This window comes from Mycobacterium sp. VKM Ac-1816D (assembly GCF_000416385.1).
Taxonomy (GTDB): Bacteria; Actinomycetota; Actinomycetes; order Mycobacteriales; family Mycobacteriaceae; genus Mycobacterium; species Mycobacterium neoaurum_A.
In genome coordinates this window covers 286,999-385,956 of the sequence record NZ_AOHQ01000144.1, presented here as the reverse complement: position 1 = coordinate 385,956, position 98,958 = coordinate 286,999, and the positions used below count along the sequence as shown (strand labels likewise).

At 67.1% G+C, this 98,958-nt stretch carries 99 protein-coding genes and 2 tRNA genes (1 of these 101 only partly in view); 43 read left to right on the top strand and 58 right to left on the bottom strand.

Going from position 1 to position 98,958, the window contains the following annotated elements; genetic code table 11:
- The 4 genes from G154_RS27430 to G154_RS23675 form a co-directional block, all read right to left on the bottom strand.
- Positions 1-161 (bottom strand): biotin carboxylase N-terminal domain-containing protein (locus G154_RS27430; protein ID WP_155944854.1); only part of this gene is annotated, 161 nt, incomplete at its 3' end.
- A gap of 170 nt (positions 162-331) precedes the next feature.
- Positions 332-895: a vitamin K epoxide reductase family protein gene (locus G154_RS23685; RefSeq protein WP_234713078.1), complete on the bottom strand. Its 564-nt coding sequence runs from the start codon at positions 893-895 to the stop codon at positions 332-334.
- 50 nt (positions 896-945) lie between these two features.
- Positions 946-1,686, bottom strand: a complete 741-nt coding sequence (locus G154_RS23680) for a thioredoxin domain-containing protein (protein WP_019513523.1) — start codon at positions 1,684-1,686, stop codon at positions 946-948.
- 10 nt (positions 1,687-1,696) lie between these two features.
- Positions 1,697-2,779: an alpha/beta hydrolase gene (locus tag G154_RS23675; protein WP_023985573.1), complete on the bottom strand. Its 1,083-nt coding sequence runs from the start codon at positions 2,777-2,779 to the stop codon at positions 1,697-1,699.
- Between G154_RS23675 and G154_RS23670 the strand changes: the two genes are divergently transcribed.
- Together G154_RS23670 and G154_RS23665 are read left to right on the top strand one after the other, a co-directional pair.
- A complete protein-coding gene (locus tag G154_RS23670; protein ID WP_023985572.1) occupies positions 2,778-3,617 on the top strand; it encodes an aldo/keto reductase in 840 nt (279 codons plus the stop codon). The two genes, G154_RS23675 and G154_RS23670, sit on opposite strands and share 2 nt — an antisense overlap.
- 7 nt (positions 3,618-3,624) lie before the next feature.
- Entirely contained in the window at positions 3,625-4,464 is an 840-nt protein-coding gene (locus tag G154_RS23665; RefSeq protein WP_023985571.1) for an aldo/keto reductase, read from the top strand.
- A 59-nt stretch (positions 4,465-4,523) separates the two neighbouring features.
- Here G154_RS23665 and G154_RS23660 read toward each other — a convergent pair whose 3' ends face one another.
- Together G154_RS23660 and G154_RS23655 are read right to left on the bottom strand one after the other, a co-directional pair.
- Positions 4,524-5,666: a hypothetical protein gene (locus G154_RS23660; protein WP_019513527.1), complete on the bottom strand. Its 1,143-nt coding sequence runs from the start codon at positions 5,664-5,666 to the stop codon at positions 4,524-4,526.
- Entirely contained in the window at positions 5,659-6,585 is a 927-nt protein-coding gene (locus tag G154_RS23655) for a metal-dependent hydrolase (protein ID WP_019513528.1), read from the bottom strand. Before G154_RS23655 ends, G154_RS23660 begins: the two co-directional genes overlap by 8 nt.
- Before the next feature lie 92 nt (positions 6,586-6,677).
- On the opposite strand from G154_RS23655, the gene G154_RS23650 reads away from it, so the two are divergent.
- Entirely contained in the window at positions 6,678-7,292 is a 615-nt protein-coding gene (locus G154_RS23650; RefSeq protein ID WP_023985570.1) for a TetR/AcrR family transcriptional regulator, read from the top strand.
- A gap of 71 nt (positions 7,293-7,363) precedes the next feature.
- Positions 7,364-8,896, top strand: a complete 1,533-nt coding sequence (locus G154_RS26605; RefSeq protein ID WP_045546491.1) for a serine/threonine-protein kinase — start codon at positions 7,364-7,366, stop codon at positions 8,894-8,896.
- Between the two features lie 3 nt (positions 8,897-8,899).
- Here G154_RS26605 and G154_RS23640 read toward each other — a convergent pair whose 3' ends face one another.
- Positions 8,900-9,673, bottom strand: coding sequence for a tat pathway signal sequence (locus G154_RS23640; protein WP_234713079.1), 774 nt, complete (start codon positions 9,671-9,673; stop codon positions 8,900-8,902).
- Positions 9,674-9,734: 61 nt separating this feature from the next.
- A complete protein-coding gene (locus G154_RS23635) occupies positions 9,735-10,394 on the bottom strand; it encodes a thioredoxin domain-containing protein (RefSeq protein WP_019513532.1) in 660 nt (219 codons plus the stop codon).
- Positions 10,395-10,498: 104 nt separating this feature from the next.
- Here G154_RS23635 and G154_RS23630 point away from each other — a divergent pair, with 104 nt between their 5' ends.
- Positions 10,499-11,722, top strand: coding sequence for an Ig-like domain-containing protein (locus G154_RS23630; RefSeq protein WP_019513533.1), 1,224 nt, complete (start codon positions 10,499-10,501; stop codon positions 11,720-11,722).
- On the opposite strand, the gene G154_RS23625 is transcribed toward G154_RS23630, so the two are convergent.
- Together G154_RS23625 and G154_RS23620 are read right to left on the bottom strand one after the other, a co-directional pair.
- Entirely contained in the window at positions 11,723-12,637 is a 915-nt protein-coding gene (locus tag G154_RS23625) for a M56 family metallopeptidase (protein WP_019513534.1), read from the bottom strand. It abuts the gene before it with no gap.
- Positions 12,634-13,005: a BlaI/MecI/CopY family transcriptional regulator gene (locus tag G154_RS23620; RefSeq protein WP_019513535.1), complete on the bottom strand. Its 372-nt coding sequence runs from the start codon at positions 13,003-13,005 to the stop codon at positions 12,634-12,636. Before G154_RS23620 ends, G154_RS23625 begins: the two co-directional genes overlap by 4 nt.
- Positions 13,006-13,187: 182 nt before the next feature.
- Here G154_RS23620 and G154_RS23615 point away from each other — a divergent pair, with 182 nt between their 5' ends.
- The 5 genes from G154_RS23615 to G154_RS23595 are packed head-to-tail and all read left to right on the top strand — an operon-like array spanning position 13,188 to position 18,021.
- Positions 13,188-14,039: a glycoside hydrolase family 26 protein gene (locus G154_RS23615; protein ID WP_019513536.1), complete on the top strand. Its 852-nt coding sequence runs from the start codon at positions 13,188-13,190 to the stop codon at positions 14,037-14,039.
- A complete protein-coding gene (locus tag G154_RS23610) occupies positions 14,036-15,286 on the top strand; it encodes a PP2C family protein-serine/threonine phosphatase (RefSeq protein ID WP_019513537.1) in 1,251 nt (416 codons plus the stop codon). The genes G154_RS23615 and G154_RS23610 overlap by 4 nt, the downstream gene beginning before the upstream one ends.
- A complete protein-coding gene (locus tag G154_RS23605) occupies positions 15,283-17,283 on the top strand; it encodes a glycosyltransferase family 2 protein (RefSeq protein WP_019513538.1) in 2,001 nt (666 codons plus the stop codon). The genes G154_RS23610 and G154_RS23605 overlap by 4 nt, the downstream gene beginning before the upstream one ends.
- The gene (locus G154_RS23600; RefSeq protein ID WP_019513539.1) at positions 17,280-17,621 is read left to right on the top strand and encodes an STAS domain-containing protein; all 342 of its coding nucleotides are present in this window, start codon (positions 17,280-17,282) and stop codon (positions 17,619-17,621) included. The genes G154_RS23605 and G154_RS23600 overlap by 4 nt, the downstream gene beginning before the upstream one ends.
- Entirely contained in the window at positions 17,608-18,021 is a 414-nt protein-coding gene (locus G154_RS23595; RefSeq protein ID WP_019513540.1) for an ATP-binding protein, read from the top strand. Before G154_RS23600 ends, G154_RS23595 begins: the two co-directional genes overlap by 14 nt.
- 22 nt (positions 18,022-18,043) lie before the next feature.
- On the opposite strand, the gene G154_RS23590 is transcribed toward G154_RS23595, so the two are convergent.
- The 4 genes from G154_RS23590 to G154_RS23575 all read right to left on the bottom strand — a co-directional run bounded on the left by G154_RS23590 (position 18,044) and on the right by G154_RS23575 (position 23,663).
- Positions 18,044-18,772 (bottom strand): TMEM165/GDT1 family protein, encoded by a 729-nt coding sequence (locus G154_RS23590; protein ID WP_023985565.1) that lies wholly within the window; start codon positions 18,770-18,772, stop codon positions 18,044-18,046.
- A gap of 369 nt (positions 18,773-19,141) precedes the next feature.
- Complete coding sequence (locus tag G154_RS23585) at positions 19,142-19,846, bottom strand: HNH endonuclease family protein (RefSeq protein ID WP_019513542.1); 705 nt, start codon at positions 19,844-19,846, stop codon at positions 19,142-19,144.
- Positions 19,843-22,071: an ATP-dependent DNA helicase RecG gene (gene recG / locus G154_RS23580; RefSeq protein WP_019513543.1), complete on the bottom strand. Its 2,229-nt coding sequence runs from the start codon at positions 22,069-22,071 to the stop codon at positions 19,843-19,845. The genes G154_RS23585 and recG overlap by 4 nt, the downstream gene beginning before the upstream one ends.
- A 2-nt stretch (positions 22,072-22,073) precedes the next feature.
- Complete coding sequence (locus G154_RS23575) at positions 22,074-23,663, bottom strand: DAK2 domain-containing protein (protein ID WP_019513544.1); 1,590 nt, start codon at positions 23,661-23,663, stop codon at positions 22,074-22,076.
- A gap of 189 nt (positions 23,664-23,852) precedes the next feature.
- On the opposite strand from G154_RS23575, the gene rpmB reads away from it, so the two are divergent.
- Positions 23,853-24,047: a 50S ribosomal protein L28 gene (gene rpmB / locus G154_RS26150; RefSeq protein ID WP_030135717.1), complete on the top strand. Its 195-nt coding sequence runs from the start codon at positions 23,853-23,855 to the stop codon at positions 24,045-24,047.
- An 84-nt stretch (positions 24,048-24,131) separates the two neighbouring features.
- Here the strand turns inward: rpmB and G154_RS23570 are convergent, their stop codons facing one another.
- Together G154_RS23570 and G154_RS23565 are read right to left on the bottom strand one after the other, a co-directional pair.
- Entirely contained in the window at positions 24,132-24,815 is a 684-nt protein-coding gene (locus G154_RS23570) for a uracil-DNA glycosylase (protein WP_019513545.1), read from the bottom strand.
- Positions 24,816-24,842: 27 nt separating this feature from the next.
- Positions 24,843-25,784, bottom strand: coding sequence for a thiamine-phosphate kinase (locus G154_RS23565; protein WP_019513546.1), 942 nt, complete (start codon positions 25,782-25,784; stop codon positions 24,843-24,845).
- 102 nt (positions 25,785-25,886) lie between these two features.
- On the opposite strand from G154_RS23565, the gene G154_RS23560 reads away from it, so the two are divergent.
- Complete coding sequence (locus tag G154_RS23560; RefSeq protein WP_019513547.1) at positions 25,887-26,129, top strand: Lrp/AsnC ligand binding domain-containing protein; 243 nt, start codon at positions 25,887-25,889, stop codon at positions 26,127-26,129.
- 10 nt (positions 26,130-26,139) lie between these two features.
- On the top strand, positions 26,140-26,682 hold the full coding sequence (locus G154_RS23555; RefSeq protein WP_019513548.1) for a DUF3515 domain-containing protein: 543 nt from the start codon (positions 26,140-26,142) through the stop codon (positions 26,680-26,682).
- Here the strand turns inward: G154_RS23555 and G154_RS23550 are convergent, their stop codons facing one another.
- The 3 genes from G154_RS23550 to G154_RS23540 are packed head-to-tail and all read right to left on the bottom strand — an operon-like array spanning position 26,683 to position 29,906.
- The gene (locus G154_RS23550) at positions 26,683-27,780 is read right to left on the bottom strand and encodes a D-alanine--D-alanine ligase family protein (protein ID WP_019513549.1); all 1,098 of its coding nucleotides are present in this window, start codon (positions 27,778-27,780) and stop codon (positions 26,683-26,685) included.
- 40 nt (positions 27,781-27,820) lie between these two features.
- The gene (locus G154_RS23545; protein ID WP_023985564.1) at positions 27,821-28,918 is read right to left on the bottom strand and encodes a cystathionine gamma-lyase; all 1,098 of its coding nucleotides are present in this window, start codon (positions 28,916-28,918) and stop codon (positions 27,821-27,823) included.
- A gap of 7 nt (positions 28,919-28,925) precedes the next feature.
- The gene (locus tag G154_RS23540; protein ID WP_031601430.1) at positions 28,926-29,906 is read right to left on the bottom strand and encodes an NAD(P)H-dependent glycerol-3-phosphate dehydrogenase; all 981 of its coding nucleotides are present in this window, start codon (positions 29,904-29,906) and stop codon (positions 28,926-28,928) included.
- Positions 29,907-29,967: 61 nt separating this feature from the next.
- Between G154_RS23540 and cofC the strand changes: the two genes are divergently transcribed.
- The 3 genes from cofC to G154_RS23525 are packed head-to-tail and all read left to right on the top strand — an operon-like array spanning position 29,968 to position 33,790.
- Positions 29,968-30,627 carry a 2-phospho-L-lactate guanylyltransferase gene (cofC, locus tag G154_RS23535; RefSeq protein ID WP_019513552.1) on the top strand — a complete coding sequence of 220 codons (660 nt, stop codon included), beginning with the start codon at positions 29,968-29,970 and terminating at the stop codon, positions 30,625-30,627.
- A gap of 44 nt (positions 30,628-30,671) precedes the next feature.
- Complete coding sequence (locus tag G154_RS23530; RefSeq protein ID WP_019513553.1) at positions 30,672-32,837, top strand: RNA degradosome polyphosphate kinase; 2,166 nt, start codon at positions 30,672-30,674, stop codon at positions 32,835-32,837.
- A 38-nt stretch (positions 32,838-32,875) separates the two neighbouring features.
- Positions 32,876-33,790, top strand: coding sequence for an NUDIX hydrolase (locus G154_RS23525; protein WP_019513554.1), 915 nt, complete (start codon positions 32,876-32,878; stop codon positions 33,788-33,790).
- Between the two features lie 72 nt (positions 33,791-33,862).
- Here G154_RS23525 and G154_RS23520 read toward each other — a convergent pair whose 3' ends face one another.
- The 3 genes from G154_RS23520 to leuC form a co-directional block, all read right to left on the bottom strand.
- Entirely contained in the window at positions 33,863-34,525 is a 663-nt protein-coding gene (locus G154_RS23520; protein WP_019513555.1) for an HU family DNA-binding protein, read from the bottom strand.
- A gap of 203 nt (positions 34,526-34,728) precedes the next feature.
- Positions 34,729-35,322: a 3-isopropylmalate dehydratase small subunit gene (gene leuD, locus G154_RS23515; RefSeq protein WP_019513556.1), complete on the bottom strand. Its 594-nt coding sequence runs from the start codon at positions 35,320-35,322 to the stop codon at positions 34,729-34,731.
- Positions 35,323-35,334: 12 nt separating this feature from the next.
- Positions 35,335-36,792: a 3-isopropylmalate dehydratase large subunit gene (gene leuC, locus G154_RS23510; protein WP_019513557.1), complete on the bottom strand. Its 1,458-nt coding sequence runs from the start codon at positions 36,790-36,792 to the stop codon at positions 35,335-35,337.
- A 76-nt stretch (positions 36,793-36,868) separates the two neighbouring features.
- Here leuC and G154_RS23505 point away from each other — a divergent pair, with 76 nt between their 5' ends.
- The 3 genes from G154_RS23505 to G154_RS23495 all read left to right on the top strand — a co-directional run bounded on the left by G154_RS23505 (position 36,869) and on the right by G154_RS23495 (position 40,171).
- Complete coding sequence (locus G154_RS23505; protein WP_023985563.1) at positions 36,869-37,570, top strand: IclR family transcriptional regulator; 702 nt, start codon at positions 36,869-36,871, stop codon at positions 37,568-37,570.
- Between the two features lie 105 nt (positions 37,571-37,675).
- Positions 37,676-38,944, top strand: coding sequence for a DUF1800 domain-containing protein (locus G154_RS23500; RefSeq protein WP_019513559.1), 1,269 nt, complete (start codon positions 37,676-37,678; stop codon positions 38,942-38,944).
- Positions 38,945-38,965: 21 nt separating this feature from the next.
- Positions 38,966-40,171: a DUF1501 domain-containing protein gene (locus G154_RS23495; protein ID WP_019513560.1), complete on the top strand. Its 1,206-nt coding sequence runs from the start codon at positions 38,966-38,968 to the stop codon at positions 40,169-40,171.
- A gap of 82 nt (positions 40,172-40,253) precedes the next feature.
- On the opposite strand, the gene G154_RS23490 is transcribed toward G154_RS23495, so the two are convergent.
- The 4 genes from G154_RS23490 to G154_RS23475 form a co-directional block, all read right to left on the bottom strand.
- Positions 40,254-40,326, bottom strand: a tRNA-Glu gene (locus G154_RS23490).
- A gap of 63 nt (positions 40,327-40,389) precedes the next feature.
- Positions 40,390-40,461: transfer RNA gene (locus G154_RS23485), tRNA-Gln, on the bottom strand.
- Positions 40,462-40,576: 115 nt separating this feature from the next.
- A complete protein-coding gene (gene gltX, locus G154_RS23480; protein ID WP_019513561.1) occupies positions 40,577-42,034 on the bottom strand; it encodes a glutamate--tRNA ligase in 1,458 nt (485 codons plus the stop codon).
- Between the two features lie 3 nt (positions 42,035-42,037).
- Positions 42,038-42,820 (bottom strand): fumarylacetoacetate hydrolase family protein, encoded by a 783-nt coding sequence (locus tag G154_RS23475; protein ID WP_023985561.1) that lies wholly within the window; start codon positions 42,818-42,820, stop codon positions 42,038-42,040.
- 117 nt (positions 42,821-42,937) lie between these two features.
- Between G154_RS23475 and G154_RS23470 the strand changes: the two genes are divergently transcribed.
- The 3 genes from G154_RS23470 (at position 42,938) to ahpD (ending at position 45,398) form a co-directional block, all read left to right on the top strand.
- Complete coding sequence (locus G154_RS23470) at positions 42,938-44,131, top strand: MFS transporter (protein WP_023985560.1); 1,194 nt, start codon at positions 42,938-42,940, stop codon at positions 44,129-44,131.
- Positions 44,132-44,271: 140 nt separating this feature from the next.
- Complete coding sequence (locus G154_RS23465; protein WP_019513564.1) at positions 44,272-44,859, top strand: peroxiredoxin; 588 nt, start codon at positions 44,272-44,274, stop codon at positions 44,857-44,859.
- 2 nt (positions 44,860-44,861) lie between these two features.
- Positions 44,862-45,398, top strand: a complete 537-nt coding sequence (gene ahpD / locus G154_RS23460; RefSeq protein WP_019513565.1) for an alkyl hydroperoxide reductase AhpD — start codon at positions 44,862-44,864, stop codon at positions 45,396-45,398.
- Between the two features lie 34 nt (positions 45,399-45,432).
- On the opposite strand, the gene G154_RS23455 is transcribed toward ahpD, so the two are convergent.
- From G154_RS23455 to serA, 3 genes are read right to left on the bottom strand one after another with little or no spacing between them, the layout of a single operon-like run.
- Positions 45,433-46,050, bottom strand: a complete 618-nt coding sequence (locus tag G154_RS23455) for a hypothetical protein (protein WP_019513566.1) — start codon at positions 46,048-46,050, stop codon at positions 45,433-45,435.
- 21 nt (positions 46,051-46,071) lie between these two features.
- Positions 46,072-47,094 (bottom strand): 3-isopropylmalate dehydrogenase, encoded by a 1,023-nt coding sequence (locus tag G154_RS23450; protein ID WP_019513567.1) that lies wholly within the window; start codon positions 47,092-47,094, stop codon positions 46,072-46,074.
- The gene (gene serA / locus G154_RS23445) at positions 47,091-48,677 is read right to left on the bottom strand and encodes a phosphoglycerate dehydrogenase (protein ID WP_019513568.1); all 1,587 of its coding nucleotides are present in this window, start codon (positions 48,675-48,677) and stop codon (positions 47,091-47,093) included. The genes G154_RS23450 and serA overlap by 4 nt, the downstream gene beginning before the upstream one ends.
- A 123-nt stretch (positions 48,678-48,800) precedes the next feature.
- Between serA and G154_RS23440 the strand changes: the two genes are divergently transcribed.
- The 3 genes from G154_RS23440 to G154_RS23430 are packed head-to-tail and all read left to right on the top strand — an operon-like array spanning position 48,801 to position 50,903.
- Positions 48,801-50,231 carry an NAD(P)/FAD-dependent oxidoreductase gene (locus G154_RS23440; protein WP_019513569.1) on the top strand — a complete coding sequence of 477 codons (1,431 nt, stop codon included), beginning with the start codon at positions 48,801-48,803 and terminating at the stop codon, positions 50,229-50,231.
- Positions 50,232-50,265: 34 nt separating this feature from the next.
- Positions 50,266-50,481, top strand: coding sequence for a DUF2945 domain-containing protein (locus G154_RS23435; RefSeq protein ID WP_019513570.1), 216 nt, complete (start codon positions 50,266-50,268; stop codon positions 50,479-50,481).
- Positions 50,478-50,903, top strand: coding sequence for a hypothetical protein (locus G154_RS23430; protein WP_019513571.1), 426 nt, complete (start codon positions 50,478-50,480; stop codon positions 50,901-50,903). The genes G154_RS23435 and G154_RS23430 overlap by 4 nt, the downstream gene beginning before the upstream one ends.
- A 63-nt stretch (positions 50,904-50,966) precedes the next feature.
- Here G154_RS23430 and ilvC read toward each other — a convergent pair whose 3' ends face one another.
- The 3 genes from ilvC to G154_RS23415 form a co-directional block, all read right to left on the bottom strand.
- On the bottom strand, positions 50,967-51,968 hold the full coding sequence (gene ilvC, locus G154_RS23425) for a ketol-acid reductoisomerase (RefSeq protein WP_192817339.1): 1,002 nt from the start codon (positions 51,966-51,968) through the stop codon (positions 50,967-50,969).
- Between the two features lie 48 nt (positions 51,969-52,016).
- On the bottom strand, positions 52,017-52,523 hold the full coding sequence (gene ilvN / locus G154_RS23420; protein ID WP_019513573.1) for an acetolactate synthase small subunit: 507 nt from the start codon (positions 52,521-52,523) through the stop codon (positions 52,017-52,019).
- Between the two features lie 67 nt (positions 52,524-52,590).
- On the bottom strand, positions 52,591-54,441 hold the full coding sequence (locus tag G154_RS23415) for an acetolactate synthase large subunit (RefSeq protein WP_019513574.1): 1,851 nt from the start codon (positions 54,439-54,441) through the stop codon (positions 52,591-52,593).
- 273 nt (positions 54,442-54,714) lie between these two features.
- On the opposite strand from G154_RS23415, the gene G154_RS23410 reads away from it, so the two are divergent.
- The gene (locus G154_RS23410; RefSeq protein ID WP_023985559.1) at positions 54,715-55,104 is read left to right on the top strand and encodes a PH domain-containing protein; all 390 of its coding nucleotides are present in this window, start codon (positions 54,715-54,717) and stop codon (positions 55,102-55,104) included.
- An 84-nt stretch (positions 55,105-55,188) separates the two neighbouring features.
- Here G154_RS23410 and G154_RS23405 read toward each other — a convergent pair whose 3' ends face one another.
- Positions 55,189-55,992, bottom strand: a complete 804-nt coding sequence (locus G154_RS23405) for a DoxX family membrane protein (RefSeq protein ID WP_110806989.1) — start codon at positions 55,990-55,992, stop codon at positions 55,189-55,191.
- Between the two features lie 217 nt (positions 55,993-56,209).
- On the opposite strand from G154_RS23405, the gene G154_RS23400 reads away from it, so the two are divergent.
- Positions 56,210-57,328, top strand: a complete 1,119-nt coding sequence (locus G154_RS23400) for a PQQ-dependent sugar dehydrogenase (protein ID WP_023985558.1) — start codon at positions 56,210-56,212, stop codon at positions 57,326-57,328.
- A gap of 53 nt (positions 57,329-57,381) precedes the next feature.
- Here G154_RS23400 and gatB read toward each other — a convergent pair whose 3' ends face one another.
- A complete protein-coding gene (gene gatB / locus G154_RS23395) occupies positions 57,382-58,884 on the bottom strand; it encodes an Asp-tRNA(Asn)/Glu-tRNA(Gln) amidotransferase subunit GatB (protein ID WP_019513578.1) in 1,503 nt (500 codons plus the stop codon).
- 57 nt (positions 58,885-58,941) lie between these two features.
- Positions 58,942-59,973: an ATP-dependent 6-phosphofructokinase gene (locus tag G154_RS23390; protein WP_019513579.1), complete on the bottom strand. Its 1,032-nt coding sequence runs from the start codon at positions 59,971-59,973 to the stop codon at positions 58,942-58,944.
- A gap of 145 nt (positions 59,974-60,118) precedes the next feature.
- Here G154_RS23390 and poxB point away from each other — a divergent pair, with 145 nt between their 5' ends.
- A complete protein-coding gene (gene poxB / locus G154_RS23385) occupies positions 60,119-61,846 on the top strand; it encodes a ubiquinone-dependent pyruvate dehydrogenase (RefSeq protein WP_019513580.1) in 1,728 nt (575 codons plus the stop codon).
- Positions 61,847-61,859: 13 nt separating this feature from the next.
- Here poxB and gatA read toward each other — a convergent pair whose 3' ends face one another.
- Positions 61,860-63,359, bottom strand: coding sequence for an Asp-tRNA(Asn)/Glu-tRNA(Gln) amidotransferase subunit GatA (gene gatA, locus G154_RS23380; protein WP_019513581.1), 1,500 nt, complete (start codon positions 63,357-63,359; stop codon positions 61,860-61,862).
- Positions 63,359-63,658 carry an Asp-tRNA(Asn)/Glu-tRNA(Gln) amidotransferase subunit GatC gene (gene gatC / locus G154_RS23375; RefSeq protein ID WP_019513582.1) on the bottom strand — a complete coding sequence of 100 codons (300 nt, stop codon included), beginning with the start codon at positions 63,656-63,658 and terminating at the stop codon, positions 63,359-63,361. Before gatC ends, gatA begins: the two co-directional genes overlap by 1 nt.
- A 70-nt stretch (positions 63,659-63,728) precedes the next feature.
- Here gatC and G154_RS23370 point away from each other — a divergent pair, with 70 nt between their 5' ends.
- The 6 genes from G154_RS23370 to G154_RS23345 all read left to right on the top strand — a co-directional run bounded on the left by G154_RS23370 (position 63,729) and on the right by G154_RS23345 (position 68,068).
- Positions 63,729-64,394 carry an amino acid-binding protein gene (locus G154_RS23370; protein ID WP_031601425.1) on the top strand — a complete coding sequence of 222 codons (666 nt, stop codon included), beginning with the start codon at positions 63,729-63,731 and terminating at the stop codon, positions 64,392-64,394.
- A gap of 93 nt (positions 64,395-64,487) precedes the next feature.
- Positions 64,488-65,102 (top strand): DUF4178 domain-containing protein, encoded by a 615-nt coding sequence (locus tag G154_RS23365; protein ID WP_019513584.1) that lies wholly within the window; start codon positions 64,488-64,490, stop codon positions 65,100-65,102.
- 8 nt (positions 65,103-65,110) lie between these two features.
- On the top strand, positions 65,111-65,605 hold the full coding sequence (locus G154_RS23360; RefSeq protein ID WP_023985557.1) for a DUF2617 family protein: 495 nt from the start codon (positions 65,111-65,113) through the stop codon (positions 65,603-65,605).
- Positions 65,602-66,033, top strand: a complete 432-nt coding sequence (locus G154_RS23355) for a DUF4247 domain-containing protein (RefSeq protein ID WP_019513586.1) — start codon at positions 65,602-65,604, stop codon at positions 66,031-66,033. Before G154_RS23360 ends, G154_RS23355 begins: the two co-directional genes overlap by 4 nt.
- A 17-nt stretch (positions 66,034-66,050) precedes the next feature.
- The gene (locus tag G154_RS23350; protein ID WP_019513587.1) at positions 66,051-66,539 is read left to right on the top strand and encodes a DUF350 domain-containing protein; all 489 of its coding nucleotides are present in this window, start codon (positions 66,051-66,053) and stop codon (positions 66,537-66,539) included.
- Positions 66,536-68,068: a polyamine aminopropyltransferase gene (locus tag G154_RS23345; protein WP_019513588.1), complete on the top strand. Its 1,533-nt coding sequence runs from the start codon at positions 66,536-66,538 to the stop codon at positions 68,066-68,068. Before G154_RS23350 ends, G154_RS23345 begins: the two co-directional genes overlap by 4 nt.
- Here the strand turns inward: G154_RS23345 and ligA are convergent.
- A complete protein-coding gene (ligA, locus tag G154_RS23340; protein WP_237742529.1) occupies positions 68,065-70,140 on the bottom strand; it encodes an NAD-dependent DNA ligase LigA in 2,076 nt (691 codons plus the stop codon). The two genes, G154_RS23345 and ligA, sit on opposite strands and share 4 nt — an antisense overlap.
- An 83-nt stretch (positions 70,141-70,223) precedes the next feature.
- Between ligA and G154_RS23335 the strand changes: the two genes are divergently transcribed.
- Entirely contained in the window at positions 70,224-70,619 is a 396-nt protein-coding gene (locus G154_RS23335; RefSeq protein ID WP_019513590.1) for an MmcQ/YjbR family DNA-binding protein, read from the top strand.
- Positions 70,616-71,323, top strand: coding sequence for a hypothetical protein (locus G154_RS23330; protein WP_019513591.1), 708 nt, complete (start codon positions 70,616-70,618; stop codon positions 71,321-71,323). The genes G154_RS23335 and G154_RS23330 overlap by 4 nt, the downstream gene beginning before the upstream one ends.
- On the opposite strand, the gene G154_RS23325 is transcribed toward G154_RS23330, so the two are convergent.
- Positions 71,296-72,129: a hypothetical protein gene (locus tag G154_RS23325; RefSeq protein ID WP_019513592.1), complete on the bottom strand. Its 834-nt coding sequence runs from the start codon at positions 72,127-72,129 to the stop codon at positions 71,296-71,298. The two genes, G154_RS23330 and G154_RS23325, sit on opposite strands and share 28 nt — an antisense overlap.
- A 10-nt stretch (positions 72,130-72,139) precedes the next feature.
- The gene (locus G154_RS23320; RefSeq protein WP_019513593.1) at positions 72,140-73,039 is read right to left on the bottom strand and encodes an alpha/beta fold hydrolase; all 900 of its coding nucleotides are present in this window, start codon (positions 73,037-73,039) and stop codon (positions 72,140-72,142) included.
- A 105-nt stretch (positions 73,040-73,144) separates the two neighbouring features.
- Here G154_RS23320 and G154_RS23315 point away from each other — a divergent pair, with 105 nt between their 5' ends.
- Entirely contained in the window at positions 73,145-74,755 is a 1,611-nt protein-coding gene (locus G154_RS23315) for a 4-coumarate--CoA ligase family protein (RefSeq protein WP_023985554.1), read from the top strand.
- Between the two features lie 12 nt (positions 74,756-74,767).
- Here the strand turns inward: G154_RS23315 and G154_RS23310 are convergent, their stop codons facing one another.
- The 7 genes from G154_RS23310 to G154_RS23280 all read right to left on the bottom strand — a co-directional run bounded on the left by G154_RS23310 (position 74,768) and on the right by G154_RS23280 (position 81,853).
- Positions 74,768-75,778: a methionine synthase gene (locus G154_RS23310; protein ID WP_019513595.1), complete on the bottom strand. Its 1,011-nt coding sequence runs from the start codon at positions 75,776-75,778 to the stop codon at positions 74,768-74,770.
- Complete coding sequence (mnmA, locus tag G154_RS23305) at positions 75,775-76,845, bottom strand: tRNA 2-thiouridine(34) synthase MnmA (protein WP_023985553.1); 1,071 nt, start codon at positions 76,843-76,845, stop codon at positions 75,775-75,777. The genes G154_RS23310 and mnmA overlap by 4 nt, the downstream gene beginning before the upstream one ends.
- A complete protein-coding gene (locus G154_RS23300) occupies positions 76,842-78,029 on the bottom strand; it encodes a cysteine desulfurase family protein (RefSeq protein WP_019513597.1) in 1,188 nt (395 codons plus the stop codon). Before G154_RS23300 ends, mnmA begins: the two co-directional genes overlap by 4 nt.
- A gap of 47 nt (positions 78,030-78,076) precedes the next feature.
- Complete coding sequence (locus G154_RS23295; RefSeq protein ID WP_019513598.1) at positions 78,077-78,949, bottom strand: 1-acyl-sn-glycerol-3-phosphate acyltransferase; 873 nt, start codon at positions 78,947-78,949, stop codon at positions 78,077-78,079.
- Positions 78,946-79,782 carry a GNAT family N-acetyltransferase gene (locus G154_RS23290; protein ID WP_019513599.1) on the bottom strand — a complete coding sequence of 279 codons (837 nt, stop codon included), beginning with the start codon at positions 79,780-79,782 and terminating at the stop codon, positions 78,946-78,948. The genes G154_RS23295 and G154_RS23290 overlap by 4 nt, the downstream gene beginning before the upstream one ends.
- A gap of 285 nt (positions 79,783-80,067) precedes the next feature.
- A complete protein-coding gene (locus G154_RS23285) occupies positions 80,068-81,024 on the bottom strand; it encodes an electron transfer flavoprotein subunit alpha/FixB family protein (RefSeq protein WP_019513600.1) in 957 nt (318 codons plus the stop codon).
- A gap of 37 nt (positions 81,025-81,061) precedes the next feature.
- Complete coding sequence (locus tag G154_RS23280; RefSeq protein WP_019513601.1) at positions 81,062-81,853, bottom strand: electron transfer flavoprotein subunit beta/FixA family protein; 792 nt, start codon at positions 81,851-81,853, stop codon at positions 81,062-81,064.
- Between the two features lie 197 nt (positions 81,854-82,050).
- Here G154_RS23280 and G154_RS23275 point away from each other — a divergent pair, with 197 nt between their 5' ends.
- The 4 genes from G154_RS23275 (at position 82,051) to G154_RS23260 (ending at position 86,609) form a co-directional block, all read left to right on the top strand.
- Positions 82,051-82,869: a bifunctional 2-polyprenyl-6-hydroxyphenol methylase/3-demethylubiquinol 3-O-methyltransferase UbiG gene (locus G154_RS23275; protein ID WP_019513602.1), complete on the top strand. Its 819-nt coding sequence runs from the start codon at positions 82,051-82,053 to the stop codon at positions 82,867-82,869.
- Between the two features lie 19 nt (positions 82,870-82,888).
- The gene (locus tag G154_RS23270) at positions 82,889-84,412 is read left to right on the top strand and encodes a glycoside hydrolase family 57 protein (protein WP_235215556.1); all 1,524 of its coding nucleotides are present in this window, start codon (positions 82,889-82,891) and stop codon (positions 84,410-84,412) included.
- Between the two features lie 97 nt (positions 84,413-84,509).
- The gene (locus tag G154_RS23265) at positions 84,510-85,736 is read left to right on the top strand and encodes a glycosyltransferase family 4 protein (protein ID WP_019513604.1); all 1,227 of its coding nucleotides are present in this window, start codon (positions 84,510-84,512) and stop codon (positions 85,734-85,736) included.
- Between the two features lie 78 nt (positions 85,737-85,814).
- Positions 85,815-86,609: an SRPBCC domain-containing protein gene (locus G154_RS23260; RefSeq protein ID WP_019513605.1), complete on the top strand. Its 795-nt coding sequence runs from the start codon at positions 85,815-85,817 to the stop codon at positions 86,607-86,609.
- A 13-nt stretch (positions 86,610-86,622) separates the two neighbouring features.
- Here the strand turns inward: G154_RS23260 and G154_RS23255 are convergent, their stop codons facing one another.
- The gene (locus G154_RS23255) at positions 86,623-87,360 is read right to left on the bottom strand and encodes an acyltransferase (RefSeq protein ID WP_023985551.1); all 738 of its coding nucleotides are present in this window, start codon (positions 87,358-87,360) and stop codon (positions 86,623-86,625) included.
- 95 nt (positions 87,361-87,455) lie between these two features.
- Here G154_RS23255 and G154_RS23250 point away from each other — a divergent pair, with 95 nt between their 5' ends.
- Positions 87,456-88,697 (top strand): PQQ-binding-like beta-propeller repeat protein, encoded by a 1,242-nt coding sequence (locus G154_RS23250; RefSeq protein WP_019513607.1) that lies wholly within the window; start codon positions 87,456-87,458, stop codon positions 88,695-88,697.
- A 7-nt stretch (positions 88,698-88,704) separates the two neighbouring features.
- Here the strand turns inward: G154_RS23250 and G154_RS23245 are convergent, their stop codons facing one another.
- The 8 genes from G154_RS23245 to G154_RS26875 all read right to left on the bottom strand — a co-directional run bounded on the left by G154_RS23245 (position 88,705) and on the right by G154_RS26875 (position 95,031).
- Positions 88,705-89,409 (bottom strand): esterase, encoded by a 705-nt coding sequence (locus tag G154_RS23245; RefSeq protein WP_019513608.1) that lies wholly within the window; start codon positions 89,407-89,409, stop codon positions 88,705-88,707.
- Positions 89,410-89,473: 64 nt separating this feature from the next.
- On the bottom strand, positions 89,474-90,643 hold the full coding sequence (locus G154_RS23240; protein ID WP_019513609.1) for a hypothetical protein: 1,170 nt from the start codon (positions 90,641-90,643) through the stop codon (positions 89,474-89,476).
- A 1-nt stretch (position 90,644) separates the two neighbouring features.
- Positions 90,645-91,682 (bottom strand): class I SAM-dependent methyltransferase, encoded by a 1,038-nt coding sequence (locus G154_RS23235; protein ID WP_019513610.1) that lies wholly within the window; start codon positions 91,680-91,682, stop codon positions 90,645-90,647.
- 9 nt (positions 91,683-91,691) lie between these two features.
- The gene (locus G154_RS23230) at positions 91,692-92,408 is read right to left on the bottom strand and encodes an enoyl-CoA hydratase-related protein (RefSeq protein ID WP_019513611.1); all 717 of its coding nucleotides are present in this window, start codon (positions 92,406-92,408) and stop codon (positions 91,692-91,694) included.
- Complete coding sequence (locus tag G154_RS23225) at positions 92,405-93,247, bottom strand: NUDIX hydrolase (protein WP_019513612.1); 843 nt, start codon at positions 93,245-93,247, stop codon at positions 92,405-92,407. Before G154_RS23225 ends, G154_RS23230 begins: the two co-directional genes overlap by 4 nt.
- A gap of 61 nt (positions 93,248-93,308) precedes the next feature.
- Positions 93,309-94,163, bottom strand: a complete 855-nt coding sequence (locus tag G154_RS23220; RefSeq protein ID WP_019513613.1) for an ABC transporter ATP-binding protein — start codon at positions 94,161-94,163, stop codon at positions 93,309-93,311.
- On the bottom strand, positions 94,112-94,882 hold the full coding sequence (locus G154_RS23215) for a YitT family protein (protein WP_019513614.1): 771 nt from the start codon (positions 94,880-94,882) through the stop codon (positions 94,112-94,114). The genes G154_RS23220 and G154_RS23215 overlap by 52 nt, the downstream gene beginning before the upstream one ends.
- A complete protein-coding gene (locus G154_RS26875) occupies positions 94,879-95,031 on the bottom strand; it encodes a hypothetical protein (RefSeq protein WP_165589062.1) in 153 nt (50 codons plus the stop codon). The genes G154_RS23215 and G154_RS26875 overlap by 4 nt, the downstream gene beginning before the upstream one ends.
- A gap of 62 nt (positions 95,032-95,093) precedes the next feature.
- On the opposite strand from G154_RS26875, the gene G154_RS23205 reads away from it, so the two are divergent.
- A complete protein-coding gene (locus tag G154_RS23205) occupies positions 95,094-96,539 on the top strand; it encodes a PLP-dependent aminotransferase family protein (RefSeq protein WP_023985548.1) in 1,446 nt (481 codons plus the stop codon).
- A gap of 1 nt (position 96,540) precedes the next feature.
- On the opposite strand, the gene serB is transcribed toward G154_RS23205, so the two are convergent.
- Complete coding sequence (gene serB, locus G154_RS23200) at positions 96,541-97,800, bottom strand: phosphoserine phosphatase SerB (protein WP_019513617.1); 1,260 nt, start codon at positions 97,798-97,800, stop codon at positions 96,541-96,543.
- A gap of 38 nt (positions 97,801-97,838) precedes the next feature.
- Positions 97,839-98,958: the 3' portion of a cytochrome c oxidase subunit I gene (gene ctaD, locus G154_RS23195; protein WP_036480509.1), read on the bottom strand. It continues 626 nt past the right edge of the window; the window shows 1,120 of its 1,746 coding nt (coding positions 627-1,746); the start codon falls outside the window, past its right edge — the gene reads right to left on this strand; its stop codon occupies positions 97,839-97,841.

The window sequence follows — 98,958 nt, the reverse complement described above, 5'->3', positions numbered from 1 at the left end:
TCATCCCCGATCTGATACGACTCATCAGCCTTCAGGCGATGCAACGAATTGCGATCCTCGAACGGATACACCGCAACGGTGGCGATGTTCATCTCGGTTGCTGCACGGAACGCGCGGATGGCGATCTCGCCGCGGTTGGCCACCAAGAGTTTCGAAATCATCGAACTCTCACTCCTTCGTCTTCGGATCCCGGCGGCCCCGGACCGCACGAGTCGGTGGGGCGTCGGATACGGCGCGCTTGGCGACACCACAGACCGGCTGATGCGCAGGTATGAGGATACTGACCTGCGGATAGCTCACCGCGGGATATCCCCGGACTGTGAGTGGTCGGTTACAGAAGCGTCGACCAGTAGTTCCAGAAGCGGACCAGGATCAGCAGCACGACGGCGGTGAACCACAGCGCCACCAGCGACCATCGCCAGTCGTAGAGGATGCGGCCGGCACCGGTGGCGGTCTCGGCGCGCAGCGCGATGGACGCGACCATCACCAGCAACGGGATGGTGACCGCCCAGACGACCATGCAGTAGGGGCACAGTGCCCCGATCCGGTACAGGCTCTGGAAGATCAGCCAGTGCACGAATACGACACCGAGTGCGCTGCCCACCGTGAGGCCGACCCAGTACCAACGCGGCAGCGACACCCTGGCCACCGCCAGCACGCCGGTGACGAGCACGACGGTGAACGCGATGATGCCGATCAACGAGTTGGGGAAGCCGAAGACCGAGGCCTGTGGGGTGACCATCACCGACCCGCAGGACAGCACCGGGTTCAGGCTGCACGACGGGACGTAGCTGGGGTCGATCAGGATCTCGATCTTCTCGATGGTCAGCGTGGCGGCGGCCGCCAGGCCGAGCACACCGGCGATCAGAACCCCGATGGCGCTGGATCGACGCACGCCGCTCGGCTCGACCGGAGTCTCGGCCGCGTCGAGGTCGGCGGTGGCGGTCACGATGCCGCGGCCAGACCCGGGACGTCGCCGACGATCTCCTTGATCTTGCCGACCAGCACTTCGGGGGTGCTGTACTGGTAGTCCTCACCATTGATCCGCACGGTGGGTGTGGCGTTGATCTTGGTGGCCGCGGCCATGCCGCCGGCCATCTTGACGTAACGCTCCTTGTCGATGCACTCGGGCACCTTGCCGGCGGCGCCGGCCTGCCGGGCGGTTTCGATCAGCTGTGCGTTGGTCGGGTACGAGCCGCCGACCTCCGAGGGCTGCTGGGCGTAGAGGGCGCCGTGGAAGCGGCGGAACGCCTCGACGGATTCGTCGGCGACGCAGTAGGCAGCGCCGCTGGCGCGGGAGGAGTAGTTCTGGTTTCCGGCGCTGTCGAGGATGCCGACCATGTAGTAGTCGACGGCGATCACGCCCTTGTCGATGAGCTGGTTGATCGTCGAGCCGAAGGCCTTCTCGAATGCCCCGCAGTGCGGGCAGAGCGGATCTTCGTAGACCGACAGCACGACCTTGGGGTCGACGCCGTCGTCGTTGCGGACGACCTGGCTGGATTCGACGCGGACGGCCCGTGCTTCACCGGCCTCGGGGTTCGTCTCCCCGTTCAGCACGATCCACAGCACCAGTGCCACCGCGAACAGGACGACCACCGAGGTCAGCCCGATCTGGACGAGAAGGTTGCGCTTGCGGTCAGCGGCCTTCAAGTCGTAACTGGCCTGCTTCTTCGGTTTGTTCGCCACGGGATGCAGCCTACCGGCTCAGATGCGCCCGCAGCGCCGAGGTGAGGTCGACGACGGCGAGTTCACTGTCCCCGCCGAGAGGAAAGAAATTGATGAACGCGTGCACCAGCGAGCCGTACTCGCGGTGATCGACCGGCACGCCCGCGGCGGTGAGCGCGCGGGCATAGGCCCTGCCCTCGTCGCGCAGCGGGTCGAAACCGGCCGTCACCACCAGCGCGGGCGACAATCCGGTCAGGTCGGCGGCGTGCAGTGGCGCCACCCGCGGGTCGTCATGCGCCACGCCCGAACCGGCGACGTAATGGTGGTCGAACCAGTCGATATCGGCCTTGGTGAGGAAGAACCCATCGGCGAACAGCGAGCGCGAGACCGTCTCCCCTACCGGATCGACCATCGGATAGATCAGCAGTTGCAACGCAGGCATCCCGGTGCCGGTCGTGCGGGCGGTCTGGGTGACCACGGCGGCCAGATTGCCACCGGCGCTGTCGCCGCCGACGGCGACCCGGTCGGGGTCCGCACCGAGCTCCGCGGCATGTTCCAACGCCCATGTATAGGCGGCGAAACAGTCCTCGGCCGCGGCGGGCGCCTTGTGTTCGGGAGCCAGCCGATAGTCGACGGCGAGCACGTGCACGCCGGCATCACGGCAGATGCGGCGGCAGAATCCGTCATGGGTGGCCAGGCTGCCGACGACAAAACCGCCACCGTGAAGGAAAACCAGCAGCGGTGCGCCCGCCTCACCGCGATAGTGCCGCACCGCGATCGGGCCCGCCGGTCCGGCGATCGAGAAGTCGTCGGTCGGCGCCACGATGTCGGTCTTGAACGCGGCGGACGCTTCATCGAGCTGGGTGCGTGCGACGGTCACATCGTCGCAGGCCACGAGGCCACCGATACCCGAGGCGCGTTGCGCGTTGAGGAGCAATTGGAGGCTGGTGTCCAGGGTGTTGCCGTCGATGACGACGCTGCGCCGTCCCATCAGCAGTCTCTTGACGGGGTTCGGGATGCGCGCCAGTAGCGGTACCGACACCCGGCTCGCCACGGTTGCGGCCTTCAATCGCAGCGGGCTCGGGTTCGGCCGCGCTGGCAGACTCGTTTCCATGACTGCCCCCTCATATCCCACACGGTTGCTCAACGACGGACATTCCATCCCCGCGGTCGGGTTGGGAGTCTGGCAGACCCCGCCCGAGGACACCAGACTCGCGGTCGAGAGTGCGCTGCGAACGGGTTATCGCCACATCGACACCGCGGCGGTCTATCAGAACGAAACCGAGGTCGGCGAGGGGCTGGTGTCCTCGGGGGTGCCCCGTGCGGACATCTACCTGGTCACCAAGTTGTGGAACTCCGAACAGGGCTACGACAAGGCGTTGCGGGCATTCGATGCCAGCGCTCAACGACTGGGCGTGGACTATGTCGATCTCTACCTGATCCACTGGCCGCTGCCCGAGGTCAACCTGTACGTGGAGAGCTTCAAGGCGTTGTCCACGCTGCGTGACGACGGGCGGGTCCGCTCCATCGGCGTCAGCAACTTCCAGCCCGAGCATCTGCGCACGCTCATCGACGCCACCGGGATCGTGCCCGCGGTCAATCAGATCGAACTGCACCCCCGGCTCCCGCAGCAGGAGCTGCGCGAGCTGCACGCCGAGTTGGGGATCGCCACGGAGGCGTGGAGCCCGCTGGGCCAGGGTGGTCTGCTCAGCGAGCCGACGGTCACCGCGATTGCCGAGGCACACAGCAAAACACCAGCCCAGGTGCTGATCAGATGGCATCTACAGCTGGGTAATATCGTCATCCCGAAGTCGGTGAACCCTGATCGGATAGCGAGTAACTTCGACGTGTTCGACTTCGAGTTGACCGAAAAGGACATCGCGTCCATCGGATCGCTCGATGACGGCACCCGGTTGGGTCCCGACCCACGCACCTTCAACTTCACGGGATAGGTAGGACATGACATCGGCAGCGGCTGTGCCCAATATCGGCTTGAACGACGAGAACACAATTCCGGTTCTCGGAATCGGGGTGGGCGAGCTGACTGACGATGAGGCCGAGCGCGCGGTGTCCGCGGCGCTGGAAATCGGTGTCCGGCTTATCGATACCGCCGCCGCTTACGGTAACGAGGCAGGTGTGGGTCGTGCCATCGCCGCATCGGGCATCCCGCGTGCCGAGATCTTCCTCACCACCAAGCTGGCGACCCAGGATCAGGGCTTTCAGGCCTCTCAGGACGCCGCCAAGGCCAGCCTGGACCGGCTCGGCGTCGATTACCTGGACCTGTATCTGATCCACTGGCCCGGTGGGGATACCGGCAAGTACGTGGACAGCTGGGGCGGGCTGCTGCGGGTACGCGAGGACAAGCTGGCCACGTCCATCGGTGTCGCCAACTTCACACCGGAGGATCTGACCAACATCATCGACCTGTCCTATGTCGCACCCGCGGTCAACCAGATCGAACTTCACCCCCAGCTGGTGCAGACCGAACAGCGTGCCGCGCATGCCGAGCACAACATCGTGACCGAGGCCTACAGCCCGCTGGGGGTCGGCAAACTGCTGGACAACCCGACCGTCACCGCGGTGGCCGCGCAGTACGACAAGACCCCGGCGCAGGTGTTGATCCGATGGAACCTGCAGTTGGGCAACGTGGTCATCCCGCGCTCGGCCAAGCCCGAGCGCATCGCGGAGAACTTCGACGTACTGGACTTCGAATTGGCCGAGGAGCATCTCGCGGCGCTGACCGGACTCGATGACGGCACCCGGTACCGCCCGGATCCGGCCACCTACACCGGGACCTAGTCTCTTGCGATTTCGGTGAGGAAACGTGTGCTGTGCGCACGTTTCCTCACCGAAATCGCTTACGAGACAGCCGCAGGCTGCTTCACCGGCTTGGCGGACGAAACCGTCAGCGCGGCAGCGGCACTGAGGCCGGCGATGGCGAAGCACAACACGGTGTACCAGAGGCTGCCCACCGGATCACCATTGCCGGTGACGCCGTCGACAGCCGAGAAGTACGCGGGCAGGGCGGTGGCCCACAACAGTGCCATCACCGCCAAATACAGGACGCCGTAACGAATCATCGGAGGATTCACGTAGCGCGCTTCGGTGGCAGAGGCCGCCGTGTTGCGCAATCGCTGCCACTGCTTGTAGAGCACCGGCACCGCCACGACAGTGATCACCAGCAACTCCAACGCGTACACGACACCCATCACGGTGACGTTCGTGAACGAGCCGATGACCGTCGCAGGCGCAGGCAGCAGCACCGTGCCCACCGAGGCGAGCAGGCCCACCACCACGGTGCGCCAGAGGATCTGGCCGCCGCTGAAGCGCCGTCCGCGGTCGACGTATCTGCCGACGAAGAACTGGACACAGAATGCCAGCGACATCGGCCAGAGCGCGGCGAAGACCACCACGCTGGGCAGCGGCACCGAGGCGAAGAACGGTTGGTTCATCGGGTGCTCCAGCGTCCATTCCCACCACCGCAGCTGCGGTCCCAGATGGTCGAAGATCTCGTAAAAGGCATGGTGGACGAAGCCGACGCACATCGCACCGACCAGCGTGCCGTAGCGGCGGAAGACACCGAGGTTGCGCACGATCTCGAAGGCGATGGTGGCCATCAGTGGATAGATCGCCACGATGTAGAGGGGCAGCCTGCCCCAGAGGAATTCGACCGTGAAGACGTTGTGCGCGAACATCGTGTCGATGTGTTCCTCGATGCCGAACGCGGCCGGGAAGTACAGCGGCGGTTCGATGATCAGCAGGTAGGCGATGGCACCGAACCACAGCACGAGGTTGGTGGCATCACCGTGGCGGCGCAGCCGGATCACCGCATAGGCCAACGCCAGCACGGCGCCGATGATGATCGTCAGCTCGAGTACCGGCAGCGTCCAATTCTCCAGTGCCAGCGGATTACGCACATCGACCAGGCCGCCGGCCTCCGCGCAGCTGAAACCAAGCCGCTCGGCGAGCTGCTCGAAGGTCGGTCGACACAGATCAGACATCGGCGGATGCCTTCTGATTCGTGTACCACTGTGTCACGTCGTATCCCTCGTCGTAGCGTCTGAACCATTCGTCGGCCAGCACAGGCAACTTCTCGTGCGTGGGATCGTGGCCGGGAATCTGACTGCGGACGATACCCACCAGGGCCGCCAGCTGTTCGCGCAAACCCAGATGCGGGAACGGCGCTTGCAGCGGGCCGTAATCCGGGCGGCGACCGATGCGCCTGAGCAGAGCGTTCTTTCGCCGCTCCAGGGCGAAGGTCGACACCGCATCAACCTTGCGGACCTCCAGCGGGAGATGCCTGTTGAACCCGTCGCAGGCCATCCGCACGACGTCCATCACGTGCTTGAAGATCGACGGTGCCACACGTGCGCGGTACCACGGATCGCCGACCAGATCGTTGTAGATGATCAGCGCCGAGCTGCGGTGTTCGACCTCCTCGACGAAGTGCCATAGGAACAGCGAGGCCACCCGGTCGTCGCCGGGCGCGAACAGAGTGTCGTCGTTGTCGAGCATCAACTTGAACACCGGGGTGAACGTGGCCTCCAAGTCGGCGGTGTAGGCCAGCCGGTACTTCAGCGGTTTGTTCTCGACGAGATCGTCGAAGGCAGCGATGACCTGGTCGAGGGTTTCCTTGAGCGCCGGATACGCCTTGATCAGTCCGCGGGCGTGTTGGCGGTGTGCCATCGAGTGCTGGCCCTCTTGGCGGACGAACGCGTCGGCCTCGTCGGCGATCGGCGAATCGGCGAGCAACGGCTTCGCCTCGGCCATCGTGCTGACGATCATCTTCTCGAAGGCGATCGCCAAGAAGGAGACGGCATTGGCCATGGCCGAGAACGCGGGATTTGTCTCATTCCAGAGAAACGGCACGTCGTAATCGGCGAAGGCGAAGCGCATCTTGCGCACCTGAAGATCGGTCATCAGCGCAAGCTATCACACAATCATACGTCGCTTAGTGTAAATGTATGTTGACTTGTCCGTGCTAGCGTCGCCGTGCCGAGAGGAAGGTGCCGATGGCGCGCAGGCGCGGCTGGGGCGGCGATCCCCCGCACAGTGACGAGGAGGCCACTGCGCGGATTGTCACGACCGCCGTCGAACTGGTCAGCTCCACCGGCGCGGCAATCTCGTTGGCCGATGTCGCGAACTCACTGGGCGTCATCCGGCAGACCGTCTATCGCTACTTCCCCACCTCCGACGCGCTGATGCATGCGGTGGCCATGGCCTCGGTGGACGCCTTCCTCGATCGACTCTCCACGGCCGTCGAAGGCATCCACGATCCAGCCGAGGCCATCACCGAGGGCACCGTGTTCACCCTCGACGAGGTAACCCGCACACCGCATCTGGGCATCCTGCTGTCGGAGTCCTATCCGTATGACCACAGCGGCGCGCTCACCTCCGCGGAGGCACGGGCCATCGGCATGCGGATGATCGATCGTTTTGATGTCGACTGGTCCGCGCACGGTTACGACGAAACCAGCTTGGGTGAACTCGTCGAGTTCACCCTGCGCACCATGCTGTCCTTCTTCGTCGCGCCCAACACCGACAGGACACCGCAGGAACTTCGAAAGTTCTTGCGCCGCTGGCTCGGCGGAGCGGTCGCCGCCCAACAGGCGCAGAGCCCACGCTGATCCGCACTGCCGTCCTCTAGGGTTGTCCCGTGCACGAAGGGACCCCGTTCGGCCGGTATCGCCTGGCGACCATGCTGGGCCGTGGCGGCATGGGCGAGGTGTGGCGCGCCTTTGACACCGCCATGAACAGGTGGGTGGCACTGAAGGTGCTGCCGCCCAGCCTCGCCGACGACAACACCTACCAACGACGGTTCCGCCGCGAGGCCCAGGTGGCCGCGGGGCTGGATGAACCGCACATCGTCCCGATCCATGATTTCGGCGAGATCGACGGACGGCTGTACGTCACCATGCGCCTGATCGAGGGCAGGACCATCCAAGAACTGCTCGAGGGCGGACCGCTGCCGCCGCATCGGGCGGTCGGCATCGCCGAACAGATCGCCGCGGCACTGCACGCCGCACATACCGTCGGGCTGGTGCACCGCGACGTCAAACCGTCGAACATCCTCGTGACACCCGCCGATTTCGCCTACCTCATCGACTTCGGGATCGCCAGGGCCTCCGACGGAACGAAATTGACCAGTACCGGTTCCACGATCGGCACCGTCGCGTACATGGCACCGGAGCGATTGTCGACCGACAGCTCGGATGCGCGTGCCGATATCTACGCACTGACTTGCGTACTGCACGAATGCTTGACCGGGCGGCAACCGTTTCCCGGTGACAGCGTCGAACGTCAGATCACGGGTCATCTCACGCTGCCACCACCCCGACCGTCGATGATGCAACCCGGGGTTCCGGTGCTGATGGATCAGGTCATCGCGACCGGGATGGCCAAGAATCCCGAACACCGCTATGCGACGACGGGTGACCTTGCCGCCGCTGCCCGTGCCGCGATCGCCGCGCCGGCCGCCGCCTATCGACCGACCGTGGCCGCCCACTGGCCACCACCACATCCCGCGCCGCAGCAATCGTGGCCGGCCGCACCGGCGTGGCAACCGGCCGCTGCCGCGCGACCATGGTGGCGCGGACCGGCCGTCCTGGTCGCGATCGCGCTGCTCGCCGCCGTCGTCATCGTTGCGACGACAGTTCTGCTGGCATCCCGGAATGACACCATGTCGAACGCGAGCCAGCGGGTCAGTTCCCCCGCCGCAACCGATCGTCGCATCACGCCGACGAACACGTCTGCCCCACGGACTGTTCCACCCACGGCAACCTCGACCGCGGTAAGTGCCCCGGACCTCCAGAATGCCAAGGGACTGGACGGGCTGCTCCAGACGATTCGCGCCAAGTTCGGTGACACCATGGGCTTCTCGCTGGTGGTCTATCCCGGCCACGCGGTCTACGACCGGCCCACCCCGACGAACGCGAACGCCAAGGACAGCTTCACCTATCGCGGCGACGGCTGGGAGGAATGGGGCCCGACGATGTCGACCAGCGCCTTCGACATCCTGGTCGACCTCGGCCAGATCAATACGAACGCCGTCGCCGGTGTGCTGGGCAATGCACCGCAGCACACCGGTGCGCCGGTCGGCTCGGACAGTTACCTGATCATCGAAGGCACCGAAGGCGGCGGCCTGGATCTGATCATCCACTCGACCGAGCCGGGGACCGGCTTCTTGAGGCTGAACCCGGATGGCAGCATCAAGCAGGTCTACCCGCCGTAAGAGCTACGGCGACAGCAGGATTCGCGCCACATTCGTGGTGGTCTCGACACCGTCATCGTAGCCACCCTCGCCGCCGAGGGCATTCATGATCGACAGCGTGTACCGCTGCTGCGGCCCGGCGAAGCCGACACTGTTGACCACCCAGCCGCCCTGCTCCTGGGACCAACCGTCCTTCGCCCCGGGTGCCATCGCCGGACCGGCGCCCCACACCCCCCACCGCTGGCCACCCTCCACACGCTGCATCTCGGCCACGACCGCCGCGGAATTGGCAGCGCTGAGCCTGTCGAGGACGTAGTTCATCAGCGCGTCGAAATCATCGGCCGTGCCCTTTTGGAATCCCCAGTACGGGTAGACGTCGCCGAACCCCGGCTGCGGCCGCACACCGGTCATGCCGTAGCGGGGAAAGTTGGCGTTGAAGACGTTCGCCGTTCCGCCGTACTCGGACCACAGCGCATCGGCGGCAGCATTATCGGAGCTTCGCAACATCGCGACCATCTGCTCACGATCGTCGGCCGTCAGGCGCACCGTTCCCGATTGTTCTCGCGCCAGCAGGTCGGCCACCATCGCCAGCTTGATCGTCGATGCCGTCCAGATGGGCGTGGCGGCGTTCGCGTTGCGGTACTTGGCCCCGGTGGCCCTGTCTCGCAACACGAATCCCACCGTGCCGGGTCGGTTGGCCAGATAGTTTTCGGCGGCGACCAGACGCTCACGCAGGGCACACTGCGCATCCCCGGCCGGGCAGTCTGCCGCCGCCACCGCTCGTTCGGTCGACGCCATCAACAGCAGCAACAGCGTCACGATCACGACACGACGCAACGCAGAGACGGTGCGCGGCGCCCTAGTCAAGTGCACGCTCCAGCGCTTCGCGGAGATCTTCGGTCCGGTACACCGGAATCTGCTGCCCGTCGATGAAGAACGTCGGCGTGCCTTGCACACCCAGCGCGACACCGTCCTCGACATCCCGACGGACCCGTGCAGCGGTCTCGGGGTCGGCGTAGTCACTGTCGAATCGGGCCATGTCCAGGCCCAACTCCTCGGCGAAGCCGCGGAAGACGGCATCGGCAGGCGTACGACGCTCACCCCACTGCGACTGGGTCTCGTACATCATGCGATACATGGCCTCCAATCGGCCCTGCCGTGCGGCCGCCTCGACCGCACGCGCGGCCCGTTCGGCGTTGACGTGGCCCGGCAGCGGGAAGTACCGCAACACGAATTCGACCCGATCGCCGTACTCGGTGCGCAACTGCTCGACGATCGGGTAGGCGGCCCGGCATCCCTCGCATTCGAAATCCAGGAACTCGACGAACGTCGCCGTGGCATCGGGCGGATCGTCGAGGCGGTGACTGTCGGGGCGGACCACCTCCACCCCACCGGTGGCGGTCGGCACCTGTTCCGGCCCGCCGCCGGTGCGCAGCACCAACACGACGATGCCGATGGCGGCGACGATGATGACCACCGCAGCGGTCAACAACGTCCGGCCTATCGGGGTCTTCAGCACCGCGCCTCCCCCGCCGGCACCGGCGCACCCGCCGGACCTGCATCTACGTAGTAAGTCCGTAGGATGGTAACGCAACCCCAGACGAGCGGACGGGAACTAGAGCCATGGGACGAGTCCAGGCCACCGGGCGGCGGCGCGGCGTCGTGAGCACGGTTGTCTGCCTGCTCACGCTCTGCGCCGTGGTCATCGGCATGACCGGATGCGGCAGCCGGCAGGCACCGGTGGCACAACCGGAGACGATTGCCGAAAAGGGCACCCCCTACGGCGATCTGCTGGTGCCCGAACTACGCATGTCGGTCACCGACGGCGCCATCGGCGTTCCGGTCGAGACACCGGTGACGGTGCGCGCGGAGGCCGGCGTGCTGGACAACGTGACCTTGGTCAACGAACAGGGCCGGGTGGTCAAGAGTGAGCTGAGCCCCGACGGGGTCAGCTGGCGTTCGGCAGAGCCGCTCGGCTACAACCGGCAATACACCCTGCACGCCGAGGCACTCGGCCTCGGCGGGCGCACCGGCATCACGGCGAAGTTCGAGACCCATTCCCCGCAGAACCTCACCATGCCCTATGTGATCCCCGGCGACGGTCAGGTGGTCGGGGTCGGACAGCCGATCGCGGTCAGCTTCGACGAACCGATCCCCGACCGATTGGCCGCCCAGAAAGCCATCACCGTCACCACGAACCCGCCTGTGGAGGGCGCGTTCTACTGGCTCAACTCCCGCGAGGTGCGCTGGCGCCCCGCCGAATACTGGCAGCCCGGTACCGAGGTCGAGGTTCAGGTGCGCACCTATGGCGTGGACCTCGGTGACGGACTGTTCGGACAGGACAATGTCACCAGCCGATTCACCATCGGCGACGAGGTCATCGCCATCGCCGACGACAGCACCAAAACGCTGACCGTGCGGGTCAACGGCGCGGTGGCCAAGACGATCCCGATCTCCATGGGCAAGAACGCCACCCCCACCGACAACGGGGTGTACATCATCGCCGAACGGCTGCCGTTCATGGTGATGGATTCGTCGACCTACGGCGTCCCGGTGAACTCACCGGACGGGTACCGCACGGAGGTCAACTGGGCCACGCGGATGTCCTACAGCGGGATCTTCGTGCATGCCGCGCCATGGTCGGTGGGCAGCCAGGGCTATGCCAATGTGAGCCACGGGTGCCTCAACGCCAGCACGGAGAACGCAAAGTGGTTCTACGACAACACCAAACGCGGCGATATCGTCGAGGTGGTGAACACGGTGGGGCCGACACTCTCGGGCACCGACGGACTCGGCGACTGGAACATCCCGTGGTCGCAGTGGAAGGCAGGCAACGCCAATCTGTGATCAGTGCTGACACAGCAGATTGATCAGCACCGGCACACACACGGTCGCCGCGATGACCACGATCGTCAGGATCTGGTGGCAACCGGTGGCCAGCGGTCCGGCCGGATCACGCAACCGGGCCACCCTGGTGTGTACCGCGCGGGCGCCGACGGACAACCCGCCGACCGGTGCGGGGCCGGCGAGTTTGACCATCCCGGCGATCACCGCCCCGCGACCGTGCCTGCGCGCCGCGGTGTCATCGGCGCACATCTCCAACAGTGCGGCAACTGCGCCGACAGCACGGGTGAACAGCGGGAGCCGAGAAAGACTGTGCGACAGCGCCCGCAAGACCATCAGCAGGTGGTGGTGACGTCCCGCGAGATGCGCCTGCTCGTGGGCGAGCACAGCACCGAGCTGCGCCTCGTCCAGGGTGCGCACCGCGGCACTGGTGAGCACGATGGCGTGCGGACGGCCGGCGACACAGTACGCCGCGGCGCGATCGGCGTCGATGACGAACACGTCCTGCCGGTCTGTCGGCATGCCGATGATGCGGGCGGCCCTGGCATGTTCGGCGCTGCGTGCCCGAAAGCCGGCCACCGCGCGACCGACTTGGATCCCCACCATCATCGAGATCACGACGCCGGCACCGATCAGCAGGGCCAGACTCGCCGCCCCGGGGGTCAGCGACCGCTCCGGGACCCCGATCATCTCCAGGCACAACACGATCGTCGCCGACCCCGGTAGTCCACTGACGGCGGCGCTCACGATCACCAGCACCGAGACCGACCACGCCAGCACCACCACCGCGATGGCGGTGAGCCAGGCGGCCACGCCCAGGCGCGGATTGAGTCCTGCGCCCGTCAACTTGTGCAGCAGCGCCGGCGCCGCCCAGATGATCACCGCGCCGTAAGCCAGCAGGTACGCAGCGATCGTCATCGCTGCCGCTTCGGTGCGTGTCGCAGCGCGGCCCGGAGTTTCGCCGATTCCTCCGCCGACATCTGGTCGACGAAGAATGCCAACACCGCCTCGGCATCGCCGCCCGAGTCGAACGCCGCGCGCATCAGTTGTGCCGACCGCTCCTCACGCGTCATGGTCGGCCAGTACCGGTACGCCTTGCCCTCGCGGTCCCGCCGGACCCACCCCTTGCGGTAGAGGTTGTCCATCGTGGACAGCACAGTCGTGTAGGCGATCTGGCGAGCATCGGCGAGCTGTTCGAAGATGTCGCGGACGGTGGCGCCGTCAGCGGACGCCCAGACGCGGTCCATGACCGTCGCTTCGAGATCACCCAGACCGCGCTGCTGCATGCTCACCTCAATCCGACTCACCCAGATGGCCGCCTCGGTCCAATCTATCCGGGTGTGCGGCCCTGAGCGCCCTCGGCCGGGCAATCCGTCGGTACAGGACGATTACGCAGTTTGCCGCTGCAGTTTTCCCAATTGTTTGCAGATCGCCTCATGGACAATGGTCGCGGGGATAATCTTCGATCGTGGCGAGCGGGGAGGATCACGTCGATTTCGGCGTCACCACATCAGGTGGGCCGTGTCAGGCGGTGGCATTGGACACGATTGCCCGGACCGTGGGCAGCCGGCCCCGATACCTGCTCTGGTTCGAGGATTTCGGCGCCCAACCGCCCACCCAGAAGATTGCCGCGGCCGCCGAACAGGGCGCCGTACCGGTAATCACCTGGGAACCGTGGACACGTCCCGAGAGAGGGTCTGCGGTAATGCGCGAACTGGCCAATGGTGCGCTCGATGAATATGTGCGCGAATGGGCTGCGGAATTGAAGAACTGCGCCCAGCGGATCTGTTTGCGGTTCGCGCACGAATTCAACGGTGATTGGTATCCGTGGTCCCCGGCGGGCGGGATCACCGCCACCGACCATTCGGCAGCGTGGCGCTACGTACACCGCATCTTCACCGACGGCGGTGCGGCAAACGTGGACTGGGTGTGGTGTGTCGACGCGCAGATCGATCACCGGGCCCCGATCTCCGACTGGTACCCCGGTGACGACTATGTCGACCACCTCGCGGTCGACGGTTTCAACTGGGGTCACTGCCCGGGCCGTACCCACTGGCGACAACCCGAGGAGGTGTTCGGGGCGGCACTGTCCGCGCTCGGTGACCTGGCCGCGAAACCGGTCATCGTCACCGAGGTCGCCTGCGCCGAAAGCGGTGGCGACAAGGCGAACTGGATCACCGATCTGATCAGCTATTTGGGCACCCAGCCGAAGGTCACCGCGTTCATCTGGTTCGACCACCGCAAGGAACGCGACTGGCGCATCGCCAGTACACCGCGATCGGCCGCGGCCATGGCCCGCGGGCTGATGAGGCGACCATGAATCCACCGAACGGACTGTCACTGAACGACCGGTATGCACTGCCAACAGCGTTGGAAGCCGCGCGCCTGCACGCCGTGGACCAGTTGTTCCAGCTGGACACCGAACCCGAGGACCGATTCGCGCGGGTCACCAGTATGGCGCGTTGCGCCCTCGATGTGCCGATGGCGGCCGTTTCGCTGCTCGCCGAGGACAGGCAGTGGTTCAAGCAATGCGACGGTATGACTCTCGGCGGCTTCGTTCCGCGCGACCAAACCGTCTGCCAGGCAACGGTGGCCAGGTTCTACCGCGGTGACCTCGACCCGCTGCACATCATCGAGGACACCTGGCAATCCGAGTTTTCCGAACTGCCCGCGGTGCAGGGTGAGGGCGGCATCCGCTTCTACGCGGGCTATCCGCTGGTCGGCCCGGGTGGCCATGCCGTGGGAACCTTCTGTGTCTATGACACCCGGCCGCGCTCACTCGACGCCGCACAGCGGCGGACCCTGCTCGAACTCGCCCGCTGGGCCGAACGGGAGCTGCAGAATTCCGATGACCTCGACCGTGCGGCGGCGGTGCAACGCCAGCTGCTGCCCGCACCGTTGACCGATCTGGCCGGTTACTCCGTATCCGGGCTGTGCGTGCCGGCATTCGCCGTGGGAGGTGACTTCTACGACCACTATCCGGTGTCCGGCGGCGCGGTGTTCACCATCGCCGATGTGATGGGCAAGGGCCTGGCAGCGGCGATTCTGACAGCCACCGTCCGCTCGGCGTTGCGCGGCGCGTCGCGGGCCATCGATTGGACCGGTGGTGGGGACGTCGACATCGCCGACGCGGTCAATTCGGTCGCCGTCCAGCTCGCCGATGACCTGGACAGCACGGAAAGCTTTGTCACGTTGATGCATCTACGACTGCGTGCCGCCGACGGAGCGTTGGATTACGTCGACGCCGGCCACGGGTTCGCGGTGCACATCGGCGCCGACAGGCAGGCACGGCCACTGCACAGTCGAGGACTGCCATTGGGCGTCAGTCCCGAAGAGACGTGGAGCTCGGTGCGGCTGATGCTGGCCCCCGGGGACACCGTGGTGATCGCCTCGGACGGCCTGCTGGACCTGGTCGGCGATGGCACTGACATGCGGCCGGCACTGGAGTTTCTGGCCGGACACAGCGATCCCACCGAGCTGTGCGCGACCCTTCGCGCGATGACGGGCGACCGGCCATGCCTAGATGACGTGACCCTGGTCGCCATCCGTCGTGAGGCGAGTGGATGACACATCGCCTGCCCGATGCCTCCGTCGGACGCTTCCCGTCGGCGTGGATGCGCCTACTCATCCTGTGCACCGGGCTGCTGGGCATCAACTACATCACGTGGCGGTGGATGGCTTCGCTGAACTGGTCGGCCTGGTGGATCGCGGTGCCGCTGGTGCTCGCTGAGACCTACAGCGTCATCGACTCGCTGCTGTTCGCCTTGACGATGTGGCGGAGGCTGCGACGCAACCCACCGCCCCCACCCCCGGACGGCGCCACCGTGGACGTCCTGGTCACGACCTTCAATGAACCGATACCCATGGTGCTGCAGACAGCCATCGCAGCCCGCGATATCAGTTACCCGCACTCGACCTGGATACTGGATGACGGTGATCGTCACGAATTAGCCGCTGTCGCAGCCGAAAACGGAATCGGCTACGTGACCCGGTCGGCCAGCTGGGCCGATAAGCCGCGGCATGCCAAAGCGGGCAATCTGAACAATGCACTCTTCGAGACCGACGGTGAGTACCTGCTCATCCTCGATGCCGACCAGGTTCCCGATCCGGCGATCCTCGACCGGACACTGGGATACTTCCGTGACCCCCGGATGGCGTTGGTGCAGACTCCGCAGTACTTCCACAACGTGCCGTTCAGCGATCCGCTCGGCAGTCAGGCTCCGCTGTTCTACGGTCCCATCCAACAGGGCAAAGACGGCTGGAATGCTGCCTACTTCTGTGGTTCCAACGCGGTGTTGCGCCGCGAGGCACTCATGCAGCTCGGTATTCGAGGCTACGTTCATGCCGTCGAGGAGGGTATCCGGCGGACGCTGTACGCCTCCCGAAAGATCCTGAAGAGCGCTGCATCCCAGACCGATTCGGAGCACCCTGCGGTCCGCACCGCGTTGACGTCGGTACAGGACGCCACCGCCACCGCGCGCAAGCAGCTACGCGCCGGCCGCGAACTGGCCGATATCACCTTCGATTTCCAGCAGCAGGTCGATGCTGCCGCCCGTTCGATCGTCACCGCCGACGTGACCGCCATGCGCGCCGACCTCGACGTCATCACCGCACTGCAACAGGATCCCGAACTCGCCTCCAGCGCGGTCATCTTCGATGACGAGGCGCTGAGCTCACTCGCCGGTCGAGAATGGTCGCCATTGGGTGCCCTCGAATCGATCAGCGCCATGATCCGGGCGGTCGATGTGGGTCGCGACGACGAGGCGCAGCCGGTGCTGCCCATGGCCACCATCTCCGTCACCGAGGACATGGCGACGTGCATGCGTCTGCACGCCCAGGGCTGGAAGTCGGCCTATCACCACGAGGTGCTGGCCCGCGGTCTCGCACCCGATGACGTGCGCACGATGATGACCCAGCGGTTGCGCTGGGCGCAAGGCACCATCCAGGTGATGCTCAAGGAGAACCCGTTGGTACAGAAGGGTTTGAGCTGGGGTCAGCGGCTGATGTACTGGGCCACGATGTGGAGCTATCTGGCCGGTTTAGCCGCCCTGGCCTATATCGCGGCGCCGGCGATCTTCCTGATCTTCGGCATCATGCCGGTCCAGGCCTACAGCTGGGATTTCTTCGGCCGCCTTGTGCCGTTCCTGGTCCTGAACCAATTGATGTTCATCATCATCAGTCGCGGCACGCCGACATGGCGCGGTCAGCAGTACAGCCTCGCATTGTTCCCGGTGTGGATCCGGGCCTGTACCACCGCTTTCCGCAACGTCTACTTCGGTCGACCGCTGGGCTTTGCGGTGACGCCGAAGACCAAGCAGTCATCCGATTCAATTCCTTGGCACCTGGTCAAATGGCAGCTCGCCGCCATGGCCCTGCTCGTGACCGCATCGGTCATCGGGATCGTGCAGTTGTACTTCGGTGCGATTTCGGTTCTCGGCGTCGGAGTCAACCTGTTCTGGGTGCTCTTCGACGTCGTCATCCTCAGCGTGGTGTTCCACGCCGTCCGCTATCGGGGCCACGAACCCGAAGGGCCCGAATCACCCGCCGACCAAGGAGTCTCGTGAGCAATTTCCCCGTTAACTCCCTCGAATCCGGAGTCGCTGTCGTCATCCCGACCGGTCGCGTCAACATGGTGGCCGCGCCGGCTCTGCGCAAGCAACTCCATTCCCTCGTCGAGGACGGGCACAGCCGCGTGGTCGTCGACCTCAGTGGCGTCGATTTCATCGATTCCTCCGGCCTCGGCGCCTTGATCTCCGGACTGAAGGTTGCCCGCCAGGCAGGCGGCGACCTTCGGATTGCCGCGCCGTCCCGGCAGGTGACCTCGGTCCTGGAGCTGACCAACCTCAACCGCGTGCTGCGTGCTCATCCTGACGCCGAGAGCGCTTTCGATGACCACACCTGAGAGGTTCGTCCTCGATACCCTCACCGGGCCCGACACCCTGACGGCGATCCAACAAACTTTGGACGCGCTCTGGTCGGAACACCCGGAACTCCCGGATATGGTGCGGCTGCACATGGATCTGGCCGCTGGGGAGATCGGTGCCAATATCATCGAGCATTCCGGCGACGGCAACCCCGTGCATCTTCGGATGACCGTCGAGCTGTCCTCGTGCGCGGTGCGCGCGATCTTCACCGATGACGGCCACCCGGCGCCCTTCGACGTACATCAGCCTCGGATGCCCGACGAGATGTCCGAGAGTGGTCGCGGATTGGCGATCGCCCACCGCGTGCTCGACGAGCTGTCTTATCGCCGTGACCACATCGGCAACCACTGGACGCTCATCCGGAATGTCACCGAGTGACCGCATAGGCGTCGGGTGCGCGTCAGCGCGGACTCGCGGCTGTCTCGTCCTCGTCGTGGACGGGTTCGACCGGACGACGCAGGACCGCGGGCCGCAGCCGATCCGGCAAGGCGCGCAGCGCGAGGACGGTGGCCACAAGGATCGCCGCGGTGCCACCGGCAACGAGGACCAACGAGGCCGTCGGGAAGGCGTTCTCCAACACCATGAAGGAACCGAACACCAGGAACAGGGCTGCGGCTCCGATCTGGATGATCCGCTCCGGCAAGTGCTTACCCAACACCGCGCCGACGATGATCGCCAACCCGTCGGCGACCACCATTCCCAGCGTCGAACCGATCCACACGCCCGCCCAGTTGTTGTCCGCGGCGAGGGTGACCGTCGCCAGCATCGTCTTGTCGCCGAGTTCGGCGAGGAAGAATGCGGACGTCACCACGAAGAACGCGGGTGCGGTCGCCCGCTGCGCGACGCTGGCCTCCTCGTCACTGAGCTTGTCGCCGCGCAGCGTCCAGGCACCGAAGAAGATGAACATCACACCCGCGATCAGCCCGAGCAGATGCCCGGGGAGTGCGGCACCGAGATAGTGCCCGATCGCCACCGAAAGGACATGCACGACGGTGGTCGCCGCAGTGATCGCGGCAAGAACGACCCACCACCGGTATCGCAACGCGAACGTCATCGCGACCAGTTGGGTTTTGTCACCGAGCTCGGCGATGAAGATGACGGCAAAGCTGAGCACCAAGGCGGACAGCACGGGAACCTCCCAGATCACAGGCTGCCGTGGAGAAAAGTGCACTCCGGCCGGCAGCCACACATGGCTTCATACGGCCGAAGGTCTCGTCCACCGACTGTCGTCGGTCCAGATGACCGGGACGTCCGGCCAACTGCCGGCAGGTCCAGTATGTCGATCACCCGATTGGGGGCTACTCCCCTTCGCTGCAGACGAGGTTAGTCCAGGCCCCTGCGATACGCAACCTGGCACTTTTCAAAGGTGTTCTACAACAACAACTTTGGGCACCCGCGCAAACTGAATTTGGCCGACCGAACGCCGGTCGCGCGGTTGGTGACAATGTTTGTGGTGAGGCCTGATGGCGTATTTCGGTCACCCGAAAACGGCACGGGCTCAGCCGGTGGGACACGTCCCCGCCGCCTCGCGCAACACGCGCGCCGAGGACGTATCAACGGGCAGCCGGTAACCGCGCAGGACCTCGGCGAACTGCACCGCATACTGACACCAGAACGCGCGGTTGGGCGGCATCCACGCGGCCGGTTCACTGTCACCCTTGTCCTGGTTGGCGCCTCCGGCCACCGCGATCAGATTGGCGGGGTCGTTGGCGAACCGCAGTCGCAGATCATCCGGCCAGTTCCTCGCACCGAGATCCCAGGCCAGCGCCAACGGGACGATGTGGTCGATCTGGACCGCAGCGCCGATTTGGTTGCCACGGACGAACGCGATGGTCTCGTTGGTGTACGGATCGACGAGCGTGCCGGTGGCCACCGCGGTCGGACAACGCTTGATCGAGACATAGGACTTCTCGATCAGGTCGCGATCGAGGATGTCGTTTCGGGTGTCGCAACCGTTGCGTCCGCCCGGTGCGTCGTTGTCGTCGTCCCAGGACTCGCCGAAGGCGTCGCGGCGGTAATCGTGTCCGCGCACCCGGGACGGAATCTCGGGGACGCCCGCCAGGATATCGGCGCCGACGGCCACCGTCGGCGTATCGGCCTCGGCAACGACACGGGACGATCCCGTACCCGGTTCGGTGCTCACCTGCACGGCGACCAGCACTGTGAGCGCGACGCCTGCGGCGAGCAACGCGATCCGCTTCACGACTTGTCCAGATACTGAACGCGATCGGTGTCGGAGAACGGGGCCGCCAGCACCGCGAGGCCACCCTGGTCGGGGTTGTCCAGATACGCCTGTTCGCAGAAGCTGCGGGCCTCCTGGATGATGTCGAGATGCTCGGCCAGCGACAGGAAACGTAGCGTGGTCAACCGGCCTGACTGGTTGTAACCCAGCACGTCACCTTCCTGACGCTCCTGCAGATCAAGGTCTGCCAACGCGAAACCGTCGAGGGTTCCGGCGACCGCACGCAGCCGCTCGGCCGCCTTGGAGCTCTCCGGCATCCGTGTCACCAGCAGGCACAGGCTCGGGTGCTTGCCGCGCCCGATGCGACCGCGCAGCTGATGCAACTGGCTGATGCCGAACCGATCGGCATCCATGATCACCATTACGGTGGAGTTGGGCACGTCGACACCGACCTCGATCACCGTGGTGCACACCAGTACATCGATCTCGCCGGCCCGGAACGCCGACATCACCGCGTCCTTCTCCTCACCGGACAGCCGACCGTGCATGAGGCCCAGTCGCAGACCGGCCAGCGGACCACTTCGTAACCGGTCCAGCATCTGCAACACCGTGATCGGCGGCGGACCATGCTCGTAGGCGTTCTTCTTGTCGGGCTCCTCGTCGATTCGCGAGGCGACCACATAGGCCTGCCGGCCGGCCGCGACCTCCTCGGTGATCCGCGCCCATGCCCTGTCCAGCCAGGCCGGTTTGTCCCTGGCGAAGATGACATTACTGGCGATCGGTTGCCGGCCACGCGGCAGTTCACGAAGGGTGGAGGTCTCCAGATCACCGAACACAGTCAGCGCTATCGTGCGCGGGATCGGGGTCGCCGTCATCACCAACAGGTGGGGTGTGATGCCTCCGGTAGCCTTGGCGCGCAATCGGTCTCGCTGCTCGACACCGAACCTGTGTTGTTCATCGACCACCACCATGCCGAGCCGGGCGAACTCGACCGACTCCTGGATCAGAGCGTGGGTGCCGATCACGATCCCGGCCGTCCCCGACGCGATCTGATCGCGGGCCAGCCGCTTCTGCTGCGCGGACATCGAGCCGGTCAGCAGGGCGACCCCGGTCGCCTCCTCGGCGGCGCCCAGTTCACCGGCCATGGCCAACGGGCCCAGAACATCACGGATGGACCGATAGTGCTGCGCGGCAAGAACTTCGGTGGGCGTCAGCAGTGCACACTGCATTCCCGCATCGACCATTTGCAACATCGCCAGAACCGAGACGATGGTCTTACCCGATCCGACCTCGCCCTGCAGCATCCGGTTCATCGGCCGGGTCCCGGCAAGCTCGTCGGAGATGACGCCGAGCACCTCGCGCTGGCCACCGGTGAGCTCGAAGGGCAACTGCTGCCGCAGGGCGGCCAACAGTCCGTCTGCGCGGACCGGAGCCGAGGGCCCGGTCTCACCGAGTTCGCCGTAGCGCCGGGCCACCAAAGCCCATTGCAGGCCGACCGCCTCGTCGTAGGTCAGCCGCTCGTGGGCGGCGGCACGCTCGGCCGCGTTCTCGGCGAGGTGCACGGCACGCAACGCGGCATCCTCTGAGATCAGATCCCACCGGTCCAATATCGACTCGGGCAACAGCTCGGGCACCGGATCCAGGACGGCCAGAACTTGTTTGATGCAGGCGTAGATATCCCAGCTCTGCAGCTTCTTGGTGGCCGGATAGATCGGGAAGAAGTCCTTCTCGAACGCCGCCAGCACGTCGTCGCCGGACTCTCCCGATGCCTCGGCGATCTTCGCGAACGATCGTGTGCCGATGGTCCGCCCGGTGGGCGAGTCGATGACCAGAAACGCCGGATGCGACAACTGTACGGTGTTTCGGAAGTAGCCGATCTCCCCGGAGAGCATCACCCGGGTGCCCTCGACCAGGTTGTTGATCAGATAGTCGGCATTGAAGAAGGTCGCGGTGATCGGCGGATTCCGGTCACCGAGGGTGATCCGCAACAGCTTGCGCTGCCGCTTACCGTGTTGCGATTTCATAGGCCGGACATCGGTTTTGGTGATGGTGTCGACGAAGGTCACGTGGGTGCCCTCCTCGAGCTCGATCTGCTCACCCTCCTCGCGGACGTTGATGCCGTCACTGTATTTGCGGGGATAATGCCGCAGCAGATCGTTGACGGTGCGTAACCCGAACGCCTCTTCCAGCGAGGTGGCGGCCTTGGTCCCGAGAACGTGGGATAACAGGTCTGACAGAGCGACCACCGCTACTCCACCCCGATCAACAGCGCGTCACCGTCGTGATCGGTGCGGTAGCTGACCAGTTCGGTGCCCAGGTGCTGGCGGCGGACATGTTCACGCAGCCGGTCGCCCACACCGTCGTCGACACCGGCGCCGATCAGTATGGTCACCAGCTCTCCACCGGAGGCCAACAGCAGATCGATCAGCCCGGCCGCGGCGGCCACCACATCACGGCCGACTATCAGCACCTCGTCACCGGTGATCCCCAGGCCGTCGCCGGTCTTGCAGGAACCCGCCCACGTCAACGCATCCTCGGTGGCGATCCGCACCGACCCGTGCCGCGCGCCGGCGGCCGCACGAGCCATGGTGTAGGCATCGTCGACACCATGGCGGGCGGTGTCGTGTACCGCCAGCGCCGCCAGCCCCTGCACCATGGACGCGGTCGGGACGGGGACGACATCGATACCCCAACCCGTTGCCGCGGTGCAGCCCGCCACCAGTTCCTCGGCAGCGATGAATCCGTTGGGCAGCAACATGATCTGCGCGGCGTCGGCCTCCACGAGGGCGCGCAACAACTGTTGGGCGCTGATCGGACGCCCGTCCTCGGGCCTGAGCACCCGGGCCCCTTCGCCGCCGAACAACGTTGCCGCACCGTCACCATCGACGACGGCGAGCACCGCACGGTCCTGACTTCCCACGGCGACGGGACGCGCGCCGGTCAGCAGAGTCACCTGGATACCGCTGGGCACGCCGGCCGCCAGACCGGCCTCCACCGCCGCACCCGCGTCATCGGTGTGCACGTGCACCGAGTGCGCACCGGTGCGCCCGGCGGTGATGGCCACCGAATCCCCCAACACGTCCAGCGCGGCGCGCAGCGTGTCGATCGCCTCGGCCGTCGAGCCCGTCAGCAGGTACATCACCTCGAATCGCGGCGGTGCCGGATCGGTGTGCACCGGCTCGGCCATGGCGGCGGGTCGGTAGGTGTCACGGGCGGGAGCAGTCCCGACGAGGATGGCGGTCATCGCGTCCAGAAGTACCAGCAACCCCCGACCACCGGCGTCCACGACGCCCGCCTCGGCCAGCACGTCGAGTTGACCTGTGGTGCGATCCAGCGCCACGCTCGCGGCACCCGCGCTGGCCGCGACCACGTCGGCGATATCGGCCGCTGTGCACTGTTCTGCGGCTTCCGCCGCGGCGGAAAGCACCGAGACGATGGTGCCGGGCACCGCCTGCCCCATCGACGCCACGACCAGCGCCTCGGCACGACGCAGCGCCATCGCGAAGGCGGGTCCGCCGATCTCGGTGAGAGCGCCCTCGGCCGTCACGTCGGCGAGACCACGCAGGATCTGCGACAGGATCACCCCGGAGTTCCCGCGCGCCCCGCGCAGCGCGCCATCGGCGAGCAGGCCGGTCAACCCGATGAGGTCCAGGTCCTCGCGGCCCTCCGTTCCTGCGACCGCCGCCCGCATGGTGAACAGCATGTTGGTTCCGGTATCGGAATCGGCCACCGGGAAGACATTGAGGCGATTGATCTCGTCGGTATGGGTGATCAGATGTGCGACGGCGGTGTGGGCCCAACGCCGCAACGCCGATGCGTCGACCCGCGCAGCCGCCATCTACACCTCCCGAAAGTCCCACCGACCGTGCCGGCCAGAATAGTCATCGCCGCTGACAGCGCCGCTGCTCTGCACAGGTTGTGGACAGCGTTTTGGAGATCCGTTCCCGCGGCCGGTATCCTGGTCAGGTTGTCGGGTCACCCTCCCGGTTGTTGACCCATCAAGTACTGATTACGAGGAGTTCTACACATGGCTGCCGTGTGCGATGTCTGCGGAAAGGGCCCCGGCTTCGGTAAGTCGGTTTCACACTCCCATCGCCGGACCAGTCGTCGGTGGAACCCGAACATCCAGTCGGTGCGCGCAGTGGCGCGTCCGGGTGGCAACAAGCAGCGCGTGAACGTCTGCACGTCCTGCCTGAAGGCCGGCAAGGTCACCCGCGGTTAGGTCCGCACCCCACACTCGATTCATCGTCCCATCGCGTCCCCGACGCGGTGGGACGATGTCGTGTCTGCGCACCACCCACCGCCGTCAGGGCAGTCGCCAGTCCACCGGCTCGGCGCCCAGCTGGGTCAACAGCTCGTTGGTGCGGCTGAACGGTTTGGAACCGAAGAACCCGCGTGACGCCGACAGCGGTGACGGGTGCACGGACTCGATGACCCCGCAACCACCCTCGACCAGAAGTGGCTTCAGGGTGCCCGCATCACGGCCCCACAGGATCGCGACCAACGGCTGTGGCCGCGCCACCAACGCCCGGATGGCGCATTCGGTGACCGCCTCCCAGCCCTTCCCGCGATGGGAGGCCGGTGCGCCGGGACGCACGGTCAGCACCCTGTTCAGCAGCATCACGCCCTGTTCGGCCCACGGGCTCAGATCCCCGGTGGCCGGCACCGGATAGCCGAGGTCCGACCCGTACTCGGTGAAGATGTTCACCAGGCTGCGCGGCACCGGCCGGACATCGGGTGCCACCGAAAAGCTCAGGCCCACGGCGTGCCCCGGAGTCGGGTACGGATCCTGGCCCACGATGAGCACCCGGACCGCGTCGAAGGGAAAGGTGAACGCCCGCAGCACGTTCTCCCCCGGCGGAAGATACTGGTACCCGGCGGCCAGTTCGCCGCGCAGGAACTCTCCCAACTCGGTCACCTTCGGGGCCACCGGCGCGAGCGCACGCGCCCATCCGGGTTCGATCAGATCTGTCAGCGGGCGAGGTGTCACGAGACCCAAAACTAGCGTGTCGGACCGTCAGTAGGACTGCCAGCCCGCACTTGCATGCCAGGGCCGGCCGTCGACCGACACAGCCGATGGCCCATCGGTCGTCTCACCGATGACACGCCACCCCGCGGGCACGGGCCCGGCGAAGATCGCGGCCAGGGCGTGTTCCTCACCGCCGCCGAGCACCCACTCCCAACCGTCCCGGCCGACCGACGCGGCGGCGTCGGCCAGCAGGTCGTGATCGGTGCGCAGCGCCTCTCGCGACAGCGCGATGCCCACACCGGACGCGGCGGCGATATGGCCCAGATCAGCCAACAGTCCATCGGAGATGTCGGTCATTGCGGTGGCGCCCGCGTCGGCGGCCACCCGCCCCTGTCCGTACGGCGGCCGCGGCACCAGGTGCGCGTCCCGCAGCTCGCGGTGCTCATCGATCCCGTTGTCCAACAACGCGTATCCGGCTGCGGAGGTTCCGAGATCGCCGATCACGGCCACCGTTTGTCCCGGGCCCGCAGTATCGCGGCGCACCGGCTCGCGACCATCGAGGTCGCCGAGCGCGGTGACCGAGATCACCCACAGCGGCGCGCTGACCAGATCACCACCGGCGATACCTCCGCCACACCGCAGCGCCTCCACCCACATGCCGTCGGAGAGTTCCTGCGCGGCAGCGGCCGGAGTGTCCGGCGGAGCGGCGAAGGCGACGACGAACGCCGTCGGCACCGCGCCCATCGCCTCGATATCGGCGGCGTTCTGCGCGATCGCCTTGCGGCCGATGTCGTGCGGCCGCGACCAGTCCAAGCGGAAATGCCGATCCTGCACCAGCATGTCGGTGCTCACCGCGGTGACACCGTGCAGCACGGCGGCGTCATCGCCGGGACCCAGCGTCACCGCGGGTGGCTGGCGGCGGTCGGCGACCAGCCGATCGATCACCCCGAACTCGCCGACCTGTGCCAGAGTCGGCCCGTTGTCGGTCATCTCACCGTCCTGCCTGGAGTTCGGCGCCCTGTTCTACGGCGCGACCTGCGGTACGTTTATTGCCTGCTTGAGTCTATGCAGGGGAAACGGAGGGCCGCGGCCGTGGTGGAGGCGTTCATGCTGATACAGACCGAGGTGGGTCGCGCCGAGGTCGTCGCCAAGCAGCTGATCGGTCTGACCGGTGTCGTCTCGGCCGCGTACGTCACCGGTCCGTATGACGTGGTGGCGCGCATCGGTGCCGACAGTGAGGACGAGCTGCAGCGCACCGTGGTCGGCCGGGTCCAACAAGTGGCCGGGATCACCCGAACCCTGACCTGTCCGATCGCCGCGGTCGGACAGCCATAGAGTTACCGCTGTGAGTGACCACGATGACCACGACGGCCCGCCCCGCTCGTTGATCATCGCCGCCGTGGGCGTCGCCGTCGCCGCCGTGATCGTGCTGCTGACCTTCGCGGCCACCAGACAGGCGGCCCCGGAGGAGAAGCCGGTGGCGATCGCCGCGGCGCCGGCACCGCAAGCCGAGTCGGCCGAGTGCAGCGCGCTGATGGAGGCGTTACCCGAGCAGCTCGGCGACTACCGCCGCGCCCAGGCCGTCGAACCCGTGCCTGCCGGGGCAGCGGCATGGCGGGCCGAGCCGGAGCAGGACCCGGTCATCATGCGCTGCGGGCTGGAACGACCGGTCGACTTCCGGGTGGGCACGCCGGTGCAGGTGGTCGACGAGGTGCAGTGGTTCGAGGTCAGCCAGGACGGTGTGAGCACCTGGTTCGCCGTCGATCGCGCCACCTATGTCGCGTTGACCCTGCCGTCGGGCTCCGGGCCGACGCCGATCCAGCTGATCTCCAAGGCGATAGCGCGGACCATGCCTGCCCAGCAACCCGATCCGGGACCGGCGCGCTGATCAGCGCAGGCCGGTGCCGCGGGCGACCGCGGTCTCGACCATTGTCGCCAGCAGTGTCGGGTAGTCCAGCCCGCTGGCCGCCCACATCCGCGGATACATCGAGATGGTGGTGAATCCCGGCATCGTGTTGATCTCGTTGATCACCGGACCGTTTTCGGTGAGGAAGAAGTCGACCCGCGCCAAACCCTGACAGTCGATAGCCCGGAACGCCCGGATCGCCAGGGCGCGCAGTGCGTCGGCCACCTCGTCGTCGACCTTGGCCGGCACGTCGAGCTCGGCCGCATCCTCCAGATACTTGGTGGCGAAGTCGTAGAAGGTGTCCTCGCGGTCGCGCACGCCGGCGACCCGGATCTCACCGATCTCACTGGCCTCGACGCGGCCGTCGGGGAACTCGAGCACACCACACTCGACCTCGCGGCCGATGATGGCGGCCTCGACGATCACCTTGGGGTCGTGGCGGCGCGCCTCGGCGATCGCCTGGGGCAACTGATCCCATGCCGTCACCCGGCTCACCCCGATCGACGAACCGCCGCGCGCAGGCTTCACGAATACCGGGAGACCAAGCCGCTCACGGTCATCGAGGCTCACGGTGTCCTGATGCGATCGCAACACGACGTGGTCCCCGATCGGCAGTCCGTCGGCGACGAGGAGCTTCTTGGTGAATTCCTTGTCCATCCCGGTGGCGCTGGCCAGCACCCCGGCCCCGACATAGGGCACCCCGGCCAGCTCCAACAGGCCCTGGATGGTGCCGTCCTCGCCGTAGGGACCGTGCAGCACCGGAAAGACGACATCGACGGCGGCCAATACCGCACCGGCTCCCTCGCCCAGGGACAACAGCTCACCGCGGCGCACCGGGTCGGCGGTCAACGCGAGCGCGGTGCCGTCGGCAACGACAGGCAAGCGGCCATCGGTGATGGCCAACGCCTCGGGCCTGCCATCGGTCAGCACCCACGATCCGTCGCCGGTGATGCCGACGGCGACCACCTCGAAGCGTTCCGGATCGAGATTGCGCAGGATGCTGCCTGCGGAAACACAGGAAATCCCGTGCTCGGAGCTGCGTCCGCCATAGACGACGGCGACTCGGGTACGGGCACTCACAACCTGCAGAGGCTACCGGCTCCCGGTCGGGGTCGGCGTCTCAGGTGAGCGCGCGCTCGATGTCGGCGACGATATCGTCGGTGTCCTCGATGCCCAGCGCGATGCGTGCGAACCCGTCCCCCACCGGATCGCCCCAACGCGCCCGTCGATCCACGCAGGTGTGCAGTCCCCCGAAACTCGTCGCGGCCACCAGCAGCTCGCTGCGCTGGACCAGAGCGTGGACGGCGGCCGCATCGGCCAATTCGACGGCCACCAGACCACCGAATCGCCGCATCTGCTCGACGGCGACGGCGTGCGATGGATCGTCGGGCAGGCCGGGATAGCGCACCGATCGCACCGCCGGATGATCACGCAGCATCAGCGCAACGGCCTGGGCGTTGCGGCATTGCCGATCGATGCGCAGTCCCGCGCTGCCCAGGCTGCGCAACGCCAGCCAGGCCTCGAAGGCCCCGAGCACCGGACCGGCGAGCAACCGATCGCGTTCGATCTTCGCCATCAGCTCGGGATGGCAGCCCGCGACGTAGCCGGCCAACAGGTCGCTGTGTCCGGACAGTGCCTTGGTGGCGCTGGCGACGACGAGGTCGGCGCCGAGAGACAACGGCTGTACGCCGAAGGGGGTGGCGGCGGTGTTGTCGACGACGAGGGTGGCGCCGCGGGAGCGGCAGATTGCCGCCAGTCGATGTAGGTCGACGACGTCGAGGGTGGGATTGACCGGCGTCTCCGCCAACACGACATCCGCGCGGCCCGCCGCCTCACACATCTGCTCGGCGGTAGCCTCGATGACCGTGACCCCACGGGGGGCAAGGTATTCCGCGGCATAACGACGCACCTGGTAGTAGCCGTCGGCGGGCACCACCAGGGTGGTCTGCGGCATGGCCAACACCCGCAGCACCGCACTGATCGCGCCCATACCGGACCCGAAGGTCAGCGCCCAAGTCGCGCCCTCGAGCTCGGCGAGCCCCGATTCCAGGCCACGCCACGTCGGATTCGACGCGCGCCCGTAGGTATCCAGGGGCGCCGCCTCATCCGCAGACAGGTGATACGCCGAGGCGGGCACCGGTACCGGGGCCACTGGTGCACCTGGAATAGATTCGCGCCCAACGGCTTTGACGCTGCGGGTGGAGTCTCCGTAATCCATGGGCGTCCTACTCGGGTTTGGTGCTGCGGCCCAACAACAACATCACGGCTTGTTCCACCGAGAGGCCCTGATGGCACACGCGGTAGACCGCATCGGTCAAGGGCATCTCGACGTCGTAGCTGGAGGCGAGGGCGAGCACCGACTGGCACGAGGTCGCCCCTTCTGCGACATGACCTTGCACCGCCTGCAACGCCGATTCCATCGAACCGCCCCGCCCCAACCGTTCTCCGAAACTACGGTTCCGCGACTGCGGCGAGGTGCAGGTGGCCACCAGATCGCCGACACCGGCCAGGCCGGCCAATGTTGCACCTTTGGCGCCCAAGGCGATTCCCAGGCGCATGATCTCGGCCAACCCCCTGGTGATGATCGCCGCGGAGGTGTTCTCGCCGAGCCCGGCTCCGGCGGCCATCCCGCAGGCCAGCGCGATGACGTTCTTGCACGCGCCGCCGATCTCGGCACCGACCACATCGGAGTTGGTGTACGGGCGGAAGTACGCCGTGGACATGGCCCGCTGCAGGGCGACCGCTCGACCGGAATCAGCACACGCCACCACCGTCGCGGCCGGTTGCTCGTCGGCGACCTCCTTGGCCAGGTTCGGCCCCGTCACCACCGCCACCCTGGACGGATCCGCACCGGTCACCGCGACGATCACCTGGCTCATCCGCATCAGGGAATCCAATTCGATCCCCTTGGCCAGGCTCACCAGGGTCACATCGTCACCGATCAACTGCTTCCAGCCGGTCAGATTGGTGCGCAACGTCTGCGACGGCACCCCGAGCAGCACCGTGCACGCGCCGTCGAGGGCTTCGCCCGCATCGCCGGTGGCCCTGATCGAACTGGGCAGGGCCACCTCACCGAGATAATCCGGATTGCGATGCGTCGCATTGATCTGTGCGGCCAATTCGGGCCGCCTGGTCCACAACCGAACCCCGTTACCCGCGTCGGCCAGCACCTTGGCCAGCGCTGTTCCCCATGCACCGGCACCCATCACAGCGGCTTCGACCACGACTCAACCCTAGTCGTTGAACCGAAGCTGGCAGGATGGCGGTATGAGTGTCGCCGGCGCGGGGTCGCAGGTCGCCGTGGTGATCGCGGTGAAGCGATTGACCGCGGCCAAGAGCCGCCTGGCCCCGGTACTGCCCGCCGATGCGCGCGAGCAGTTGGTGCTCGCGATGCTCACCGACACCGTGCATGCCGCCGCCGCGGTGCCCGCGGTGAGTGTCGTCACCGTCGTCACCCCCGACCCCGCGGCCGCCGCAGCCGCACGTGAGCTGGGTGCGACCGCGGTGGCCGACCCGACCCCGGCCGACCATCCCGATCCGCTGAACAATGCCCTCGCCGCAGCCGAGGCCGCCATCGGGGCGTCCAATATCGTTGTCCTCCAGGGCGATCTTCCCGCTCTGCGATCCTCCGAACTATCCGAGGCGGTGGTGCTGGCGCGGCATCACCGACGGAGCTTCGTCGGCGATCGGCATGGCACCGGCACCGCCGCACTGTTCGCCTTCGGCGTCCCGCTCGACCCCCGCTTCGGGACCGAATCCACGCGCCACCATGCCGATTCGGGCGCCCACGAACTGCACGGCGACTGGCCGGGTTTGCGGTGCGATATCGACACACCCGACGATCTGACGGCGGCGCTGACGCTCGGCGTCGGACCGGCCACCCGCCGGATCGTCGGGCAGTTCTGCCCCACCGGCTGTCAGAGCTGACCGCACCACTGGAATGAGCGATGGCGATAGGCGATGATCGAACAATGACCGAAGTCGAGACATCAGCAGCCGATCGGACGATCGCGGAAACTCCCAACTCGGCGCCCGACGCCCCGCCGGCGGCGTCGGCCGCGGCGATCGACGACAGTCTGCCCGAAGACCGCTACCTCAACCGCGAGCTGAGCTGGCTGGATTTCAACGCCCGCGTGCTGGCGTTGGCCGCCGACAATTCCCTGCCACTGCTGGAACGTGCCAAGTTCCTTGCCATCTTCTCGTCGAACCTCGACGAGTTCTACATGGTGCGAGTCGCCGGCTTGAAACGTCGTGACGAGATGGGCCTCTCGGTGCGCTCCGCCGACGGCCTGTCCCCGCGCGAGCAGTTGCGCCGGATCGGGGAACGCACCCAGCAGATTTCCAGCAGGCACGCCCAGGTTTTTCTCGAGGCGGTGCGACCGGCACTGGCCGAGAAGGGAATCGTGATCGTCAGCTGGGCAGACCTTGGCGAGGACGAGCACGCCGCACTGTCCACCTACTTCCATGAGCAGGTGTTCCCGGTCCTCACCCCGCTCGCCGTCGATCCGGCGCATCCGTTCCCCTTCGTCAGTGGCCTGAGCCTCAATCTCGCGATCACCGTGCGCCAGCCCGACGACCGTACCCAGCACTTCGCCCGAATCAAGGTGCCCGACAACGTCGACCGTTTCGTCGAGTTGCCGCGCAGCGTCGATGCCGACGGCGCGCAGGGGCCAATTCGGTTCCTGCCCCTCGAGGAATTGATCGGCGCGTTTCTCTCCGTGCTGTTCCCCGGTTTGGAGATCGTCGAGCAGCACGCGTTCCGAATCACCCGCAACGCCGATTTCGAGGTCGCCGAAGATCGGGACGAAGATCTCTTGCAGGCGTTGGAACGTGAACTGGCGCGCAGGCGCTTCGGTTCGCCGGTACGCCTTGAGGTCGCCGACGATATGACCGAGAACATGCTCGAGCTGTTGCTCCGTGAGCTCGACGTGCATCCCGGTGACGTGATCGAGGTACCGGGATTGCTGGACCTTTCGTCACTGTGGCAGATCTACGGCGTCGACCGTCCCGACCTCAAGGACCGCCCGTTCGTCCCCGCCACCCCCGCGGCCTTCGGTGAGCGCGAGACTCCCAAGAGCATCTTCTCGACGCTGCGCGACGGTGATGTGATGGTGCACCATCCCTACGACTCGTTCTCCACCACGGTGCAACGATTCATCGAACAGGCCGCAGCCGACCCGAATGTGTTGGCCATCAAACAGACGCTCTACCGAACCTCCGGCGACTCACCGATTGTCAATGCCCTCATCGATGCGGCCGAGGCAGGCAAGCAGGTCGTCGCACTGGTGGAGATCAAGGCCCGCTTCGACGAACAGGCCAACATCAAATGGGCCCGCGCACTGGAACAGGCAGGGGTCCATGTGGTCTATGGCTTGATCGGATTGAAAACCCACTGCAAGACGGCTCTTGTGGTGCGGCGGGAGGGTTCGACCATTCGCCGCTACTGCCATATCGGTACCGGCAACTACAACCCGAAAACCGCACGGTTGTACGAGGATGTGGGATTGCTGACGGCCTCCCCCGATATCGGCGCGGACCTGACCGATCTGTTCAACTGGCTCACCGGATACTCCCGCAAGGTTGCCTACCGCAATCTCTTGGTGGCACCGCACAGTGTGCGCAAGGGGATCATCGGGCGCATCGAGCAGGAGACAGCAGCGCATCAGGAGAACGGCCAGGGCCAAATCCGGTTGAAGGCCAACGCGCTGGTCGACGAGCAGGTGATCGATGCCCTGTACCGCGCCTCACAGGCCGGCGTCAGGGTCGAGGTGGTGGTGCGCGGAATCTGCGCGCTGCGGCCCGGCCAGCCCGGCCTGTCAGAGAACATCGTGGTGCGGTCGATTCTGGGCCGGTTCCTGGAGCACTCGCGAATTATTCACTTCCGCGCCATCAACGAGTTCTGGATCGGCAGTGCCGACATGATGCATCGTAATCTGGACCGTCGTGTGGAAGTGATGGCACAGGTGAAGGATCCACGGTTGACCGCTCAGTTGGACGACATGCTCGAGTCCACCATGGATCCGGCAACCCGGTGCTGGGAGCTACAAGCCGATGGGCGATGGACCGCGTTGCCGCTGCCCGGGCAGAAGGTGCGCGACCATCAGGTGGAGCTCATGGCAAGACACCGTGCGCCGTGACGAGCCAACCCCGATGATGACCACGTATAGGAGTTGATGTGTCGGACACCCCGACTCGCCGCACGAAGAAGACAATCCACGCGGCGGGCGCGGTGTTGTGGCGGGATCGAGCCGGGCACACCGAGGTGGCGGTGGTACATCGGCCGCGCTATGACGATTGGTCGCTGCCCAAGGGGAAGGTCGACCCCGGTGAGACTCACCCCGTCACCGCGGTACGCGAGCTCAGCGAGGAAACCGGTTACGCCGCGCGGCTCGGACGACGCCTGTCGGTGATCACCTATCCGATCGAGGACACCACCAAACGGGTCGTGTACTGGGCAGCCGAGGCCGTCGACGGCGAGTTCCGCGCCGCCGATGAAGTCGACGAGCTGCTCTGGTTACCGCCCAAGGCGGCCCTCGAACGGTTGCAGTACCCGGCCGATCGCAAAGTGCTGCGCCGGTTCACCAAGGCCGAGCACGACACCGAGACGTTGCTGATCGTGCGGCATGGCCGTGCGGGATCACGCTCGAAGTTCAAGGGTGACGACCGCAAGCGCCCCCTGGACAAGCAAGGCCGGGCGCAGGCGGAATCGTTGGTGGCGCAACTGCTTGCATTCGGGGCCACCGCGGTGCACGCCGCACCGAGGGTGCGCTGCAGCCAGACGGTCGAACCGCTGGCTCAGGAGTTGGGCGTCGAGATCGAACTGGAATCCACCTTCACCGAGGAGGCCTACGCAGACGATCGCAAGGCAGCTCGGCACCGTCTGCTCGATATCGCGGGTGCCGGAGGGGTTCCCGTCATCTGCACCCAGGGAGCGGTGATACCCGATTTGATCAGCTGGTGGTGTGGCCGTGGGGCCGTGCGCCCGGACAAGTCGCGAAACCGTAAAGGCAGCACGTGGGTGTTGTCCTCGGTCGCAGGCAAGCCGGTGGCAGCCGACCATCTGGGTAGTCCGCTGGGCATCCTGGACTGAGATTCACCGCGCACTGCAAAAGCACCCCAAACCATCTGGTTTGGGGTGCTTTTGCAGTACTTGAGTTCCGACTTAGCGGCGACCGCGCTTCGCGGGAGCCTTCTTGGCCGGAGCCTTCTTGGCCGGAGCCTTCGCGGCGGTGGCCTTCTTGGCCGGGGCAGCCTTCTTGGCCGGAGCGGCCTTCTTGGCAGCCGGTGCAGCCTTCTTCGCGACGGTGGCCTTCTTGGCCGGAGCCGCCTTCTTGACCGCGGTGGCCTTCTTGGCCGGAGCCGCCTTCTTCACGGCGGTGGCCTTCTTGGCCGGAGCCGCCTTCTTGGCCGGAGCGGCCTTCTTGGCAGCCGGTGCAGCCTTCTTGACCGCGGCACGCTTGGCCGGGGCGGCCTTCTTGGCGGCGCCACGCTTGGCCGGAGCTGCCGCGACACCACGCTTGACGGCGGGGCCGTCGGCCGGGAGACGCTGCGCGCCAGAGACAACCGCCTTGAACTGGGCACCCGGACGGAAGGCCGGAACCGACGTCGGCTTGACCTTCACCGTCTCACCCGTGCGCGGGTTACGAGCGACACGGGCAGCGCGACGACGCTGCTCGAAAACACCGAAACCGGTGATGGTGACGCTCTCGCCCTTGTGCACGGCACGCACGATGGTGTCGACGATGTTCTCAACCGCGGCAGTAGCCTGTCGACGATCGGTGCCCAACTTGGTTGTGAGTGCGTCGATGAGCTCTGCTTTGTTCATGCAAACCCTCCGAAGTCCAGTGGTCCGCTTTGGACCGACTAGAGGACACGGTAAACCCATTTGCTGCATATTTCCAAGAGCCACGCACAGTTTCAGCGGTAGCTGAGAGAAATTCGGCAATCCGATTGGCCCACTTGGGTAGTGGTACCGGCGTTCGAGAAAGCGGTTGCCGGGCCATATTTGAGGGCCCGGCAACCTGGAATTCAGGCCGGCAGAGTGCGGGGTTTGAAGCTTGGCCGGCGCTGCTCGAACGCCGCGATTTCATCCTGTTTCCGCAGCGTGAGGCCTATATCGTCGAGACCTTCCAGCAGTCGCCAGGCGGTGTAGTCATCAATAGTGAACGGCACCATGACCGTTCCAGCGGCGATGGTTCGATCTTGAAGATTCACAGTGATTTCCAGGCCCGGATTCTGCTCGATCAACTTCCACAGAAGTTCGACGTCATCCTGAGAGACCTGAGCCGCCAACAGCCCCGCTTTTCCGGCGTTGCCCCGGAAGATATCGGCAAACCGGGGCGAGATGACGACCCGGAACCCGTAATCCATCAACGCCCAGACGGCATGCTCCCGGGAGGACCCGGTGCCGAAATCCGGACCCGCGACCAAGACCGAACCCTTGTCGAATGGGGCCAGATTGAGGATGAAGGACGGGTCGTTGCGCCAGGCGGCGAACAAACCGTCCTCGAAACCCGTTCGGGTGACGCGCTTCAAATAGACCGCCGGGATGATCTGGTCGGTGTCCACGTTGGAACGGCGCAGCGGGACGCCGATGCCGGTGTGGGTCTGGAATGCCTGCATGTCCTGGTACTCCTAGCGCTTGGCGGAAATCGGGGCCAGATCGGCCGGCGACGACAGGGTTCCACGCACCGCGGTGGCCGCGGCCACCGCGGGCGAGACCAGATGGGTGCGACCACCCTTGCCTTGCCTGCCCTCGAAATTGCGGTTGGATGTCGATGCACACCGTTCCCCCGGGGCCAGCGTGTCCGGGTTCATCCCCAGGCACATCGAGCAGCCGGCCTGACGCCATTCGGCACCGGCTGCGACGAAGATCTCACCCAGGCCCTCGGATTCGGCCTGCTCGCGCACGCGCATCGAACCGGGGACGACGAGCATGCGCACCCCGTCGGCCAATGTGCGGCCGTCCAGGATTTCGGCGACCACCCGCAGGTCTTCGATCCGGCCGTTGGTGCACGAACCGACGAACACCGCGTCGACAGGGATGTCCCGCATCGGGGTACCCGCCCGAAGGTCCATATAGGTCAAGGCTTTCTCCGCGGCCTGACGCTCGTCGTCACTGAGCATCATTTCGGGATCCGGGACGTCGGCGGACAGCGGGACGCCCTGCCCGGGGTTGGTGCCCCAGGTGACGAACGGGCTCAACGAACTCGCGTCCAGGTACACCTCGGTGTCGAATTCGGCCCCCTCGTCGGTGCGCAACTGTCGCCAGTACGCCACCGCGGCATCCCAGTCCGCACCGGTCGGGGCGTGTGACCGTCCCTTCAAAAACTCGAAGGTGGTGTCGTCCGGGGCCACCATCCCGGCGCGCGCTCCCGCTTCGATACTCATATTGCAGATCGTCATCCGGCCCTCCATGGATAGCGATTCGATGGCGCTACCCCGGTATTCGATGACGTGTCCCTGACCGCCACCGGTGCCGATCTTGGCGATCACCGCCAAGATGATGTCCTTGGCGCTGACGCCTGCGGGCAGTTCGCCGTCGACGTTGACCGCCATCGTCTTGAACGGCTTGAGTGCCAAAGTCTGCGTCGCCATGACGTGTTCGACCTCGGAGGTGCCGATACCCATCGCGATCGAACCGAATGCGCCGTGGGTGGAGGTGTGACTGTCACCGCAGACGATCGTCATGCCCGGCTGGGTGAGGCCCAACTGCGGGCCGATGATGTGCACGATGCCCTGCTCGGCATCGCCCATCGGGTGCAACCGTATTCCGAACTCCGCACAGTTCCGGCGCAGGGTTTCCACCTGGGTCCGCGAAATCGGATCGGCGATCGGCTTGTCGATATCCATCGTCGGAACGTTGTGATCCTCGGTGGCGATGGTCAGATCGGGCCTGCGCACCGGCCGTCCGGCCAGTCGCAGACCGTCGAAGGCCTGCGGACTGGTCACCTCGTGTACGAGGTGCAGGTCGATGTAGATCAGGTCAGGCTCTTGGGCCGCACCCTCACCGGCACCGCGGGCCACGATGTGGTCTTCCCACACTTTCTCGGCCAGGGTACGAGGCCGCGAATTCGACTGCGTCTGCTCCATGGATATCTCTATTCGGCTCGGGCGTACCGCCGTGACGGGCTGGCAATCTCACGATGCGGAACGCTAGTATCTCCCTGTGAGACAGGATAGCGGTATCGGCGTGCTCGACAAAGCGGTGGGAGTGCTGCATACCGTGGCCGAGTCCCCCTGCGGGCTGGCCGAACTGTGTGAACGAACCGGACTGCCGCGAGCCACCGCGCACCGACTGGCCGCAGGCCTGGAAGTGCACCGGCTGCTGGCCCGGGACAACGAGGGACGCTGGCGGCTGGGCCCCGCGCTGACCGAACTGGCCGGGCAGGTCAACGATCCACTGCTGGCCGCCGGCGCCGCGGTGCTACCCCGACTGCGCGAACTGACCGGAGAGAGCGTGCAGCTGTACCGCAGAGAAGGCAATTCGCGGGTCTGCGTCGCCTCCCTTGAGCCGCCGGTCGGCTTGCGCGACACGGTCCCCGTCGGAACCCGGCTACCGATGACCGCCGGCTCCGGGGCCAAAGTCTTGCTGGCCTACAGCGATCCGGCCTCACAACAGGCGATCCTGCCCACCGCCAAGTTCAGCGAGCGAACCTTGGCCGAGGTCCGCAAACGCGGCTGGGCGCAGAGCGCGGCCGAGCGCGAATCCGGCGTCGCGAGCGTATCCGCTCCGGTGCGCGACGGCCGCGGCGCCGTGATCGCCGCCATCTCCGTCTCTGGTCCGATCGACCGGATGGGCCGCCGACCGGGCGCCCGCTGGGCGGCCGACCTGCTTGCCGCCTCCGAGGCGCTCACCCGCCGGCTCTAGCAAACTCATCGCCGTCCGTTTATCGTTTACCCATTGGCGCAGTCCGCGCCGGGGGAGGTCTGGACCACGGGTTCACAATCAGTGCAATGGCAGGCTGCCGCGCGAATGCTGCGGCGGTCGGGTTTCGGCACCACCGGGCGTGCGGTCGACGCCGTGGTCGGCAAGGATCGGGCACGGCATCTCGACGAGATACTCGGATCGGATCCGGCCGCCGACCCGGGAGCGATGGCGACGCCGATGGGTTCCTACTCCACACCGGCGCTACCGGCCAGCGAAGCCGCAACCGCCGCCTTTGTCAGCAACATGCTGACCCAGATGCAGGACCTGTCCGGCTGGTGGATCCGCCGGATGGTCGCTGTGCGCGAGCCAGTGCACGAGAAGCTCACCTTCGTCTGGCACAACCACTTCGCCACATCGGCGGAGAAGGTGGTCGCCGCCGAGTTCATGGCCGCCCAGAATCAGACGCTGCGCACCCATGCGCTCGGCGACTTCCGCGATCTCGCCTACGCCATGCTGACCGACTCGGCAATGTTGCGGTGGCTGGACGGTCTGGGGAACACCAAAGAGGCCCCGAACGAGAACCTTTCCCGCGAATTCATGGAGCTGTTCACCCTCGGCCACGACAGCGGCTACACCGAACGCGATGTGCGCGAGGGATCCCGGGCGCTCACGGGTCGCTTCGACACCCCGGGGAACGGCACGGTGCTCGTCAGCGAACACCACGACTTCGGAGCCAAGACCGTCCTGGGAACCACCGGGGCCCTCGGGGACAACGAATTCTGCGATATCGTGCTGCGCCATCCCGCCTCGGCCCGGTTCGTCACATCGAAGCTGTGGCGCCTGCTGGCCTCCGATGACAACCCGAGCCGCGCGGCATCCGACCGACTGATGGCCGCCTACGGCCCCGGCCGGAACCTCAAGGCGTTGACCAAGGCCATCTTCTCGGATCCCGAGTTCGACGATGCGGCGGGCACCGCCGTGGTCACCCCCGTCGAATGGTTGATCGGGATGCTGCGCTCGCTGTCGGTACCGCTGGACGGCCCGCAAACCTTGACCGCCTGCGATGTCGTTCTGAAGGTGATGGGCCAACGCCCGTTCGCGCCACCGGATGTCGATGGGTGGCCACAGGGCCGGGTGTGGTTGTCCAATACGAGTGCGGCCGCACGGGTCTGGGCAGCCGATCGTTTCGTCCCGCTGGGTGACTACTCCACCGTGCAGGATGCCCCCACCGGGGACCGCATCGACGCCGTCGGGTATCTGCTCGGCATCGGCGCATGGTCCGATACCACCGCCGCGGCGCTGCGGCCACTGGCAGGCAACCCGCAACGACTCGTCGTCGCGGCCGTCAACTCGCCCGAATACCTGACGGTCTAGCGGAGTTGGGAAGGATCACCCGTGGGCGATATCAACAGGCGTAAGTTCCTCCTGGCCAGTGCCGGCGCGGCCGGACTGGCCGCGGCCGCGGGTGCGGCTGTCACGCTTCCGCAGATGTTCGAGCGCGCACAGGTTGCGCCGTTGCCCGCCGATACCGGGATCCTGGTGATCCTGACGCTCTACGGCGGCAACGACGGACTGAACACGGTGATCCCCTACACCGACGCCGCGTACTACGACGCACGACCCGATCTGGCCTTCGCACCGAGCACCGCGATCGATCTCGACGGCGTGGTCGGGCTCAACCCCGCGCTCGGCGGCCTCGCGGAGTCATGGAACGCCAACAACCTCGCCATCGTCCGGGGCGTCGGATACCCGAAACAGGACCGCAGCCACTTCCGCTCGATGGACATCTGGCAGACCGCATCGCCGGATGACCCGACCGCAACCGGATGGATCGGGCGATGGCTGGACACCACCGGTGACGATCCGCTGCGCGCGGTCAACATCGGCACCGTGTTACCACCCATGGCGATCGGTCAGAACCGCACCGCCGCAGGGCTTTCCCCCACCATCCCGACGATGCCGACCGACATATCCGGCGTCCTGCAGGCAATGAGCGCGTCCGACGCCGCAGACACCGCGGCCATGGCCGCCGTCCGCGCCGACTACCAGGCCTATCGGATCACCGATGAGACGTTCCGCGGCTTCACCGACAGTCCGCTACCCGCCACGGCCACCACCGATCTCGGCAGGCAGCTCGCCGACGATCTCGAGCTGGTTGCCCAGTGCGTGCGCGCCGGAGTGCCCACCAAGGTCTACATGGTGTCTCTCGGCGGATTCGACACGCACGCCAACGAGAGAAACGACCAGCAGCGCCTCCTGGCCGCCCTCAACGATGCGCTGGTGCCGTTTCTCAAACAGATGCGCAACAGCGCCTACGGCCGGCGGGTGGTGACGATGATCTATTCGGAGTTCGGCCGCCGCGTCGCCGCGAACGCCACCCAGGGCACCGACCACGGCACCTCGGGACCGGTTCTGATCGTCGGTGAGCCGGTACGGGGCGGGTTCTACGGTGACGCGCCGAGTCTGACCGATCTCCAGGACGGCGACCTCAAGACCACCACAGATTTTCGAGATGTGTATCACGAACTGCTCGACAAGACGCTCGGCGCCGATCCCGAACCCTCCGTGGGTCCGGGACGCAAGGGCATCGGCTTCCTCTGAGGGCACCGACGCTGTCACGCACAGCGGACCCTCAAACCCGCGAAACAAAGAAGTCCCAGGATTTCTCCTGGGACTTCATCTGTACCCCCGATGGGATTCGAACCCACGCTACCGCCGTGAGAGGGCGGCGTCCTAGGCCGCTAGACGACGGGGGCTAGAACAACTTCCGGACGGTCAGCATAGCTCAGGAGCTTGTGCCAACCTAATCGCCCGGACAGCTGGGGTACCAGGACTCGAACCTAGAATGAGGGAATCAGAATCCCTAGTGTTGCCAATTACACCATACCCCATTTGATGCCTATCCCTGCAGGTCAAGGCATCTTTCGGACCGTTTCCCACTCGTGAGGATCACTCCAGGGCGGTTATCGGGCCGACGAGAAGACTACCAAACATTTCGGAGCGCTTTCACACCCCACCCCGCGCGGCAGTCAACCGCGCCAGGCTGCGCTCGCGACCCAGCAGTTCCATGGACTCGAACAGCGGCGGGCTGACGGTGGCTCCGGTGATCGCCACCCGCAGCGGACCGAAGGCCTTCCGCGGTTTGAGCTCCAATTCCTCCAGCAGCGATGCCTTGAGCGCCTGCTCGATGGCCGCGGTCGTCCATTCGGGCAGCGGCTCCAGAGCCGTCAGCGCGGCGTCCAGCACCGCGGCCGCCTCGGGCTTGAGCTCCTTGGCCGCCGCCTTCTCGTCGATGCCGTAGCTCGCGTCATCGAAGAACTTCAACAGCTCCCAGGCGTCGCCGAGCACCACGATGCGGGTTTGCACCAACGCGGCGGCCTCGGCGAAGGCGGCGTCGGTCAGACCGGTGTCGTGACCGTGGGCGCCGAGATATGCCCGCAGCCGAGCGGTGAAATCCTCCGGCGCCAACAGCCGGATGTGCTCGGCGTTGATCGCATCGGCCTTCTTCTGGTCGAACCTCGCCGGATTGGAGTTGACGTTCACCACGTCGAACGCGGCGACCATCTCGTCGAGGCTGAACAGATCGTGATCGTCGGCAATGCCCCAGCCCAGCAGGGCAAGATAGTTCAGCAGACCCTCGGGGATGAACCCGCGATCGCGGTGCAGAAACAGGTTGGACTGCGGATCGCGCTTGGACAGCTTCTTGTTGCCCTCGCCGAGAACACTTGGCAGGTGCGCGAACTCGGGTATGAAATCCGCTACCCCGACCCGGATCAGCGCCTGGTAGAGCGCCAACTGGCGCGGCGTGGACGGCAGCAGGTCCTCCCCCCGCAGCACGTGGGTGACCTTCATCAGGGCGTCGTCGACCGGGTTGACCAACGTGTACAACGGATCCCCGCTGGCACGCGTGATGGCGAAATCGGGAACCACGCCGGCGGCGAAGGTGGTCTCGCCGCGCACCAGGTCGGTCCAGGACAGATCGGCATCTGGCATCCGCAGGCGAAGTACCGGCTTGCGGCCCTGCGCCTCGAACTCGGCTCGCTGGGCGTCGGTGAGGTCGCGATCATGATTGTCGTAGCCGAGCTTGGGATTACGGCCTGCAGCCAGGTGACGGGCCTCCACCTCCTCGGGAGTCGAGTAGGCCGGATACACCTCGCCGGCGTCGAGCAGTTTGGCGATCACCTCGCGGTAGATCTCCGACCGCTCCGATTGCCGATACGGCCCGTACGGTCCGCCCACCTCGGGACCTTCGTCCCAGTCCATACCGAGCCAGCGCAGCGCGTCCAGGATGGCCTCGTAGCTCTCCTGGCTGTCGCGCGCGGCGTCGGTGTCCTCGATGCGGAAGACGAATGTGCCGCCGGTGTGACGGGCGTAGGCCCAGTTGAACAGCGCGGTCCGGACCAACCCGACGTGCGGGGTACCGGTCGGTGACGGACAGAAACGCACCCGGACGGGATGGCTCATTAGCTACTTTCCTTTTCGCACAACGGGATTGGTCAAGGTGCCGATGCCCTCGACGGTGATGCTGACGGTGTCGCCGTCTTCGATCGGCCCGACCCCCTCGGGGGTGCCGGTCAGGATCAGGTCACCGGGCAGCAGCGTCATCACCGCAGAGACCCACTCGACGATGGCGCCGACATCATGCAGCAGCAGCGCGGTATTGCTGCCCTGCCGCACAGTGCCGTTGACCTCGGTCCGGATGTCCAGGCCGGAGGGGTCGACATCGGTTTCGATCCACGGTCCGACCGGACAGAAGGTGTCGTGCCCCTTGGCCCGCATCCACTGGCCGTCCTTCTTCTGCTGATCGCGAGCGGACACATCGTTGGCGATGGTGTAGCCGAGGATGTAATCGGCGGCCTTGGCGGCAGGGACATCCTTACACGGTCGTTCGATCACGATGACCAGCTCACCCTCATGGTGAACCGGATGCGCGTCGGCGGGCAGCTGGATCGCCACATTGGGACCGATGATGGCCGTGTTGGGCTTGAGGAAGATCACCGGATCCTCGGGCGCCTCGCCACCCATCTCGCGGGCGTGGGCGGCGTAGTTCTTGCCCATGCAGACCACTTTCGAGGCGAGGATCGGCGCCAACAGACGGACATCGGCCAGCGGCCAGCTACGCCCGGTGAAGGTCGGATTGCGGGAGAGGTACTGCTCGGCGACCTCTCGGCACACCGCACTGTGAGTCGAGTCGCCTTCGATGACCACGAAGGCAACCCCATCCGGACTGGCAATTCGACCTAGACGCATACATCCAGCCTAATGAGCGGCCCCGATGCCGATCCAGTGGGGACGGCCCATATCTTGAGTCTCAAATAATGAGAACCAAGTTCAACATAATGGGATCCGCGTGGCAGCATGATCGCCATGGCCACGACGATCAGCACCGCCCGCCGATGGTCGATGCTGGTGATCGCACTGCTGGCCACCACGTTCGCCAATGTGTTCATCAACGGCGTGGCGTTCCTGATTCCCACGCTGCACGACCAACGCGGCCTCGACCTCGCCTCCGCCGGCCTGCTGTCCGCGATGCCCAGCTTCGGGCTGGTGTTGACCCTGATCGCCTGGGGCTGGTTGGTCGACAAAATCGGCGAACGAATAGTGCTGACGATCGGTTCGGCACTCACGGCGACGTTCGCGTTCTGCGCGGCTTCGTCAGATTCGCTGTGGGCCATGGGCGCATTTCTCCTGCTCGGCGGAATGGCCGCCGCGAGCAGTAACTCCGCGAGCGGTCGTGTGGTGGTCGGCTGGTTCCCGCCCGAGCAGCGCGGGTTGGCCATGGGTATCCGGCAGACCGCGACGCCACTGGGCGTCGGACTGGGCGCCCTGGTCATTCCGCGCATCGCCGAAAGCCACGGGGTGTCGACGGCACTGTTGTTCCCCGCCGTGGTGTGCGTCGTGTCCGCGCTGATCTGCGCGGTCGGCGTACTCGACCCACCCCGCCCACCCCGGTCGGATGCGCCGCCGGAGCATCTGGCCAACCCCTACCGGAAATCGTCGGTGTTGGTGCGGATCCACGCGGTATCGGTATTGCTGGTCATTCCACAGGGTTTCGTGTGGACGTTCATGCTCGTCTGGCTGATGACCGACCGCGACTGGTCGGCCGGTTCGGCGGGTGCCCTGGTGACCGTGGCCCAGGTGCTCGGCGCGGGTGGGCGCATCGCGGCGGGCAGGTGGTCGGACGTCATCGGGTCCCGGCTCCGGCCGATCCGCTACATCGCCGCCGCCGCGTCGGCCACCATGGCACTGCTGGCACTGACCGACGCGCTGGGTTCGCCGCTGAGTGTTGCGTTGATGGTGTTCGCCTCACTGGTGACGGTGTCCGATAACGGATTGGCGTTCACCGCCATCGCCGAGATCGCCGGCCCGTTCTGGAGTGGGCGCGCCCTGGGCACCCAGAACACCAGCCAGCACCTGGCCACGGCAGTGGCTTCCCCACTGTTCGGCGCGTTGATATCGGTGGCCGGTTTTCCGCTGGCGTTCGCCGTCTGCGCGTTGTTCCCCGTGGCCGCCTATCCCTTGGTGCCCGCCACCACCGACGATCCCGCCGCCGCGAAATAGCACAAATCCGAAGAACTTTGGGCGCTGCCTCGGCCCAACGGGCTGTGTCGACCATCACCCGCGCCGGACTTGTCGTGCCGTGTCGCCACGGGACACAATGGTCATGCACATTGGAATTATTCCAGATAAAGGAGTGTTCGATGCCCTTGCTGACAATCGGCGACCAATTCCCCGCATACGACCTGACCGCGGTCATCGGCGGCGACCTGAGCAAGGTGGATGCCAAGCAGCCCGACGATTACTTCACTCGGGTCACCAGCGCCGACCACGAGGGTAAGTGGCGAATCGTGTTCTTCTGGCCCAAGGACTTCACCTTCGTCTGCCCGACCGAGATTGCCGCCTTCGGCAAGCTCAACGACGAGTTCGAGGACCGCGACGCCAAGGTGCTCGGCGTCTCGGTCGACAACGAGTTCGTCCATTTCCAGTGGCGCGCTCAGCACGACGAGCTCAAGAAGCTTCCATTCCCGATGGTTTCGGACCTCAAGCGTGAACTGGCCACGGCCACCGGCGTGCTCAACGCTGACGGGGTGGCCGACCGGGCCACGTTCATCGTCGATCCCAACAACGAGATCCAGTTCGTGTCGGTAACCGCGGGTTCGGTGGGGCGCAACGTCGACGAGGTACTTCGAGTGCTCGATGCCCTGCAGTCCGACGAGCTGTGCGCTTGCAACTGGCGCAAGGGTGACCCGACGATCGATGCCGGCGAACTGCTGGCAGAGGCGGTCTGAGCATGAGCCTGGACAACATCAAGGAAGCACTCCCCGAATACGCCAAGGATCTCAAGCTCAACCTGGGCAGTATCGCCCGCACCACCGAGCTCACCGAGCAGCAGCTCTGGGGTGCGTTCGTGGCCACCGCGGCGGCGACCAAGTCGCAGCGTCTGCTCCGCGAGATAGCCGAGGACGCCCTCGACGTCCTGTCCGGTGAGGCCTACAACGCCGCGCTCGGTGCGGCCGCGGTGATGGGGATGAACAACGTCTTCTACCGCACCAAGGGCCAACTCGACGGTCGCTACGATGATCTCCGCGCCGGCCTGCGGATGAACATCATCGCCAACCCCGGTGTGGCCAAGGAAGATTTCGAGCTGTGGTCGCTGGCGGTATCGGCGATCAACGGCTGTGGCCACTGCCTGTCGGCGCATGAGACCGTGCTGCGCGACGCAGGTGTCGAGCGCACCGCCATCTTCGAAGCCATCCGGTTGGCCTCGATCGTCTCCGGTGTCGCCCAGGCACTCTCGACGGCCGACACACTGGCCGGCGTTTCGTAGGCAGTTTTCCCGAACAAACGCCAACTCCCCCTTCTCAGCCAGAAAAGGGGGGGTTGGCGCTGCCCCGCGAGCGGGAGGTACCCCCGGCTCGCCGGGCTTGGGGCGGCAACAACGCCGCGGTGAGAAAGCACAGCGCGCCGACGAAGGTGCCCAGGTTGGCAAGCCAGGCGTCGGCGGTCACCCCGGCCGTCGTCACGAATGCCCCCGCGGCCGATATACCGAACGCGACACAGCCGAGCAGATTGATCCAACCCACCTGCCAGTCGACGGATTTCGGGGCCCACCAGCCAACCGTGAGGACCGCCAGGATCCCACTGATCAGGAAGGCCGCCGACCCGGCGGCATCCGGAACCCAGACATCGTGTCGTTCGGCGTGGATGGTGTGCACCGAGACCGCCGCCCCGGTGCTGAGGTTGAACAGCACGGTCCCGATGAACTGGATGGCCGCCGACCACCATCCGATCCCGCGGTCGGACAGGCGCAGCTGCATCCAGGCCGCCGTCGTGAAGAACCAGGATCCGACGAAACACAGCACATTCGACGCGCCGGCACCCGCCATCGTCGCAAAACCGGGCATGGTGGCCACGGCGAAGAACGTCGAACCGATCGCGAACAGCCGGCACTGTCGGCGCAGTGTCGCAAAACCGGCCACCCGGACTGCCTTTCGGCGCGGTTACAGCAGCGAAAGGATGCGGTCGCCGACCTCGGCCGTCGACAACGTTGCCGCACCGCGGGTGGCCAGATGCTCGGCAACGGCCTTGTCGACACGCGCCGCGGCGTCATCCTCGCCGACGTGGGCCAGCAGCAGCGCCACGCTCATCACGGCGGCCGTCGGATCGGCGATGCCCTGCCCGGCGATATCGGGGGCGCTGCCGTGTACCGGTTCGAACATGGACGGATTGGTGCGCGTCGCATCGATATTGCCGCTGGCGGCCAGGCCGATACCACCGCACACCGCGGCCGACAGGTCGGTGATGATGTCGCCGAAGAGATTGTCGGTGACGATGACGTCGAAACGACCCGGATCGGTGACCATGTGGATGGTCGCGGCGTCGATGTGCTGGTAGGCCACCTCGACATCGGGGTACTCGGCGCCCACCTCGGCGACCACCCGCGACCACAGGCTGCCCGCGAAGGTCAGCACATTGGTCTTGTGCACCAGGGTCAGATGCTTGCGGCGGGCCTGCGCACGTGCGAACGCATCGCGCACCACCCGCTCCACCCCGAACGCGGTGTTGACGCTGACCTCGGTGGCCACCTCGTGTGGCGTGCCGACGCGCAGTGCGCCGCCGTTACCGGTGTAAGGACCCTCGGTGCCCTCACGGACCACCACGAAGTCGATGCCGGTGACACCCGAGAGCGGGCTGGATACACCGGGATAGAGCCGACCGGGACGCAGGTTCACGTGGTGGTCGAGGGCGAAGCGCAGCTTGAGCAGCAGACCGCGCTCCAGGACACCGCTGGGCACCGACGGATCGCCGATCGCCCCGAGCAGGATCGCGTCGTACCCGCGCAGCTCCTCGATGGTCTCCGCGGTGAGCAGTTCACCGGTCGCGTGGTAGCGGCGCGCGCCGAGGTCGTACTCGGTGCGCTGCACCCCGGGCAGCACCGCGTCCAGCACCCGCAGCGCCTGGTCGATGACCTCGGGACCGATGCCGTCGCCGGCGATGACCGCAAGATTCTTCAGCGAGCTCATGTCAGGTCGACCACTTCCAGTGTGGTGGCGCCGACCGCCGAAGCGATCGCGGCGCGCACATCTTCGGGCACATCGGTGTCCACGCGCAGCATGACGGTGGCGCTGTCACCGCCGGCATCCTGGCTCATCTGCGCGGCAAGGATGTTGACCTCGGCGCCGCCGAGCAGGGTGCCGATCTTGCCGAGCGCCCCGGGCTGATCGGTGTAGTTGACGATCAGGTTGTAGCCCTCGGCACGCAGATCGAGGTTGCGGCCGTTGATCTGGACGATCTTCTCGACCAGCTGCGGGCCCGACAGGGTGCCCGCCACGTTGAGCGATGCGCCGTCGGCGTAGACCGCGCGCACGTCGACCACGCTGCGGTGGTTGGGACTCTCGCTGGCCGTGCTGATCTCGGCGGTGACGCCACGATCCTTGGCCAGTGCGGGCGCGTTGACGAAGGTGACCTGCTCGTCGACGACGGCGGAGAACAGTCCGCGCAGCGCCGACAAACGCAGAATCTCGACGTCTTCGGCGGCCAGTTCGCCGCGAACCTGCACCGACAGCGACACCGGCGCTGCGTCGGACAACGAACCCACCAGCAGGCCCAGCTTGCGCACCAGGTCCAGCCAGGGCGCGACCTCTTCGCCGACGGCTCCCCCGCCGACGTTGACGGCATCGGGCACGAACTCACCGGCCAGCGCCAACTTAACGCTGGCGGCGACGTCGGTGCCGGCGCGGTCCTGGGCCTCCGCGGTGGAGGCACCCAGGTGCGGGGTGACGACGACCTGCGGCAGCTCGAACAGCGGGCTGTCGGTGCACGGCTCGGTGGCGAACACGTCCAGGCCGGCGGCGCGCACATGCCCACTGGTGATGGCGTCGGCCAGCGCCTGCTCGTCGATCAGGCCACCGCGGGCGGCGTTGACGATGATGACGCCGGGCTTGGTCTTGGCCAGGTTCTCCTTGCCGAGCAGGCCCGCGGTCTCCTTGGTCTTGGGCAGGTGCACCGAGATGAAATCGGCGCGGCCCAGCAGCTCGTCGAGTCCGACCAGTTCGATGCCGATCTGGGCGGCTCGAGCGGTCGAGACGTAGGGGTCATAGGCGATGACGTGGGTGCCGAAAGCAGCCAGCCGAGCGGCGACGAGCTGGCCGATGCGGCCGAGCCCCACCACGCCGACGGTCTTGCCGAAGATCTCGGTGCCCGAGAACGAGGAGCGCTTCCAGGTGTGCTCGCGCAGGGTGGCATCGGCGGCCGGGATCTGGCGGGCCGCCGACAGCAGCAGCGCCAGCGCGTGCTCGGCGGCGCTGTGGATGTTCGAGGTCGGGGCGTTGACCACCAGCACACCGCGCGCGGTGGCGGCCTCGACGTCGACGTTGTCCAGGCCGACGCCGGCCCGCGCGACGATCTTGAGCTTGGGGGCGGCAGCCATGACCTCGGCGTCGACGGTGGTGGCCGAGCGCACCAGCAGGGCGTCGGCATCGGCGATGGCGGCCAGCAACTTCGGCCGGTCCGGACCGTCCACCCATCGAACCTCGACCTGGTCACCCAGGGCGGCGACGGTCGACTCGGCAAGCTTGTCGGCGATCAGTACAACGGGAAGACTCACGGCGCTACAGCCTAGTGCGTGCCCTTTGCGCCGAAGACGCCACGGTGGTCCGGCGCTACCACAGTCCCAAATGGTCGGCACCGAAACGAGCAGACACCCCGGGCGATGTTGTCTACTGGTGGCGTGGACGTCACCGTCGTCGGAAGCGGCCCCAACGGGCTGACCGCAGCTGTCATCCTGGCCCGGGCGGGCCTGTCCGTGCGGGTCATCGAGGCGCAGCCGACCGCGGGCGGCGGCGCCCGCACCCTGCCCGACCCCGAGTACTCCGGCGTCACACACGACATCTGCTCGGCCGTGCATCCGCTGGCACTGGCGTCGCCGTTCTTCGCCGCCTACGACCTGCAGGCGCGCGGCGTCCGATTGGCGGTGCCCGAGATCGCGTATGCCAATCCGCTCCCGGACGGGCCTGCCGCGATCGGCTACCACGACATCGACCGCACCGCCGCCGAACTATCCGACGGTGCTTCGTGGAAACGGCTGCTCGGCCCGCTGGCCTCCGACAGCGAGGACGTCGTCGGGCTGATCCTGGGCGACAAGCGTTCCCTTCCGCCCTCGATTCCCGCCGCACTGAAGGTGGCGCCGCGGCTGCTGTTGCAGGGCGGCCCGCTGTGGAACACCCTGCAGGGCGAGGACGCCCGCGCGTTGTTCACCGGTGTTGCCGCACATACGATTTCGCAGATGCCTTCACTGGTCGCCGCGGGCGCCGGGCTGATGCTGGCCACCCTGGGGCATTCGGTGGGGTGGCCGATACCGGTCGGTGGGTCCCAGGCCATCCCCGACGCGCTGATCGCCGATCTGCTGGACCACGGCGGGGAGTTGATCCTCGGGGAGAAGGTCACCGCACCCCCGGGCGGCGTGGTCCTCTACGACACCGCGCCGACGGCGTTGTTGTCGATCTACGGCACCTCGATGCCGCCACGTTATGCAAAGGCGTTGCGGCACTATGCCTATGGCCCCGGTGTCGCGAAGGTGGACTTCGTCCTCTCCGGCGAGATCCCATGGCGCGATCCTCGGCTGGCGCAGGCGCCGACGCTGCATCTCGGCGGCGGCCGCGCCCAGATGGCGCTGGCCGAGAAGGAGATCGCCGCCGGCCGGCATGCGCAATGGCCGATGGTGCTGGCCGCCGTGCCGCATCTGGCCGACCCGGGCCGGATCGACGCGCAGGGACGCCGACCGCTGTGGGCCTATGCGCACGTGCCGTCGGGTTCGACCGTCGACATGGCCGAATCCGTCACCGACATCTTCGAGCGATTCGCCCCGGGGTTCCGCGACATCGTCGTGGCGGTGCGCAGCGTGCCGGCTTCCCGGCTGGCCGATCACAACGCGAACCTGGTCGGCGGTGACATCGGCGTCGGCGGCAACAACATGCGCAGCGCGATCGCCGGCCCCACCCCGCGCTGGAATCCGTGGTCCACCCCGATTCCCAAGGCGTACCTGTGTTCGTCGGCCGCTCCCCCGGGTGGCGGCGTGCACGGTATGGCCGGATACTACGCGGCGCGCACGGTGCTCAAGCGCGAGTTCGGGATCCGGGAGCTGCCGCCGCTGTCGCCGTGAGTGAGAGATAACGCGCCCGGGTACACCGCCCCGTATGAGCAAAGAGTTGAAAAAGGGCGACAAGGTGTCCTGGCAGAGCCATGGCAACACCGTGCCGGGCACCGTGGAGAAGAAGATCACCTCCGACACCGAGACCGCCGGCCGCACGGTGCGTGCCACCAAGGACGAGCCACAGTACAAAGTGCGCAGCGACAAAACCGGTAAGGACGCCGTGCACAAACCCGAATCGCTGAAGAAGCGGTCGTCGTGAAATCGGTCGATGCGGCGCACTCCCGCCCCGACGGCGCCTCCGATGACACCGTCGAAGCCGTCGGCAAGGTCTCCGAGGCCTTGGAATACGTGGAGCGGGCGCGCGGGCACCTCTACTCGTTCCACCAACTGATGGGCCATGCCGACCTGTTGCTCGGCGAGGCCGCCGACGCCCTGCGCGAGGCCGGGCACACCGATATCGCCGACCGCCTCACCGAGGACATGGTCGGCCGCAACGTCCTGCAGGGGCGTTGGACCTTCCAGATCGTCGAGGAGTTCGACGACGATTACTGGTCGCTGCTGCGCTCGCACGAGAAGCGCGTCCGCGACGAACTGATGGACGGCCGCCGGCACGTCTTCGAGGCGGAGATGAAACAGGACCGGCGGACCGCGGGACGCGACGGCCACGAGGCAACCCCCTGAAAAGATTTGTGGAGCCTTACCCGTGATGGCCACGGGTAAGACTCCACAAATCGCGAAGAGGGGTCAGGCGGTTTCGGTGATCGGCCGATCGACCCAGCTCATCAGGTCGCGCAGCTTCTTGCCGGTGACCTCGATGGGGTGCTCGGCGTTCGCCTTGCGCAGGCCCTCGAGCTCGGTGTTGCCGTTCTCGACATTGGCCACCAGACGCTTGACGAACGAACCGTCCTGGATGTCGGAGAGGATGGCGCGCATCCGGTCCTTGGTGTCGGCGTCGATGACGCGCGGGCCGGAGATGTAGCCACCGAACTCGGCGGTGTCGGACACCGAGTAGTTCATCCGGGCGATGCCGCCCTCGTAGATCAGGTCGACGATCAGCTTGAGCTCGTGCAGCACCTCGAAGTAGGCCATCTCCGGGGCGTAGCCGGCCTCGACCATGACCTCGAACCCGGCCTTGATCAGTTCCTCGGTGCCACCGCACAGCACGGCCTGCTCACCGAACAGGTCGGTCTCGGTCTCTTCCTTGAACGTGGTCTTGATGACACCGGCGCGTGCGCCACCGATGGCGGCGGCGTACGACAGCGCGAGCGCCTGTCCCTCACCCTTGGGATCCTGGGCGATGGCGATCAGCGCGGGCACACCCTTGCCGTCGACGAACTGACGACGCACCAGGTGACCGGGGCCCTTGGGGGCGACCATGCCGACGGTGATGTTCTCGGCGGGCTTGATCAGCCCGAAGTGGATGTTCAGGCCGTGCCCGAAGAACAGCGCGTTGCCGTCTTCGAGGTTGGGCTCGATGTCATTCTTGAAGATCTCGGCCTGTGCGGTATCGGGCGCGAGCACCATGATCACGTCGGCCCACTTGGCGACCTCGGCTGGAGTGTCGACCTCCAGGCCCTGCTCTTCGACCTTGGCGCGGGACTTCGAGCCCTCCTTGAGGCCGACCTTGACCTGCACGCCCGAGTCGCGCAGCGACAGCGAGTGGGCATGGCCCTGGCTGCCATAGCCGATCACCGCGACCTTGCGGCCCTGAATGATCGACAGATCCGCGTCGTCGTCGTAGAACAGTTCGATTGCCACGTTGGATTTTCCTTCTGTTTGTTTCTCGTATGAAAGCTATTTGGCAGTACCGATGCCGCGCGGCCCACGCGCCAGCGACACGATCCCGGACTGCACGATCTCCCGGATCCCGTACGGTTCGAGCACTCGCAGGAACGCTTCGAGCTTCTCCGGGGTCCCGGTGGCCTCGATGGTCAGTGACTCGGTGGACACGTCCACCACTTTGGCCCGGAATAGATTAACCGCTTCGATAACCTGGCTGCGGGTGGCCGCATCGGTGCGCACCTTGATCAGGGCCAGCTCACGAGAGACCGACTGCTCCTCGTCCTGCTCGACGATCTTGATCACGTTGATCAGCTTGTTGAGCTGCTTGGTCACCTGCTCGAGCGGAAAGTCCTCGACCTGCACGACGATCGTCATCCGGGACAGGTGCTTCTGCTCGGTCGCGCCGACGGCCAGGCTCTGGATGTTGAAGCCACGCCGGGAGAACAGCGAGGCGACGCGAGCCAGCACACCGGGCTTGTCCTCGACGAGCACCGACAGGGTGTGGATGGAGGTCGTCATCAGTGTTGTCTCCTCTTCGCGCAAGCGCTCATCAGGCGTGCCCTTCCTCTTTTCGCGCAAGCGCTCATCAGGCGTGCCCTTCCTCGGAATCGAACAGCGGACGGATGCCGCGCGCGGCCTGGATCTCGTCATTGCTGGTGCCTGCGGCGACCATCGGCCACACCTGGGCATCGGCACCGACGACGAAGTCGATGACCACCGGTCGGTCGTTGATCTCACGAGCCTGCTGGATCACCGATTCGACGTCTTCGGCTCGCTCACAACGCAATCCGACGCATCCGAGCGCCTCGGCGAGCTTGACGAAATCCGGGATGCGGCGCGAGTGCGTCGCCAGATCGGTCTGGCTGTACCGCTCTTCGTAGAACAGCGTCTGCCACTGCCGCACCATGCCCAGGTTGCCGTTGTTGATCAGCGCCACCTTGATGGGTGCGCCCTCGATGGCACACGTCGCCAGTTCCTGGTTGGTCATCTGGAAGCAGCCGTCGCCGTCGATGGCCCACACCTCGGCCTCGGGACGGCCGAACTTGGCGCCCATCGCCGCGGGCACCGAGTAGCCCATGGTGCCCAGCCCGCCAGAGTTCAGCCACGTCTTCGGGTTCTCGTACTTGACGAACTGCGCAGCCCACATCTGGTGCTGGCCGACGCCGGCAACGTAGACCGCCTCGGGCCCGGCCAGCTGGCCCAGCTTCTCGATGACGTACTCCGGGCTCAGGCTGCCATCGCTCTGCGGACCGTAACTCAGCGGGTAGGTCGCCTTGATGCTCGACAGGTACTCCCACCAGTTGTCCAGCTTCAGCGATGCGGCGTTGGTGCCCTCGCGGCGCAGCACGTCGAGCAGATCGTTGATCACGTGGCGCACATCGCCGACGATCGGCACATCGGCATGCCGGTTCTTGCCGATCTCGGCCGGGTCGATATCGGCGTGGATCACCTTGGCGTCGGGCGCGAACGAGTCCAGTTTGCCGGTCACCCGGTCATCGAAGCGGGTGCCCAGCGCGATGAGCAGATCGCTCTTCTGCAGCGCCGCCACCGCCGACACCGAGCCGTGCATGCCGGGCATGCCCATGTGCTGGGGGTGGCTGTCCGGGAACGCCCCGCGCGCCATCAGCGTGGTGACCACCGGTATTCCGGTCAGCTCGGCCAGTTCCAGCAGTTCGTCGGTCGCCTCGCCGCGGATCACGCCGCCGCCGACATAGAGCACCGGCTTACGGGCCTCGGCGATCAGTTTGGCGGCCTCGCGCACCTGGCGGCTGTGCGGCTTGGTGTTCGGCTTGTACCCGGGCAGATCCATCACCGGCGGCCAGGCAAAGGTGCACTGCCCCTGCAGGATGTCCTTGGGCACGTCCACCAGCACCGCGCCGGGACGGCCGGACTGCGCGATGTGGAAGGCCTCGGCGATGACGCGCGGGATCTCGTCACCGTCACGAACCAGGAAGTTGTGCTTGGTGATCGGCATGGTCATGCCGGTGATATCGGCTTCCTGGAAGGCGTCGGTACCGATCAGGCTGCGACCGACCTGACCGGTGATCGCCACCACCGGGATGGAGTCCATCTGCGCGTCGGCCAGCGGGGTGACCAGGTTGGTCGCGCCGGGGCCCGAGGTGGCCATCATGACGCCGACCTTGCCGGTGGCGTGGGCGTAGCCGCTGGCAGCATGCCCGGCACCCTGTTCGTGGCGCACCAGCACGTGGCGCAGCTTCACCGAGTCGTAGAGCGGGTCGTAGACCGGGAGCACCGCACCACCGGGGATACCGAAGATCACCTCGACGCCGATCTCCTCGAGCGACCGCACGACCGACTGCGCACCGGTCATCTGCTCGGGGGCAACAACATTGGCCTTCTGCTCCGCCTTGGTCGAGGCCTTGACGCCATTGGTGCGCTGCGTCTGCTCCGGCGGTCGCGTGGTGGGTGCGCTCACTTTTTCCTCTGTGGTTCTGGTTGATACTGCTGGTGGTGGGAAATTGTTTTGTCCTGTGACAGCAAAAAACCCCCGTCAGCGGAGTCCGCTGTACGAGGGTTGGCGCGTCGATGCTGTTGGCTAAGCCCGGCAGAGAGCTAGCGCGGCATCAACGCGCCAACCAATTACTACGAGCTCGTCCGGGTTGTACATAAGCTGCGACGGTAGTCCCCGCACTGCTCAAAGGTCAAATTGCCCCCGCGCCCCGCGGGCCGCGCCGGGGTCGATGCGAGAATGTGCGGCGTGAGTCAGCCCGCCCCGCTCGTCATCCGTATCTCGCCGATGGCCCATATCGCCGTCGGTTTCATGACCCTGGGGATCTTCGCGCTGATCTACGCCCTGCCCAGCTGGAGCTGGGTGCTGATCGCGGTTCCGGTGCTGGCCTCGGCGGTGATCGCGCGCTACCGCACGGTGGCCGATCGCGAGCAGGTGACCGCCCGGACCATGCTGAGCAGCACCACCGTGCCATGGACCGATATCGACGGTCTGCGGTTCACCCGCTCGTCCTGGGCCAAGGCGCGACTGACCGATGGCAACGAAATCACCTTGCCCGCTGTCACATTCGCGACGCTGCCGCTGTTGACGGCGGCCAGCGGCGGCCGGGTGCCCAACCCCTACGAGTAGGTCTCGACCTCCTCGCGAACAGACGCGTGTACCCCCGAAAAGATCCACTTTCGGGGGTACACGCGTCTGTTCGCGGAGGGAAGGTCAGGCCAGCGGGTTGACGCCGTTGAGCAGCACCCACATGCCGATTCCGAGCCCCACGCCCAGCAACAGCGCCAGGAACGAGCCGACGAACGGGCGTCGGGCCCAGCCTCGTCCGGCGTCGAAACCGTAGCGGCCCGGGCCGGTCAGTGTCAGTGCCGCCGCAAGCAGTACCAGCACCACCTGATGTTCGAGACCGGTGGCGGTCACGAAGTCGGCAAAGCCGATGTTCTGCTGTGCGGCGATGGACGCCAGCAGGGCATTGACCAGGTAGGCCAGCGCAGCCGCGGCGGCCAGCGGAGTGAAAAGTCCCAGCACCAGCAGCAGGCCGGCACCGATCTGCGCGCCGGCGCCGACATAGGTGAGCACCCCGGCATGCTGGTAGCCGAGCTCCGAAAGCGATCCCTCGAAGCCACCGAGGCCCGAACCGCCCCACCAACCGAACGCCTTCTGCAGCCCGTGCACGATCATCAGCGCGCCCAGGCCCACCCGCAGCAACAGCAGCCCCAGGTCGAGCGTGCCGCGGCGACCCGCGATGCGGATCTGCTGTTCGGCGTCGTGCGGACCGATCTCGGTCGGGACCGCGGGCGCGGCGCTGGCATACGGGTTGGGGGCGGCCGGCGACACATAGGGAAGCGGCTCGGGATCGTTGAGCAGCGCAAAGCCGGACTGGTCCGCCTTGGCCCCGCCGTCGGTGTCATACCGCGGAATGGCGGTGGTCTCGAAATCGCCCCCGTAGGTCGACGAGGGAAGATCGTCTTCGGGGTCGACCAACTGCGCCGACGCGGGCCGTTGCCAGTCGGTCATGTTCTGCGGTTCAGCGGTCACGAAAACAAGCGTAGGGGCAAGTTGCTGCAGAACCACGCATTGGCGCGGTCCGCCACGTACCTTATCTGCACTGTTGCCGAGTTGTGACACTGGCGTCGCGCCCCCGCGGTGGATCTGCGCGGCGGAGTAGGGACACGCCAGGCCTTGGACCGACCTTCGTGGCGCGCACCGCGCGACGATCCGTAACCTGGCCAGCATGACATTGGGCGGACCGACGCGGATTGCCGTGGTGCTGTGCGCGGTGCTGCTGGCGGGTTCTGGATGCGCGCGGTTCGACAACGCACAGTCCCAGCCGTTCACCACCGAACCCCAGATGGCGCCGCCGCCCCAGACCAAGCCGGAGCCTCCGCCGCCGCTGCCCGGGACACCGTTCCCGAAGGCCTGCCCGGCACCGGGTGTGATGCAGGGCTGCCTGGAGAGCACCAGCGGCCTGATCATGGGCGGCGACAGCCAGTCGGCGCTGGTGGCCGAGCGCACCACCGGGGTGGTCAAGGAGGTCTCGACGAAGGCCGAACCGGTGGTCAAGATGACCATCCCGGTCGATCCATCGGGTGACGGCGGGCTGCTCGACATCATCAAGTCGCCCACCTATGCCCAAGATCGACTGATGTACGCCTATGTCAGCACCCCGACCGACAACCGGGTGATCCGCATCGCCGACGGCGACATCCCCAAGCCGATCCTGACCGGCATCCCCAAGGGCGCGGTCGGCAATGCCGGTGCGCTCAAGTTCACCAGCCCGACCACCCTGCTGGTGCTCACCGGTGACGCCGGCAACTCCGCCCAGGCTGCAGATCCGGCGTCGCTGGCCGGCAAGGTCCTGCGCATCGAGCAGCCGACGACGGTCAACCAGGCCCCGACGACGACCGCACTGTCGGGCATGGGTTCCGGCGGCGGCATGTGTGTCGACCCGTCCGACGGTGCGCTCTACATCACCGATCGCACCCCGTCGGCGGACCGGATGCAGAAGATCACCAAGGACTCGGTGGTGTCGACGGTCTGGACCTGGCCGGACCGCCCCGGTGTCGCCGGATGCGCCGCGCTGGACGGCACGGTGCTGGTCAATCTGGTCAACACCAAGCAGACCGTGGCCCTGCGGCTGGCGCCCGAGACCGGCGCGGTCACCGGTGAACCGGAGGTGGTCCGGCAGGACCAGCACGGTCACGCCTGGGCGCTGGCGGTCTCCCCCGACGGCAACATCTGGGGCGCGACGGTCAACAAGACATCCGGTGACGCCGAGAAACTCGACGATGTCGTCTTCCCGTTGTTCCCGTCCGGCGGCGGATTCCCCCGCCAGAACGCGGACAAGACCTAGCGACTTCGGTGAGGTTGCGTGCGGCGGCCGCACGCAACCTCACCGAAATCCCGCTAGGAGCAGGCGGCGAGCACCAGTTCGCGCACCCGTGCGGCGTCGGCCTGACCCTTGGTGGCCTTCATGACCGCGCCCACGATCGCGCCGGCGGCAGCCACCTTGCCGCCGCGGATCTTCTCGGCGATATCGGGTTGGGCGGCGAGCGCGTCATCGATGGCCGACTGGATCAGTGAGTCGTCGCGGACCACCACCAGTCCGCGATCGTTCATCACCTGCTCGGGCTCGCCCTCACCGGCCAGCACACCCTCGACGACCTGGCGGGCCAGCTTGTTGGAGAGCTTTCCGTCGTCGACGAGCTTCACCACCGCGGCGACCTGAGCCGGGGTGATCGGCAAATCGGACACGGCCACTGATCTTTCATTGGCCTTCTGCACCAGGAAGTTGCCCCACCAGGCGCGCGCGGCCTCGCTGGACGCGCCCTTGGCCACCGTGGCCGCCACCAGATCGATCGCGCCGTTGTTCACCAGGTCGCGCATCACCTCGTCGGAGATGCCCCACTCCTGCTGAACACGCTTGCGCGACAACCACGGCAATTCGGGAATGGTGCCGCGCAGCCGCTCCACCAGCTCGGCGGGCGGAGCCACCGGCTCCAGATCGGGCTCGGGGAAGTACCGGTAGTCCTGCGCGGTCTCCTTACTGCGGCCCGCGGTGGTGTACCCGTCCTCGTGGAAGTGACGGGTCTCCTGGGTGACCGTCCCGCCGGATTTCAGTACCGCGGCCTGCCTGCGCATCTCGTAGCGGACGGCAACCTCGACACTCTTGAGCGAGTTGACGTTCTTGGTCTCGGTGCGTGTGCCGAATTCGCTGCTGCCCTTGGGTTTCAGCGACACGTTCGAATCACAGCGCATCGAGCCCTGGTCCATCCGCACATCGGATACGTCGAGCCCGCGCAGCAGGTCGCGTAATGCGGTGACATAGGCACGGGCGATCTCCGGGGCACGTTCACCGGTGCCCTCGATGGGCCGGGTGACGATCTCGATCAGCGGTACGCCGGCCCGGTTGAAATCGGCCAGCGAGGTGGTCGCGCCCGCGATGCGGCCGGTGTCGCTGCCCAGGTGGGTCAGCTTGCCGGTGTCCTCCTCCATGTGCGCCCGCTCGATCTCGATGCGCCAGGTGCTGCCGTCCTCCAACGGGACGTCGAGGTAGCCGTCGATGGCGATCGGCTCGTCGTACTGGCTGATCTGGTAGTTCTTGGGCTGGTCGGGGTAGAAGTAGTTCTTCCTGGCGAACCGGCCCCACGGCGCGATGTCACAGTTGAGCGCCAGTCCGATCCGGATGGCCGACTCGACGGCGGCCTGGTTGAGCACCGGCAGCGCGCCGGGCAGGCCGAGGCACACCGGGCAGACCTGGGTGTTGGGGTCGGCGCCGAACTTGTTGGCGCAGGGGCAGAACATCTTGGTCGCCGTGGACAGCTCGACGTGCACTTCCATGCCCATCACGGGGTCGAACTCGGCGATGACGTCGTCGTAGTCGGCGAGTTCGGCAACAGAAGTGGTCATGACAGCTGATTTTAGTGTCAGCCCGGCATCGGCCTGCCGCGAGGCCAGGTACGGGACCTAGCCGAAGAATTCGGCCGCGTCGTCGTAGCGACTCTGTGGCACCAACTTGAGCTGGCGGGTGGCATCGGCCAGCGGGACCCGACCGATGTCCTGACCACGTAGGGACACCATCATCCCGTACTCCCCCGCGTGCGCGGCGTCGGCGGCGTTGACCCCGAAGCGGGTGGCCAGCACCCGGTCGTAGGCGGTCGGGGTGCCGCCACGCTGGACGTGGCCCAGCACCGTCACGCGGACATCCTTCTTGATGCGCTTCTCCACCTCAAGGGCGAGCTGCTGGGCGACCCCGGTGAACTTCTCGTGCCCGAATTCGTCCATCCCGCCCTGGCGGAGCTGCATCGTGCCCTCGGCAGGCTTGGCACCTTCGGCGACGACGCAGATGAAATGCGAATCCCCGCGCTGGAAGCGCTGTTTGACCAGCCTGCACACCTCTTCGATGTCGAATGGCTGCTCGGGGATCAAGGTCATGTGCGCACCGGAGGCCAGCCCCGCGTTCAGGGCGATCCAACCCGCATGACGGCCCATCACCTCCACCAGCATCACCCGTTGGTGCGATTCCGCGGTGCTGTGCAGCCGGTCGATGGCCTCGGTGGCGATGGTGAGCGCCGTGTCATGCCCGAAAGTCACGTCGGTGCAATCGATATCGTTGTCGATCGTCTTGGGCACGCCGACGACGGGCACCCCTTCCTCGGACAGCCAACTCGCCGCGGTGAGCGTGCCCTCGCCACCGATCGGGATCAACACATCGATGCCGTTGTCTTCCAAGGTCTGCTTGATCTGCGGCAATCCGGCGCGCAGCGTGTCCGGATTGGTGCGTGCGGTGCCGAGCATGGTGCCGCCCTTGGCCAGCAGCCGGTCGTTGCGGTCATCGTTCTTGAGCTGGACGCGGCGGTCCTCCAACAGGCCACGCCAGCCGTCGAGGAATCCGACGACCGACGAGCCGTAGCGCGCATCACTGGTCCGCACCACCGCCCTGATCACCGCGTTCAGGCCTGGGCAGTCGCCGCCTCCGGTCAGCACTCCGATCCGCATGCACATGATCTTGCCAGCTTCGGCGCAGCGCGGCGCGGCCACCGCGCAACGTGTGAGATTCCGGCACCCGCGGTGTTCCTGCTGATCGACATGTCGAACTGATGACTTCTCGGCGACGAGCCGAATCCCACCATAGGGTGATGTCATGACGACTGTCGCAGACCACGTCATCTCCACCCTGTACGCCGGCGGTGTCTCCCGGATCTACGGTCTTCCCGGAGACAGCCTGAACGGACTCACCGACGCCATCCGGCGCGCCGAGGGATTCAGCTGGGAACACGTACGCCACGAAGAGACAGCCGGATTCGCCGCGGCCGCCGACGCGGCGCTGACGGGCCGGCTTGCGGTGTGCGCCGGCAGTTGCGGACCGGGCAACCTGCACTTGATCAACGGGTTGTTCGACGCCCAGCGCTCCCGGGTTCCGGTGCTGGCCATCGCTGCGCACATCCCGCAGTCCGAGATCGGGTCGGAATACTTCCAGGAAACCCACCCGCAGGAGCTGTTCCGCGAGTGCAGTGTGTACTGCGAACTGGTCACCACGGCCGAATCGGCGCCCAGGGTGCTTGGGATGGCGATGCGGGCGGCCATCGCCGAGAACGGGGTCGCCGTCGTCGTGGTCCCCGGTGAGGTGTTCCTGCACAAGACCGATGCCCTGGTCGCCCCGGTGCTGGCCACCCATTCGATCACCCGCCCGACGGATGACGAATTGCTGCGTGCAGCAACGATTCTCAACGGATCGGATAAGATCACCGTGCTGGCCGGCGCGGGCGCCGAGGGGGCCCACGACGATCTCGTCCGGTTGGCCGCCACCCTGCAGGCTCCCGTCGTGCATGCCTTGCGCGGTAAGGAATTCGTCGAATACGACAACCCCTACGACGTCGGGATGACCGGGCTGCTCGGCTTCGCCTCCGGCTACAAGGCGATCAAGGAGGCCGAGGTCCTGCTGATGCTCGGCACCGACTTTCCGTACCGGCAGTTCTATCCCGAGAACGCGGTGGTGATCCAGCTGGACATCCGCGGCCGCAATATCGGTCGGCGCACCCACGTCGATCTGCCCCTTGTCGGATCCGTCTCCGATACCCTGCCCGCGCTGACGCCCCTGCTGACCCCCAAGAGCGATCGCACCCATCTGGACCGTTCGCTACGCCATTACGCCAAGACCCGGCGCCGGCTCGACGAGCTGGCGGCCAATGATCGTGATCGCACCCCGATTCGCCCCGAACACCTTGCCGCCGTAGCTAATCGGCTCGCCGCCGAGGACGCGGTGTTCACCGTGGACGTGGGATCACCGGTGGTCTGGGCGGCGCGCTACCTCACCATGAACGGCCGCCGGCGACTGCTGGGATCGTTCAACCACGGCACCATGGCGTGTGCGCTGCCGTTGGCCATCGGTGCCCAGACCGTGGATCGCGACAGGCAGGTGGTGGCCTTCGCCGGCGACGGTGGCCTGACCATGCTCTTCGGTGAGCTCATCACGCTGTCGCAGAACCGACTTCCGGTGAAAGTCATCGTGTTCAACAACTCCTCGTTGAACTTCGTGGAGTTGGAGATGAAGGCGGCCGGGATCGTCACCTTCGGCACCGACCTGCACAATCCCGATTTCGCCGCCGTCGCCCGATCGCTCGGACTGTTCGGTCGCCGGGTCGAGCAGCCCGGCGACCTGGAGGCCGCCCTCACCGATGCCTTCGCCCACGACGGGCCCGCACTCATCGACGTGGTGACCGCACGCCAGGAACTGTCCATCCCGCCGGCCATCACCGTCGAACAGGCCAAGGGCTTTTCGCTCTACGCGATCCGCACCATCATGGCCGGCCGGTCCGACGAGTTGCTCGACCTCGTCAGCACCAATGTGGCGCGCCGGATCCTGGACTGATCCCCTAGACCCCCTAGAGCGCGGTGGGCAGCTCTCCCCGCGCCTGCTCGTAGGCCGCGCCGACGCGATAGAGCCGATCATCGGCGTGCGCGGGCGCCATGATCTGCAGCCCGACCGGCAGATTGTCCTCGGCCGCCAGTCCCGACGGCACCGACATCCCGCAATGCCCGGCCAGGTTCAGCGGCAGCGTGCACAGGTCGAACAGGTACATGGCCAGCGGATCGTCGACCTTCTCCCCCAGCCGGAAGGCGGTCGACGGGGTCGTCGGGGTGGCCAGCACGTCCACCTTCTCGTATGCCTGCTCCAGATCACGGGCGATCAGCGTGCGGACCTTCTGCGCCTGGTTGTAGTAGGCGTCGTAGTACCCAGCCGACAGCGCGTAGGTGCCGATCATGATGCGCCGCTTCACTTCCGGACCGAATCCGGCGGCCCGGGTCAGCGCCATGACCTCTTCGGCGCTGTGGGTGCCATCATCACCGACTCGCAAACCGAACCGCATGGCATCGAAGCGGGCCAGGTTGGAGGACACCTCCGAGGGCAGGATCAGGTAGTAGGCGGCCATCGCGTGGTCGAAATGGGGGCAATCCACCTCGATCACCTCGGCGCCCAGCGCGGTCAGCTGGTCGACCGCGGTGTTGAACGCGGCCAGCACGCCGGGCTGGTAACCGTCACCACGCAGTTGCTTGACCACACCGACACGCACGCCCTTGAGGTCACCGGACGCGCCGGCACGGGCGGCGGCCACCACATCGGGCACCGGAACATCGACCGAGGTGGAGTCGCGCGGGTCGTGCCCGGCGATCACCTGGTGCAGCAGCGCGGTGTCCAGGACGGTGCGCGCGCACGGTCCGCCCTGATCCAACGAGGACGCACACGCGATCAGACCGAAGCGGCTCACCGTGCCGTAGGTGGGTTTGACGCCGACAGTCGAGGTGAGCGCGGCCGGCTGCCGGATCGAACCACCGGTGTCGGTACCGATGGCCAGCGGCGCCTGGAACGCGGCCAACGCGGCCGCGCTGCCTCCGCCGGAACCGCCCGGTACCCGGTCGGTGTCCCACGGGTTGCGGGTCGGTCCGTAGGCCGAGTTCTCCGTCGAGCTGCCCATCGCGAACTCGTCCATGTTGGTCTTGCCAAGGATCGGGATACCCGCCGCACGCAGCCGCGCGGTGACCGTCGCGTCGTAGGGCGAGTTCCAACCCTCCAGGATCTTCGATCCGCAGGTGGTCGGCATATCGGTCGTGGTGAACACGTCCTTGAGCGCCAGCGGGACCCCGGCCAGGGCGGACGGCAGTTGCTCACCGGCGGCGACCTTGGCGTCCACCTCGGCGGCCGCGGCCAGGGCCTGCTCGGCGCCGACGTGCAGGAATGCGTGGTAGCGCTCGTCGGTGGCGGCGATCTGGTCCAGATGCGCCTGGGTCACCTCGGTCGAAGACACCTCTTTGGCGGCGATCCGGGTGGCCAGGGTGGCGGCGTCTTCGCGAATGAGGTCTTCGCGGATCAAGTCGGTACCCATTATTCGGCCTCCCCCAGAATCCGCGGCACGGCGAACCGGCCGTCCTCGGCCCGCGGCGCCGCAGCCAGCGCCTCGTCCTGGCTCAGCCCGGCCACGACGGCATCCGGGCGGGTCACGTTGACGCTCGTCAGCGGGTTGTCCGTGGCCTGCACACCGGTGACGTCGACGGATTGGATCTGGCCGACATGGCCCAGGATCGCATCGAGTTGGCCGGCGAAACTGTCGAGTTCACCGTCGGTCAGGGCGAGCCGGGCCAGGCGCGCCAGGTGGGCGACCTCGTCTCGGGAAATCTGGGACACGGCGCTCAAGCCTAGTCGTGACCCTCGGGCCGAATCGCCGCGGCCCGATCCCTGTGACAGGGTGTTCGCCGTGCCGTCTTATCTGCTGCGGGTCCAGCTGGAGGACCGACCGGGCAGCCTCGGGTCCCTCGCCGTGGCCCTCGGTTCGGTCGGCGCCGACATCCTGTCCCTCGACGTGGTCGAGCGCGGGGCCGGTTACGCGATCGACGATCTGGTCGTCGAGCTGCCGCCCGGCGCCATGCCCGACGCGCTGATCACCGCCGCCGAGCACATCAAGGGTGTCTACGTCGACAGCGTGCGGCCGCATACCGGGCTGCTGGAGGCACACCGCGAACTCGAGCTCGTCGACCACATCGCCGCCGCCCACGGCCGCCACGACAAACTGCAGGTTCTCGCCGACGAGGCGCCCAAGGTGCTGCGTGTGGGCTGGTGCACCGTGGTCCGCTCCGACGGCTCCGACAACGGGGTGGAGCGCGTCGTCGGGAGTTCCGGTGCGCCGGAGACCCAGGCCGCCAGTGCGCCGTGGCTACCGCTGCAGCACGCCGAGGCACTCGACGGGACCGCGGACTGGGTGCCGCGGGTCTGGCGCGATATCGACATGGCGCTGGCGGCCGCGCCCCTGGGTGACCCGAACACCGCGGTGCTGCTCGGTCGGGCCGGCGGCCCTGATTTCCGCCCGTCGGAGGTGGCTCGGCTGGGCTATCTGGCCGGCATCGTCGCGACCATCCTGCGCTGACCCGGACCGACACAAAGCTGAGAGTCGGCTGTACGCCTGGCTGTTACGGTGGAAATGCGTCCCGACTGCCGGTGATCCGATGAAAGGTCTTGCGTGGGAGAACTGCTGATCGTCCTGGCCATCGTCCTCATCCTCGCCGCCGTCATCGTCTTCCTCGTCGCGCGCAGCAAGCCCAAGACGCCGAAGAAGCCTGCCGCACGCGAGGATCCGATGCGCTTCGCCTCGCAGACCGAGACGTTCGGTCCGCGCCAGCTCGGACCCGGAGCCATCATCAGCCACGGCGGCACCGACTATGTGGTGCGCGGTTCGGTGACGCTGCGCGAAGGCCCGTTCGTCTGGTGGGAACACCTGTTGGAGGGCAAGGCCGATGAACCGCCGGTCTGGTTCAGCGTCGAAGAAGACGAGGGCCGGCTGGAACTGATGTGGTGGCACAAGCGGGTCGGGCTGCCCGCCGAGCCGGGCAGCAGCGTGACCGTCGACGGCGTGACGTTCACCGTCGACGAGAACGGCCGTGCTTCCTACACCACCGAGGGCACCACCGGGCTGCCTGCCGGCGGGGACATGGATTACGTCGATTACACCGGAGCCGATGGCGCCAAGCTCGGCTATGAGCGATGGGCCCCGGAGATGCCGTGGGAAGTGTCCTACGGCACCAGGGTGCGCGCCGGCGAACTGACCGTCTACCCGGCTCCCGCGGCAGGAACGTAGGCACTCCCTTGCCGTTGTACCGACTCCACGTGCCATCCGCCGATGTCAGCGGCGCAAACCTGCGGCTGGCGCTGAATACGCCGGCGCCGAGTGTCCTGGCAAGCGCCACGCTGGCGCACCCCACGGGTGCCGATCTGGTGCTGGGAGTGCTCGGCGCATCCCATGTCGTCACCGTCGGACCGTTCTGTGAGCAGGTGTCCTGCCACCATTTCGGCGACAGCACGCACCTGCCTGCCGCCGCGGAGCGCCCGGGCTACCGGATGATGTCCGACACGGTCGTGCACGATGAGGAGTCCTTCCGACGTATCGCCGCCGATCTGCGTACCCGCTGTGAGTACGAGATCGGTTGGCTGGGCGGCAGCTTCCCCGGCGACGACGCCGCCCTGACGGCGCTCTGCGCCGAACCCGACGGTCCCGGGTGGCGGTGGCAGACCTGGCATCTCTATCCCGAGGGCGGTGCCGGCGGCATGATCGTGCACACCGAAAGCCGTTGGCGGCCATGACGCGCAACACACTGTTCGGCTTCTCCGCACTGCTGGGCACACTCGGAGTGCTGCTGCTCATCAGCGGAATCGCGTTGCAGAACAAGGATGTTCGCAACCACGTGCGGGAAACATACCGACAGTACTCCGCTGACGGCGGCAACGGACGCTACGAATGCAGCGGGTCACCCAAAACCGTGGCCGACGATATCGCCGACTACCACGCACCCGAGGCGCGGGCATCGGATCGCGGCACCGAGTATCTGCGCTACAACGACGATATCGTCACCGTCGGCCCCGAGGGCCGGTACCCGTGCAGCATCCGGGTCGAAGACACCAACGCCCGGTACAGCGGCGGCGGATTCATTTTCCTTGGCCCGGGGTTCACCCCCGGCTCACCAGCGGGCGGCGCGGGCGGTAGCTCCGGCGGACCCGGCGGAACGAAGTAGGAGAACCGATGGGACCGATGGGTACGTCCGACCTTTCGACGGCGGCGCCGTCGATCCTTGCCGTGGAGTTCGGCTCTGTCGACGCGACCAGCCTGACGCAGAACGTGGTCGCTGCGGTGCTGTACTTCGTCGTCGGCATCATCGTGTTCGGCGCGGGGTTCCTGCTGACCGATCTGCTGACGCCGGGTAGCCTGCGCGAGCACATCTTCGTCCAACACCGCCCCAACGCGGTCGCCGTCGCGTGCGGAATGTACGGGTCGTTGTCACTGGTGACAGCCGTGGCCATCATGAGCAGTTCGGCCCAGCTCGGGCAGGGCCTGATCGACGCCCTTGTCTACGGACTTGTCGCCGTGGTGCTGCAGGCCGCCGCGCTGCTCGTCTTGGAGGCGCTGGTACCCGGGCGGTTCCGCGACCTGATCACCGACGAGAAGCTGCACCCCGGTGCCATCGCCACCGCGGTGATCCTGCTGGCGGTGGGAGGGGTGAACGCCGCCGCGCTGTCATGACCACCACCCGATGGCGGGCATTGCTGCTGGCCGCGGTGGCGGCCTGCGCGGCCTGCGGGCTGATCTACGAGCTGGCCCTGCTGACGCTGTCCACCAGCCTGCACGGCGGCGGTATCGTCGCGACCTCGCTGATCGTGGCGGGGTTCGTGGCCGCCCTCGGCGCCGGCGCGCTGGCGGTCAAACCTTTCCTCGGCCACGCCGCCATCACCTTCATCGCGGTGGAGACCCTACTCGGCCTCATCGGTGGATTATCCGCTGCCGCAATGTATGTGGCGTTCTCGTTCATCGGGGACGGATTGTGGATCCTGGTGCTGGGCACGGCACTGATCGGCACCCTGGTGGGCGCCGAGGTCCCGCTGTTGATGACGCTGTTACAGCGCGGCCGAACCGCAGGTGCCGCCGACGCCGGTCGGGTGCTGGCCAACCTGAACGCCGCGGATTATCTGGGCGCGCTGATCGGCGGACTCGCCTGGCCCTTCTTGGTGCTGCCGCAGCTCGGGATGATCCGTGGCGCCGCGGTCACCGGGATGATCAATCTGGCTGCCGCCGCGGTGGTCTCGGTGTTCCTGCTGCGCAGCATCATCGGTCGTCGCCAGCTCGGCGCGGCGCTGGCCGTGCTGACCACCGCCGCGGTGACGTTGACCGCGCTGATCGTCGCTTCCGACGGTATCCAGACCACCACCCGGCAGCGGCTCTACGCCGACCCGATCATCGCCTACCAACAATCGGCCTATCAGGAGATCGTCGTCACCCGCCGCGGCACCGACACCCGGCTGTATCTCGATGGCGGGCTGCAGTTCTCGACGCGTGACGAATACCGCTACACAGAAAGCCTGGTCTATCCCGCCGTGGGCGAGGGCGCACGGGCAGTACTGATCCTCGGCGGTGGCGACGGCCTGGCCGCCCGCGAATTGCTGCGGATGCCCCGCGTCGAGACCATCGTGCAGGTGGAACTGGACCCGGCGGTCATCGAGCTGGCCCGCGGTCCGCTGCGCGATACCAACGGCGGCGCGCTGGACGATCCTCGCGTGCAGGTGATCATCGACGACGCGATGACCTGGCTACGCGAACCCACCGTGCGGCCGGCAGGTGGCTTCGACTCGGTCATCATCGATCTGCCCGATCCCGACAATCCGGTCCTGGGCCGGCTGTACTCGGTCGAGTTCTACGCCATGCTCACCAGGGTGCTCGCCCCCGATGCGCTGGTGGTGGTGCAGTCGGGCAGCCCGTTCTCGACGCCGAACGCATTCTGGCGGACGGTGTCCACGCTGGGTGCGGCCGGTTTCGCGGTGACGCCCTATCACGTTCACGTCCCCACCTTCGGCGACTGGGGTTTCGCGCTGGCGAGGTATGGCGCATCGGCACCTCAGCCCACGCTGCCCGCCGATGCGCCGGCATTGCGCTTCATGACACCGGAGGTGTTGCGCGCGGCGACGGTCTTTCCGCCGGACAACGCGCCGCGGGTGCTGCCGCCCTCGACGTTGGAGAACCCGCGCATCGTCGAGGACATGCGGCAGGGATACCGCTAGGACTCGTCCGTCGGCTCCGGCCCCTCGCTCAGCAGCTTCACGAACCCGTCCTCGTCGAGCACCGGCACACCCAGCTCCATCGCCTTGTCGTACTTGGAGCCCGGCGCGTCACCGGCGACGACATAGGAGGTCTTCTTCGACACCGATCCGGCGGCCTTGCCACCGCGGGCCAGAATCGCCTCCTTGGCCTCGTCGCGTGAGAAGCCGGTGAGCGAGCCGGTGACGACGATGGACAAGCCCTCCAGCGTGCGCTCGATACCGGCGTCCCGCTCGTCGACCATGCGCACGCCGGCGTCCTGCCATTTGTCGACGATGGTGCGGTGCCAGTCGACGTCGAACCATTCGATGACGGCGGCGGCGATGGTCGGCCCGACACCCTCGACGGCGGCCAGCTCCGCCTCCGAGGCCGCCCGGATGGCGTCGAGACTGCCGAACTCGCCGGCCAGCGCGCGGGCCGCGGTGGGGCCGACATGCCGGATGGACAGGGCGACCAGCACCCGCCACAGCGGCTGGGACTTCGCTTTGTCCAGGTTGGCCAGCAGCCGTTTACCGTTGGCCGAGAGTGCACCGGCCTTGGTGGTGAACAGGTCGGTCTGCAGTAATTGGTCTGCGGTCAGCGTGAAGAGGTCGCCCTCGTCGGTGATGGCCCCCGCCTGCAGCAGCGCGCTGGCCGCCTCATAACCGAGGCCCTCGATATCGAACGCACCCCGGCCCGCGACGTGAAAAACGCGCTCGCGCAACTGTGCCGGGCAGGTTCGGGTGTTCGGGCAACGGATGTCGGCATCGCCCTCCTTGGCTGGCGCCAAGGCAGTCCCACACTCCGGACAATGCGTCGGCATGACGAATTCGCGTTCACTGCCATCACGCAGGTCCACCACCGGAGCGAGCACCTCGGGGATGACATCGCCGGCCTTGCGGATCACCACCGTGTCACCGATCAGCACACCCTTGCGCTTGACCTCGGATGCGTTGTGCAGGGTGGCCAGCCCGACGGTGGACCCGGCGACCTTCACCGGCTCCATGTAGGCGAACGGGGTGACCCGTCCGGTGCGTCCGACATTGACCCGGATGTCGAGGAGTTTGGTGGTGACCTCCTCGGGCGGGTACTTGTAGGCGATCGCCCAGCGTGGGGCCCGCGAGGTGGCACCGAGGCGGCGCTGCAGCGACACGTCGTCGACCTTGACCACCAGGCCGTCGATCTCGTGCTCGACGTCGTGGCGGTGTTCACCCCAATAGGCGATGCGTTCGGCGACCGCCGCGATGCCGCGGACCCGGGTGGTGTGGGTGGACACCGGCAGCCCCCAGCCGCCCAGCGCCCGGTAGGCATCGTGCAGCGAGGTCGGGGTGAACCCCTCGGCCTTGCCGAGACCGTGACAGATCATGCGCAGCCGCCGCCGCGCGGTCACCGCGGGGTTCTTCTGGCGCAACGATCCGGCGGCGCTGTTGCGCGGGTTGGCGAACGGCGGCTTTCCCTCGGCCACCAGACCGGCGTTGAGGTCCTCGAAATCGGCGACCCGGAAGAACACCTCGCCGCGCACCTCGAGCACCGCAGGAACGGGGAATTCGTCTGTGCCGGTGAGTCGTTCGGGAATATCGTCGATGGTGCGGGCATTCAGGGTGACATCTTCACCGCTGCGGCCGTCGCCGCGGGTGGCGGCGCGCACCAACACACCGTCGCGGTACACCAGCGCCAACGCGACACCGTCGATCTTGAGCTCGCACAGATAGTCGATCTCGGTACCGATCTCGGCACCCAACCGCGCCGCCCACGCCGACAGTTCGTCGGTGTCGAAGGCGTTGTCCAGCGAGAGCATCCGCTCCAGGTGATCGGCCGCGGCGAAATCTGTGGCGAAGCCGGCACCCCCGACCAGTTGCGTGGGCGAATCCGGGGTGCGCAGTTCGGGGTATTGCTCCTCGAGCGCCTCCAGGCGGCGCAGCAGTACGTCGAAATCCGCGTCGGAGATGACCGGGGCGTCCTTGACGTAGTACCGGAACTGGTGCCCACGCACCTCCTCGGCAAGTTCCTGCCAGCGACCACGCGCCTCTGCATCCGGTGAGCTCACTCTGGTCAGGTTAGTCCAGGGCACCGACGGCTCCGGCCCACCAGCTAAAAGGGCGCCGGAGGTGGGGCAGCGAGCGATTAAACTCATCACCTGTGCCGCATCCGGTCGTGTTCTCCGACGATGATTTCGGGTTGGCCGAGCTGCGCAGAGTGGCCCTCGGCTTCCCGGAGGCCTTCGAGAAGGTGTCCTGGGGCCGACCGGTGTTCTGCGCTCCGAAGATGTTCGCCATGTACGGCGGCAGCCGTAAATCCGACGCGGGGATGATCGTCTACCCCTACTCACTGTTGATCAAGGTCGACGAGTCCGACCGGCGCTCGCTGGAACAGGACGCCCGGTTCTTCTTCCCCGCCTACATGGGCCCGTTCGGCTGGCTGGGCCTGGATCTCACGGCGACAGAGGTGGATTGGAACGAGGTGCGGGAGTTGGTCGACGCATCGTTCCGGTTGGTGGCGGCCAAGAGATTGATCCGCGAGCTCGACGCGCGATGACCGGGATCTTCACGTTTCACCTCGCCCAGATGCCCGCGCGGGTGAGCATGCCGCTGCTGCGGCGGCCGCCGGTGGTGGACGGTCTGCGGCACGCCGAGTGCCTGGCCCTGATGCGGTTGGGCGCGCCGGCATTGTCCCCCGAGCGGATGCAGCTACGCCGGATGGCGATGTTTGCCCGCTGGGACGACGAGGCAGCCGTCGAGGCCTTCCTGACCGGTCCGCAGGGTGGCTGGTTCGGCGCCGGCTGGCATGTCCGGATGACCTTCCTGCGCCGCTGGTCCACGGTGAGCGAGCTGTCTGATCTGCGCCCGCAGACCACCCGCTGGGAGGATGACGAGCCCGTCGTCGCCGTCACACTGGCCCGGATGCGGTTGCCGGAACTGCCGCGCTTCCTGTCGTGGGGCCGCCCGGTCGAGCGATTGGTGCGCGATCATCCCGATGCCACGCTGGCGCTGGCCGCGATGCGCCCGCCGCGATCGGTATCGACCTTCTCGATCTGGCGGTCGGTGCAGTCGATGACCGATATGGTCCACGGGCGGGCGCCGGCCGGGATCGAGCACCCCGGCCGCCATGCGGACGCGATGACCGAACGGCGCCGCCGCGACTTCCACCGGGAATTCGCCACCTACCGGTTTCGGCCGCTGTCCGAGCACGGGTTCTGGAACGGTCGCACCGGTTACGTCCCGTGGCGTTCCAACTTGTAGTGCAACCGGACCGCGGGCATGTTCCAGATCCTCAGCACGTGGTCGGTGCGCAACACCGCCTCGTCGTCGAGGTAGAGATCGAACGTCTCGTGCAACGGCACCCGGCGGGCGAAATGCCGGCCGCGGTCACGAACCAGGATGTAGGCGCCGTCGGTGCCCCATGAACCGGCCGGCGAGACCAGGCGCAGACCGCCACCGGGCCGGTGTTGCGGCTGCAGGAAGACCTGCAGGTTGCCGTCCTCCAGCGGGAAGGCGACGTGCACACTCGGCCGTCGCGCACCGGGAAGCGTTGCGCGCGAGTAACATCCGCTGAACACCGTGTCACCGCTGCGGCGCAGGGTGCGCACCCACGCCGCGGCGGCCTGGTCACCGGAGGCATCGCTGATCACCGACACCCTGCCGTCCATGCCGTAGGCCACGTCCAGCGGACGCATCGGCAGCGCCAGTTGCTGCACTCGCCTGCCGAAAAGCCGTGACACCGCTTCACCGGCCGGCCAGAACAGCGGGGACCAACTGCTCCACACCTCCATCCGCCATCGGGCGGTGCGGGTATAGAAGTCATGGATCACCGGGTGCACCACGGCGGGATCGAAGCCCGGCCCCGCCAGCACCGACAGCGACGGCTGCAGGCCCGCGTCGGGGTCGTCGTCGACCAGCGTTCCGCCGCGCCGGACCGCTTCGGCCTGCATCCAGCCCGCGACGCCCATCGGGGCGGCAAGCCATGACTCGTCACCCTGCGGGTCGACCTCCCGGCCGGTCGCGCGCCAGAACTTGCGCGTCGCCAGATCCAGCGCGGACAACCTCATCCGCCCGATCTTAAGTGGTCTTCAGAAACGTCCGCAGCCGGTCGAGGACGAGCTCGGGACATTGTTCGACGATCCAGTGCCCCACGCCGGGCACCAGCTCGAGCTCGAAGTCCGAACAGTGTTCGGGCAGTACCCGCAGCAGTTCCGGTGTCAGCACCTTGTCGTCGGTGCCGTGCAGCCACCGCACCGGGACGTTCACCTTGTGGTGGTCGAATTCGCCGCGCAGCCAACGGATTGCCTCCCGCCGCTGAAACGTGCGGTACCAGCGCGAGCCCGCCTCGGCGTAGCCGGGACGACGCATGCAGTCTACGTAGAACGCGATATCGGCGGGCGGTGTCTGGAACTGCCCACCCACCCACGGTCCGAGCAGGTTGAAATAACGCGCCTTGCGATCGGCGATGACGCGTGGCCCGATCACCGGCAGCATCATCGGGACCTGGTACCACATGCGCCAGAAGTTCAGGATCGCCTCCCGGTCGTGCTTGAGCCACGGCACGGCGGTGTTCATCCCCATGAACGCCGCCACCTTCGCCGGGTGGCGCAACATGAAGATGGTGGCCACCGGTCCGCCCCAGTCGTGGGCGACGAGCTTCACCGGGCCCACGCCGAGACGATCGCAGACCGCGGCAAGATCATCGGCCATATCGTTCTTCAGATAGCGATCCCGCGGTGCCGAACTCCACCCCGCCCCGCGAAGGTCCGGGCACAGCACTCGATAGCCGTCGGCCGCCAGTGGAGCGATGAGTTCGCGCCACTCCCACCAGTTCTGCGGGAACCCGTGGATGAACATCACCGGCTGACCGTCGGCGGGACCGGCATCGGCGACATGGATCCGGACGCCCGAACCGAGGTCGACATAGCGGTGTTCGACGCCGGGAAGATCGGGCGGGCTGTCTGTGACGACGGGCATCACGACACTGTACGTTATGCGGTACCGCCGGTATCACAGCGATTGGCGATCATCCGCGCGAGCCGCCCACACGAGCGGGCGAGTCATGATGAGATAGGCGACACCATGAGTATCGACAGCCCCTTCCCCCAGGTGCAGATTCCCACGTCAAGCGTCTACGACTACCTCTTCGCCGATATCGATCCGGCGGTGCTCGACGAGGTCGCGTTGTTGGACACCAAATCGAACACCCCGACCACCTACCGCGAGATGATCGGGCGCATCGACGCCTTCGCCGGCGCGCTGGCCCACCGCGGTCTCGGACCCGGCGACGTCGTCGGCCTGCTCGCCCCCAACAGCGCGGCCTTCGCCGTCGCGTTCCACGGGATCCTGCGGGCGGGCGCCACCGCGACCACCATCAATGCGCTGTTCACCGCCAATGACATCACCAAACAACTCAAGGACTCCAAAGCCGCACTGCTGGTGACGATCTCGGCGCTCAAGCCGCAGGCCGTACAGGGCGCACAGGGTGCGGGCCTCGACCCGTCGGCGGTCGTCGTGCTCGACGGCCCCGGGGCCGATGCCGACGGGCATCCCAACGCCGCGGACCTGCTCGGTGCCGGCCACGCCGCACCGACCGTCGAATTCGATCCGGCCACGCATCTGGCGGTGCTCCCCTACAGCTCGGGAACCACCGGGAATCCCAAGGGAGTGATGCTGACCCATCGCAACCTGGTGGCCAATGTCGCCCAGATCCGCCCGCTGCAGAAGATGACCGCCGGCAACCGGGTACTGGCGGTGCTGCCGTTCTTCCACATCTACGGCATGACGGTGCTGCTCAACGCCGCCCTGCACGCACGGGCGCAACTGGTCATCATGCCCAGCTTCGATCTGACCGAGTTCCTGTCCAACATCGCCGAGCAGAAGTGCACGCACGCCTTCATCGCCCCACCGGTCGCGGTGGCATTGGCCAAGCATCCGCTGGTCGACGACTACGACCTGTCCTCGCTGCACGGCATCATGTCCGGCGCCGCACCGCTGGACGAGGAACTGGGCAAGGCCGTCACCGCCCGACTGGGCACCCCGCTGGTGCAGGGCTATGGCATGAGCGAACTCAGCCCGGTGAGCCACCTGACCCCGTTCGACGGCGGCAAGGAGGCGCTCGGCACGAGCGCACCGATGAGTTCGTGCGGTTGGACGGTGCCCAACTCGTCGAGCAAGCTGATCGACCCGGAGACCGGCGCCGAGATCGGGCTCCCGGAGTCGGGCCTGTCCGACACCGGCGAACTGTGGTTCAAGGGGCCGAATGTGATGGCCGGTTATCTGAACAACGAGGAGGCCACCCGGCAGACCATCGACGCCGACGGCTTCCTGCACACCGGCGATCTGGCCCGGGTGGACCCGACCGGCTGCGTGTTCATCGTCGATCGGCTCAAGGAGCTGATCAAGTACAAGGGCTACCAGGTGCCCCCCGCCGAGCTGGAAGCCGTTCTGCTCGGCCATCCTTCGATCGCGGATGCCGCGGTCATCGGTGTCGTCGACACCGAGTCCGGTGAGGAAGTGCCCAAGGCGTTCGTGGTGCCCCAGCCCGATACCGACCTCACCGCCGAGGCCGTGATGGATTACGTCGCAGGCCAGGTCGCGGCGTACAAGAAGGTGCGGCAGGTCGCGTTCATCGACGCCATCCCGAAATCGGCATCCGGGAAGATCCTGCGCAAGGACCTACGCGGCAGCTGAGGGGGCCGGCGGTCAGATCGCTTCGGGATCGGCCGCCAGTCCGTCGGCCGCCTTCTGCGCCAGCGAAAGGGCGGCCCGTGCCCAGCCCTCGGTGGCGCCGGCCAGTCCACAGGCCGGGGTGATGCCGACGCGATCCCGCAGGATCGTGCGGGCGAATCCGAGCCGGTCGGTCACCGCCGCGGCCGCGGCGGCGGCGTGTTCGGGCACCCACCGCTGCGCGGGGGCGGTGCCGGGAACTACCCCGAGCAACACGGTGCGGCCCGACTCGATGAACTCCCCCACCCCGTCCAGATCGCCTGCCCGCAGCGTCGAGGCATCGACCGAGATCGCGGCCAATGCGCTGCGCTGCAACAACATCCACGGCAGGTCGGCGGCGCAGCTATGCAGGGCAACCGGTCCGTCGACGGCGCCGATCACCTCGTCGAGCAGCGCCGCGGCCAGCTGCTCGTCGACCGGGTGCACCGGCGACAGGCTGGTGACACCGGTCAACCGGCCGGCCAGCGCGGCGGGCAGGATTGGCTCGTCGAGCTGCACGACGACGTCGGCGTCCAGTCGCCGGGCCACCTCGGCGCGATGGGCAGCCAGGCCCTCGGACAGCGATCCGGCCAGATCACGCAGCGCTCCGGCATCGGTGATCGCGCGGTGACCGTTGGGTAGCTCGAGTTCGGCGGCCAACGTGATGGGCCCCGCGGCCTGCACCTTGACGGTGCGGCCCTGCCCACGCAATCCGGCCTTCTCCCACGCCTCTTCGAGCGCATCGAGGTCCTCGTTGAGCAGGCTTACCGCGCGCCGGAGCACCGCGCTGCGGCCACCGGCGATGCGGTAGGCCCGCGGCGCGGTATCGATACCGATGTCGACGAGCAGCGCACCGGTACGACCGATCATGTCGGCGCCGACACCGCGGCCCGGAAGTTCGACCACATGCGCCAGCGAGTGCAACTCGCCGACGATGATCTCGGCGGCCTGATGTGCCGAGACGCCCGGCCAGGAGCCGATCCCGGTGGCGGCGGCGAAAACGCTCACGCGCGCGCGACGGTCGCGCTGGCGATGACCTCGTCACCGTCGGGGTCCGGCCGGTAGAGCACCATCGTCTGGCCCGGTGCCACCCCGCGCAGCGGTTCGCGCAGGTCGGCCATCAGCCTGCCGTCCGCGACGTCGACCACGGCCGCGGCAAGCCCGCCGTGTGCGCGCACCTGGATGACACCCGCTACCGGTCCCCCGGGCGCGACGCCTGCGGTGAAAACCGGCTTGTCGCCGACAAGTTCGCGGACATCGAGATCTTCGGCGGGGCCGACACGCACCGTGCCGGTGACGGCATCGATGCCCGTGACGTAGCGCGGCTGACCGTCGGGGCCGGGACCGGCGATGCCCAGGCCCTTGCGCTGGCCGATGGTGAAGCCGTGCACACCCTCGTGTTCGGCGAGCACGGTCCCCCCTGCGTCGATCACCGCGCCGGGCCGGATGCCGATCTTGGCGCCGAGGAAGGCGCGGGTGTCACCGGAGGGAATGAAGCAGATGTCGTGGCTGTCCGGTTTCTCGGCGACCGCGAGCCCACGGCGGGCCGCCTCGGCACGGATCTCCGACTTCGGGGTGTCGCCGATCGGGAAGACGGCGTGGCGCAACTGTTCTGCGGTCAGCACCGCCAGCACGTAGGACTGGTCCTTGTCGGTATCGACGGCGCGGCGCAGCCGGCCGTCGGACAGCCGGGCGTAGTGGCCGGTGGCCACCGCGTCGAAACCGAGGGCCAGGGCCCGCGCGGACAGCGCGGAGAACTTGATCGTCTCATTGCATTTCACGCACGGGTTGGGCGTCTCGCCGCGGGCGTAGGAGTCGACGAAATCGTCGATCACCTCTTCCTTGAAGCGATCCGCGAAATCCCATACATAGAACGGGATGTCGAGAACATCGGCGACGCGCCGGGCGTCGCCGGCATCCTCCTTGGAGCAGCACCCCCGCGACCCGGTGCGCAACGTGCCCGGCGCGGACGACAACGCGAGGTGCACGCCGACGACATCGTGTCCGGCGTCAACCATGCGCGCGGCGGCGACCGAGGAATCGACTCCGCCGCTCATCGCGACCAATACCCTCATGCGCGGGTCCCCGCACTGGCCAGCGCGGCCTCCCTGGCGCGCTGCACCGCCGCGGGCAGCACGGCCAGCGCGGCATCCACATCGGCTTCGGTGCTGGTGTGCCCCAGCGACAATCGCAACGATCCCCGCGCGGCCGCCGGATCGGCGCCCATCGCGATCAAGACGTGGGAGGGCTGGGCGACCCCGGCGGTACATGCCGAACCGGTCGAGCACTCGATACCCTTGGCGTCCAGCAGCATCAGCAGGGCGTCGCCCTCGCAACCGCGAAAGGTAAAGTGCGCGTTGCCCGGCAGCCGGCGGTCGCCATCGGCGCCGTTGACGTCGACGTCCTCTATGCCGGCACGCACACCGGCGATCAGCCGGTCACGCAGCGCCGCGACGCGGGCGCTGTTGTCGGCCAGCTCGTCGACAGCGGCCTTCGCCGCGGCGGCCATGCCGACCGCGCCGGCGACATCCGGTGTCCCGGAGCGGACATCGCGTTCCTGACCACCGCCGTGCAACACGGGTACGCACGCGGTGTCGCGGCGCAGCAACAGCGCGCCGACACCGGCCGGGCCGCCGAACTTGTGCGCGGCCAGGCTCATCGCCGACAGGCCGCTGGCGGCGAAGTCGACGGGGATGTGCCCGACCGCCTGGATGGCATCGCTGTGGATGGGCACATCGAACTCGGCGGCGACGGCAGCCAGCTCGGCGATCGGCGAGATGGTGCCCACCTCGTTGTTGGCCCACATCAACGACACCAACGCCACATCGTCGTGGGCGGCGAGCACCGTGCGCAGATCCTCCGCCGACACCGCACCCTCGGCGTCCACCGGCAACCAGCTGACGTCGGCACCCTCGTGCTCGACGAGCCACTCGACGGCATCGAGCACAGCGTGGTGTTCCACCGGCGCGCTGACGATGCGGCGGCGGCGCGGATCGGCGTCGCGACGCGCCCAGAAGATGCCCTTGATGGCGAGGTTGTCCGATTCGGTGCCGCCTGCGGTGAAGATCACTTCCGACGGGCGCGCGCCCAGCAGCTGCGCCAGCGTCTCACGGGCCTCCTCCATGCGGCGCCGGGCGGCCCGACCGGAGGTGTGCAGCGAGGAGGCATTGCCCACCGTGCTCAGCACCGACGTCATCGCCTCGATGGCAGCGGGGTGCATCGGTGTGGTGGCGGCGTGGTCCAGGTAAGCGGCGCTCATGGCCCATCCAGGATAGCCGCCGCGGGCGCTCGCCCGATCCAGCGCGGTCAGGCCACCAATACCTCACCGGCCGCGGCGCCCGTCTCGGCGGTCCTGGCGGGGCGCCGGTGGCCCGAGACCGCCCCGGGACCACGCACGGCGGCCTCGCAACGAGCGGCCAGATCCCGGCGATCGGCACCCGGCAGCTCCAGGGACTGCACCTGAACGTGCACGACGGTGCGCCGGGCGGTGACCAGGCGGCGGATGGAGGCCAGCAGGGTGTCCTCGCCGATATAGGCGGGCACCGTCGAGGGGCTGCCGTCGCGGTGGTGGTAGGTCAGCCGCAGCGGTTGCACGGGGCGCCCCGCGTCGACGGCGGCCTGGAACATCGCCGGGCGGAACGGACCGTAGCCGAGGCCACACCAGGTGGTCCCCTCGGGGAAGGCGACCACAGTGTGCCCGCCGCGTAACCGGGCCGCGACCGCACCGACGACCGCGGGCAGCCTGCGCAGGTTCTCCCGCTCGATCGGGATCACCTTCATGATCCTGGCAACGACGCCCAGGGCCGGCCAGTCGATCAGATCGGCGCGGGCGACGAACGATCCCGGCAGCACCGCACCGATGCTGAAGATGTCCAGCCAGGACACGTGCCCGCTGACCACCAGGACACCGCGCAGGTTGCGGATGGGGCCGCCGGACACGGTGATCCGGACGCCGACACAGCGCAGCATCAGCCGGCAGTAGGCGCGTTGCAGGTGTGAGCGGCCGGGCAGCGGCACGGCCAGCAGCGGCACGGCGAGGAAGAGCAGCACCGCACCGGTCACCCGCAGCGTGGTGCGGGTCCAGACGGCCCGTCGTGAGCCCAGCGCCGCGGCACCGGCGTGCATGCAGCCTTCGTCGCAGGTTGCCTTGGGCAGCCAGGGATTTCCGGTGACGGTCACGAGCGTGCCTCCCCCTCGGTGGCCTGCGACACCGAGCGCAGGCGTTTCAGATAGCGGATGTCGGCGTTGCGCTTACCCAGCAGGGCCGGGAAGTCACCGACGCCGAACTCGGGATCGTGGGCCGGTTCGCCGCACACCTGGGCGCCGAGGCGCAGGTAGCCGCGCATCAGCGCGGGCACGCTGATCCGGGCCGGTGGCGCGATGTCGTCGAGCCCGCGGCCGTCGATGACCACCGGGCGGTAGGGCCGCACCGTGTACTCGGCGGGCGCGCGGTGGCGGCGCATCACGAAATCGCGCACCCCGCGCAGCTCGCTGCCGGGTACCTCACCGGCGGGGTGCGTCGGCACCGAGACACACCCGGTGACGTAGTCGTAGCCACAGCGGTCCAGGTAGGCCAGGATGCCCGCCCACATCAGCAGCACCACACCGCCGTTGCGGTGGTCCGAGCGCACCACGGCGCGCCCCATCTCGACCAGTGACGGCCGCAGGGCGTCCAGCGAGCGGACATCGAATTCGGTTGCGGTGTAGAGACTTCCGGCTGCGATGGCACCCGGCGGCGGCAGCATACGGTAGCAGCCGACCAACTCTCCGGAACCATCTTCGCGGACGAGCAGGTGATCGCAGTACTGGTCGAAGCGGTCGGCGTCGAGGCCGTCGGGGCTCGCGGTCAAGGCGAAACCGGGCTCGGAGGTGAACACCTCGTGACGCAGCCGCTGGGCCGCCTCGATGTGCTCGGGTTCGGTGGACAGCAGCAGGGTGTAACGCGGCGCCGGGGCGCCCGAAATCGCCTGCGCGGTGTCATCGGCGGGTATGAGTACGGATGCGGTGCTCATGCGATTCCCTCGCAGGCTCGGGTCCCGCATGCCACCTGTTGGTTCGCTCCGCAAGCGTCGCTCATATGCAGCACGCTCGCGCCTGCGGATCTCCGGACGGCATCGCCAGCGTGACGTGTCCGTGCACGCCACATGAACACACCTGCCACGGCGCGCCGAGATGGACGTTTCTGCGGTCTGCAGGCCTTTATGAGCGCAGAAACATCGATCTCGAGGTGACCACACACACGCAAAAGCGCCCCGGGAACTGGTGTCCCGGGGCGCCTCTGTTGGTTGTCGAGCTGCTTAACCCTTGCGGGCCTTGACCGCCTCGGTCAGCTGCGGGGTGACCTTGAACAGGTCGCCCACGATGCCGAGGTCGGCGATCTCGAAGATCGGCGCCTCTTCGTCCTTGTTGACCGCGATGATCGTCTTGGACGTCTGCATGCCGGCGCGGTGCTGGATCGCACCGGAGATGCCGAGCGCGATGTACAGCTGCGGCGACACGGTCTTACCGGTCTGGCCGACCTGGAACTGACCGGCGTAGTAACCGGAGTCCACCGCGGCGCGCGAGGCGCCGACGGCGCCGCCGAGCGAATCGGCCAGCTCCTCGACGACCTTGAAGTTCTCCTCGCTGCCGACACCACGACCACCGGCGACCACGACGCTGGCCTCGGTGAGCTCGGGGCGGTCACCGGCGACGACCGGCTCGCGCGACGTGATCTTCGTCGCATTCTCGGCCTGGGCCGGAACCTCGACCTCGACGACCTCACCGGCACCATCGGCGGGCTCGGCGTCGACGGCACCCGGGCGGATGGTGATGACGGGCAGTTCGCCGGTGGCCTGCGCCTCGACGGTGAACGCGCCACCGAAGATGCTGTAGACCCCGATGCCGCCGTCCTTCAGGCCGACGACGTCGACCAGCAGGCCGGAGCCCAGGCGCGCGGCCAGCCGGCCGGCAACCTCTTTGCCCTCGGCGCTGGCGGCGATGACCACACCGGCAGGCGATGCGGACTCGACGAGCGCGGCCAGCACGTCGACCTTCGGGGTGACCAGGAAGTTGTCCACGTCGGCCGACTCGGCGACGTAGATCTTGGCCGCACCGGCGGCCTTGAGGCCGTCGGTCAGGCCGGCGGCGGTGCCGGGAGCGCCCACCACGACGGCGGACGGCTCACCCAGCACGCGGGCAGCGGTGATGAGTTCGGTGCTGACCTTCTTCAGTGCACCTTCGGCGTGCTCGACGAGCACGAGTACTTCAGCCATGAATCTGTCCTTTGAGTGTGTGTCTGAGGGTCAGCTACTAGATCAACTTCTGGGCGACCAGGTACTCGGCGACCTTGGTGCCGCCTTCGCCCTCGTCGGTGATCTTCTCGCCGGCGGTCTTCGGGGGCTTCGGGGTCGACGAGAGCACCTTGGTGCCTGCGTTGGCCACGCCGACCTCGTCGGGCTCCACACCGATCTCGGCCAAGGTCAGGACGGTGACTTCCTTCTTCTTGGCGGCCATGATGCCCTTGAAGGACGGGAAGCGCGGCTCGTTGATCTTCTCGTTGACGCTGACCACGGCCGGCAGGGTGGCCTCCAGGCCGAAGACACCGTCGTCGGTCTCGCGCTCGGCGGTGACCTTGCCGCCCTCGACATTGAGCTTGCGCACGTGGGTGAGCTGCGGCAGACCGAGGTACTCGGCGATGACGGCAGGCACGGCGCCGCCGACACCGTCGGTGGCCTCGTTACCGGCGATCACCAGTTCGGTGCCCTCGATGGTGCCCAGCGCGCGGGCCAGCGCCCAACCCGTCTGGATGAGGTCCGAGCCGTGCAGGCCGTCGTCCTTGAGGTGGACGGCCTTGTCGGCGCCCATGGACAGTGCCTTGCGGATGGCCTCGGTGGCGCGCTCGGGGCCGGCGGTCAGCACGGTCACCGTGCTGTCGCCACCCTCACGTTCCTTGATGAGCAGCGCTTCTTCGACGGCGCGCTCGTTGATCTCGTCGAGCACGGCGTCGGCCGCCTCGCGATCGAGCGTGTAGTCACCGTCGGAGAGCTTGCGTTCCGACCAGGTATCAGGGACCTGCTTGATCAGGACCACGATGTTCGTCATGAGTGTGGTTCGTCCTCCTCGATGAGGCCGTCTGCCGGCCTGGCAATATCACGTTTCACGCAACGGCCCCCAGGTTACTCGCCGGTAACTTGAGCGGCACGTACGGACACCATAACTGGTCAATCGCCATCTACCGACCGCACGGTCGGTCGGGCATCCGTTCGCGAACCGGCCATCACGGGTTAGCCTGCCTTCCAATGAGCACATTCGGTTCGGTCGAGAACTCCGGTGGTCCCGCCAAGGCGGGCACCGGCGTCGACCCTTGTCTGCCCCTGACCGGTGAACGGACCATTCCGGGCCTTGCCGAGGAGAACTACTGGTTCCGCCGCCACGAGGTCGTCTACCAGCGTCTGGCCGACCGTTGCGCCGGCCGTGACGTGCTGGAAGCCGGGCCCGGCGAGGGTTACGGCGCCGACCTGATCGCGCAGGTGGCCCGCTCCGTGGTGGGGGTCGACTACGACGAACAGGCCGTCGCGCACATCCGGGCCAAGTACCCGCGGGTACAGATGACCCTCGGCAACCTCGCCGAGTTGCCGCTGGCCGATGGGTCGGTGGATGTGGTGGTCAACTTCCAGGTCATCGAGCACCTCTGGGACCAGGGGCAGTTCGTCGGCGAATGCGCACGCGTGTTGCGCCCCGGTGGGCTGTTGCTGATGTCGACGCCGAACCGCATCACCTTCTCCCCGGGCCGCGACACCCCGCTGAACCCCTTCCACACCCGTGAGCTCAATGCCGCCGAACTCACCGAACTGCTCGTGGCGGGCGGCTTCCGCGTCGAGTCCATGCTCGGGGTCTTCCATGGCCCCGGTCTTGCCGAGCTCGACGCGCGCCACGGCGGTTCGATCATCGAGGCGCAGATCCAGCGTGCGGTGGCCGATGCCCCGTGGTCGGCGGAGCTGCTCGCCGATGTCGCCGCGGTGCGTACCGAGGACTTCGACCTGGTCGAGGACTGCCAGGACAACCGTGCCATCGATGACAGCCTGGACCTGGTGGCGATCGCGGTGCGCGGTGACTGAGCACAACCCCACCCCGGGGATGTTCACGCTGGTGTTGCACACGCACCTGCCGTGGCTGGCCCATCACGGCCGCTGGCCGGTGGGCGAAGAGTGGCTCTACCAGTCCTGGGCCGCCTGCTATCTGCCGCTGGTGCGGGTTCTGCGCACCCTGGCCGACGAGGGCCGCGGCCACCTGCTGTCGCTCGGCATGACACCGGTGGTCACCGCCCAACTCGACGACCCCTACTGCCTGACCGGCATGCACCACTGGCTGGCCAACTGGCAGCTGCGCGCTCAGGAGGCAACCACGGTCAGCAGCGGTCCCGACACCGGCTACGCATCGCCGGAAGCGATGCGGCAGTTCGGGATCCGCCAATACGACGCCGCCACCGCGGCGATGTCCGACTTCACCACGCTGTGGCGGCACGGCGGCAGCCCGCTGCTGCGCCCACTCGTCGAGGCCGGCACCATCGAGCTGCTCGGCGGTCCACTGGCGCACCCGTTCCAGCCGTTGCTCAACCCGCGGCTGCGCGAGTTCGCGCTGCGCGAAGGCCTCGCCGATGCCCGGCACCGCATAGGCCACACCCCGACCGGCATCTGGGCCCCCGAGTGCGCCTACGCACCGGGAATGGAAATCGGTTATGCCGCAGCCGGTGTCGGCCATTTCATGGTCGACGGCCCCTCGCTGCACGGCGACACCGCGCTGGGGCGCACCGTCGGCGACAGCGACGTGGTGGCCTTCGGCCGCGACCTCCAGGTCAGCTATCGGGTCTGGTCCCCCAAATCCGGCTATCCCGGCCACGCCGCCTACCGGGACTTCCACACCTACGACCACCTCACCGGCCTCAAGCCGGCCAGGGTGACCGGGCGCAACGTGGCATCGGAGGCCAAGGCGCCGTACGACCCCGAGCGCGCCGACCGCGCGATCGATGTGCACGTCGCCGATTTCGTCGAGGTGGTGCGGCGCAGGCTGATCGACGAGTCCGACCGGATCGGGCGTCCGGCGCACGTGGTGGCCGCCTTCGACACCGAGCTGTTCGGGCATTGGTGGTACGAAGGCCCGCAATGGCTGGAGCGGCTGCTGCGGGCGCTGCCCGCCGCGGGTATCCGCGTCGGCACCCTCGCCGATGCCATCGCCGACGGCTTCGTCGGCGGGCCGGTCGAATTGCCGCCCAGCTCATGGGGTTCCGGTAAGGACTGGCAGGTCTGGAACGGCCCCAAGGTCACCGATCTGGTCCAGCTCAACGCCGAGGTCGTCGACACCGCACTGGCCGCGGTCGACAAGGCGATGATGCACCCCGACGCGGGCGGACGGGATGTGGTCGCCGACCAGATCCTGCGTGAAACGCTGCTCACGGTCTCCAGCGACTGGCCCTTCATGGTCAGCAAGGACTCGGCCGCCGAATACGCCCGATATCGGGCGCATCTGCATGCCCACGCCACCCGCGAGATCAGCGCCGCGCTGGCCTCCGGGCGCCGTCCCCAGGCCCAGCGGCTGGCCGAGGACTGGAACCGCGCCGACGGACTGTTCGGGGCACTGGACGCCCGGAGGCTGCCGCAATGACCGCCTCCTTCCCGGCGAGCGTGCGCGTCGGCAGCCCGACACGCCATGTTCCGCCCAGAGTCGACGCACGCTCGCACGCCGTCGGAGGTGCCCGACGATGAAGGTCTTGATGGTCTCCTGGGAGTACCCGCCGGTGATCATCGGTGGGCTCGGCCGGCATGTGCACCATCTGGCCACCGAACTCGTCGACGCCGGCCACGAGGTCGTGGTGCTGTCGCGCCGGCCTACCGGTACCGACCCGAGCACCCACCCGTCCACCGACGAGATGTCCGAGGGCGTGCGCGTCATCGCCGCCGCCCAGGATCCACACGAATTCGCCTTCGGCACCGACATGATGGCCTGGACGCTGGCCATGGGACATTCGATGATCCGGTCGGGGCTCACCCTGCGTGACTGGCAGCCCGATCTGGTGCATGCCCACGACTGGCTGGTCGCGCACCCGGCGATCGCGCTGGCCGAATTCTTCGACGTGCCTTTGGTTTCCACGATCCACGCCACCGAGGCCGGTAGACACTCGGGGTGGGTCTCCGGCGCGGTCAGCCGACAGGTGCACGCCCTGGAATCGTGGCTCGTGCACGAATCCGATTCGCTGATCACCTGTTCGGCGTCCATGCGCGAGGAGATCACCGAACTGTTCGGACCGGGCCTGGCCGAGACGACGGTCATCCCCAACGGGATCGACACCGACGGTTGGCCGTTCGCCACGCGTCGCCCGCACGACGGCGCGCCCGAGCTGCTGTTCTTCGGCCGGCTGGAATACGAGAAGGGCGTTCACGACGCCATCGCGGCACTACCCCGCATCCGCCGAACCCACCCGGGCACCACGCTGACCATTGCCGGGGACGGCACCCAGCTGGATTTCCTGAGCGCCCAGGCCCGCAAGCACAAGGTGCTCAAGGCGACCAAGTTCATCGGACGCGTCGACCACGAGGGCTTGGTTCGGTTGCTGCACAAGGCCGATGTCGCCGTGCTGCCATCGCATTACGAGCCGTTCGGCATCGTCGCCCTGGAGGCTGCGGCCACCGGCACACCACTGGTCACCTCGAATATCGGCGGTCTCGGCGAGGCCGTCATCGACGGTATCACCGGGGTGTCCTGCCCGCCGCGCGATGTCGCCGCACTCGCGGATGCAGTGCGCCGGGTGCTCGACGATCCCACCGCCGCACAGCAGCGCGCGCTGGCGGCCCGGGACCGGCTCGGTGACTTCTCCTGGCCGACCGTCGCCGACCACACCGCGCAGGTCTACCTCGCCGCCAAGCGCGGCGAACGCCAGCCGCAGCCGCGCCGGCTGATCGTCGAGCGTCCGCTGCCCGACTACGGTTGATCCGCGCTCGCGAACACCTCGGTCCCCGGACTGAATCAACCGGCGCCATATCCCGTTCCCGGTCGTAGGCTTGGTGGTATGCCGGTGCGCCACGACGACGAGAAGCGCTGGATCGAGCTGGGGTTGACCGTCGATGCCGGTCCCGAGCAGGTCTGGCACGCGCTGGCCACCGGCGCGGGCAACTCGGCCTGGTTCACCCGCACCGAGATCGAGGAGAAGGTCGGTGGGGCAATCCGATTCGACTTCGGGCCCGCCGGCAATTCGGCGGGTGAGGTCACCGAGTGGGATCCGCCACGCCGCTTCGGCTACATCGAACGCGATTGGTCCGGTGATGCTCCGCCGCTGACCACACAGATCACCGTGACCGACCGACTCGACGGACGCTGCGATATCGCGATGGCCCACTCGCTGGTGACCGATCGCACCGATTGGGACACCGACCTCGAAGGCTTCGAAGCGGGCTGGACGGGGCATTTCGCGGTGCTGGGCAGCTATCTGCGGCATTTCGCCGGCCGCCACGCGGTGGGCCATCACCTCTCATCGACATCCCGGGACTTCCCGTACGAAACCTGGAAGCGGTTCACCGAGGCCATGCACCTGCACGGTGTCGACGTGGGTGATCTGCGCACGGTCGGCATCACGATCGACAACATCAACGGGCAGGTGGAGCGGGTCCAGCAGGACGATCAGCATCGCCAGGTGCTGGTGCGTCTGGCCGAGCCGCTCCCCGGCCTCGTGCTGTTCGGCATGTCCGCACCGGGCGGGAAAGCGGTGGTGAGCCTCGACGCGTTCTTCTACGGCGAGGACGCGCACCACGATGCCGAGGTCACCCGCACCGCGTGGCAGCGGCTGCTGGAGCACACCTTCGGCTGATCGGGCCGTGCCGTCAGCGAGCGGCCTTCTTGCGTTCGATATCGGCCAGGTTGGCGGCCAGCTCGGCACGCTCGGCGGCCGACGCGTCCCAGGCGACCTTGCGGTTCTTGACCACCTTGGCCGGCGACCCGACAGCGATCGAGTAGTCCGGGATCTCCCCCTTGACCACCGCATGCGCACCGAGCACGCAACCGCGGCCCACCGACGTCCCGCGCAGCACACTCACCTTGGCCGCCACCCAGGTGTCCGGACCGATCCGCACCGGGCTCTTGATGATGCCCTGGTCCTTGATCGGTAGTTCGAGGCTGTCCATCTTGTGGTCGAAATCGCAGACGTAGCACCAGTCGGCCATCAGTACGGAATCGCCCAGTTCGATGTCGAGGTAGGTGTTGATGACGTTGTCACGGCCGAGGACGACCTTGTCGCCGATGCGCAGTGATCCTTCGTGGCATCGAATGGTGTTCTTGTCGCCGATGTGTACCCAGCGGCCGATCTCCATGGTGGACAGCTCCGGCGTGGCTTCGATCTCCACGCCCTTGCCGAGGAACACCATGCCGCGGGTGATGATGTGAGGGTTGCGCAGCTTGAACTTGAGCAGGCGCCAGTACCGCACGAGGTACCACGGCGTGTACGCCTTGTTGGCCAGCACCCAGCGCAGTGAATCGCGGGTCAAGAACCGAGCCTGGCGCGGATCGCTCAGCCGCGAACCTCGCCACCTCTTGTGCAACGGCGCGCCCCACATCGTCGTCATGGCCGGTCAGCCTACGCGAGGCCGCCACGGGCTAGTCTCGGGACTCGATGCCTGCACTCCGAAAATCTGCGCGCCGGCTTGCTGCCGTCCTGTCGATGACCACACTGCTGGTCTCGGCGTGCGCGAACACCGACTCCTGGGTCGAGGCCCATCCCGCGACCGGATGGTCGGCCCAGTACGCCGACGCCGCCAACAGCAGCTACAGCCCCGTCGACGGCGCCAGGGACCTGAGCCTGGATTGGGAGCGCTCGGTCAAGGGCGAGCTGGGTGCGCAGGCCGCCCTGGGTTCGGGTGCCTATCTGGCGGTGAACGGCCAGACCTCGGACGGCTGCTCGTTGATGGTGTGGGAGAACGACAACAACGGCCGGCAGCGGTGGTGCACCCGGCTGTGGCAGGGCGGCGGCTTGTCCAGCCCCCTGTTCGACGGCTTCGACAATCTCTACATCGGCCAGCCCGGCGCGATCATGTCGTTCCCGCCGACCCAGTGGATCCGCTGGCGGCAGCCGGTGATCGGCATGCCGATGACACCGCGGTTGCTCGATCCCGGACATCTGCTGGTGTTCACCCATCTGGGCCAGGTGCTGGTGTTCGACGCACACCGAGGAACCGTCATCGGCACGCCGCTGGATCTGGTCGCCGGTGTCGATCCCACCGATTCGCAACGCGGACTCGACGACTGCGTCACCGCGCGCAGCGGGTGCCCGGTGGCGGCGGCGCCGGCGTTCAGCACCGACACCGGCATCCTGGTCGCCGGGCTCTGGCAACCCGGGGCCCCCGCCCCGGTCCTCACCGGGCTGAAGTATCGCCCGGATGCCACCGCGATGGTCAGCACGGCGTGGACCAGCACCGCCGTCGGTGGCGGACCGATCGCCAGCCCGGTGCTCTCGGCGGACGGCACCATCGCCTACGTCACCGGCCGCGACCACCGACTGTGGGCGATCGACACGGCCGACGGCAGCGCGAAATGGTCGGTGGCACTGGACTCCACCCCGCGGACTCCGCCGTCGGTGACTCCCGACGGACACATCATCGCCGGCGGAGGACCCGGCTCGCGTCTGGTGTCGGTCACCGACAGCGGAGAGATCGCCTGGAGTCGTGACGATGTCGAACCGTTGACGACGTCGACGCAGAGCGGCGGCGGCACCGGATACGCGGTGATCCGCGACGGAGATGCCGGGCAGGCACTGCTGGTATTCGACACCGCCGACGGACGCACGCTCAACCAGTACCCGCTGCCGGAGGCCAACGGTGCGCCGCTGGGGGTGTCGGTGGGTCATGACGGCCGGGTGGTCGTCACCACCAGCGCAGGCCAGATCTACAGCTTCGCTCCGGCCTAGGCTCGCGTCAGGCCAGGAGCGGGGCCACCGTCGCGCGCGGCACCGAAACCTGAACGGCGCCCGCCGATTCGGGTAGCAACTCACCTTGACTGAAGAAGAAGATCACCGCATCGTCGGTGATGGCGAAGTTCTGGTAGTTGGCGGGGTCCAGACCCGCATCCGGTAACACCGGATCGGGCAAACCGGACTGCCGTGCCAGATCGGCCTGCACCACCGGGAAGATCACCGGCAGTGGGTCGACGCCCTCACGGAAGAGCTTCTCGAAGGTGATCGGTTTGCGATACGCCTGATCCCAGCTGAACGACTTGTAGAACGTCTGAGGATGGGCACCACCGACGTTCTGGTAGGTGGTGAACACCACCGACTGGGTTCCCCGCGGCGGGACCGCGGAGCTGTACTGGACGGTGGTGGTGTCCAGTTCGTAGGGCATCCCGCGGAAGTCCGGGGACTTCGCGACGTTGAGGAAGCCGTCACGGGTCTGCTTGACGTACTCGATCACCGGTTTGGGATCGGGAAAGTTCGCGGGAAATGAGATGTTGAGCGTGTAGGCCGGATCGGTCTGGGCAATGGTGCAGATCGAGTCGGGTCCCAGGACACCGTCGACGTCGCTGCATCCCGGCGGCGCAGCTGCGGCGACCGGCGCACCCGCGATGCCCAGCAGGGCCGTGGTGGTTGCTGCCAGCACGGTGACGGCCAGCGGGGGTACACGCATCTGGGAGATCCTCCGGGGAACTGGAGCGGCACAGGCGCCGCCGACACCAAGATTACCTGTGGCACTATCGCGACGGACGACAAATGAATGCCACCGCGCGACTGGCCGCGCCGGTGCCGATGCGGGTGAGCACCACCGACAGCGCAGACGCGCCCCGCAGTTTCAACCGCCGCCGCAGGACGTCCGGGTCGATATCGACGCCGCGGACCAGGATCTCCACCGCACCGCAGTCACGTGACACCAGTTCGCGGCGCAACCGCTTCTCGTCGAATCCGATCTCGGCGATCACCTCGAATCCGCGAACCCCCGCCGGCAGCGCGTCCCCGGACAGATAGGCGATATCTGGATCGAGTTGCCACAACCCGTGCCGCGTGGCGTACTGGCGCACCAGACCGGCACGCACCACCGCCCCGTCCGGATCGATGATCCACCGGCCGGCCGGTCCGACTGCGCAATCGTCGGGATCGGCATCGGTCACCTCCTCGGCCCGATCCAGGACGACCGCCCGCCGGCGCACCCCGGTCGCGGCAAGACCGGCGGACCACAGGCAGGCCTCCCGCACGCTGCCACCCCATGACGTCACCGCAATCTCACCGGTGAACCCCAATTCATCGAGCTGGCCGAAATCGATTCCCGGAGCGCACTTCACGACGATGTGCCGATCCCGATACACCTCCAGCAAGGCGTCCAACGGTGGCGTATAGGCCCGTGGATCGAACCGTCGGCGCCCGCCGGCACGTCTTCCGGGATCGGCGAGCACCACGGTGTCACGACTCACCGGGACGAGCGCATCGGCGAGCACCACGGCCGCCTCGGGAACGTTGTTGTGCGCCATGGCAAGCCGCACCCGATCCAGATCGCTGCCGAGGACCGATTCGGCTCGCGGTAGGAGCGCGGCCAGCTCGGCACCCACCGAGCACGTCACATCGTGGACACTCATGCCCGCCAGCCGCTCGGCCCGGTGCAGCGCCACCGGCTCGGCGGTCGCCTGCTGCATGGCGTCATCGGTGAACAACCACGACGACGCGTCGGCGAATTTGGTCTGCGCCCGCCGCCGCAGCAGCGTGGTCTCCACCAGCACCGCCGTGCGATCGCCGAAACGTCCACGCACCGAGGCGATATCGGCCACCCGGCCGGCATCGCCCAACGACAACTCGGCGATCTCGGCAAGCGCTCGACGCCCGTCGTCACCAACGAGGTAGGCGACGTCGTCGAGAGAGAAAGCTACCGCCACATCACAACGGCTTGGTGCCCGTGACCATCACGTTGTAGAACCAGCCCTTGGGCACGACCTTGCGCCAGACGTTGGCGTCCACCCAGCTCAACGTCGTCCAACTGTTGAACGCGAACTTCGCCCATCCCCACCCCAGCCGGCCCGGCGGCACCGACGCCTCGAAGGTTCTGATCGGCCAGCCCAGCATCGCCGCGGTGAACTCCTCGCTGGCCGTGGCCACCTCGACGGCACCGGCATTGGTGGCCATCCGCTCCAGATCCTGCGGATCGAAGGTGTGCAGATCCACCACGGCCTCCAGCGCCGCGGCCCGTGACGACTCGTCCAGTTCCTCCTGCGGACGGCGCCAGTTCTCCAACCCTGGCAGTTTGGTGATGCTCGTCGACAGGTGCCAGGTCAGCGTCGAGAGGTTGCGCGCGTAGACATTGCCCGCGCTGGTCGGCTCACCGGCGAAGACGAACCGCCCACCGGGCTTGAGGATCCGGACCACCTCGCGCAGCGACTTCTCCACGTCCGGGATGTGGTGCAGCACCGCGTGCCCGACCACGAGGTCGAAGGTGTTGTCCTCGTACGGGATGCCCTCGGCGTCGGCGACGCGACCATCGATGTCCAGACCGAGTCCTTGCCCGTTGCGGGTGGCGACCTTGACCATGCCCGGGGACAGGTCGGTCACCGAGCCGCGCCGTGCCACCCCGGCCTGGATGAGGTTGAGCAGGAAGAATCCGGTGCCGCAGCCCAGCTCGAGGGCGCGGTCATAGGGCAGTTCCTGCTGAACGTGCTCGGGCACGATGGCGTCGAAGCGACCGCGCGCATAGTCGATGCAGCGCTGGTCATAGGAGATCGACCACTTGTCGTCGTAGGTCTCGGCCTCCCAGTCGTGGTACAGGATCTGGGCCAGCTTGGTGTCCTTGAGGGCCGCCTCGACCTGCTCGGCGGTGGCGTGCGGGTTGGGCTCCGGAGCCGCTCCGGCGGCGACATCGGGCGTGAGTTCTCCGTCGGCGGCGGCGAGTGCCTCGGCGGGAGTGTGGTCCGTGCTCGTCATATGGGCAGCCTAACTGCCGGTGCCCGCCCCGAAGACCTCGACGTAGCGCTCGACGCCCTCACCGGCGCCATCGATCATCGCCTTGGCGCCTGCCAGCACATGCGCCGGCGCCTCCAGGTAGCGGCGCGCCCAGCTCAGCGCGGCGTCGTAGACACCGTCGGGAGCCACCAGCTCATCGACCAGCCCGAGCGTCAGGCTCTCCTCGGCACCCACGAACCGGCCGCTGAACACCAGGTCCTTGGCCCGCGCCGCACCGATCGCCGCGACCAGCCGATCGGTTCCCGCGGCGGGAAGCAGCCCGGCCAGGACCTCGGTGACGCCGACCTTCACGTTGTCACCGGCCACCCGCCAGTCCGCGGCCAACGCCAGCGCCAGCCCCGATCCCAGCGCATAGCCGGTGACCGCGGCGACCGTCGGCTGCGGGATGGCGGTCACCGCGTCCAATGCCGTTCGGCAGGCCATGGTCACACTGCGCGCATCGGCGGGTGCCAGGCGGCGCAGCTCCGAAATGTCGTCACCGGCGCTGAACACCTCGTGACCGCCGAAGAGGATGACAGCGCGCACCTGCGGATGACGGCCGAGCTCACCGGCGACGTCGGCGAGCTCGCGGTACATCTGACGGGTCAGCGCATTGGTCGGCGGCCGGGACATCACCAGCGTGCCGACGCCGTCACTGACCGCCGCGGATACAAACTCGCGGCCCGCCGCGGATACAAACTCGCTCATGTACTCGGCGCGCCCTGCTGGTCGCCCGGGGCGCGCCGGTTGCGCGCCTCGTTGTAGCGCGCACCGTCGAAGAACTCGATGTTCCAATCACCGCCGGCCGCATCGGCGGACAGGGTCGGCATCATCGGCGTGATCGCGCGTTCGGTGGCCAGCACCTCGGCCACCGTGCGCCCGTTGAGCGAGTCGAGCTGCGACCACGTCGGCGGCAGCAGGAACGACTGGCCCTCGGCGAACTCGTCGAGGGCGGCCTGCGGGCTGGACCAGAACGCGCGGTCACTCTCGGTGTTCTCGCCGTCGGCCCGCTGGCCCGCCGGGAGCGCACCCACGAAGAAATAGGTGTCATAGCGGCGGGTCCGCTCCTCCACCGGAGTCACCCAGTTGGCCCACGGCCGCAACAGATCGGCCCGCAGCACCAGCTGCTCATCGCGCAGGAAGTCGGCGAAGGACAGCGAGTTGTTGGCCAGCGCCGCTCGCTGCTCACGGTAGATCGACGCATCGTCGACGAGCACATCAGAATCGTCGGCGGCCCCGGCGAACAGCACCCCGGACTCCTCGAACGTCTCGCGCGCCGCCGCGCAGACCAGCGCTTCGGCCAGGTCGACATCGACGTTCATCCGCTCGGCCCACCAGGACGGTTCGGGGCCGTACCAGGCGATACCCGTCCCGCGATCACGTTCATCGACACCCCCGCCGGGAAAGACCATCACCCCGGCGACGAAATCCATCGCCGAATGCCGGCGCATCAGGAAGACCTCCAGCGATTCGGCCGTGCCCTGATCGCGCAGCAGCATCACCGTGGACGCGGGCCGGGGAACCAGCGGGTCCGACTTATCGCTCATGCACCCACCTCGCAGGCTCGGTCGGCGCATTCGATGCCGATGATTCGCTCGCAAGCTTCGCTCATGTGGCGCGCCTCCTGTGTGCGGCGCGGCTGCGGGTGCGCCGCGCGAAGTACCGGCCGTCGATGTAGTCCAGGGTGATGGACTGCCCGAACGCCGCGGACAGATTCTCCGATGTCAGCACATCGGAGAGCAGACCGGACCCCACCACGCTGCCCTCGGAGAGCAGCAGACAGTGCGAGAAGCCGGGCGGGATCTCTTCGACATGGTGGGTCACCAGCACGATGGCGGGGGCATCGGGATCGGCTGCCAGGTCAGCCAGCCGGGCCACCAGTTCCTCACGGCCCCCGAGATCCAGACCCGCGGCGGGCTCGTCGAGCAGCAGCAATTCCGGGTCGGTCATCAGCGAGCGGGCAATCAGCACCCGCTTGCGCTCCCCCTCGCTCAACGTGCCGTAGGTGCGGTCGGCCAGATGCTCGGCACCCAGGCTCTCCAGCATGTCGACGGCCTGTTCGTAGTCCACGTCGTCGTACTTCTCACGCCAGCGCCCCAGCACCGCGTAACCTGCCGAGACCACCAGATCCCGCACGATCTCGTCATCGGGGATCCGTTGGCTCAGAGCCGAACTACTCAACCCCACCCGAGACCGCAACTCCGCCATATCGGTGCGACCGAGCCGCTCACCGAGTACGAACGCCGCCCCCGAGGAGGGATGGTCGATGGCCGCGGCGATGCGCAACAACGAGGTCTTACCCGCGCCGTTGGGCCCGATCACCACCCACCGCTCGTCGAGTTCGACGGCCCAGTCGATGGGCCCGACGAGGGTCTTGCCGCCGCGACGGAGGGTGACCTTGGCGAATTCGATCAGCAGGTCTTCCCCGGGGACTTCGGCTGCGGTCGGCTCGTCTGCTGGCACCCGCTCATCGTAGTGTCGCCCGGATCGACCGCCGGGGTACGCCCCGCGCCACCGAGAGTTGTTTCCGCATCGCCTCGCTCGACGGCTCGTGCGCCGAAATCATGGAACAGCAGACGCCTCGGCATGGATCTCAACATCAGTTGGACCAGCGGGCCGATACCGAAGGCATAGATCACCGTGCCGACACCGACCGTGCCGCCGAGCAGGAAGCCGAGAGTCAACACCGTCAACTCGATGGCGGTGCGGACCAGCCGCACCGACCGTCCGGTACGCGCCACCAAGCCGGTCATCAGCCCGTCGCGCGGTCCGGGTCCGAGTCCGGCGCCGATGTAGAGCACCGTGCTCACCGCGTTGAGCACCACCGCCGCGAGCATCATGGCCACCCGCACCCGAAGATCGGTCGGCGCCGGCAGCAGCGCGATACCGACGTCGACGGTCACGGCGATGACGATGACGTTGGCGACGGTGCCCACACCTGGGCGGTTGCGCAGCGGAATCCAGGCGAGCAGCACGATGATGCCGACCAGCGCCGTCACCGTTCCGATGGTCAGCCCGGTGTGTCGGCTGAGGCCCTGGTGGAAGACGTCCCACGGGTCGAGTCCCAATCCGGCCTGCACCATAACGGCCATCGAGAAGCCGTAACCGACAAGGCCCAGCAGCAGCAGACCGGCGGGGAGGAGCGCGCCGTTCCGGGGAGTGTTTCCGACGCGGGTGCTCATGCGTGGTCAGGGAATCGTGCGCGGATTGCGTCGAGTTCGTTGCGCACCCGGCGGGCATCCGCGTTGTCCACGTCGCCGAACCGCCGCGGGTTGCGGACGCCCGAGCGCCGGTACTTCCCCGCCATCCAAGACATCCAGTTCTCTCTCACGGTGCGATCTTCCGGCGTCAATGGCTTGCCGATCAATAGCCAGTTGACGAATACTGGCTTCCATGTCGATTGATATGGGGTCCAGAGCGCTCGATGTGGATCTTCTGGCCCGTGAACTCGGCAACTGGCGCACATCCAGTTCGACCGGTCCCGCCTACCTCGGCCTGGCCGATGCGGTCCGGTTGCTCATCGTCGACGGGCGCCTCCCGGTTGGGTCCCGGCTACCGAGCGAACGCGCACTCGCCGACGCGCTCAGGGTGTCGCGCACCACCGTCACCGCCGCCTTCGCCGCACTCCGCGAAGACGGGTATCTGCAGGCGCGGCGCGGCGCGCGCAGCACGGCCGCCCTGCCTGTCCGCCCCACACTGCCCACCGACGCGGGCACACCGACGGTGAGCCTGGCCGCCGCTGCCCTCTCGGCGCCCAGTACGGCGGTGCGCGAGGCCTTCTCCGAGGCCGCCCGCGATATCACCCCCTATCTGGCCGAGGTCGGCCACGAACTGTCCGGGGTGTACGCACTGCGCGAAGCGGTGGCCGAAAGATACACCGCCCGTGGGCTTCCCACCGATCCAACGCAGATCATGATCACCACCGGCGCCCAACATGCCATCGGACTGATCCTCGCCGCGTTCGCCCAACCCGGCGACCGGGTGCTGGTCGAACAGCCGACCTACCACGGCGCACTCGCAGCCATCTCGGCCGCTGGATCACGAGCAGTGCCGGTGGCGCACAACGACAGCGGCTGGGAACTGGACGCAGTGCACGCCGCGATCCGCCAACTGGCCCCGGTACTGGCCTACTTCGTCCTCGACAGCCACAATCCGACCGGCTTCACCATGCCAGAGGATCAACGAAAACGACTGGGCCACATCATTTCCGAGACCCGCACCCGGACCGTCATCGACGAGTCCATCATGGACATGTGGCTCGACGCCGCACCGCCGGCTCCCCTGGCCGCGGCGATGACCCAGCGCCGTGAGTTGGTGCTGACCATCGGATCGATGTCGAAATCTTTCTGGGGCGGCCTGCGAGTGGGCTGGATCCGTGCCGAACCGGCCACCCTGGCCGCCGTCGCGGCCACCCGCGCGGCAGTCGACCTGGGCACCCCCATCCTCGAGCAACTGGCGGCAGCGCGGCTGCTGCGGATCCGCGAGCACATCCTGCCAGAGCGACGCGAAATACTGAGCAAGAGAAGGCAGTTCCTGATCGACCTGTTGGCACGCGAGCTTCCCGATTGGCGTCCGGGCCCGGGCCGCGGCGGAATGTCGCTATGGGTGCAGCTGCCGTCGCCGATGAGCACCGCACTCTCGGCATCGGCATCCCGGCTCGGTCTCGATCTGCCCGCCGGCCCGCGCTTCGGCGTCGACGGCACCCTGGAACGCTTCATCAGGGTGCCCTATGCGTTGCCCGAACCACAATTGGAGGCGGCCGTCGACCTGATGGCTCGGGCGTGGCGGTCGATCACCGGCGTGTCGGTGGCCCCCGAAACCCACGCGGTGGTGGTCTGAGTTATCCGGGGATGTCCACGCGCCGGACCGTCCCGTCGACGGCGTCGGCGGCCTCGATCTCACCGCGGGTGACGCCCAGCAGGAACAGCACCGTGTCCAGGTAGGGATGGCTCAGCGACGCGTCGGCGACCTCGCGCAATGCGGGCTTGGCATTGAACGCCACACCCAGACCGGCCGCGGACAGCATGTCGATATCGTTGGCGCCATCGCCTACGGCCACCGTCTGGGCCATCGGCACGCCGGCCTGCTCGGCGAAGTCACGCAGCGCCTTGGCCTTGCCGGGCCGGTCGATCACGGTGCCGACGACCCGACCGGTCAGCTTGCCATCGACGATCTCGAGCTCGTTGGCGGCGACGAAGTCCAGCTTGAGCTCGTGCGCCAGCGGATCGATGACCTGACGGAAACCGCCGGAGACGATGCCGCAGTGATACCCGAGTCTGCGCAGGGTGCGGATCGTGGTACGCGCCCCCGGGGTCAGCTCGATCTGTTCGGCGACATCGTCGAGCACCTCGGCAGGCAACCCGGCCAGCGTTGCCACCCGCTTGTGCAGTGACTCGGCGAAATCCAGTTCGCCGCGCATGGCCGCCTCGGTCACCTCGGCCACCGCGGCCTCCGCGCCTGCATGCGAGGCCAGCATCTCGATGACCTCACCCTGGATCAGGGTGGAATCGACATCGAAGACGATGAGGCGCTTGGTGCGCCGGGACAGGCTGTAGTCCTCCAACGCGATGTCCACACCGAGGTCGACAGCGGTGCGCGCCATCGCGTTCTGCAGTTCGGAATACACCGCGCCCGGCGGAACCGAGACACGCAGTTCCAGGCCGGTCACCGGGTAGTCCGAGACGCCTCGGATGAAGTCGATGTTGACCCCGAGGTCGGCGACCTCGCGAGCCACCACCCCGAACGCCTCGGCGGTGATCGGCCGACCGAGCACCACGATGGTGTGGGTGGAGGGCTCCACCATCACCGGCTTGTCGTCACTGCGCTCGATGGTGACGTCGAGTCCCACGCCGTGGATCGCGACGCGGATCTCGTCGGAGAACCGGGCCTCGTCGGCGACCGGGGTGTCCACCGAGACAAGGACGCCCAGTGTAAGCCGGTTGCGGATGACGACCTGCTCGACGTTCAACAGCTCGACACGGTGCCGGGAGAGCACCTCGAACAATGCTGACGTCACACCCGGCTGATCGACACCGGTGACGGTGATCAGCAGCGAGGAACGTCCGCGCGCAGCGTCGACTGACTGCGAGGCCGTCGGCACAATTACCTCCGTTGAAATGCCTCGGATCGGCTATCGGGTCAGCTGCGAACTTCTACGTCGTCGATCCGGGTGACATCACCGTCGTCGGGTCCGTGTGCCCGGCCGATGTGCGCCTCGGCGCGCATCCGCTCGACCATGTGCGGGTAGTGCAGCTCGAACGCGGGACGCTCCGACCGGATGCGCGGCAGCTCGGTGAAGTTGTGCCGCGGCGGCGGGCACGAGGTGGCCCACTCCAGCGAGTTGCCATAACCCCACGGGTCGTCGACCACGACGGGCTCGCCGTAGCGCCAGCTCTTGAAGACGTTCCAGACGAACGGCAGCGTCGAGATGCCGAGCACGAACGCACCGATGGTCGAGATGACGTTCAGCGTCGTGAAGCCGTCGCTGGGCAGGTAGTCCGCGTAGCGACGCGGCATGCCCTCGTCACCGACCCAGTGCTGCACCAGGAAGGTCAGGTGGAAGCCGATGAAGGTCAGCCAGAAGTGCAGCTTGCCGAGGCGCTCGTCGAGCAGCCGGCCCGTCATCTTCGGGAACCAGAAGTAGATGCCCGCGTAGGTGGCGAACACGATGGTGCCGAAGAGCACGTAGTGGAAGTGCGCGATGACGAAGTAGCTGTCGGTCACGTGGAAGTCCAGCGGCGGGCTGGCCAGCAGCACACCCGACAGACCACCGAGCAGGAAGGTGATCAGGAAGCCCACCGAGAACAGCATCGGCGTCTCGAAGGTCAGCTGTCCCTTCCACATGGTGCCGATCCAGTTGAAGAACTTGATGCCCGTCGGAACGGCGATCAGGAACGTCATGAAGGAGAAGAACGGAAGCAGCACCGCGCCGGTGGCGTACATGTGGTGTGCCCACACCGCGACCGACAGCGCCGCGATACCCAGCGTCGCGTAGATCAGGGTGGTGTAACCGAAGATCGGCTTGCGGCTGAAGACCGGGAAGATCTCCGAGACGATGCCGAAGGACGGCAGCGCGATGATGTACACCTCGGGGTGGCCGAAGAACCAGAACAGGTGCTGCCACAGCAACACACCACCGTTGGCCGGGTCGTAGATGTGCGCGCCGAGGTGACGGTCGGCGGCAAGGCCGAACAGCGCCGCGGTCAGCAGCGGGAAGGCCAGCAGCACCAGGATCGAGGTCACCAGGATGTTCCAGGTG

What these genes read in the sequence shown, in the direction of transcription:
- G154_RS23410 (WP_023985559.1), top strand. Translation starts at nt 54,715, where the DNA reads ATGTGCGGCGTGAGTCAGCCCGCCCCGCTCGTCATCCGTATCTCGCCG.
- G154_RS23320 (WP_019513593.1), bottom strand. Translation starts at nt 73,039, where the DNA reads ATGCCCGTCGTCACAGACAGCCCGCCCGATCTTCCCGGCGTCGAACAC.
- G154_RS23675 (WP_023985573.1), bottom strand. Translation starts at nt 2,779, where the DNA reads ATGGAAACGAGTCTGCCAGCGCGGCCGAACCCGAGCCCGCTGCGATTG.
- ilvN (WP_019513573.1), bottom strand. Translation starts at nt 52,523, where the DNA reads ATGACGACCTCCATCCACACCCTGTCGGTGCTCGTCGAGGACAAGCCC.
- leuC (WP_019513557.1), bottom strand. Translation starts at nt 36,792, where the DNA reads ATGGAGCAGACGCAGTCGAATTCGCGGCCTCGTACCCTGGCCGAGAAA.
- G154_RS23350 (WP_019513587.1), top strand. Translation starts at nt 66,051, where the DNA reads ATGGGTACGTCCGACCTTTCGACGGCGGCGCCGTCGATCCTTGCCGTG.
- G154_RS23605 (WP_019513538.1), top strand. Translation starts at nt 15,283, where the DNA reads ATGACACATCGCCTGCCCGATGCCTCCGTCGGACGCTTCCCGTCGGCG.
- G154_RS23660 (WP_019513527.1), bottom strand. Translation starts at nt 5,666, where the DNA reads ATGTCTGATCTGTGTCGACCGACCTTCGAGCAGCTCGCCGAGCGGCTT.
- G154_RS23655 (WP_019513528.1), bottom strand. Translation starts at nt 6,585, where the DNA reads ATGACCGATCTTCAGGTGCGCAAGATGCGCTTCGCCTTCGCCGATTAC.
- G154_RS23625 (WP_019513534.1), bottom strand. Translation starts at nt 12,637, where the DNA reads ATGACGATCGCTGCGTACCTGCTGGCTTACGGCGCGGTGATCATCTGG.
- G154_RS23330 (WP_019513591.1), top strand. Translation starts at nt 70,616, where the DNA reads ATGACCGGGATCTTCACGTTTCACCTCGCCCAGATGCCCGCGCGGGTG.
- G154_RS23355 (WP_019513586.1), top strand. Translation starts at nt 65,602, where the DNA reads ATGACGCGCAACACACTGTTCGGCTTCTCCGCACTGCTGGGCACACTC.
- gatB (WP_019513578.1), bottom strand. Translation starts at nt 58,884, where the DNA reads ATGACCACTTCTGTTGCCGAACTCGCCGACTACGACGACGTCATCGCC.
- cofC (WP_019513552.1), top strand. Translation starts at nt 29,968, where the DNA reads ATGAGTGTCGCCGGCGCGGGGTCGCAGGTCGCCGTGGTGATCGCGGTG.
- G154_RS23270 (WP_235215556.1), top strand. Translation starts at nt 82,889, where the DNA reads ATGTTCACGCTGGTGTTGCACACGCACCTGCCGTGGCTGGCCCATCAC.
- G154_RS23205 (WP_023985548.1), top strand. Translation starts at nt 95,094, where the DNA reads ATGTCGATTGATATGGGGTCCAGAGCGCTCGATGTGGATCTTCTGGCC.
- G154_RS23665 (WP_023985571.1), top strand. Translation starts at nt 3,625, where the DNA reads ATGACATCGGCAGCGGCTGTGCCCAATATCGGCTTGAACGACGAGAAC.
- G154_RS23465 (WP_019513564.1), top strand. Translation starts at nt 44,272, where the DNA reads ATGCCCTTGCTGACAATCGGCGACCAATTCCCCGCATACGACCTGACC.
- G154_RS23475 (WP_023985561.1), bottom strand. Translation starts at nt 42,820, where the DNA reads ATGCGTCTAGGTCGAATTGCCAGTCCGGATGGGGTTGCCTTCGTGGTC.
- ahpD (WP_019513565.1), top strand. Translation starts at nt 44,862, where the DNA reads ATGAGCCTGGACAACATCAAGGAAGCACTCCCCGAATACGCCAAGGAT.
- G154_RS23650 (WP_023985570.1), top strand. Translation starts at nt 6,678, where the DNA reads ATGGCGCGCAGGCGCGGCTGGGGCGGCGATCCCCCGCACAGTGACGAG.
- G154_RS23595 (WP_019513540.1), top strand. Translation starts at nt 17,608, where the DNA reads ATGACCACACCTGAGAGGTTCGTCCTCGATACCCTCACCGGGCCCGAC.
- G154_RS23230 (WP_019513611.1), bottom strand. Translation starts at nt 92,408, where the DNA reads ATGAGCGAGTTTGTATCCGCGGCGGGCCGCGAGTTTGTATCCGCGGCG.
- G154_RS23540 (WP_031601430.1), bottom strand. Translation starts at nt 29,906, where the DNA reads ATGGGTGCCGGTGCATGGGGAACAGCGCTGGCCAAGGTGCTGGCCGAC.
- G154_RS23405 (WP_110806989.1), bottom strand. Translation starts at nt 55,992, where the DNA reads ATGACCGACTGGCAACGGCCCGCGTCGGCGCAGTTGGTCGACCCCGAA.
- G154_RS23530 (WP_019513553.1), top strand. Translation starts at nt 30,672, where the DNA reads ATGACCGAAGTCGAGACATCAGCAGCCGATCGGACGATCGCGGAAACT.
- G154_RS23235 (WP_019513610.1), bottom strand. Translation starts at nt 91,682, where the DNA reads ATGACGAGCACGGACCACACTCCCGCCGAGGCACTCGCCGCCGCCGAC.
- G154_RS23565 (WP_019513546.1), bottom strand. Translation starts at nt 25,784, where the DNA reads ATGACCGACAACGGGCCGACTCTGGCACAGGTCGGCGAGTTCGGGGTG.
- gltX (WP_019513561.1), bottom strand. Translation starts at nt 42,034, where the DNA reads ATGAGCCATCCCGTCCGGGTGCGTTTCTGTCCGTCACCGACCGGTACC.
- G154_RS23610 (WP_019513537.1), top strand. Translation starts at nt 14,036, where the DNA reads ATGAATCCACCGAACGGACTGTCACTGAACGACCGGTATGCACTGCCA.
- G154_RS23290 (WP_019513599.1), bottom strand. Translation starts at nt 79,782, where the DNA reads ATGAGCACCGCATCCGTACTCATACCCGCCGATGACACCGCGCAGGCG.
- G154_RS23345 (WP_019513588.1), top strand. Translation starts at nt 66,536, where the DNA reads ATGACCACCACCCGATGGCGGGCATTGCTGCTGGCCGCGGTGGCGGCC.
- G154_RS23620 (WP_019513535.1), bottom strand. Translation starts at nt 13,005, where the DNA reads ATGCAGCAGCGCGGTCTGGGTGATCTCGAAGCGACGGTCATGGACCGC.
- G154_RS26605 (WP_045546491.1), top strand. Translation starts at nt 7,364, where the DNA reads ATGCTGGGCCGTGGCGGCATGGGCGAGGTGTGGCGCGCCTTTGACACC.
- G154_RS23640 (WP_234713079.1), bottom strand. Translation starts at nt 9,673, where the DNA reads ATGGCGTCGACCGAACGAGCGGTGGCGGCGGCAGACTGCCCGGCCGGG.
- poxB (WP_019513580.1), top strand. Translation starts at nt 60,119, where the DNA reads ATGACGACTGTCGCAGACCACGTCATCTCCACCCTGTACGCCGGCGGT.
- G154_RS23260 (WP_019513605.1), top strand. Translation starts at nt 85,815, where the DNA reads ATGCCGGTGCGCCACGACGACGAGAAGCGCTGGATCGAGCTGGGGTTG.
- G154_RS23215 (WP_019513614.1), bottom strand. Translation starts at nt 94,882, where the DNA reads ATGAGCACCCGCGTCGGAAACACTCCCCGGAACGGCGCGCTCCTCCCC.
- G154_RS23435 (WP_019513570.1), top strand. Translation starts at nt 50,266, where the DNA reads ATGAGCAAAGAGTTGAAAAAGGGCGACAAGGTGTCCTGGCAGAGCCAT.
- G154_RS23545 (WP_023985564.1), bottom strand. Translation starts at nt 28,918, where the DNA reads ATGGATTACGGAGACTCCACCCGCAGCGTCAAAGCCGTTGGGCGCGAA.
- G154_RS23280 (WP_019513601.1), bottom strand. Translation starts at nt 81,853, where the DNA reads ATGACGAACATCGTGGTCCTGATCAAGCAGGTCCCTGATACCTGGTCG.
- G154_RS23450 (WP_019513567.1), bottom strand. Translation starts at nt 47,094, where the DNA reads ATGAGCTCGCTGAAGAATCTTGCGGTCATCGCCGGCGACGGCATCGGT.
- G154_RS23285 (WP_019513600.1), bottom strand. Translation starts at nt 81,024, where the DNA reads ATGGCTGAAGTACTCGTGCTCGTCGAGCACGCCGAAGGTGCACTGAAG.
- G154_RS23670 (WP_023985572.1), top strand. Translation starts at nt 2,778, where the DNA reads ATGACTGCCCCCTCATATCCCACACGGTTGCTCAACGACGGACATTCC.
- G154_RS23245 (WP_019513608.1), bottom strand. Translation starts at nt 89,409, where the DNA reads ATGCGTGTACCCCCGCTGGCCGTCACCGTGCTGGCAGCAACCACCACG.
- G154_RS23470 (WP_023985560.1), top strand. Translation starts at nt 42,938, where the DNA reads ATGGCCACGACGATCAGCACCGCCCGCCGATGGTCGATGCTGGTGATC.
- G154_RS23265 (WP_019513604.1), top strand. Translation starts at nt 84,510, where the DNA reads ATGAAGGTCTTGATGGTCTCCTGGGAGTACCCGCCGGTGATCATCGGT.
- G154_RS23315 (WP_023985554.1), top strand. Translation starts at nt 73,145, where the DNA reads ATGAGTATCGACAGCCCCTTCCCCCAGGTGCAGATTCCCACGTCAAGC.
- G154_RS23275 (WP_019513602.1), top strand. Translation starts at nt 82,051, where the DNA reads ATGAGCACATTCGGTTCGGTCGAGAACTCCGGTGGTCCCGCCAAGGCG.
- G154_RS23575 (WP_019513544.1), bottom strand. Translation starts at nt 23,663, where the DNA reads ATGGCGGCTGCGCGGGTCGACGCATCGGCGTTGCGGCGTTGGGCCCAC.
- G154_RS23520 (WP_019513555.1), bottom strand. Translation starts at nt 34,525, where the DNA reads ATGAACAAAGCAGAGCTCATCGACGCACTCACAACCAAGTTGGGCACC.
- leuD (WP_019513556.1), bottom strand. Translation starts at nt 35,322, where the DNA reads ATGCAGGCATTCCAGACCCACACCGGCATCGGCGTCCCGCTGCGCCGT.
- rpmB (WP_030135717.1), top strand. Translation starts at nt 23,853, where the DNA reads ATGGCTGCCGTGTGCGATGTCTGCGGAAAGGGCCCCGGCTTCGGTAAG.
- G154_RS23400 (WP_023985558.1), top strand. Translation starts at nt 56,210, where the DNA reads ATGACATTGGGCGGACCGACGCGGATTGCCGTGGTGCTGTGCGCGGTG.
- G154_RS23390 (WP_019513579.1), bottom strand. Translation starts at nt 59,973, where the DNA reads ATGCGGATCGGAGTGCTGACCGGAGGCGGCGACTGCCCAGGCCTGAAC.
- G154_RS23225 (WP_019513612.1), bottom strand. Translation starts at nt 93,247, where the DNA reads ATGAGCGATAAGTCGGACCCGCTGGTTCCCCGGCCCGCGTCCACGGTG.
- G154_RS23630 (WP_019513533.1), top strand. Translation starts at nt 10,499, where the DNA reads ATGGGACGAGTCCAGGCCACCGGGCGGCGGCGCGGCGTCGTGAGCACG.
- G154_RS23500 (WP_019513559.1), top strand. Translation starts at nt 37,676, where the DNA reads ATGCTGCGGCGGTCGGGTTTCGGCACCACCGGGCGTGCGGTCGACGCC.
- G154_RS23250 (WP_019513607.1), top strand. Translation starts at nt 87,456, where the DNA reads ATGACCACACTGCTGGTCTCGGCGTGCGCGAACACCGACTCCTGGGTC.
- G154_RS23300 (WP_019513597.1), bottom strand. Translation starts at nt 78,029, where the DNA reads ATGAGCGCCGCTTACCTGGACCACGCCGCCACCACACCGATGCACCCC.
- G154_RS23325 (WP_019513592.1), bottom strand. Translation starts at nt 72,129, where the DNA reads ATGAGGTTGTCCGCGCTGGATCTGGCGACGCGCAAGTTCTGGCGCGCG.
- gatA (WP_019513581.1), bottom strand. Translation starts at nt 63,359, where the DNA reads ATGGGTACCGACTTGATCCGCGAAGACCTCATTCGCGAAGACGCCGCC.
- G154_RS23255 (WP_023985551.1), bottom strand. Translation starts at nt 87,360, where the DNA reads ATGACGACGATGTGGGGCGCGCCGTTGCACAAGAGGTGGCGAGGTTCG.
- mnmA (WP_023985553.1), bottom strand. Translation starts at nt 76,845, where the DNA reads ATGAGGGTATTGGTCGCGATGAGCGGCGGAGTCGATTCCTCGGTCGCC.